Source organism: Thiomicrospira microaerophila (genome assembly GCF_000934765.1).
GTDB classification, from domain to species: Bacteria; Pseudomonadota; Gammaproteobacteria; order Thiomicrospirales; family Thiomicrospiraceae; genus Thiomicrospira; species Thiomicrospira microaerophila.
On record NZ_JYNN01000005.1, the window covers coordinates 57,672 to 149,647 of the forward strand.

The 91,976-nt window shown below is 45.0% G+C and carries 122 protein-coding genes and 2 pseudogenes (1 of these 124 only partly in view); 10 read left to right on the plus strand and 114 right to left on the minus strand.

The features are described from left to right. The 3 genes in view from yidC to rpmH are tightly spaced (at most 7 nt apart) and all read right to left on the minus strand, a layout consistent with a single transcriptional unit that may run on beyond the window. A protein-coding gene (gene yidC, locus NA59_RS03820; RefSeq protein ID WP_044408246.1) for a membrane protein insertase YidC crosses the window boundary here: on the minus strand, positions 1-549 show its 5' end (the start). The gene continues 1,137 nt to the left of window position 1, outside the view; 549 of the gene's 1,686 nt are visible here — the first part of the coding sequence; the start codon lies at positions 547-549; its stop codon lies beyond the left edge, outside the window. Positions 550-551: 2 nt separating this feature from the next. Then, positions 552-983: a ribonuclease P protein component gene (gene rnpA, locus NA59_RS03825; protein ID WP_083944920.1), complete on the minus strand. Its 432-nt coding sequence runs from the start codon at positions 981-983 to the stop codon at positions 552-554. A gap of 7 nt (positions 984-990) precedes the next feature. Next, positions 991-1,125 (minus strand): 50S ribosomal protein L34, encoded by a 135-nt coding sequence (gene rpmH / locus NA59_RS03830; RefSeq protein WP_029933481.1) that lies wholly within the window; start codon positions 1,123-1,125, stop codon positions 991-993. A gap of 394 nt (positions 1,126-1,519) precedes the next feature. Between rpmH and cmoA the strand changes: the two genes are divergently transcribed. Beyond that, a complete protein-coding gene (gene cmoA, locus NA59_RS03835) occupies positions 1,520-2,278 on the plus strand; it encodes a carboxy-S-adenosyl-L-methionine synthase CmoA (RefSeq protein WP_044408252.1) in 759 nt (252 codons plus the stop codon). After that, on the plus strand, positions 2,262-3,248 hold the full coding sequence (gene cmoB / locus NA59_RS03840; protein ID WP_232504026.1) for a tRNA 5-methoxyuridine(34)/uridine 5-oxyacetic acid(34) synthase CmoB: 987 nt from the start codon (positions 2,262-2,264) through the stop codon (positions 3,246-3,248). Before cmoA ends, cmoB begins: the two co-directional genes overlap by 17 nt. Before the next feature lie 487 nt (positions 3,249-3,735). Here cmoB and NA59_RS03845 read toward each other — a convergent pair whose 3' ends face one another. Together NA59_RS03845 and NA59_RS03850 are read right to left on the minus strand one after the other, a co-directional pair. Continuing rightward, entirely contained in the window at positions 3,736-4,269 is a 534-nt protein-coding gene (locus NA59_RS03845; protein ID WP_044408258.1) for an NADPH-dependent FMN reductase, read from the minus strand. A 58-nt stretch (positions 4,270-4,327) separates the two neighbouring features. After that, the gene (locus NA59_RS03850) at positions 4,328-5,023 is read right to left on the minus strand and encodes a pirin family protein (RefSeq protein WP_044408260.1); all 696 of its coding nucleotides are present in this window, start codon (positions 5,021-5,023) and stop codon (positions 4,328-4,330) included. Between the two features lie 144 nt (positions 5,024-5,167). On the opposite strand from NA59_RS03850, the gene NA59_RS03855 reads away from it, so the two are divergent. From NA59_RS03855 to recF, 3 genes are all read left to right on the plus strand, one after another. Continuing rightward, positions 5,168-6,091: a LysR family transcriptional regulator gene (locus NA59_RS03855; protein ID WP_044408263.1), complete on the plus strand. Its 924-nt coding sequence runs from the start codon at positions 5,168-5,170 to the stop codon at positions 6,089-6,091. Positions 6,092-6,206: 115 nt separating this feature from the next. After that, positions 6,207-6,638: a thioredoxin TrxC gene (gene trxC, locus NA59_RS03860; protein ID WP_044408266.1), complete on the plus strand. Its 432-nt coding sequence runs from the start codon at positions 6,207-6,209 to the stop codon at positions 6,636-6,638. A 96-nt stretch (positions 6,639-6,734) separates the two neighbouring features. After that, entirely contained in the window at positions 6,735-7,847 is a 1,113-nt protein-coding gene (gene recF / locus NA59_RS03865) for a DNA replication/repair protein RecF (RefSeq protein ID WP_044408269.1), read from the plus strand. Here the strand turns inward: recF and NA59_RS03870 are convergent. The 5 genes from NA59_RS03870 to NA59_RS03890 are packed head-to-tail and all read right to left on the minus strand — an operon-like array spanning position 7,787 to position 13,838. Beyond that, complete coding sequence (locus NA59_RS03870) at positions 7,787-8,572, minus strand: heme ABC transporter ATP-binding protein (RefSeq protein ID WP_044408272.1); 786 nt, start codon at positions 8,570-8,572, stop codon at positions 7,787-7,789. The two genes, recF and NA59_RS03870, sit on opposite strands and share 61 nt — an antisense overlap. Positions 8,573-8,593: 21 nt before the next feature. Then, the gene (locus tag NA59_RS03875) at positions 8,594-9,625 is read right to left on the minus strand and encodes a FecCD family ABC transporter permease (RefSeq protein WP_044408275.1); all 1,032 of its coding nucleotides are present in this window, start codon (positions 9,623-9,625) and stop codon (positions 8,594-8,596) included. Beyond that, on the minus strand, positions 9,622-10,584 hold the full coding sequence (locus tag NA59_RS03880) for a heme/hemin ABC transporter substrate-binding protein (RefSeq protein ID WP_052501444.1): 963 nt from the start codon (positions 10,582-10,584) through the stop codon (positions 9,622-9,624). The genes NA59_RS03875 and NA59_RS03880 overlap by 4 nt, the downstream gene beginning before the upstream one ends. A gap of 12 nt (positions 10,585-10,596) precedes the next feature. Then, entirely contained in the window at positions 10,597-11,784 is a 1,188-nt protein-coding gene (locus NA59_RS03885) for a hypothetical protein (protein ID WP_044408278.1), read from the minus strand. 35 nt (positions 11,785-11,819) lie between these two features. Further along, positions 11,820-13,838, minus strand: coding sequence for a TonB-dependent receptor plug domain-containing protein (locus NA59_RS03890; protein WP_052501445.1), 2,019 nt, complete (start codon positions 13,836-13,838; stop codon positions 11,820-11,822). Between the two features lie 177 nt (positions 13,839-14,015). Between NA59_RS03890 and NA59_RS03895 the strand changes: the two genes are divergently transcribed. Together NA59_RS03895 and NA59_RS03900 are read left to right on the plus strand one after the other, a co-directional pair. After that, positions 14,016-14,561: a HugZ family pyridoxamine 5'-phosphate oxidase gene (locus tag NA59_RS03895; RefSeq protein WP_044408281.1), complete on the plus strand. Its 546-nt coding sequence runs from the start codon at positions 14,016-14,018 to the stop codon at positions 14,559-14,561. Continuing rightward, a complete protein-coding gene (locus NA59_RS03900) occupies positions 14,562-15,617 on the plus strand; it encodes a hemin-degrading factor (RefSeq protein ID WP_052501446.1) in 1,056 nt (351 codons plus the stop codon). It begins immediately after the preceding gene. A 41-nt stretch (positions 15,618-15,658) separates the two neighbouring features. On the opposite strand, the gene NA59_RS03905 is transcribed toward NA59_RS03900, so the two are convergent. From NA59_RS03905 to NA59_RS15670, 25 genes are all read right to left on the minus strand, one after another. Further along, positions 15,659-16,054, minus strand: coding sequence for a hypothetical protein (locus NA59_RS03905; RefSeq protein WP_157792535.1), 396 nt, complete (start codon positions 16,052-16,054; stop codon positions 15,659-15,661). Between the two features lie 229 nt (positions 16,055-16,283). Continuing rightward, positions 16,284-17,714: a hypothetical protein gene (locus NA59_RS03910; RefSeq protein ID WP_044408287.1), complete on the minus strand. Its 1,431-nt coding sequence runs from the start codon at positions 17,712-17,714 to the stop codon at positions 16,284-16,286. After that, positions 17,708-19,666 carry a vWA domain-containing protein gene (locus tag NA59_RS03915; RefSeq protein ID WP_044408290.1) on the minus strand — a complete coding sequence of 653 codons (1,959 nt, stop codon included), beginning with the start codon at positions 19,664-19,666 and terminating at the stop codon, positions 17,708-17,710. Before NA59_RS03915 ends, NA59_RS03910 begins: the two co-directional genes overlap by 7 nt. Then, a complete protein-coding gene (locus NA59_RS03920; protein ID WP_044408293.1) occupies positions 19,657-20,718 on the minus strand; it encodes a vWA domain-containing protein in 1,062 nt (353 codons plus the stop codon). The genes NA59_RS03915 and NA59_RS03920 overlap by 10 nt, the downstream gene beginning before the upstream one ends. Beyond that, positions 20,715-21,080 carry a hypothetical protein gene (locus NA59_RS03925; RefSeq protein ID WP_044408296.1) on the minus strand — a complete coding sequence of 122 codons (366 nt, stop codon included), beginning with the start codon at positions 21,078-21,080 and terminating at the stop codon, positions 20,715-20,717. The genes NA59_RS03920 and NA59_RS03925 overlap by 4 nt, the downstream gene beginning before the upstream one ends. A 22-nt stretch (positions 21,081-21,102) precedes the next feature. After that, positions 21,103-22,014, minus strand: a complete 912-nt coding sequence (locus tag NA59_RS03930) for a DUF58 domain-containing protein (RefSeq protein WP_052501447.1) — start codon at positions 22,012-22,014, stop codon at positions 21,103-21,105. Continuing rightward, entirely contained in the window at positions 22,011-22,412 is a 402-nt protein-coding gene (locus tag NA59_RS03935; RefSeq protein WP_198401042.1) for an endonuclease domain-containing protein, read from the minus strand. Before NA59_RS03935 ends, NA59_RS03930 begins: the two co-directional genes overlap by 4 nt. A gap of 108 nt (positions 22,413-22,520) precedes the next feature. Beyond that, the gene (locus NA59_RS03940) at positions 22,521-23,486 is read right to left on the minus strand and encodes an AAA family ATPase (RefSeq protein ID WP_044408300.1); all 966 of its coding nucleotides are present in this window, start codon (positions 23,484-23,486) and stop codon (positions 22,521-22,523) included. Positions 23,487-24,084: 598 nt separating this feature from the next. Further along, positions 24,085-24,465, minus strand: a complete 381-nt coding sequence (locus NA59_RS03945; RefSeq protein WP_052501448.1) for a type II toxin-antitoxin system VapC family toxin — start codon at positions 24,463-24,465, stop codon at positions 24,085-24,087. After that, positions 24,452-24,679 carry a hypothetical protein gene (locus NA59_RS03950; protein ID WP_044408303.1) on the minus strand — a complete coding sequence of 76 codons (228 nt, stop codon included), beginning with the start codon at positions 24,677-24,679 and terminating at the stop codon, positions 24,452-24,454. The genes NA59_RS03945 and NA59_RS03950 overlap by 14 nt, the downstream gene beginning before the upstream one ends. Positions 24,680-24,722: 43 nt before the next feature. Beyond that, positions 24,723-25,097: a PIN domain-containing protein gene (locus NA59_RS14725; protein ID WP_044408306.1), complete on the minus strand. Its 375-nt coding sequence runs from the start codon at positions 25,095-25,097 to the stop codon at positions 24,723-24,725. Then, on the minus strand, positions 25,084-25,323 hold the full coding sequence (locus NA59_RS03960; RefSeq protein WP_044408309.1) for a hypothetical protein: 240 nt from the start codon (positions 25,321-25,323) through the stop codon (positions 25,084-25,086). Before NA59_RS03960 ends, NA59_RS14725 begins: the two co-directional genes overlap by 14 nt. Positions 25,324-25,496: 173 nt before the next feature. Continuing rightward, positions 25,497-25,805 carry a nucleotidyltransferase domain-containing protein gene (locus NA59_RS03965; protein WP_044408311.1) on the minus strand — a complete coding sequence of 103 codons (309 nt, stop codon included), beginning with the start codon at positions 25,803-25,805 and terminating at the stop codon, positions 25,497-25,499. After that, complete coding sequence (locus NA59_RS03970) at positions 25,805-26,212, minus strand: nucleotidyltransferase substrate binding protein (protein WP_044408314.1); 408 nt, start codon at positions 26,210-26,212, stop codon at positions 25,805-25,807. The genes NA59_RS03965 and NA59_RS03970 overlap by 1 nt, the downstream gene beginning before the upstream one ends. Positions 26,213-26,427: 215 nt before the next feature. Continuing rightward, positions 26,428-27,528 carry a PDDEXK nuclease domain-containing protein gene (locus NA59_RS03975; RefSeq protein ID WP_198401043.1) on the minus strand — a complete coding sequence of 367 codons (1,101 nt, stop codon included), beginning with the start codon at positions 27,526-27,528 and terminating at the stop codon, positions 26,428-26,430. 501 nt (positions 27,529-28,029) lie between these two features. Then, positions 28,030-28,431 carry a type II toxin-antitoxin system VapC family toxin gene (locus tag NA59_RS14220; RefSeq protein WP_052501449.1) on the minus strand — a complete coding sequence of 134 codons (402 nt, stop codon included), beginning with the start codon at positions 28,429-28,431 and terminating at the stop codon, positions 28,030-28,032. Further along, on the minus strand, positions 28,432-28,683 hold the full coding sequence (locus NA59_RS03985; protein ID WP_044408318.1) for a hypothetical protein: 252 nt from the start codon (positions 28,681-28,683) through the stop codon (positions 28,432-28,434). 533 nt (positions 28,684-29,216) lie between these two features. Then, on the minus strand, positions 29,217-29,528 hold the full coding sequence (locus NA59_RS03990; RefSeq protein ID WP_052501450.1) for a type II toxin-antitoxin system RelE/ParE family toxin: 312 nt from the start codon (positions 29,526-29,528) through the stop codon (positions 29,217-29,219). After that, positions 29,525-29,791 carry a type II toxin-antitoxin system ParD family antitoxin gene (locus tag NA59_RS03995; protein WP_044408321.1) on the minus strand — a complete coding sequence of 89 codons (267 nt, stop codon included), beginning with the start codon at positions 29,789-29,791 and terminating at the stop codon, positions 29,525-29,527. Before NA59_RS03995 ends, NA59_RS03990 begins: the two co-directional genes overlap by 4 nt. A gap of 217 nt (positions 29,792-30,008) precedes the next feature. After that, positions 30,009-30,269, minus strand: coding sequence for a Txe/YoeB family addiction module toxin (locus NA59_RS04000; RefSeq protein WP_044408324.1), 261 nt, complete (start codon positions 30,267-30,269; stop codon positions 30,009-30,011). After that, positions 30,269-30,487 (minus strand): hypothetical protein, encoded by a 219-nt coding sequence (locus NA59_RS04005; RefSeq protein ID WP_044408552.1) that lies wholly within the window; start codon positions 30,485-30,487, stop codon positions 30,269-30,271. Before NA59_RS04005 ends, NA59_RS04000 begins: the two co-directional genes overlap by 1 nt. 116 nt (positions 30,488-30,603) lie before the next feature. Continuing rightward, positions 30,604-30,732, minus strand: a complete 129-nt coding sequence (locus NA59_RS14730) for a sugar transferase (protein ID WP_157792536.1) — start codon at positions 30,730-30,732, stop codon at positions 30,604-30,606. Between the two features lie 24 nt (positions 30,733-30,756). After that, positions 30,757-30,972: a hypothetical protein gene (locus NA59_RS04010; protein WP_044408326.1), complete on the minus strand. Its 216-nt coding sequence runs from the start codon at positions 30,970-30,972 to the stop codon at positions 30,757-30,759. Positions 30,973-30,982: 10 nt separating this feature from the next. Then, positions 30,983-31,225 carry a hypothetical protein gene (locus tag NA59_RS04015; protein ID WP_044408328.1) on the minus strand — a complete coding sequence of 81 codons (243 nt, stop codon included), beginning with the start codon at positions 31,223-31,225 and terminating at the stop codon, positions 30,983-30,985. A 220-nt stretch (positions 31,226-31,445) separates the two neighbouring features. Continuing rightward, positions 31,446-31,574: a hypothetical protein gene (locus NA59_RS15670; RefSeq protein ID WP_269763825.1), complete on the minus strand. Its 129-nt coding sequence runs from the start codon at positions 31,572-31,574 to the stop codon at positions 31,446-31,448. Positions 31,575-31,682: 108 nt separating this feature from the next. Between NA59_RS15670 and NA59_RS15480 the strand changes: the two genes are divergently transcribed. Beyond that, complete coding sequence (locus tag NA59_RS15480) at positions 31,683-31,901, plus strand: hypothetical protein (protein WP_044408329.1); 219 nt, start codon at positions 31,683-31,685, stop codon at positions 31,899-31,901. A 222-nt stretch (positions 31,902-32,123) separates the two neighbouring features. After that, on the plus strand, positions 32,124-32,486 hold the full coding sequence (locus tag NA59_RS15795) for a Fic family protein (RefSeq protein ID WP_044408331.1): 363 nt from the start codon (positions 32,124-32,126) through the stop codon (positions 32,484-32,486). Between the two features lie 141 nt (positions 32,487-32,627). Here the strand turns inward: NA59_RS15795 and NA59_RS04030 are convergent, their stop codons facing one another. The 22 genes from NA59_RS04030 to NA59_RS04135 all read right to left on the minus strand — a co-directional run bounded on the left by NA59_RS04030 (position 32,628) and on the right by NA59_RS04135 (position 43,282). Next, a complete protein-coding gene (locus NA59_RS04030; protein ID WP_044408333.1) occupies positions 32,628-33,050 on the minus strand; it encodes a helix-turn-helix domain-containing protein in 423 nt (140 codons plus the stop codon). Next, on the minus strand, positions 33,047-33,361 hold the full coding sequence (locus tag NA59_RS04035) for a type II toxin-antitoxin system HigB family toxin (RefSeq protein WP_044408336.1): 315 nt from the start codon (positions 33,359-33,361) through the stop codon (positions 33,047-33,049). The genes NA59_RS04030 and NA59_RS04035 overlap by 4 nt, the downstream gene beginning before the upstream one ends. Positions 33,362-33,490: 129 nt before the next feature. After that, entirely contained in the window at positions 33,491-33,649 is a 159-nt protein-coding gene (locus NA59_RS14740) for a sugar transferase (RefSeq protein WP_083944926.1), read from the minus strand. Between the two features lie 6 nt (positions 33,650-33,655). Continuing rightward, positions 33,656-33,907, minus strand: a complete 252-nt coding sequence (locus NA59_RS04040) for a hypothetical protein (RefSeq protein WP_044408339.1) — start codon at positions 33,905-33,907, stop codon at positions 33,656-33,658. Positions 33,908-33,909: 2 nt separating this feature from the next. After that, positions 33,910-34,080 carry a hypothetical protein gene (locus NA59_RS04045; RefSeq protein ID WP_157792538.1) on the minus strand — a complete coding sequence of 57 codons (171 nt, stop codon included), beginning with the start codon at positions 34,078-34,080 and terminating at the stop codon, positions 33,910-33,912. Next, a complete protein-coding gene (locus NA59_RS04050) occupies positions 34,077-34,361 on the minus strand; it encodes a hypothetical protein (protein WP_044408345.1) in 285 nt (94 codons plus the stop codon). Before NA59_RS04050 ends, NA59_RS04045 begins: the two co-directional genes overlap by 4 nt. A gap of 38 nt (positions 34,362-34,399) precedes the next feature. After that, the gene (locus NA59_RS04055; protein ID WP_198401044.1) at positions 34,400-34,660 is read right to left on the minus strand and encodes a sugar transferase; all 261 of its coding nucleotides are present in this window, start codon (positions 34,658-34,660) and stop codon (positions 34,400-34,402) included. A gap of 45 nt (positions 34,661-34,705) precedes the next feature. Beyond that, the gene (locus tag NA59_RS04060; protein ID WP_044408348.1) at positions 34,706-35,449 is read right to left on the minus strand and encodes a nucleotidyl transferase AbiEii/AbiGii toxin family protein; all 744 of its coding nucleotides are present in this window, start codon (positions 35,447-35,449) and stop codon (positions 34,706-34,708) included. 236 nt (positions 35,450-35,685) lie between these two features. Further along, a complete protein-coding gene (locus tag NA59_RS15485; protein ID WP_232504027.1) occupies positions 35,686-36,219 on the minus strand; it encodes a sugar transferase in 534 nt (177 codons plus the stop codon). Positions 36,220-36,273: 54 nt separating this feature from the next. Further along, positions 36,274-36,486 carry an addiction module protein gene (locus tag NA59_RS15325; RefSeq protein WP_044408352.1) on the minus strand — a complete coding sequence of 71 codons (213 nt, stop codon included), beginning with the start codon at positions 36,484-36,486 and terminating at the stop codon, positions 36,274-36,276. Positions 36,487-36,696: 210 nt separating this feature from the next. Next, positions 36,697-37,089, minus strand: a complete 393-nt coding sequence (locus tag NA59_RS04075) for a type II toxin-antitoxin system VapC family toxin (protein WP_044408356.1) — start codon at positions 37,087-37,089, stop codon at positions 36,697-36,699. Next, on the minus strand, positions 37,089-37,319 hold the full coding sequence (locus tag NA59_RS04080; protein WP_044408359.1) for a hypothetical protein: 231 nt from the start codon (positions 37,317-37,319) through the stop codon (positions 37,089-37,091). The genes NA59_RS04075 and NA59_RS04080 overlap by 1 nt, the downstream gene beginning before the upstream one ends. Positions 37,320-37,550: 231 nt before the next feature. Beyond that, positions 37,551-37,931: a clan AA aspartic protease gene (locus tag NA59_RS04085; protein WP_044408362.1), complete on the minus strand. Its 381-nt coding sequence runs from the start codon at positions 37,929-37,931 to the stop codon at positions 37,551-37,553. Between the two features lie 281 nt (positions 37,932-38,212). Next, a complete protein-coding gene (locus NA59_RS04090) occupies positions 38,213-38,596 on the minus strand; it encodes a type II toxin-antitoxin system VapC family toxin (protein WP_044408365.1) in 384 nt (127 codons plus the stop codon). A gap of 3 nt (positions 38,597-38,599) precedes the next feature. Continuing rightward, positions 38,600-38,830 carry a hypothetical protein gene (locus NA59_RS04095; protein ID WP_044408368.1) on the minus strand — a complete coding sequence of 77 codons (231 nt, stop codon included), beginning with the start codon at positions 38,828-38,830 and terminating at the stop codon, positions 38,600-38,602. Positions 38,831-39,135: 305 nt separating this feature from the next. Beyond that, on the minus strand, positions 39,136-39,510 hold the full coding sequence (locus NA59_RS04100; RefSeq protein ID WP_044408371.1) for a PIN domain-containing protein: 375 nt from the start codon (positions 39,508-39,510) through the stop codon (positions 39,136-39,138). Continuing rightward, positions 39,507-39,737: a hypothetical protein gene (locus NA59_RS04105; protein ID WP_044408373.1), complete on the minus strand. Its 231-nt coding sequence runs from the start codon at positions 39,735-39,737 to the stop codon at positions 39,507-39,509. Before NA59_RS04105 ends, NA59_RS04100 begins: the two co-directional genes overlap by 4 nt. Positions 39,738-40,299: 562 nt before the next feature. Further along, positions 40,300-40,794 carry a GNAT family N-acetyltransferase gene (locus tag NA59_RS04110; RefSeq protein ID WP_456154831.1) on the minus strand — a complete coding sequence of 165 codons (495 nt, stop codon included), beginning with the start codon at positions 40,792-40,794 and terminating at the stop codon, positions 40,300-40,302. Positions 40,795-40,802: 8 nt separating this feature from the next. After that, positions 40,803-41,075 carry a type II toxin-antitoxin system TacA family antitoxin gene (locus NA59_RS04115; RefSeq protein ID WP_044408375.1) on the minus strand — a complete coding sequence of 91 codons (273 nt, stop codon included), beginning with the start codon at positions 41,073-41,075 and terminating at the stop codon, positions 40,803-40,805. Positions 41,076-41,430: 355 nt separating this feature from the next. Beyond that, positions 41,431-42,306: an SDH family Clp fold serine proteinase gene (locus NA59_RS04120; RefSeq protein WP_044408379.1), complete on the minus strand. Its 876-nt coding sequence runs from the start codon at positions 42,304-42,306 to the stop codon at positions 41,431-41,433. Positions 42,307-42,309: 3 nt separating this feature from the next. After that, positions 42,310-42,516, minus strand: coding sequence for a hypothetical protein (locus tag NA59_RS04125; protein WP_044408382.1), 207 nt, complete (start codon positions 42,514-42,516; stop codon positions 42,310-42,312). Between the two features lie 385 nt (positions 42,517-42,901). After that, positions 42,902-43,282 carry a clan AA aspartic protease gene (locus tag NA59_RS04135; protein WP_044408388.1) on the minus strand — a complete coding sequence of 127 codons (381 nt, stop codon included), beginning with the start codon at positions 43,280-43,282 and terminating at the stop codon, positions 42,902-42,904. Positions 43,283-43,580: 298 nt separating this feature from the next. Between NA59_RS04135 and NA59_RS04140 the strand changes: the two genes are divergently transcribed. Further along, positions 43,581-43,979: a hypothetical protein gene (locus NA59_RS04140; protein WP_157792540.1), complete on the plus strand. Its 399-nt coding sequence runs from the start codon at positions 43,581-43,583 to the stop codon at positions 43,977-43,979. 60 nt (positions 43,980-44,039) lie between these two features. Here NA59_RS04140 and NA59_RS04145 read toward each other — a convergent pair whose 3' ends face one another. The 57 genes and pseudogenes from NA59_RS04145 to NA59_RS04395 all read right to left on the minus strand — a co-directional run. Then, positions 44,040-45,926, minus strand: coding sequence for a polysaccharide biosynthesis protein (locus tag NA59_RS04145; RefSeq protein WP_044408394.1), 1,887 nt, complete (start codon positions 45,924-45,926; stop codon positions 44,040-44,042). A 181-nt stretch (positions 45,927-46,107) separates the two neighbouring features. Further along, positions 46,108-46,413 (minus strand): aspartate aminotransferase family protein, encoded by a 306-nt coding sequence (locus NA59_RS04150; RefSeq protein WP_232504028.1) that lies wholly within the window; start codon positions 46,411-46,413, stop codon positions 46,108-46,110. A gap of 154 nt (positions 46,414-46,567) precedes the next feature. Beyond that, the gene (locus NA59_RS15675) at positions 46,568-46,690 is read right to left on the minus strand and encodes a hypothetical protein (RefSeq protein ID WP_269763827.1); all 123 of its coding nucleotides are present in this window, start codon (positions 46,688-46,690) and stop codon (positions 46,568-46,570) included. Between the two features lie 9 nt (positions 46,691-46,699). Next, entirely contained in the window at positions 46,700-47,140 is a 441-nt protein-coding gene (locus NA59_RS14225) for a PIN domain-containing protein (protein ID WP_083944940.1), read from the minus strand. Continuing rightward, on the minus strand, positions 47,130-47,348 hold the full coding sequence (locus tag NA59_RS04160; RefSeq protein WP_044408400.1) for a hypothetical protein: 219 nt from the start codon (positions 47,346-47,348) through the stop codon (positions 47,130-47,132). Before NA59_RS04160 ends, NA59_RS14225 begins: the two co-directional genes overlap by 11 nt. A 222-nt stretch (positions 47,349-47,570) precedes the next feature. After that, positions 47,571-47,807: a DUF2442 domain-containing protein gene (locus tag NA59_RS04165; RefSeq protein ID WP_044408402.1), complete on the minus strand. Its 237-nt coding sequence runs from the start codon at positions 47,805-47,807 to the stop codon at positions 47,571-47,573. A 17-nt stretch (positions 47,808-47,824) separates the two neighbouring features. Next, positions 47,825-48,094 carry a DUF4160 domain-containing protein gene (locus tag NA59_RS04170; RefSeq protein WP_044408405.1) on the minus strand — a complete coding sequence of 90 codons (270 nt, stop codon included), beginning with the start codon at positions 48,092-48,094 and terminating at the stop codon, positions 47,825-47,827. Positions 48,095-48,232: 138 nt separating this feature from the next. Next, positions 48,233-48,967 (minus strand): phosphoribosyltransferase, encoded by a 735-nt coding sequence (locus NA59_RS04175; protein ID WP_052501452.1) that lies wholly within the window; start codon positions 48,965-48,967, stop codon positions 48,233-48,235. A gap of 77 nt (positions 48,968-49,044) precedes the next feature. Then, complete coding sequence (locus NA59_RS04180) at positions 49,045-49,596, minus strand: sugar transferase (RefSeq protein WP_044408411.1); 552 nt, start codon at positions 49,594-49,596, stop codon at positions 49,045-49,047. Between the two features lie 191 nt (positions 49,597-49,787). Further along, positions 49,788-50,825 carry an NAD-dependent epimerase/dehydratase family protein gene (locus NA59_RS04185; protein WP_044408414.1) on the minus strand — a complete coding sequence of 346 codons (1,038 nt, stop codon included), beginning with the start codon at positions 50,823-50,825 and terminating at the stop codon, positions 49,788-49,790. Continuing rightward, positions 50,825-51,583, minus strand: coding sequence for a glycosyltransferase family 2 protein (locus tag NA59_RS04190; RefSeq protein WP_044408417.1), 759 nt, complete (start codon positions 51,581-51,583; stop codon positions 50,825-50,827). The genes NA59_RS04185 and NA59_RS04190 overlap by 1 nt, the downstream gene beginning before the upstream one ends. Continuing rightward, on the minus strand, positions 51,580-52,839 hold the full coding sequence (locus tag NA59_RS04195; RefSeq protein ID WP_044408420.1) for a glycosyltransferase: 1,260 nt from the start codon (positions 52,837-52,839) through the stop codon (positions 51,580-51,582). Before NA59_RS04195 ends, NA59_RS04190 begins: the two co-directional genes overlap by 4 nt. Continuing rightward, positions 52,832-54,037 (minus strand): hypothetical protein, encoded by a 1,206-nt coding sequence (locus NA59_RS04200; protein WP_044408423.1) that lies wholly within the window; start codon positions 54,035-54,037, stop codon positions 52,832-52,834. Before NA59_RS04200 ends, NA59_RS04195 begins: the two co-directional genes overlap by 8 nt. After that, positions 54,030-55,214 (minus strand): glycosyltransferase family 2 protein, encoded by a 1,185-nt coding sequence (locus NA59_RS14750; protein WP_083944928.1) that lies wholly within the window; start codon positions 55,212-55,214, stop codon positions 54,030-54,032. Before NA59_RS14750 ends, NA59_RS04200 begins: the two co-directional genes overlap by 8 nt. Positions 55,215-55,245: 31 nt before the next feature. Further along, positions 55,246-55,419, minus strand: a complete 174-nt coding sequence (locus tag NA59_RS15020) for a hypothetical protein (RefSeq protein WP_157792541.1) — start codon at positions 55,417-55,419, stop codon at positions 55,246-55,248. Then, positions 55,419-55,889 carry an ATP-binding protein gene (locus NA59_RS04210; protein WP_044408426.1) on the minus strand — a complete coding sequence of 157 codons (471 nt, stop codon included), beginning with the start codon at positions 55,887-55,889 and terminating at the stop codon, positions 55,419-55,421. Before NA59_RS04210 ends, NA59_RS15020 begins: the two co-directional genes overlap by 1 nt. Before the next feature lie 266 nt (positions 55,890-56,155). Further along, complete coding sequence (locus NA59_RS15330) at positions 56,156-56,551, minus strand: hypothetical protein (RefSeq protein WP_044408429.1); 396 nt, start codon at positions 56,549-56,551, stop codon at positions 56,156-56,158. An 89-nt stretch (positions 56,552-56,640) separates the two neighbouring features. Beyond that, a complete protein-coding gene (locus tag NA59_RS04220; RefSeq protein ID WP_044408568.1) occupies positions 56,641-57,807 on the minus strand; it encodes an AAA family ATPase in 1,167 nt (388 codons plus the stop codon). A gap of 260 nt (positions 57,808-58,067) precedes the next feature. After that, complete coding sequence (locus NA59_RS04225; protein ID WP_044408433.1) at positions 58,068-58,685, minus strand: hypothetical protein; 618 nt, start codon at positions 58,683-58,685, stop codon at positions 58,068-58,070. Positions 58,686-58,688: 3 nt separating this feature from the next. Beyond that, entirely contained in the window at positions 58,689-58,895 is a 207-nt protein-coding gene (locus tag NA59_RS04230; RefSeq protein WP_044408435.1) for a hypothetical protein, read from the minus strand. 278 nt (positions 58,896-59,173) lie between these two features. Beyond that, positions 59,174-60,250, minus strand: coding sequence for an AAA family ATPase (locus tag NA59_RS04235; protein ID WP_044408437.1), 1,077 nt, complete (start codon positions 60,248-60,250; stop codon positions 59,174-59,176). A gap of 236 nt (positions 60,251-60,486) precedes the next feature. Beyond that, on the minus strand, positions 60,487-60,783 hold the full coding sequence (locus NA59_RS04240) for a DUF2335 domain-containing protein (protein ID WP_052501454.1): 297 nt from the start codon (positions 60,781-60,783) through the stop codon (positions 60,487-60,489). After that, positions 60,780-60,968: a hypothetical protein gene (locus NA59_RS04245; RefSeq protein ID WP_044408441.1), complete on the minus strand. Its 189-nt coding sequence runs from the start codon at positions 60,966-60,968 to the stop codon at positions 60,780-60,782. Before NA59_RS04245 ends, NA59_RS04240 begins: the two co-directional genes overlap by 4 nt. Before the next feature lie 103 nt (positions 60,969-61,071). Then, the gene (locus NA59_RS04250; RefSeq protein ID WP_044408444.1) at positions 61,072-61,509 is read right to left on the minus strand and encodes a hypothetical protein; all 438 of its coding nucleotides are present in this window, start codon (positions 61,507-61,509) and stop codon (positions 61,072-61,074) included. Beyond that, positions 61,502-62,035: a type II toxin-antitoxin system MqsA family antitoxin gene (locus NA59_RS04255; RefSeq protein ID WP_052501455.1), complete on the minus strand. Its 534-nt coding sequence runs from the start codon at positions 62,033-62,035 to the stop codon at positions 61,502-61,504. Before NA59_RS04255 ends, NA59_RS04250 begins: the two co-directional genes overlap by 8 nt. A gap of 76 nt (positions 62,036-62,111) precedes the next feature. After that, positions 62,112-63,125, minus strand: a complete 1,014-nt coding sequence (gene galE / locus NA59_RS04260) for a UDP-glucose 4-epimerase GalE (RefSeq protein WP_044408447.1) — start codon at positions 63,123-63,125, stop codon at positions 62,112-62,114. A gap of 107 nt (positions 63,126-63,232) precedes the next feature. Then, on the minus strand, positions 63,233-64,126 hold the full coding sequence (locus NA59_RS04265; RefSeq protein ID WP_157792542.1) for a hypothetical protein: 894 nt from the start codon (positions 64,124-64,126) through the stop codon (positions 63,233-63,235). A 45-nt stretch (positions 64,127-64,171) separates the two neighbouring features. Next, positions 64,172-64,600 (minus strand): hypothetical protein, encoded by a 429-nt coding sequence (locus NA59_RS04270; protein ID WP_044408453.1) that lies wholly within the window; start codon positions 64,598-64,600, stop codon positions 64,172-64,174. Positions 64,601-64,636: 36 nt separating this feature from the next. Then, complete coding sequence (locus tag NA59_RS04275) at positions 64,637-65,296, minus strand: HAD family hydrolase (protein ID WP_044408459.1); 660 nt, start codon at positions 65,294-65,296, stop codon at positions 64,637-64,639. Beyond that, positions 65,289-66,029, minus strand: coding sequence for a 3-deoxy-manno-octulosonate cytidylyltransferase (locus tag NA59_RS04280; protein WP_044408460.1), 741 nt, complete (start codon positions 66,027-66,029; stop codon positions 65,289-65,291). Before NA59_RS04280 ends, NA59_RS04275 begins: the two co-directional genes overlap by 8 nt. Beyond that, positions 66,026-67,645 carry an aldolase catalytic domain-containing protein gene (locus NA59_RS04285; protein WP_044408462.1) on the minus strand — a complete coding sequence of 540 codons (1,620 nt, stop codon included), beginning with the start codon at positions 67,643-67,645 and terminating at the stop codon, positions 66,026-66,028. The genes NA59_RS04280 and NA59_RS04285 overlap by 4 nt, the downstream gene beginning before the upstream one ends. Before the next feature lie 39 nt (positions 67,646-67,684). Beyond that, a complete protein-coding gene (locus tag NA59_RS14230; protein WP_052501456.1) occupies positions 67,685-68,650 on the minus strand; it encodes a glycosyltransferase family 2 protein in 966 nt (321 codons plus the stop codon). A 54-nt stretch (positions 68,651-68,704) separates the two neighbouring features. Then, positions 68,705-69,553 carry a glycosyltransferase family 25 protein gene (locus NA59_RS04295; RefSeq protein ID WP_044408463.1) on the minus strand — a complete coding sequence of 283 codons (849 nt, stop codon included), beginning with the start codon at positions 69,551-69,553 and terminating at the stop codon, positions 68,705-68,707. Between the two features lie 75 nt (positions 69,554-69,628). Continuing rightward, complete coding sequence (locus tag NA59_RS04300) at positions 69,629-70,450, minus strand: hypothetical protein (RefSeq protein ID WP_157792543.1); 822 nt, start codon at positions 70,448-70,450, stop codon at positions 69,629-69,631. A gap of 101 nt (positions 70,451-70,551) precedes the next feature. Then, positions 70,552-72,096 (minus strand): hypothetical protein, encoded by a 1,545-nt coding sequence (locus NA59_RS04305; RefSeq protein ID WP_044408467.1) that lies wholly within the window; start codon positions 72,094-72,096, stop codon positions 70,552-70,554. A gap of 24 nt (positions 72,097-72,120) precedes the next feature. Continuing rightward, positions 72,121-73,926 (minus strand): ABC transporter ATP-binding protein, encoded by a 1,806-nt coding sequence (locus tag NA59_RS04310; RefSeq protein WP_044408469.1) that lies wholly within the window; start codon positions 73,924-73,926, stop codon positions 72,121-72,123. A 237-nt stretch (positions 73,927-74,163) separates the two neighbouring features. After that, the gene (locus NA59_RS15490; RefSeq protein WP_044408471.1) at positions 74,164-75,057 is read right to left on the minus strand and encodes an ORF6N domain-containing protein; all 894 of its coding nucleotides are present in this window, start codon (positions 75,055-75,057) and stop codon (positions 74,164-74,166) included. A 14-nt stretch (positions 75,058-75,071) separates the two neighbouring features. After that, entirely contained in the window at positions 75,072-75,224 is a 153-nt protein-coding gene (locus NA59_RS15025) for a hypothetical protein (RefSeq protein WP_157792544.1), read from the minus strand. Between the two features lie 111 nt (positions 75,225-75,335). After that, positions 75,336-75,866 carry a hypothetical protein gene (locus tag NA59_RS04320; protein WP_044408473.1) on the minus strand — a complete coding sequence of 177 codons (531 nt, stop codon included), beginning with the start codon at positions 75,864-75,866 and terminating at the stop codon, positions 75,336-75,338. Beyond that, positions 75,859-77,148, minus strand: a complete 1,290-nt coding sequence (locus NA59_RS04325; protein WP_044408476.1) for an AAA family ATPase — start codon at positions 77,146-77,148, stop codon at positions 75,859-75,861. The genes NA59_RS04320 and NA59_RS04325 overlap by 8 nt, the downstream gene beginning before the upstream one ends. Positions 77,149-77,532: 384 nt before the next feature. Next, positions 77,533-78,441 (minus strand): ORF6N domain-containing protein, encoded by a 909-nt coding sequence (locus NA59_RS15495; RefSeq protein WP_044408478.1) that lies wholly within the window; start codon positions 78,439-78,441, stop codon positions 77,533-77,535. Positions 78,442-78,455: 14 nt separating this feature from the next. After that, entirely contained in the window at positions 78,456-78,608 is a 153-nt protein-coding gene (locus tag NA59_RS15040; protein WP_157792544.1) for a hypothetical protein, read from the minus strand. Between the two features lie 268 nt (positions 78,609-78,876). Then, positions 78,877-80,205: an AAA family ATPase gene (locus tag NA59_RS04335; RefSeq protein WP_083944932.1), complete on the minus strand. Its 1,329-nt coding sequence runs from the start codon at positions 80,203-80,205 to the stop codon at positions 78,877-78,879. 137 nt (positions 80,206-80,342) lie between these two features. Then, positions 80,343-81,809, minus strand: a complete 1,467-nt coding sequence (locus NA59_RS04340) for a mannose-1-phosphate guanylyltransferase/mannose-6-phosphate isomerase (protein ID WP_044408480.1) — start codon at positions 81,807-81,809, stop codon at positions 80,343-80,345. Between the two features lie 105 nt (positions 81,810-81,914). Beyond that, positions 81,915-82,877 (minus strand): GDP-mannose mannosyl hydrolase, encoded by a 963-nt coding sequence (locus NA59_RS15345; protein ID WP_198401046.1) that lies wholly within the window; start codon positions 82,875-82,877, stop codon positions 81,915-81,917. Between the two features lie 101 nt (positions 82,878-82,978). Beyond that, the gene (fcl, locus tag NA59_RS04350; RefSeq protein ID WP_044408483.1) at positions 82,979-83,938 is read right to left on the minus strand and encodes a GDP-L-fucose synthase; all 960 of its coding nucleotides are present in this window, start codon (positions 83,936-83,938) and stop codon (positions 82,979-82,981) included. Between the two features lie 121 nt (positions 83,939-84,059). Continuing rightward, positions 84,060-85,178: a GDP-mannose 4,6-dehydratase gene (gene gmd, locus NA59_RS04355; protein ID WP_044408485.1), complete on the minus strand. Its 1,119-nt coding sequence runs from the start codon at positions 85,176-85,178 to the stop codon at positions 84,060-84,062. Between the two features lie 39 nt (positions 85,179-85,217). Further along, positions 85,218-86,651 carry a phosphomannomutase gene (locus NA59_RS04360; protein WP_044408488.1) on the minus strand — a complete coding sequence of 478 codons (1,434 nt, stop codon included), beginning with the start codon at positions 86,649-86,651 and terminating at the stop codon, positions 85,218-85,220. 403 nt (positions 86,652-87,054) lie between these two features. Continuing rightward, positions 87,055-87,297: a PDDEXK nuclease domain-containing protein gene (locus NA59_RS15800; RefSeq protein ID WP_407701048.1), complete on the minus strand. Its 243-nt coding sequence runs from the start codon at positions 87,295-87,297 to the stop codon at positions 87,055-87,057. Further along, positions 87,275-88,111: pseudogene (locus tag NA59_RS04365) on the minus strand (PDDEXK nuclease domain-containing protein); the annotation flags it as partial. The pseudogene NA59_RS04365 and the gene NA59_RS15800, both read right to left, overlap by 23 nt. 284 nt (positions 88,112-88,395) lie before the next feature. After that, positions 88,396-89,232 carry an FAD-dependent oxidoreductase gene (locus tag NA59_RS04370; protein WP_198401048.1) on the minus strand — a complete coding sequence of 279 codons (837 nt, stop codon included), beginning with the start codon at positions 89,230-89,232 and terminating at the stop codon, positions 88,396-88,398. After that, a complete protein-coding gene (locus NA59_RS04375; RefSeq protein ID WP_052501457.1) occupies positions 89,233-90,018 on the minus strand; it encodes an Abi family protein in 786 nt (261 codons plus the stop codon). 115 nt (positions 90,019-90,133) lie between these two features. Continuing rightward, on the minus strand, positions 90,134-90,337 hold the full coding sequence (locus tag NA59_RS04380; RefSeq protein WP_044408490.1) for a hypothetical protein: 204 nt from the start codon (positions 90,335-90,337) through the stop codon (positions 90,134-90,136). After that, a complete protein-coding gene (locus NA59_RS04385; protein WP_083944934.1) occupies positions 90,325-90,714 on the minus strand; it encodes an ORF6N domain-containing protein in 390 nt (129 codons plus the stop codon). Before NA59_RS04385 ends, NA59_RS04380 begins: the two co-directional genes overlap by 13 nt. A gap of 5 nt (positions 90,715-90,719) precedes the next feature. Next, complete coding sequence (locus NA59_RS14760) at positions 90,720-91,358, minus strand: DegT/DnrJ/EryC1/StrS family aminotransferase (RefSeq protein ID WP_322785777.1); 639 nt, start codon at positions 91,356-91,358, stop codon at positions 90,720-90,722. Then, the gene (locus tag NA59_RS15680) at positions 91,250-91,492 is read right to left on the minus strand and encodes a DegT/DnrJ/EryC1/StrS family aminotransferase (protein WP_269763828.1); all 243 of its coding nucleotides are present in this window, start codon (positions 91,490-91,492) and stop codon (positions 91,250-91,252) included. Before NA59_RS15680 ends, NA59_RS14760 begins: the two co-directional genes overlap by 109 nt. A gap of 78 nt (positions 91,493-91,570) precedes the next feature. Further along, positions 91,571-91,976: pseudogene (locus NA59_RS04395) on the minus strand (hypothetical protein); the annotation flags it as partial.

Genomic DNA, 91,976 nt, shown 5'->3' on the forward strand with positions numbered 1-91,976 from the left:
GGTAAACACATAGGTTTTAGTGACCTCAACGCCGCCCTCACGCCAAACCATCGGCACACGCAATGTATCACCTTCCATACGGAACTCCGTTTGCTCAACATGGAAAACCGAACGGTGTGTTGGCGCAGGTAAGGCGGCACTCGGCGGGGTGGCAATACCGTTTTGGTGGAAATAAATCAACGGCCCTTGATCACCCATTAAATGAAACGGTGTATCACGATCACGCGGCATGCCATGCAGCGGTGTACGCGCATCACGGATATCACCGCCCAGGGTATCAATTTCAAGATGAAGTGTGTCCGTAATAACACGAATTCGCTGTTGCTGCTCCATTCGCGTGACGGCCTGTGGGACATCCGCGCCCTGTTCCGTTAGGCTCATCGCACCGTCTATCGGCATATTCGCCATCGGCACATCGGCAGGGCGATCAGCATGAATAGCGGCTTGATTCGGATCTATTGGCGGTGAAGCGCTAAACTTCATCCATTGAAACCACAACCACATGGCGGTAAAGGCCAGGGCAATCCACCAAAACGCTCTCATATTCATGCTTATTCCTTAACGCTTGTCTGTTTTAAATCGCTATTTGCAATTTTATTAATCAAATGAAAAAAACTATTTGCTAGAGTCTGGTTGTCAATGTCTTGCATTCCTCTACGCCCTAACACGACAATATCATAACCGCATAAATGATTTTTATGTTGACGAAATCCCTCACGCGCGATTCTTTTTACCCGATTACGCCAGACAGCCCGCGATAATTGCTTTTTAGACACCGCCAAACCCAAACGCGGCAACGGCAAATGGTTTGCACGAACAATTAAAGTCCAATGACGATTAGCAAATTTTTGAGCATCCGTAAATGCGAGAGTGAAATCAGCGGGGGTAAGTAAACGAAGGGATTTAGGAAAATCGTGTTGAAGCAGCCCGTGAGGTGGCTGCTTCAAGGCTAACGCGTGGGAGGCGACAGAATCAAAACTCATCTCACTGCTATACAGTTAAGCGAGCACGACCCTTTGCACGACGCGCCGCAAGTATCTTGCGACCATTTTTAGTTGCCATGCGAGCACGGAAACCGTGGTTGCGTTTGCGTTTAATAACGCTTGGTTGAAATGTACGTTTCATGTTTAAATACCTATTTCATTTCGATCGAAAAAAGAGAACAGCAAATACTAATCACTTTTTCAAAAAAAAGCAAGCAAATTCTTTAACAAAAGCCGATAAAGCCGCTGACTCTTCAAATCAAACAAGGCCATTAAGTTAATAAGAAAACCGGTCATTGCGAGGCTGAAGGCCGTGGCAATCTCTAACAAACTGAGCACGCCCTTGAGAGATTCAGGCTTCGCGCTGACTTCGTTGGCCGCGTCGCTGCGCGCCTCGAAACAGGTTTATTCAAAACTTAATGGCAGTGAGGCACAGCGTGGGATCGAGTTATAAACGTTAGCCCATTCAGGTTAAGTGCTTTGGCTTCTTGGGTAGGTTGCATTTATAATGCATCTTTTATTCTTGAGAACTGGCTATGAGTCTTAAAGACACGTTGTTTTCCAATCCCTATGAGGCGGTCGGCGCCTTTCAGTTTGACGAATCAGTGGTGGCGGTGTTCCCCGACATGATTTCGCGCTCAGTGCCGGGTTATCAAACTATTTTAACCGGCATCGGTGAGCTGACACCCCTGTTTGCACAACCCAATAGCCAGATTTATGATCTGGGTTGCTCGCTCGGTGCGGTCACCTTGACTATTCGCCGCAAACTCAATAACCTGCCCTGCCAGATCATTGCGGTCGATAATTCGCCCTCGATGATTCAACGCGCGCAAGATTACTGCGCCGCCTTTCACTCCGAAACCCCCGTGCAGTTTGTGCTGGATGATATTGCCAATATCAAGATTGAGAACGCCTCTATCGTGGTGCTCAACTTCACCTTGCAATTTATCGAGCCTGAAAAACGCCAAGCTTTATTAAAAGCAATTTATGCGGGTTTAAACCCCGGTGGGGTCTTAATTCTATCGGAAAAAATACACTTCCCTGACCCACCCATTCAGCAAGCCATCGAGCATTTACACCTCCAATTTAAGCGGGCGAATGGCTATTCTGAACTCGAAATCAGTCAAAAACGTGCTTCGCTCGACAATGTACTCATCAGCGACAGCCGCGAACAGCATCTTGATCGCTTAGAAAAAGCCGGTTTTGGTCATGCAGAAGTTTGGTTGCAGGCGTATAATTTTGTCTCTTTTTTAGCGATCAAAAACGAGAGTGTTCCACGTGAAACAACACCTTGATAGCCTTTGGCCTCAACTTAATGACACCCCCCTTTCTCAATGGGAAAATGCGCTTGCCCCATTAATTGAGGCGGCGCTGCACCCAGAAAACAATGGTAATTTGCCCCGCTGGTCGGCGGCACTTGACCAAATACAAGCACTACCTAAGGCTGAACAAATCGCACTGAATCAGTCGGCTGTCACGGCGATTACGCCGGAGCTGACGAGCAAGCAAACCGAACAACTGGAAACCGCACTGCGTGCCTTGATGCCTTGGCGCAAAGGCCCTTATCAAATCAATGCGCTGCATCTTGATACCGAGTGGCGCTCCGATTGGAAATGGGACCGCGTTCTGCCTCACCTCGCGCCGCTCAAAGGTCGCAAAATACTCGATGTCGGTTGCGGCAGTGGTTATCACCTTTGGCGCATGCGTGCAGAACAGGCCAAGCTGGTGATTGGCATCGACCCCAGTTTACTGTTTATGGCACAATTTTTGACCCTGCATCACTTTATTGGCGATGCCGCGACCTATTTTATCCCCCTCCCGCTTGAAGCCTTACCTGAATCCAAGCTAGGCGGCGGATTTGATACGGTGTTTTCAATGGGTGTTCTCTATCATCGACGCTCGCCGCTTGACCATTTAGACGAACTGAAACGTCAACTCAAAAAAGGCGGTGAACTGGTATTAGAAACGCTGGTGATTCCAAAAGAATACGGTCAGATACTCGTGCCAGAAGATCGTTATGCACAGATGCGCAATGTGTGGTTTTTGCCCTCGGTGGAGGAGTTAGCACACTGGATGCGTCGCTTAGGATTTGAAAATGTGCGTTGTGTTGATCTAGACCAAACCTCAACCGACGAACAACGCGCCACCGATTGGATGCAATGGAACTCACTCAAGGACTTTTTAGACCCGAATGACCCAAGCAAAACCTGCGAAGGCTATCCCGCGCCTTTGCGCGCAGTAATGCTAGCCAACAAACCGGGTTAATTATTCAACCCGAAAAACAACAGGATTTACAACCCAGAGCAAACGCATCTAAATAATAAAAAAATCATAACAATAGTCATGATTAACCTCGTTAACCTCGTTCCCACGCTGTGCGTGGGAATGCAGACCGATTTAACCTATGAAACAACGCTCAAACCCAAGTCCAAGGCGCTCCCACGTTCAACGTCACTGCCATTAAGTTAAGAAAAAAACGGTCATTGCGAGGAGCGCAGCGACGCGGCAATCTCTCAAGGGCGTGCTCAGTCTGCCAGAGATTGCCACGGCCTTCGGCCTCGCAATGACGCAAGTTGGTTCACTCCGTGTTGTCACTCATTCCTTAACTTAATGGCAGTGACGTTCAACGTGGGAGCGAGACCTGATTGTAAGCTGTTGATTTATTATTTACTTTAGATGCGTTTGCCCTGATTTATAACCAGGCCTGGTTATAAATCCTGAGCAAAACGATTGCTTAACCACCACTTAACGATCACTTAATCATCGCTTTCAACGCCTGCATTTGCTGTGTCATTAAGTCCTTGGTTGTTTGGTTGCTCAAGACCCCTTGCTCATTAAACGCGTCATGGGCGCTCGCCACCATAATCTCTGGCACACCCAACACCCTCGCGCCTGGGTAAATCAAAATCTCACGCAAATGATACTGCGCGCGACCGCCGCCAAACGCACTCGGGCTCGCGCTCATTAGCGCCACAGGCTTGTCGCGTAAAGGCGCTTGCGGATGAATCGATAACCAATCCATCGCATTTTTCATCACCGCCGTAACTGAATAGTTAAACTCGGGCGAGGCCAACACCAGCGCATCCGCTTGGCCAATTGCCTCCGCTAACTGATCCACCGCCGCCGGAAAACCTGTAGCTAAATCATCAGGATTTAGCAACGGTAAGTCTTCAAGCGTGCGCACCGTCATGGTCACGCCCTCCGGCACAAGCTGACAGGCTTCTTTTAATAAAGCGGTATTCAAAGACGCTTTTCGCAAACTGCCACTGATTCCTAAAAACTTCATTTTCTCTCTCCTCAAACAATCCTAAACAACCCAAAAAATCAAACCCAATCAAGCTCAATCAAACCAAGTCAAATAACAAAAATTCCGCTTGCGAATCGGTTGTGATCACCAGGCCTGGTTCATCCTCAATGGCAAGTGCATCGCCCGTTTGCATCAGCTCACCATTCACATCCAGCTCGCCTTTCACCAGTTGCAACCAAATTCCACGCCCAGCACGCAAATCAAATTTTAGTTCTTGCCCTTGGGTCAATTCGGCGCGATATAAATCAACATCTTGGTTAATAAACACCGCACCATCGCGTGGGGTTTGACTGGCTAATAACACCAGCTGACCCGGCGCGGCTTGATCATAACGAATCTGCTGATAACCCGGTTTAATGTTTTTTTCAGCCGGCATCAACCAAATTTGGTACAGGTGCGTTAATTCGGTGTCCGATGGATTAAATTCGCTATGGGTAATCCCCGTACCCGCGCTCATGCATTGAATTTCACCCGGCAGAATTTCCTCCAGATTCCCCATACTATCTTTATGCGCCAGACGACCTTCAATCAGATACGTAATGATTTCCATATTGTCGTGTGGATGGGTGGGAAAGCCACTATTCGGCTGAATCCAATCTTCGTTAATCACCCGTAAACTACGAAAGTTCATATGATGACGATCAAAATAACCCCCAAACGAAAAGCTATGATAGGACTCCAACCAATCAATTTTATTGTACCCACGCTCTTTAGACGGTCTTAAACGCAACATCGCTCTACTCCTTGTTTTAATCTTGTTAATCTTGGTGAATTTACCTTGTGCCCATCTTAACTTTTTCCTATTAAATTGATAAGATGCAATTTATAAAAGCTCTTTTTCTCAATAGAAAATATTCAACACATGACGAGATAGCCAATGATCAACCGTAAAGACAGCCTTGAGGGCTTGAGTATTTTTGTGCAGGTGATTGAATCGGGCAGCTTTAGCGCGGCGGCGACAGAACTCGGGCACGCGGTGTCGCATATCAGTAAATCGATTACCAAACTCGAACAACGCTTGAGTGCGCGGTTGATTAATCGAACGACACGCAGCCTTAGCTTAACCGATGTCGGCCAGGTCTATTATGAAAAAGCCAAGCAAATTGTCGGCGATGCGCGTGAAGCCGAACAAAGCATTCATCAACTGCAAGACACCCCAAGTGGACGTTTAAAAATCAGCGTGCCCAATAGCTTTGGTCAATCGCATATGCAACCGGTGATTCGTCAATATATGCAGCGCTACCCGCAAGTCAAACTGCAAATTGACTTTAGCAGCCGCTTAGTTGATTTAATTGGCGAAGGCTTTGATTTATCGGTTCGCATGGGCCAGTTGAAATCATCCAACTTAATCAGCCGAAAACTGCTAGATTTTGATTTTTACACTGTTGCCAGCCCCAATTATCTTGCGCGCCATTCGACTCCCTTACATCCGCAAGATTTAAAACAACATCAAGCCATCAAATACATGTACAACCAAGTACCGATTACCTGGGATTTTTGCACCGCTGAGGGTGATCCGCTGCATGTGGAGGTTGAAAACAAGGTGGAATGCAATAATTTACCAATGCTCAAAACCCTCGTACTGGCGGGTGTCGGCATCACCCGCATACCCAGCTACGATTGTGAACAGGAAATCAAAACCGGTCAGCTAATCCGATTACTGAGCGAGTATGATATGCCAAGCCTGTGTGCGTATATGGTCTACCCGCACCGCTTACACCTTTCAGCTAAGGTGCGCGCGTTTGTTGATATGGCATTGGCGCATTTTAAAACGAATGAAAAGAGCCCGGATATTTCATAAACTTCACGCGAATTTATGAATCGAAGAAAGCGAAGCTAAACATCCGGGCTAGGAGCCTTGAAAACCAAACACCCAACCCTATAAACGGTGTTTGAATTCTTAATTGGAGAACAAAATGATTACACTCTGCCCGCATTGCGGTGGCTTAAACCGCGTGGCTGTCGAAAAATTTAAATCTAACCCAAAATGCGGGCATTGCAAACAAGCCCTACTGACGGGTAAACCGATAGAAATGAGCAGCGCCCAATTTCAACGTGCGCTGGATAAATCTGAACAACTGCTGGTAGTGGACTTCTGGGCCCCTTGGTGTGGACCCTGCCAAATGTTCGCACCCACTTTTTCTAACGCCGCGCAACAAATCGAAGCACAATACCCGCAGGTTCGATTTATTAAAATCAACACCGAACAGGAGCAAGCCATCGCCGCGCAATGCCATATTCGCTCCATCCCTACCCTAGCCGTATTTAAAAACGGTCAAGAAATAGACCGCATCTCCGGCGCGATGGACTTAACCCAATTTAAACAATGGGTCTTAACGCATGTTTAGGCTGTTTATAACCAGGCCTGGTTGAGTTAGAGTAAGATTTGCGCCTTTGACGATTTCCTTACATGATAAAATGCCTTTTTAACTTTTTGGCTGGTTATGGCGCGTCTTCAATCGCTTTCTTTGCATCATTTTCGTAATATTGAACAGGCTGAGCTGGCGTTTGCGCCGGGGCTAAATGTGTTAATTGGCGATAATGCAGCGGGTAAAACGTCCGTGATTGAGGCGTTGTGGTTGTTGGCGTCTGGGCGTTCGTTTCGTAGTCATAAACCGCAACAGCTGATTGCTTTCGAACAACCGCAGTTGGTGTTGTTTTGTGAAGTGGCGCAACATAACCAAACTTTTAAGCTTGGGCTGGCTCGCGATGCACAGGGGGTTAGTCTAAAGCTGAATGGCGAAAAACAACCTAGCCAAGCCGAGTTTGCCCGCCATTTGCCTATTCAACTCCTCACCCCCGAGAGCCATCGGTTGCTAGAGGAAGGACCGAAGGCACGCCGCCAGTTTTTAGATTGGGGTTGCTTTTATCACCACCCCAATTTTATGCCCGCTTGGCGATATTATCAACGTGCGCTCAAACAGCGAAATCAGGCGTTAAAAAGCCAGTTAAGCACGGATCAGGTGAATTTATGGAACGCGCCTTTGGTTGAAGCGGGCGAGCGCATTAGCCAATTGCGTGCGGATTATTTAACCGCGCTGACACCTTATTTAGTCGATTTTTGCCAGCAATTGATGCCCGAACTTCAGCGCGAACCCGAGCTGAAGTTTTACACGGGCTGGCCGGCGAATGCGCCCAATTATGCCAGCGTACTTGAAGACCATCTCGCCCGCGACCGTCAACTGGGGCATACCCAATATGGCGCGCATCGTGCGGATATTAAAATCAAGGTGAATCATCAAGAACCCCTGATTGGTTTATCGCGCGGGCAGCAAAAGTTGTTTGTTTGTGCCTTGTTATTAGCCCAAGCGCACTATTTACAAGCGCAAACCGACGATTCGGTGATTATGTTAATTGATGATTTGCCTGCTGAATTAGACTTGGTTCATCGCACCAGCTTATTGCAGTTGTTGCAAAATCTTGGGATTCAACACCTGATCACCAGCACCGCCCGCGAGCTGATTCCTGGGCATGAGAACGCACAGGTGTTTGAAATTCACAAGGGCACAATCACCGGCCAACGCCCTTCGCGTTCAATCACTTCAACCGGCGTTTGATAGACGGTTTCAATCGTCTGCTGGGTCAGCACTTGATGCACCGCCCCTTGCTGATAAGCCTGACCGTTAGACAGTAACAGCGCACGATCCGCATACTGCGAGGCGAGATTTAAATCATGCAACACCGCGACCACCGCCATGTCATAGTCTTTCGCTAGGCGACGCAATACCTGAAAAACCTGTTGTTGGTGAGCCAAATCCAAACTGGAGGTGCATTCGTCTAACAATAGCAGCGGCGGCAATCCGCCAGACTGCTTGGCCTGTTGCGCCGCGTGCAAAATTTGCACCACCACCCTTGCCAATTGCACCCGCTGTTGCTCACCGCCGGATAGGGTTAAATAATTACGTTCGCTCAAATGCGCCACATCAAATAGGTTTAAGGCCTGGTGGACCCGTTGCTGGCTTTCGGCTTTACTGGCATGCAAAACCGCCATGCTGACCACCTCCTCAGCCAGAAACGGAAAGTCCAAATGCACTGCTTGGGGCATCACCGCACGCAATTGCGCTAACTCTCTGGGTGAATAACTAGACAGCGACCGACCCTGAAATTCAACCGCCGATTTATAGGCCTCCATTTCGCCGGCCAAGACTTTTAGCAAACTCGATTTACCCGCCCCATTCGGTCCAAGAATGACAAACAACTCACCGGCTTTTACCTCAACCGAGATAGCGCGTAGTATGGCTTTGCCACTTAGGGTAAGGTTAAAATTTTCTACTGAAATCATCGCTTCCCACCAAAGATTAACTTAAAAACCAACACGATTACGGCGTTGCAATAACAAGGCCAAGAAGAATGGCCCGCCAATCGCCGCCATCACCAGCCCGATGGGCAGCTCAGCAGGGGCGACAATAATTCGCGCAATCGAATCCGATAAAATCACTAAAATCGCTCCCATTAACGCGCTGCCAGGCAAGACCCAGCGATGATCCGGCCCGAGAAGTAAACGCACCAAATGCGGCGCCACCAGCCCAACAAAGCCGATCACGCCACTAACGGCCACCGCCGCGCCCACACTGAGTGCAGTCAGTACAATAATGGCACGTTTAGCGAGCTTGACATTAAACCCTATATGCTCACTCACCCGCTCACCCATTAAAAATGCGTTCAGAGTTAAGGCAAAAAAGGGTAGCAAGACTAGGGCTAATAAAATCGGCATCCCCGACACCAACACATCTGTCCAGGTTGCACTCGCCAACGAACCCATCGTCCAAAAAGTCAGGCTGCGCAAGGCTTCATCGGTTGAATAATAGGTCAACACCCCCGTCGCCGCGCCAGCAATCGCGTTAATCGCTATCCCCGCTAATAACATCAGCGCGACATCGGTACGACCGTCCTTGGTGGCAATTTGGTAAATCAACCAGGTCACCGCTAAGCCACCTAAAAACGCTGCAATCGGCACCGCATAATAACCGGTCATCGCTGTCCAGCCCGCGAGATAGGTGGAACCCAACACAATCACCGATACCGCTGCTAAGGCCGCACCGGTTGAAACCCCCACCAGGCCTGGGTCAGCCAGGGGATTGCGAAACAAACCCTGCATCGCCGCCCCAGCCACCGCCAGGCCTGCGCCGACCAGCACACCTAAAATCACACGAGGCAAGCGTATCTCTTGCACCACCCAAACCCACTGCGGGTTCTCTGACCACCCAAATAACGACAGCACCACATCCAACCAGCCAATTTGTATCGCGCCAATCGTCATCGACAACACTGCCATCAACAGCATCACCACCAACAAAACCGACAAGCCACAAGGCGCACACTTAATCAATCTCACGGTTTAGCCTGCTGGTTGGTGGTTGACGCTTTTGCTGTTGATGCCATCATCGACTCCTGTTGCCACTGTTGATAAATCTGGGTCACCATTTGACCCAATCTTGGACCAAAACTCAAGGCATCATTGGGCATAATAATCAAACGCTGCTGATCAAATGCCCGCGTGTGCTTTAACACAGGGTTATTGAGCACAGCCTGTTGCCCACCCGACATACTCACGCCCTGTTCTAACATAAAGATAAAATCCGGGTTAATATTAATGGCCGCTTCCGCTGACAGCAGTTGGTAATTATTAATCTGCTGCTCAACCGGATTATGGACGCCAATCATTTTTAAAAGTTCATTCGCACGACTGCCTTGGCCCGCCACCGATAAATTGCCATTACGCACTGACAATACAAAGATGCCTTGCGGCTTTACAACTAGGCCTGCTTGTTGTAGCTGAATCTGTGCCAACGCCTGCTCAAAGTCGCGTTTAATCGTCAGGTTTAATTGCGCCCCTTTTTTAGGCACACCTAACACCGCCGCAATCCGTTCTACTTTATACAAAATGCCTTCAAGCGTCGGCGTATTTTCAATAATTTCAACCCGCACCCCCGATGCCTGTAAACGATCTAGCATTTTGCTGGGCTTGGCATCGCTCGTCGCGATAATCAAGGTCGGTGCCAGGGACAATACGCCCTCCACCGTTAATTGGCGCATATAACCGACATCCGGCAAATCATTCACGGCTTGCGGATAACGGCTGGTAATATCACGCCCGACGACCTGATCCCCCAAACCCAGAGCAAACACAATTTCTGTCACTGAGCCATCAATCGTCACAATACGTTCAGCGGCTTGGGCTTTATGCCCAAACCCCATCAGCAAAACCAAACCCAAAAACCCCGCTAAAACCAACCAGGCCTTTATGCCCATTGGGGTATGGTTGTGAACACGCCGTTTTTTAATACGCAACATAGTCAGTGCTCCCTAATGTAATTCAGCATAACGCACAACGAGGTTACCGCTTGGGTCTGTACCATTTGGGCCGGTATTGCTGATGACTTGCGCTTTAAAGAAGCGGCCTTGGTCTTCAAATAAATAGGTGCTGAAGGTTGGCCACATCGCACGATTACCACCCCCTACCGCATAATGAAACGCCCCATAACTTCCAGGCTCAGACAGGGTGCTCACCACGGTATCTGCGGCAAAAACGGGGACTTGATTAATATCGGTGGGATTCGTCACATTACGCGCATCAGGGGTATCGCCGACCAGCTCACCTATGCCTGCTCCGCCAGAACCAGACACCCCGCCATTGAGCTGGATCAGCGTACTTCTACCCGCCATTTCAAAACGAATTTCCCAGTCAGCGCTTTGATCCACCAAACTGTTGGTTTCTAAATCCCAATAAACGGGCGCAGCCGAAAAATTAATCGGCGTACTGTCGATCGGTGCATCCCAATCGCTACCATTCCATTTCTCGATGGTTAAGGTGATGTCCGAAGTCCGAGTTTTGAATTCTTTAAACCCAATCCGTGCATACTGATAGGCCTCACCCGTTTTTGAAGCCGAACGTAAAATCCAACGGTTTTTTGCCTCATTCGGACCCGTTATGGTACCTGTTGTCGAGTTATAGTCAGGGTTTTGTGACCACCAACCTGCACTCGATAGTTGAGTCTTGAGCGTATCGACCTGCTCAGGTGTGCAACTTGTTTTAGTTACAGCTTCAAACCCAGCCAAGGTATTTTCCAGTGTTTTTGATTCAAAAGCCGCTTTAATCGGTTGCCCTTCTGCGTTGTATAAGTCTTCAAACTGATGCGCAATACACGACTTGACATTGCCCGTCCCGGAAAACCCACTATTGGTTTTAAACCCCACAAACCGTTGATAGGCAAAATGCCAATCACCATCTGCCGAAACGGTTGAACCATTCGCCAAGTTAAGATGTGCAGGGGCTGAACCTGAACCACTCGAGGAGGCATTGAGGATCGCTGTGTTAGGTTTGTTGGTGTTAACTTGAGACGTGGGTTCTTGTTGTGCTGTGTTAGGTTTGTTGGTGTTAACTTGAAACGCGGGTTCTTTTTGCTCTGAGTTACTCGAACTATTCAAACAGCCCTGCATACCCAACATCGTGGCTGTTAATAGCACCGCACTTGACTTCTTTAACTGAATCATTATTATTTACTCCTTCATTACATTTTATAAAAAAATTAATACTGCCAACGCGCACCGAGATACACATACCTGGCTTGTTCAGGACGGCTATCTGCAACGCTAAAGTCTTTTTGTACGCTAGTCAGGTTATCTACCCCAGCAAACACCAACCATTGGCGATTGAGCTCATAATTCGCCTTGAGATCCCAAACGCTAAACGCCGGGGTTTCACTGGTGTTGTCGCTGTTTTCATATTGACGCGATTGATAATTCGACTTAACGGTTACCACCAGCCCTGGTTGAGGCGTAGTCCAATCCAACCCCAATTTCAGCTCATGGTTTGGACGACGTGGCAAATCCTTACCCGTCAATCGATCTTGTGCTTGCATAAAGCTATAGCCTGCATCCAGCCTAATAGTTGGATTTAATTGAACAAAGCCGTTGAGCTCGATGCCCTGCGTACGTGCCTCAGAAAAATTTCGGTAACGATAAATCAACAAGTTTTGTGCGGCCGACTCAGCCATATCTTCATCGGTTTCTATCAGGTTCTTAATGTCATTTCGAAACAGGCTGAGTTCAATGCGGTAGTCTTGGGTTAACCACTCCAAACCTGCCTGAAAACTCGTTGAGCTTTCAGGTTCTAAATCGGCATTGCCCATGACCTTATAGCCGATATGGCTATGATCAAATAGGTAATAGCGCTCTTTTAAATCCGGCACGCGATAACCGTTACCCAGCCCTAAACGCCAATTCAGCTGTCCGTTTGCCCTTTTTTGGCGATAAATTGAATTGAGCATCGGCGCAAGATGCTGGCCAAAATCACGATCTCGGTGTAATCGTGCACCCGGCATCAGCTCAAACTGGTCTGTCACAAACCAACTGTCTTGGGCAAACACCTCTTGCGCGGCAGACGTTTGGTTATCCACCTCAACAATCCTTTGGACAGGCGCATTCGCGCTGCGTTTGGTCTGTACCACATTCATCGATTGCTCAGACACTTGAGCGCCTAAGGTAACCAAGTGGTTTATCAAAGGCAGATTGAATTGCACTGAACCCAGTTTTTGGGTAATGTCGGTATTGCGTTGTTGATCAACCCATGAGGTCAGAATAGTGTTCTGCTGGGTTTCGCCCTCAAATTGTTCATGCATTAAGCTGACTTGCCAATCGGCCCCTGAGGTGAGTTCATGGCTTAGATTCAAACCTAGATAATCGGTAGTGGTTAAATCCAGCTTTTCAATTTGATTAACAAACGGTGGATTACGCTGCGTGGTTTTAGTCAGCAAATCCTCTTGATAGCGGCGTGGCATCAACACAATTTTTGTTTGTTCAGAAGGTCGGTACTCAAGTTGTGCGCCAAGGTTTGATTTATAGCCCGCCCAACCTTGGGTGCTATAGCTATTCGGGTCTTGACTAAACCCATCTGAGTGACGCACATCCCCCATTAAACCGAAACTAAAACGCTCGCGATTAATTTTGAATTGCCCCTTCAGGTGGCGCATCGCAATGGGATTAGATTCACTATTTTGCGCACCAAAACTACCGCCGCTCAGGGTCAGCGATCCACTCAAGGGTTCCTCGGGCTTGCGGGTAATAATATTGACCACTCCGCCCATCGCTGAGGTGCCATAAAGTGCTGACATCGCCCCCTTTATAATTTCAACCCGTTCAATGTCCGTCACCGCGACCTGCGTGGTATCGACAGCTGAACCGGTACTGGCCGACACAGGATGACCGTCTACCAATACCAACACACGATTGGCATCCAAACCTTGTAACCAAATACCATAACCTGATTTGCCATGAATCGGGCGAAGCTGTAAACCCGGCACATATTTCAACGCCTCATTTAAATCTTTTGCATGAGTACGCTCAACTTGTGTTGCCGAGACAACTTCTGTTCTCACCGGTACATCCGCCAGACTTCTCTCGGTTTTGGTTGTGCTCACCACCTGTATCGCAGACAAGCAGGACGACTGGATACACGCATCCTGTGCCAAACCAGAAGCAGACCATGCCGTCATAGCCGCTGTTAGCACAAGCGGTGACCAGAAGGAACCAGGGGTATGTTGTTGCATTATTCAATAAACCCTAAATAATTTTTAACTAAAAGATGTTGCTAATCATTATCATTACATATATGATTCAAGTCAAGAGGTTAATGCAAATAATTTTTATTTATAGTTATCGCTTTAATTGCCTCCTGTTAATCGTTAAAATGAAATCCAAGCAATGCACCCATCAAGGAGATAAAGATGGATACTTTACCGTTACAATCTGTATTTAAAGATTTTGAAAAGTTTATCAATCAAAGCAAAACCGTGATTCTTGGCACACTCAACGCCGCTGTCGAAGCCGAGGCCAGTTATGCGCCCGTACTGAGAAAGGACGGCAAGTTTTATATTTATGTATCTGAACTGGCTAAACACACCCACAACCTGCTTGAAAACAAAAACCTAACGCTCTTGTTCATCGAAGATGAATCTGAAGCAGAAAATATATTTGCCCGCAAACGCGCGACACTTAAAGCGCAAGCGAGACATATTGCACGCGATTCTGAGGGTTGGGATAACATTATGGACGCCTATGGTGAGCATTTAGGAGAAACGGCTAAAATGCTGCGTAATCTGCAAGATTTTCATCTGTTTGAGCTGACTACAATAAAAGGGAATTTTGTTCGCGGCTTCGCTCAGGCCTATGCGTTAAGCGGCGACCTATTAAACGAAGTACGCCCTATGAATGATCGCGGTCATGGTCAATCTCAACTAAAAGATGAAGACAAGCCCGCAAGGAGCGCATAAATGCAACTTGATGAGCTGATACTAGAAAAACACGCCTTACTACAAAGTAAACAGCCGGTTCGTGCACGCAATGCCGCTGATAAAATGGGCATTAGCGAAGCGCAATATGTTGCGCTTTCGCTGGGTGATTCGGTCAAAATGCTGGATATGAGCCGCCTTGAAGACCTCTTTAATCAACTCGAAAACCTTGGCGAGTTGATGGCGCTAACACGTAATAACGAGGTTGTAATAGAACGCAAAGGCATTTATCAAAAACCTCAATTCCACGAAGGTGCGATTCTTCTGGTCAACAAAGACATTAACCTGCGGTTAAAGGTCAGTGAATGGGCTTTTGGTTTTGCGGTCGAAGAAAACGGTCGGCACAGCCTGCAGTTTTTTGATAAACAAGGTATAGCTGCGCATAAGATCTATGCTACCGAGCTGACGCGCCTTGGTCTATTTGGTGAACTGGTCGCACAATTTTGTTTAACGGATGCCATGCCAAAGTGGCTTGAACTTGCTACCCCCGAAACACCCAACCTTGCCGATTCAATCCAAGTCGATAGCCAAACTTTTCAGCAAGCATGGCGCAACCTCCATGATGCGCACCGTGTGAACGCCTTGTTAAATGAGTTTGGGCTGACTCGCTTACAAGCTTATTCGATACTCTCAAAGGAGGATGCACAAAAACTAGGAGAAAATGCGCTCAAATCCTTATTTACCCAAGCGGCTGAAGGCGCCATTCCGCTGATGATTTTTGTATCCAATGGCTGTGCTACCCAAATTTTCACAGGGCATGTGCATAAACTATTGGAAACCGGCCCTTGGTTTAATGTGCTTGATCCAGGCTTTGATTTACACATGAGTCTTGCAGGCATTAACCAGGCCTGGTTGGTTAAAAAATACCTTAAACCCACTGATAGCGACCAAGCTGCACAAGCCACCTATTCGGTTGAATTCTTTAATCAACAGGGAGAGGTCGTGATGTTTATCTATCTGAAACCCGAAGCAAAAAAGGATGTGATTTTGAGCCAAAAATGGCAGCAATTAACCCTATCTTTAACTGAACCCAGCTAACAACCCATCGCTTAAAGGGTGGAAAGCGCAACGAATCCACCCTAAAAGTTAACCTTATCGATAAGTTTTGACGCGACCAGGAATAGTCCCATTACGGTTATCAACAATAACATATTTCGATTCAATGCTTTTTGAATCGTGTGTTCGATTTTTTCATTAAGCAACTCAAACTTGCCTTCAAGCGCTGTAAACTTGCCTTCAAGCGCTGTGAACTTACCCTCAAGCCCTAGAAACTTGCCTTCCAATGCAACCACACTCGCCACTACTTCTTCAAGCTTATCATCCAAATACTTGATATGGTTATACTGTGATTTCAATAACAACGTATTAATCTCATCCTGCCTCAAGCCTTCACCGCGACTAAACTTCTCTTCAATCTCTTTGATTTTAGGGCTGATCATCTCAATTAAGATATCGTCAACACGCGTCCTATTCATGTTTTTCAATTCCAATTTATATTTATACTGCTCAAACATATCAACATGCCAAACATAAAATAATTTCTAAGCCGAGTTTATCACAGCACTCCGTGTTTAAGCACCAAGAATTCAACCAAGGGTGCAAACCACCTTGCATCGCGAGGCGAAAAAAAATCTCGCGTCATTGCGAGGCCGAAGGCCGTGACGCACTGCGTGGGAACGCGAAAAGAAGTGTGCATATGCTGGCCTACCTCTGATAAATCGCTTGGTTGATTTGGTTAAGCTTGTTGATGAGTTTCGGGTTATCACCAAATTTAGCTTGGTAGGCGTTTAACCAGGCCTGGTGGGTTTGACAGACGCCAAGCCCACGTTGTTGCGCCCAGTTTTGATAGGCTTGCCATTGTTGTTGTGGGGTTTGGGCACGGTGGAGCTGCCAGTGTAACCTTAACCACAATCCCGCCACACGCCCTAGTTTGAATAAACCCCAGAGCATCAAAGCGCTCAACAGAATCAGTAACCCCCACCCTATCTGATAAACCCAGGCTGGCAATAACCAATAGGTTTGCGCCGGGATAACCAGCGTGTTGAGTTTACCGGTTTCGGGTTCAAACACATTCAAACGGATTTCGGCAAACTGCCCCAAGCAGAACCCACAGCAACCTGGTTGGTTGATTTGTTTGATTTTATTAAGCCGATAAGGCTGAGTGAGGGTTTGTTGCAGAACCAGGCCTGCTTCTGTTAGCGCGGTCTCGGTTTGACGTTGCACTTGAAGACGCTCAAGTGATGGATTAGACGTGTCCAGCCAATCGACGATCAAGGGCAACCGATTAGCTTGATGCCCTGTTATCCTTAAGGTTTGATAATGCAACTCACCAAGTCGATGCCAAAAAGGCCGCTCGATAGTCAGCTCAAACTGCCCTACCGCTAAATCTGCTGGCAAATAATGTGGCAAAGGTTGGAGCTCAACCTGACGAGGAGGCGCATAAAACAACCAGCGTCCACCCTGTTGGTTTTGCACCTGCACCCAAGGCTGTGGCAAGCTAACGCGCTGAATTGTTTGCGCTGTGTGAGCTGTGTGAGTTGCACTTAAGTTTTCATCGAGCGGTAACTGAGTGACATGCACAAATGCCATCGACTTGGTTTCAGCCAAGGTTTGGCTTATCGGCTGGGCTGAATAATGTTGATGGGGTGCATTGTTGGTATCGCTAATTTCCCTTGCCCCCATTGAAGCGGGTAAATCGGGATTGCTCAGAACTAGCTTCACGCGCTGGGTGATCGTTTGACCTTGCCACATAGACGCGGGCACCGCATCCCACTCAATACGCACCTGTGGGTTATCACGCACCTCATAGCTTTGCGCTGGAATGACTAAATTCCCTGCTTGAATGCGAGGAATGTCAACGCGACCCGCTTGTAGCGGGGTTAACCTTAACCGAATACGCTGGCTGGTTTGCGCGGTGTCATCGATATGAAAATGGCGTTGAATCGGCGATAAATCCAGCTGGGCGTAATCGCTAAATAGCTCCGCACCGCTTAGACTAATAGAAACGGACTCGCCCAACATGATTTGGCGCACCTCGGCCTGTGTAGCCAAGACCGGTAAGCTAGTCAAACCAACCAACATCATCAAACCAGCACGCATCACCCCCTGAGCGAAGCGTTTGAACGACCTTACCATGGTTTGACTCCTTCCACTTCGAGCGGTTTTTCTTGACGTGCTTGAAAGCCAGACTCACGCTCAAACAGATGGCTTAACAAGCCTTTTTGGTCGTCCGCCAACTCGTTCAGTTGCAACCCTAAGCGTTCTAAACGTCGTTGGCGTCGCTGTTGTTGGAGGCTAGCTTGGGCGTCAGACTGAGCGTCAACTTGCGCGTTTAACTGCCATTGTTGACCCACCTGCCCCGCCGCGAATAACGCCTCAGGACGCTCGGTAGAATCGCCTTCGCCTTGATGCTGCCCTTCGCGGTCGGCTTGCGACTCACCCCAATCATTCGGGTCACCATCGCCAGAACTGCCTGTCGATTGACTGCCACGAAACGCACTTTCTAAATCCTGCCGTGGGCGAACTGGACCTTGATCGACCTGCTCTAAGGGTTGCGCTAACAAGACCGCCAGCTCGGCCTTCGCCAACATTAAATTATGTTGCGCATTAAGATGGTCTGGTTGATAACGCAGTACATCGGCAAAAGCCTCAACTGCTAATCCCCAAAGACCTAATTGCGCATTCGCATTCGCTAGGTTATACAGAGCTTGGGCGCGTTGCACATCCGAGTCGGCTTGCAACAAGGCTTGGCGATACCAAAACGCCGCCTGTGAAAAGGCCATCAACCGATAAGCGACATTGCCCGACCCTAATAGGGCACGATAACGCTGATCAGGGGTTTGGGCTTGAGCAAGGAGCTGCTGATAATGCAGTTGCGCCGTGTCATAGTCCTGGTTCAAAAAAGCCTCGTAAGCTTGTTGTTCAAGAGGATTGGCCGCTGCTGCCTGCAAGCCACTTGGCTGAGCGATAAAACCTAGCACCAGCACAAGCCCTAGCAACACCCCTAACAGATGAAGATGAATAAACCCCGCTTGCTGACTCGGCGGCTTGGCTTGCTGTAGAGTTTGTAATGGAGTCAGACGGCCTGGCCAACGGACACTCAGCGCGAACATCGTCGCGAACATCAACAGCAAAACCGCCAGCAACACAAACACCCATGCCAAATCCAGGTATGTGATATCGGATTGTGTTTGCGTGTCGCTGGCTTCGCGCGCAAGCGCATGTTGACTCAGCGTTTGGCTTAATTGTGCTAACAAACTCGCTTGTGCGCTCGCGTCAAAATAAACCCCGCCCAACTCCGCGGCTAAATCCCGCAATGCCTGACGTTCGATGGGAACGGATATCGGTTGGTTATCATAATGATACCAACCGCTCGCATGGCTTAAATCCGGCATATAGACCGACTGACTTTGACCGACACCCAGCACGATCAAGCTATGTCCGCTTGCCTTAAATGCGCCCACTAATTCTGCCCAATCGGCCTCATTGCGCCCTGCGCTATCGCTCACCAACACCAGCTGTGTCGGGTGACTTAATTGCGCTATCGCAAACTGCAGCGCGGCATCGACTTGCGCACCCGCCAGCGGTAATTGGTTGGCCTCAAGCAAATAAAGTGCGCGTGTAAACAGGGTTTTATCCCAACTCAAGGGTGAGGTCCAATGGGCTTGCACCCCATAACCCACCAGCCCGATGCGGTCTGCAGGCTCTAAACGTCGGCTGAAAGATTCAAGCAGGTTTTGCGCAAAAACCAAACGATTCGGCGTTTGATCCTGTGCGGACATAGAGCGCGATAAATCTAATAAAACCAAGGTATCCACCCCTTCTCGTGGCGCGTCCCGCTGCACGCTGATCGCCCAACGCGGCCCGGCCAAAGCAATCATCAGCAACAGCCAAGCGATACTGATTAACCAAGCGGGTCGCGCTGAATGGGCGCCGCCTAGCTTTACCCAAGGCCAAAATTGGCGTTCGGCATAGTCTGTTTGCTGTTTTCGTGCCCACAAAACCTCAATAGCAAACCAAATAAAGGGCAGCCCCATCCCCACTAACCATAGCGGCGCACGCCAATCGAATCCATTGACTAATTCCATCGACGACCTCCCAGCGTAATCAGCCACCAAACTAAAAACAAGCCCACCGCCAACATCAAAGGATAAGGATAAAGCGCAAGGGTTTGCCAGCGTGCTTGGCGCGTATCTTGACGCACGACTCCCTCATGGCGCTCAATATCCGCCAACACCTGCGCCAAGTCGTCACCGCCGCCGACCTGGTAAAAACGTCCAGCAGTATGCTGTGCTAGAAACTGCAAACTCGCGGTTTCAATCGGTTGATAAATTAAGCCAGAGAACACTCGTTGATCCGCTTCAATCGAACCTGCACCTATCCCTATGGTATAAATAGGCACGTTTAAGGATTGGGCTAAATCCACTATCGCGTCTAATTCAATCCGACTTTGGCTTTGCAAGCCATCACTCACCAACACTAAAATCCGCTTTTCAATCCCGGCTTGCGGTTCGGCCAGCTCGCGCAACGCTAAACCCAAGGCTTCACCCATCGCCGGATCGGTGCGCCCGGCTAGATAGGGTTGCAAACGCTGAAGGTTTTGCCGAACCGCTTGACTATCTGCGGTCATCGGCACGAGGGTATAAGCCTGTTCGGCATAGAGTGCAATACTAAAACGGTTCGCTTGCAATCCGGCAATAAACTGATCCAACACCGATTTCACCACCTCCATTCGGCTGGCAGGCTGACCGTCGAGTTGATAATCTTGCAACACAAACGACACAGAGCTTTCAATCACCAGTGCAATATCTCGCACCGGCTGGCTATCCATCTGGGGGGGCTGTTCAATCAACCGCTGGGGTTGCGCTAGGGTTGCCAACAAACTGAGCAGTATCGCCAGCTTTAACATAAAGCTCAATCCATAGCCCAGTCGGCTTATTGATGGCATATCCGCTTGGGATGCGGCTTGTTTTTGCCCGTTAAAGAAGCGCGCAATCTGCGGATGAATAAACACCGCACCCTGCGAAGACGGTGAACCTTTTTTGAACCAACGCGCTACTAGCAACTGCAACACAGGCCAGATTAAGAGCAACCAAAACCAAGCGGGTTGCGCAAACTGCCAATCTTGCCAAGCGATCATGAGCCTTGTTCCTTGAGCCGACGAATTAAATGGTTCAGTGTTTCACGTGAAACACCTTGTTTTGAAAAGCAGGCCTGGTGGAGTTGTTGTTGAGTATCCGTATCTATTTCTGTTTCTATCTCTGTTTTTGTCAGTCGAAGATAATGATAAAGCTGTTGTGCAACCTGCTGCGTGTCAGCGCCCTGATTCAGCTGGCGTGTTAGGCGCCAAAAAAACCAAGCTGGGCTACGCGTCAAACGCCACAGCACCCAGACTAAAACCAGCACAGCCACAAACGACAGCGCTAAACCCAGCCAAAAAAAACTGGCTTGCGGCGCTAAAGGCGCAGATAAGAGTTCAATATCCATCAAATGGCTATTCATAATTACAGCTCATCATTACAGCTCACAACGACCGCCCGCTCGCGGATAAAAACGGATGCTGATTTAACGGGTCTGTGGTGCTAAATTGATAACAATCTAATCCTGCCGCCTTGAGCCAAGGAATCGGACTCATGGCTTGTGCCCACGCATTGTAAGCCTGCTGTTGCTCAGGATTTAAGCGATAAACTTCACCGTTCGCCGCCAAACGTAAATCCCGCTGCGCAGGCAACTGACGCTCGGCGGGATCAACCACCTGTAGCGCACTTAATTGCCATCGCGCATGCATCTGCGCCAACCAGGTCTGGTTGCTGGGCTGCCATTCAGCAAAATCAGAAATCAACCATATACGACAACCCGCTGGCCAGTGAAGACTGAGTTTTTGCATCACATCGATCAGCTTCGGCTCTATCTGACCCTCTATCGGACGCTCTAACGGCGGACAAGGCTGATTCATCTGCGCCATCGCCGCTAAATAGGTGTGCGCACCTTCAAGCTGTGGGCTGATCTGAACCTGTTGATTAATCACCACCGTCTGCAACCGAATCGCTTGACGTTGCGCGATCCAAGCCAACCAGCCCGCGAGTCGCAAGCCCTGCTCCGCCTTTAAACGCCCACGTGTCGCAAAGCGCATCGCTTGACGTTGATCCAGCAAAATAACCCACTGCGCCTGACGTTCTTCTTGAAACAATTTCGTGGCCGCCTTACCGGTACGCGCCATCAAGCGCGAATTTAAATGACGCAATTCATCACCCGGCTGATAAGCACGACTTTCTTCATACTCCATACCCTGACCACGAAAACGACTCACTTGATCGCCAAACAAACTCAGCTCACTTAAACGCTGCGAAGGCGGTAACGCCGCAAAATACCCCGCTATCGTCTGCCCCAAATCCAAAACAGCCGCCTCCGCCATCAAAGGCTGCAAGGGGCTCATAGGTCCCCACTCCCTTGATGGGAGGGGGCTAGGGGGAGGGTGAATTCAGAATGACACGTCAAATAAATAGCTTGCAATACACCCTCATGATTTTTAAGCACATCATGATTCCAAAACCTCAACACCTTATACCCTTCCTGCTCAAGTAGAATTGTTCGCTGTCGATCATAATCTGCTCCATCCAATTCATTATGCTGACCACCATCCAACTCAATAATTAACTTACAGTCATGACAAATAAAATCAACAATATAATGCTTAAAAGGCTGTTGTCGCCGAAACTTCAAGCCGTTAAAACGCTTTGCTCGTAGGAAGTGCCAAAGCTTATTCTCAGCATCAGTCGGTTCTTTTCGCATTGACCTTGCATAAGCGGTTAGTTTTGGATTTTGCTTAATCATTAACAGCTCACCCTCCCCCCTGCCCCCTCCCATCAAGGAGGGGTGTAATTAATACTGAAAATATTACACGTAAATTATAACTCCCCTGATCGGGAGTTAAGGGACGGATTAAACCGGAACAGCGACGGTTTCTACTAGCCGTTCAACGAGTTTTTGGCTATCCCAGCCTTGGGCGCGGCCGGCGAAACTGACCGCTAAGCGGTGGCGCATAACATCGGGCGCCAAGCGTACCACATCATCTGGGGTCACATAATCGCGCCCCTGCAACCAAGCATAGGCACTCGCGGCGTGCAATAAAGCCAAAGACGCGCGTGGCGATGCGCCGACATCCAACACACCGGTTAATGCTTTATCTAAGGTTTCGAGTTTTCGTGTCGCCGCGACCAACGCCACCAAATACTTTTCAACCGGCTCAGCGACATGCATTTCGGCCACTTCACGGCGCGCATCCAACACATTTTGCGGCGTCAGGCTGGAGGTATCCGCCTCTTGATCTATGCCGTAATGTTTAGCGCGATCACGCCGCAGAATTTCCAACTCCTCGTCTTCGGTTGGATAATCTAACACCACGTGCAACATAAACCGATCCATTTGCGCCTCAGGTAACGGATAAGTGCCGCTCTGCTCTAAGGGGTTTTGGGTCGCCATCACAATAAACAAATCCGGCAAGGCACGGGTTTGACCACCGGCCGTAACCTGCTTTTCCGCCATCGCCTCCAATAGCGCGGACTGCACTTTTGGCGGCGCACGGTTGATTTCATCAGCCAATACAATTTCGTTAAAAATAGGCCCTTTAACAAAGCTCAATACCCCGGTATTCGGATCTAAAATATCCGATCCCATCACATCACCCGGCATTAAATCCGGCGTAAACTGAATCCGCTGAAAACTCGCATGCACCCCTTTCGACAAGGTTTTAACCGCCGTGGTTTTCGCCAGACCGGGTGGCCCTTCCAACAACACATGCCCGCCCGTCAGCATCGCAATCATCATCCGTTCTAACAAAGCTTCTTGCCCGACAATCGTTTTTTGCAAATGGGTTTTGAGCGCCATAAAGGCTTTTTGACTCGACATGATCTGTCCTTAAGTTAGTATTCAACTATTTGGTTGAATACTCTACTGGATTTAAAAAAACAATGCAATCCAACCCGACCTGGTTGCGCCCTAAATGTTTTTGGGCAAGCAAAAAATCGCTTAATCAATACCCCCACTTAGCCTAACGTATGCATACCCGCGACGTGGATCAACCCATTTGATCAAAAAGTGGCTAAGGGTTAGCAAGCATGGTGTGTTATTTCCGTGTTTTAAAAAGAATAACTCATGCAGCGCGATTGCCTTGCTGCTGACTGAGAAAAAGGTGCGGGGGGGATCAATAGACAAGCGAGGGCGCGTGAACTTTATGAGTCGAAGAAAGCGAAGCCAAATACCTGGGAATAATCTTTGAAACGCAATAGATGCGCTGCAAATTCGCGATCCATACATGCTCCGCATATTACGCAATAATCACCCAGTCATTCCGGCGAAGCGGGAATCTCAAGCCGACTGTGCATATCCTCAAAAGATCCCGGCCTGCGCAGGGATGACGGGGTTTTAAATCGGCCTACGCCGGGATGACACCGATTCCGTCATTCCGGCGAAGGCCGGAATCTCCAGCCGACTGCGCACCCCCCCGTCATTCCGGCGAAGGCCGGAATCTCCACAAAAACAAAAAAGGCAGCCGCATCAACAATGTCGCCGCTACAATCACATCCGGCAATTTCAAAGACATCACCTTTCTCAACCTAATCGTTTCTTGCTCAGCCCGCTCATCAATCAACAAAACATTACAAGCCTGAAAAAACTGCTTAATACGCGACTCCTCAGCCTCTGTCATACCGCTAAAACCACACAACTCCATCCGAGTAATTTGGCTTACCGCGCTAACAGACAAATCAAGCGCAACCGCTTCAGCCAAGTCAATCGCAACCGCTTCAGCCAAGTCAATCGCCTTTACATTCCCCTTCAATAACCCTATTACGATATTGGTATCGAGCAGAAATTTAAGCCCATTCATCACGCAATGCTCGCTGAATATCTACCGGATCACCCTCAAACAGCTTCGAGTCCTTCAAAACCCCGACAAATTGATGCCAATCTGATTTATTTTTCGTGGTATCCGAATCAGCCAAAATCGTGACATAAGCCATCACCTTACGGTCTAAAGAAAAATCCTCCAAAAAGTGAATATGACCATTGGGAAAAATTTCCGCCTCTAGTGTCTGTAACATACGACCTCCTTAATGAAACACCAAACGCCACCCATGGAAAATATTACTTACAAATACCCATAAACATATCAATGGAAATTACATTTTTATGCGCTTGTAACTTTTTATCATCGCTCACCAACAAACACCTTTCACACAGCGCAGAAGCCAAAATCAAACTGTCTGGCAACTTCAACGAACCCGCCTTGCGAATATGAATCGTTTGCTCAACAACATCATCGCTTAGCCTTATCTCTTGCATCAAAGCAAGAACCGAACGAATATGACTTTCATCAGCCTTATCCAAGTTTGGATATGCTAACAGCTCAATTTTCGTAATACTCGAATAAAAAAGTATTGATTTTGGTAAAACAGGCCCATGCTCAAGTAAATAAATTAACGCATTGGTGTCGAGCAAATAACGATCATTCCCACTCATCACGCATCGCCCGTTGATAAGCCACCGCATCACAGTTTTTAAAAGCCTTCACCTTAAAAGCTGAAAAATCAAGCACATCTGCCCCTTCTACTCCAGCTACACTTTGGGACACATTAGCCTGCTCACTCAACACAATCACCTTCACATGCTGGTTTTTAAACTGCTCAAAATTCGGAATACGCACATACTCAGACACCACATCGGTTTCAAACTCAACGGCATACATACTCAAACCCTCTCAACTAACAAACTAAACCCTATATTACCCAAAACGCACACTTAACGTCAATCCTTGGGAGATCCCGGCCTGCGCCGGTATGACGTAAATGAAAGGCCGGGATGACATAAAAAAAACCCGTCATTCCGGCGAAGGCCGGAATCTCAAACACACCCGATTTTTCAATCGTCAGTTCTTTGATAAAAAACCTTACCTACTCGCTGGATATGATCTAACAAATTATCCGAGCTAATTTGAGAAAACAAGGATACATCCAGCAGGTACGGCATATTTAAATCATCCAAATCCACTAAAATCCGACTCAATACAGCGCCGTCTAATGATTCGCCCAACAAAGTCAAATCAATATCTGAACCGGGCCGAAAGGTGCCTTTTGCACGTGAGCCATAAATAACCACTTTCTCAACGTGCGGATAACCTGCAAAAACCCCTTGCATCAAAGCCACCGTAGCTTGCGGCAAGCCAAACATTATTTAAAACCCTGCATGGTTTTCGCAAACTGCGAAAATGCGCTGGCATAATGGTTTTGAACCTTAGCAAACTCCTGTTCCAAAACACGCGCATCATAGGTGTGCACCGTTCGGTTTCGGCTTTCAACCATATCCATCCAAACCTGCCCATCGGATACCAAACCAATATTAAATGCCAAGCGACTGGCAGAACGCGAACCGGTAATACCCTGATGGCCTTCATACTCTAAATAATCTTTCATGACCTTCCATGCAAGCTCGTGGGTAAATTCAAAGCGCTGCAAAATACCCTCTTTAATCAACGCCTCAGCCGTTTCATCGTACACAGAGAGCGCAGACTGCAACTGACCCAAGGCTTTCAAATAATTCTCAAAACGCTGAACCCAACGAATATCTTGACCTGCCATAAAGTGATAACTCCCTCGCTGCAAAGCTTTAACTAAACCTCAAAAGATCCCGGCCTGCGCCGGTATGACATAAAAACAACCATCATTCCGGCACCACCCGCGTCATTCCGGCGAAGGCCGGAATCTCAAACCGAATCACCTCGCCAACACCTTAGCCGGCAACAGCAACGGCAAGCTTAATAAAATCAAACACACATCAAATACACGCTTCATACTCATTTATCCAAGCTCGCATCCAACTGAAGTAAATCCAATTCAATCTCCTCAACGGTCGGCATTGAACCTTTAAGGTTATCTGGCAGCGTCTCCAGCAAACTATACTCACTTACACCCATAGGCTTATTCAAGTCCCGCAAAGCAAACTCCACCTCAATATTATTCTTATCTCGACACAACAACAAACCAATCGTCGGATGATCATCTTCTCGCCTGATAAGACTATCCACCGCAGACAAATAAAAATTTAGCTTCCCGGCATACTCCGGAATAAAGGGGCGATTCTTTAACTCTACCACCACATAACATTTCAACCTAACATGGTAAAACAAAAGATCAATGTAATAATCATTCCCTGCAACGTCTAAATGATATTGTCGTCCAATAAACGCAAAGCCCTTACCCAATTCCAATAAAAATTGCGTTATATGCTCCGTAAGCTTGCGTTCAATATCACGCTCATTAAAAGGCGCTGTCATCGACATAAAATCGAACGTATAAGGATCTTTCAACGTTTGTTGTGCCAAATCAGACTGCGGCGTGGGCAAGCTCGTTTTAAAATTAGTAATCGCACCACCCTGACGCAAATGCAATTTTGACTTAATCTGCATGGCCAAAACATCGCGGCTCCAGCCTTGTTCAAGGGTTTGTTGAATGTAAAACCTAGCTTCCTCCAAATCCTTACACTTAGTGAAAATCAGAATATTATGACCCCAAGGAATAAGCCCAATACAAGGCCTTAATTCATCATTAACACCTGCCCAAGGGGTTTCAGCTAATTTGGCAACAGCCTGTTGCCAAATTGAAGAATCACAATAAAAACGAAAGAAAGCCCGACAATATCGCAGATTTTTAGCCGAGAAACCGCCCACATCAGGGAAGGCTAATTTTAAATCTTTACTAAACGTATCGATAAAACCAGAACCCCAACTTGCTACCGCTTCACGCTCAACAATTTGAGCGCCAAGCTCATAATAAAGCGCAATCAACTCACTATTGGCGGCTAACGCCACTTTCATCCGCGCAGAATGAATACGCTGTTTAACGGTCTTTAACCAAACCAAATAATCCGCCTGTTGACTCGTATCCAGTAAACTCAATTTTCATCCTTCTTAACAAATAAAATGCCTGTTTTGCGCGTCATTCCAAACCTTAACCGTCATTCCGGCAAAGTCCGGAATCTCCAGCCGACTATGCAAACCCTCAAAAGTTCCCGGCCTGCGCCGGGATGACGTAAATGAAATGCAGTGATAACAACCCCACCTCCAGCAAAACCGGCATGCTCAATAAAATTTAATCTCGTTCCCACGCTGCTAACGTATGCACACTTCTTTTCTTGTTCCCAGGCTGTGCGTGGGAACGAGGTTAATCATTCCTATCGCTATGATTTTTTATTATTTAGATGCGTTTGCCCTGGGTCTGGTGGTTACGAAAGCCAATCTTAATACCGGCGCTATATTTTAGGTCATCCCAGCTCTTTCTTCGTCATCCCGGCGCAGGCCGGGAATCTCTTAGAATATGCGCAGTCGGCTTGAGATTCCGGCCTTCGCCGGAATGATGGGGTGTATGCCGGAATGACACAGATTTCTAAACACTAGCCTTCAATCCTTGGATTCACAGACATTGACTGCCCAGCCAGGTATTAAATTCACTAGTCGATTATCGTTTGTCCAAAACTGATCACATTTAATGTGCTGTGCGCATGCAACATGAATCGCATCCGGGGTTTTTAAACCCTGCACTCGATAATCTATTGCTTTTAGTAGCACTTGATCATCAATGCCATTAACCTGAAATTGCTCAAGAAACAGCTGATAGCGTGCGAATAAATCATCATTTTGCTCTTTGCGTGGTTTAGCCAAAACCTCTAGTGCTGTCAAAGAAGACACCACAAAACGTGAATGAGCATTAAGCTTAATTTTATTAACCAGCGCAGCAAAATACTGCTGATGCTTTTCCACTAAATAAATCACAATACAACTATCAAGATAAATAGTCTGCATTTAGTCGTTCCAAGCGTTACGATTGGCTTGAATTTGCTTTTCCATGCTATCGCTTTCTCCAAAAGGCGATTGACTAAAAGCTGCTGAATCTAATACTTGCAACAAACTCTGGCCCGATGACGACTCAGGTAACTCATCGGTCGTATTTGGTAGAATCGTGACATAAGCCTTAACCGAATGTTCAAGTGTAAAGGGTTCATTAAACTTCACCCACCCGCTTTGCGTAATAACCGCTTCTAAAGTTTGTAACATGGCATTCCCCTCTATTCCCATTCAACAAGACGTTGAGGCTATTATTTCATAAAAAGCTAGGAGCCTGTCGGACTAAAGCCAATCGGCTGCAAAAAAGCTGGATTTGGCCATTTTTTGCCCACTTCCTTGTCAAATAGCTCGCTATTCTCCTCGGAATTGAACAAAAACTGTCTCAAACCAGTCTTTTTTTCGCTTCGACCGGTTTAGTCCGACAGGCTCCTAGGTTTTTCTTTTAAACCAGGCCTGGTGGCAGGGCAAACGCATCTAAAGTAAATAATAAATCAACAACTTACAACTAGGTCTCGCTCCCACGTTGAACGTGGGAGCGCCTTGGACTTGGGTTTAAGCGCTGTTTCATAGGTTAAATCGGTCTGCATTCCCACGCACAGCGTGGGAACGAGGTTAAATCAAACAAACACGACATTCCGCACCCACCCCATCATTCCGGCGAAGGCCGGAATCTCAAACCGACAAACCAACCCCCGCTACCCGATATACCTTGCTCCGCTTGTTACTATAACTTGACTCATCATCTACCCAAATAAAACGTGTCTTGCCGGATCTTGCCGACCGTGCAAAACCCGAATGATCTGTAGCTCTGTTTCTAAATAACGATAGAAGATAATGTGTTTTTGGCAATTTATTGCACGTACGTTTTGCCCTAGTTCACTCCGTTCGCGCCCTAGATTGGGATTTTCGAGCAGTGTTTTAAACGATTGCTTTATGTGGTCAAGGTAATTTTGTGCTTGCTGCATACCCCAGTTTTCAACCGTGTAGCGGTAAATCTCTTTTAAATCAGATTGGGCGACGGGCGCAAGCACCAGGCCTGGTTTAGTACTACTCAAGAACGCATACCTTGCACATCATTAAATAATGCATCTAGGGCGTCACTCGAATCTAAACGGATACCCTCTCCTGCATCAAGTTGCTGGATACCTAACTGAATGTCTTTTTTTAACTGTGCAAGTTTTAAAGCATCTACCCAATCCTGGTGCAACTCAACAAAGCGTAGCGCCTCACGAACGACTTCGCTGGCATTGTTGTAGAGCCCGGTTTCTACTTTAGCCTTGATTCGACTTTCGAGTTCGGGCGTCAATGAGATGTTCATAATTTTTACCTCTTTCGGTTTACACCAAGCATAAAACAAAGATTGCTAATGTTTGCTTCTATAAACTTATTTTACCGTTTCAAGGACGCCGGGTAAACATGGACTGGCAAAGGCCGGCATCTCAAACCGACTATGCAAACACAACATCAAACAACCGACTCATCATCAACCCAAATAAAAAAACGCCTGGACAGGCGTTCTTGTGTTTAAGAAAAAATTATTCATAATGCGTCCACATACGATAAACCCGAATCAACTTTTCATCCTCAAAGACCTCATAAACCAATCTATGCTGCTTATTAATTCTTCGACTTATTAAACCTTTCATATCGCCTTTAAGAAATTCAAAAGCAGGCGGGTATACATAAGGATCTTGTTCAATCAATTCTAAAAGCTTTAACGCTTTAGTTTTCAAACCAGAGGATGCTAATTTTTTAGCATCTTTCTGCGCCTGTGACATAATCACAATCTGAAACATTACCAATCCAATTTATTAAGCGTAACGCCTTTAGAGGTAGGCTCAGTCATTGCACTTTTAATGCTCTCAACCATACCTTCAACAGATCGCAAATACGCATCATCAGAAAGAAAGTCCCCAGCATCCACAATACTCACCTCGTTTTGAGAAAAGTGCTGTAACAACCAAAGAAAATTATCACTCACGCTGTCATCGATTTTTAAAGTTAACGTTTTCATCCAAACACCCCTCAAAAAATGTCCATTGATTATAGCACCAAACAAACCCGCCACCACCCGCGTCATTCCGGACTTTATTCCAATCACGATGCCAATTCTTCAACGCCTTTTCACGCTTAATCGCTTCCGGGTCGCACCTGCCTAAACAGCACCGGCGCACCCAACTTAACCCGCACCAACAACGCCACCACCACCAAAACCGGCAGGCTTAATACAATCATACACACATCAAATAATCGCTTCATAAAAATCTTCCAAAGGCATACTCTTTATTGGTATAGACTGGATTGTGACGGTAGTAGAAAGGGTAACTTATCTCGATAGGTTTCAGAAAGGTGGTAAACATATAAGTCAATCGCATCATAATAAGCCCTTATGCAGTGCTTATAAGCTTCAACCAGATTGGCCTGCTTGCAGTCGTCATCCGTTTGTACCTTAAGAATATGATGCCCTACAACCTCACCATCCGTTTTAAGCGCATTCATAAGCCCTGCCTCAGCGTTGGGCTAAATCGTTCAGCCCTTTAAAAGCCGCTTGTGCCTTTTCATGCAGTTCCGCGCTTGAGCAATAATCGATCTGAGAAACACGACTAGCTGCAACCGCAACCTGCCCCTTGTTTCGGTGATCCGTAGGATGCAAACGATAAAGGTTATCCGCTTTATCTGACGACATTAACGCCACAGAATCAATGCGATCCAGGCCGGACATACTACTAATCATGCTTTTAAAAAATGACATCTTACTCTCCAAAAATGGCTGGCAAGTTTACCAACTTACAAGCGAAAATACAATTTCCAAACCCAAACAAAATACATAACAAATCCAAGTCGTCATTCCGGCGAAGGCCAGGAATCTCCAACCGACTGTGCAAACCCTCAAAAGATCCCGGCCTGCGCCGGGATGACACCCTTCCCGTCATCCTGACGAAGGTCAGGATCTCAAACCGACGGCGCAAACCTCACTTATACCCCTTCGGATTCATCGACTGCCAGCGCCAAGCGTCTTCGCACATCCGCTCAATGCCCAATTTCGCTTTCCAGCCCAGCACTTCAAACGCATACCCAGGGTCGGCATAGCATTGCGCCACATCACCAGGCCTTTATGCCCTTTCGCCAAATCCACCGCATGAATATAATGGATTATTTTTCTGCAACAATATGTTAAAAATATTTTCTAAAATTTTAAAAGGTGCCACATGATTTTTCATAAAGATGAACTAACATTACTGGATCAAAAGCGCAGCTTTGCTTTTGTAGGCGCAAATGCCGCACTTGAAGGTCATCGCCTAAGCTTCTCGGACAAAAGAGGCGCTTGGAAAGTCATTTTGGGCAAACAAAAAGCGGACGACCTAATTGAAAGCATCATGTTACAAAACGGTCTCAGAAGAAGATCTTCATCCTTATCCACACGCTAAATCGATATACGCCAACCACTTTGACATTATCGATAAAGCACAGCTTGATGAAATAGAGCGCACCTTTAGCGCTATACGTCAAGCAGAACTGATTGCAAGTATCCCCAACCTGAACCAAGCCACACTTACCGCAGAGCTATACTCACTTAACACCTACACCTTAATACATAAAATGTTATTTAGTGATCTCTACCCCTGGGCAGGATGTTACGTTCCTTCAACATGAAATACGATTCTCATATCTTTACGCCCGCTAGTCAGCTCGTATTTTACGGTGAGCAAGTATTTAACAACTTTAAGTCTAAGGTAAAAATCGGCTTTCAAGACCGAAAAGAATTCATAAAAGAAAGCGTAAAGTTTTTAAATCTAATCAACACACTACATCCATTTCCAGACAGAAATGGACGCACCCAAAGAAATATCATAAGCATGCACTTAAATTACCATGGTTTCTACCTAAACTGGGATCGTATCCATCAATGGGAGATATATGAAACATTGAAGCAGTCGTTTGAAGGCAACCATGAACCACTGGAATATTTATTTGATAGAAATCTAGTAGAAATAGATCCATCCCACACATAGCACGTCTTCCTCCCCGACAAGCCAAACACGAAAACGTCATTCCCGCGAAGGCCGGAATCTCAAACCGACCGCGCAAAACCCCCGTCATCCTGACGAAGTTCAGGATGACGAGTCTAGCTTTAGGCCGTTCTTAGCTTCACGTCACCCAAAAAACGCAGCCGGACTCAAATGAAACCTCTGTGCCAAACGCACAATATGTTGCTTAGTCAACGAACGCTTACCATGTAGAATTTGAGAAATAAGACTTTTACTGCCAATCTCATCCTTCAAATCATCCATCTTCAACTGATACTGCTCCATCAGCGTCTTTAACAAAGGCACGCCCTGCTCAAGTTTCGTCAAATCTTCATTGAATGCTCTAAAGGCGTCCGCCTTACTTTCCCATTCAGCAATCCGCAAACTCAACACATCCACCAAAAACCGATTAGACTCATACTCATCAAACAAACGCTCAACCAACGCCAACGCTTGGTCATATTCAGTCTCACAACGAATTTCATTAATAAAAGGCAAGTGTGAAATCAAAGCCTCAACAGACTCTTTTGGAATTTCAACCTTAATCATGACTTACACTCCTTTGCATAACGGCGACATAATTTGTCATATTCAGCATGCGTAACAATATGCTTCACAAACAGCTTTTGATATTTAAATTCAATCGCCGCAATCATGCGCAAATGATTACCCGCAATATCTAAAACCCACCACTTATCACGATACTTAAAGTTATCCAAACTCGGAAAGACATTTCTCATTACGTCCGGTGAAATGAAATACCCCTTCTCTAACGTGCTATAAGTATTCAACAATGCATTACGCGCGTTAGGGAACAAATTAACAGCATCAACAAACGGTTTCTTAGAAATTACATGCATAAACCAACCTTGAAATATAATAACACAGGTTTACATAATGTAAACAACAGCATGAATTAAGACACCACCTTGTTAAACCACTCGTCATTCCGGCGAAGGCCGGAATCTCCAACCGAACCTAAAGCCGAATCACCGCACCAACGGTTTACCCGCCAGGCCTGGTCGAACCTGCCTAAACAACACCGGCGCACCCAACTGAACCCGCACCAACAACGCCACCACAAGCAAAACCGGCAACAACAACGGCAGGCTCAATAAAATCAAACACACATCAAATAATCGTTTCATAAATATTTACACCACCGACCAAGGCATCGTTGCTTTTAAACTGGTTTTATCAACCACTGTTGGATGCGCATCCAAAGCTTTTAACCATTGCTTTAACTTTAGCTGTACCTTCGATACATCAACCGCTTTGGTGCCACCAAAGGCCGAATTAAATTGGTTGCGATAAAATATCCAATCATCGTACTTTGTCGCGCTATCGGCATCACCACTAAATTGAAAAGTTAAGCGCCCCTCAGTCAGCCTAGTCGCAATCGCCATGCTCAAGCCTCCAAATCCATAAAACGATCCGATTGCGCCAGCTCCTCATCCAACATCACCAAGGTCTGCAAATCTTCGACCGAATCACCCTGCTCAACCACAACACCATCGTCACTGACCGTCAAAGCGAAGTAGCGTTGAGGAATTTTTTTAAACGCTTTCTGCTGTGTCAAAATTTCCAGCTCACGCAACAAAAATAATGAGTGCGTGGCAATAAAAACCTGTATTCCAACTCAACCATTTTCGTGACGCCACGAAAATGGTCAGAAGCCCCCTGGCCAGACGATTCGCAAGACTCCATCGCACGATGAATCGCGGTCTGAAAATTTTCCCAACGCGCATACCCCAACAAAGGCTGTAAATCACGCGCAAACCAAAACTCAATTCCCTCTGAATCCGTGCGCTGAACCGCTAACTCCAAATTCTGCTGTAAGGTTAAAAGCTGAACATCCATCTCCACCCCCTAAAATTACCCCTGATCAAACCTAATGCTCAACCCGAACAACCAGGTCTGGGGCCAACCAAACTCATCTCGCCTTTTAACACATTCCACAACTGCGGCAACTCATCCAACTTGGTGCGACGCAAAAACGCGCCAAACTTAATAATCGAACTCGAACTCGCCAAATGCGACGCCACTGATGCCGTATCCACCTTCATCGTCCGAAACTTCACCAAAGTAAACGGCTTTTTATGACGCCCCACCCGCTCCTGAAAAAACAGCAGCGACCCGGTATCAAAAAACCGAATCAACGTTCATCCTCAAAGACCTCATAAACCAATCTGAAACATTATTGCTTAGTCATTCAGAAAGGATTCTTCAGATTTAACCTGCTGATACTTAGAAATAGCCTCTTCGAAAAAACCATACAAGGCTTCTAAACGCATCTCAACCTCTACAGCCTCCAAACCTTCATCCGTTTCTTCATCGATAGGCGCTTCACCCGTCAAAACATAAATACTCTGGTCAATGAGCCCTGAATCACCATAACATTCGATAATTTCAAACATCTCATCAATCGAAAACCCAACCTTATCGATCAAATACCACAAATCAAATAAATCTCTCGACTTGCTCCTTTTTTCAAGCACGAGTGATTTAGTGGCAAACAATCCCTTGAGAGACATAACTTTAAATGAAGCCAGATCAGTATAAGCATCCTGCGACGCCAGAAATGCTCTGGTTTTGTTGGGCGCCTCATAAGCAAAAAAGGTTACTTTTACCCCATCAATAACATAATCCCTAGCATAGTCATCTAAATTTTTGCCCGAATTAATTTTAAACTGTGCTTTTTTGTTGGGTTCGGTAGCATCAAAGACTTGATGCCCCGCATTCTTAAGAGACTGGATGAAATGATTAATTTTATAGGAAGGAAGCCGCGCCTCAAACGTGCACAAATCTAAATCCATGCTAGAACGATGGCCGACTAGAAGACTCATGGCAGTACCGCCAATCAACGTAAAATCGGTCAACGCCGGATCAAATCGAATCGTCTCAAAGAGATGTCGTGTGTTGTCTGGAAGCGCGGTGGTTTTGAGCATTCTGGTACCCTATTTTAATATTTAAATAGGCGCGTCTAGTCGCATTTGGAAGCGTCGGCTCCATTTCATTAAAAATACAATCTACCCGTTCAAATCCCATATAACGAACCGTCTTTAAAAGATCCTTAAACAGGCCTCTACTAATCACATGGCGAACAAAAACCTCCTCCTTCATTCCAGAAGGGTTCGCCCAATCATAAGGGAAAAGGGTACCTATTTTTTGCGATAAACTAGGCTTACGCATCATCGGAAAAAAACTCCCCAGCACCCACAATACTCACCTCTTTTTGAGAAAAGTGCTGTAACAACCAAAGAAACTTATCACTCACGCTGTCATCGATTTTTAAAGTTAACGTTTTCATCCGAACACCCCTCAAAAAATGTCCATTGATTATAACACCAAACAAACCCGCCACCGCCACACCCGTCATTCCGGCGTAGGCCGGAATCTCCAACCGACAGCGCAAACCCTCAAGAGATCCCGGCCTGCGCCGGGATGACGAAACTCGAAGGCCGGAATCTCCAACCGACCACGCAAGGCTTTCACCCTTAACCCGATCCCCAGACCCCTTGCCCAATACCGTCATAAAAATATACTTAAAATAATCCTTCACACACAACGACGCGATCATCTTCGCATCCGTTTCAGCCAACAATACCGGCGTGGACATATCAATTTCGCTCACCTGCGCCAAACCCGTAATCCCCGGACGAACCGCAAAAACGCCCTGCTTTTCACGCGCCGCGCTCAACTCTTCTTGATTAAACAAACCAGGCCTGGGCACTCAGTAATACAGCACGAGCTTGCTCTGTAACAACCACCTTCACTGATTAAGCTCACGCATGACAGTCTCTAAGCTATAAAGCATAGCGCCCGCATCAACCTCATCGCATACACGCTCAGCATGGTTTGCCCAAGCCTGCTCATGTTCACCCGCTTGCTCACTATTAAAACTACCCAACAACAAATCCATAAGTTTAACCTTATCGACTGGCGAAAGATGTAAAGCCTCTTTAAAAACGGTATTCGCTTGCATAATAGCTCACTCCAATACAACGTAAAACTCTATTCTAGACCGAATAATACAAAACTCAAAATTAAAAACTCAACATTCAAAACTACCAATGCCCACCCCGTCATTCCAGCAAAGGCCGGAATCTCCAGCCGACGACTCATCATCCACCCACATTATCCAAAAACAAAAACGCCGGACTCAAACCGGCGCCAATACCTATACCATTTAAATTCATGCCTGTATCAACAAACCATCCAACTCACGATACAACTTGAACTTTTGATCAACCGACATCAAATTCGCTTGATGTTGAATAGCCGTGGCGATAATCAAACGATCTTGCGGGTCACTGTGATGTGACTCAAGGGAAACAGCACGCATGGCGATTTCGGGTATAACATCCAACAACTCAACTTCAGATAATGTCAACGCTTGCTCAAACCACCATGCCAAATCACAGCCAAGTTCAATACGCCCATTATGAACAAGCCAAGCCACTTCAAACAAACTAATCGCACTCACGCCCACTCTGTCTGCTTGAGCAATCGACTCTTGCCAACCAGGTTTCAGCTTTTTATCCCCGGCCATCCACCAAAGCCAAATATGCGTATCAAGCACCAACATCAATATAAATCCCAATCGCTTGCAGGCACACTTGAAATCACATCACCTTTAAAGCTGATCGGAGGCACACTCGCAGGCTGACGCAATGATTTCGCCAAAGGCTTGACGCTGGCCGCTTGAAAAGACTCACTCAACACAATCACCTTCACATGCTGATTTTTAAACTGCTCAAAATTCGGAATACGCACATACTCAGACACAACATCGGTTTCAAACTCAACGGCATACATACTCAAACCCTCTCAACTAACAAACCAAACCCTATATTACCGAAAACAAGCACTTAACGCCAATCCCCAGCACCGTCATCCCGGCCTTTTATATCGTCATCCTGACGAAGGTCAGGATCCCCAACCGACTGCGCAAAAACCCCGTCATTCCGTGCGAAGATACGGAATCTCCAACCAGCTTTTGCAACGACTGCCCTAACTGCCCGTTTTTACCCGTAACCAATATTTTCATTATTTCGCCTTTGACATGGCAATATTTGGGCTTTCCGGATTAACACGCAACGTGCGCGTCGCAGGGTGAATCACCACATCCAAATCCTCCATTGGAATCGCACCCAAAAGAACCTCATCCCCCATAATCATCGCGCCAACAAACGCCGTGCGATTACTAAAATTCACCTTAATAGGCCCTGCATAAGGAATCAAACGTTTGCTACCATCCGCGAGCGTGACCTCACGCTTCTCCAACTCATTCAGCTTCAGTTGAAACGCAATATGCTGCGGAATACACAAATGCAAAGCGCCGGAATCAACCAGAGAATGCACCTCCACAGGAGCAAGATTTGAATCCACTGGATTAGAAAGGGTTATATCTGCATAAACGAGCCCCATACAGCCTCCTAGACCGAATCATTCAAAATTAAACACTCAACATTCAAAACTACCAATACCCACCCAGTCATTCCGGCGCAGGCCGGAATCTCCAAACAAAAACGCCGGAATCCATCCGGCGCAAAACGCTATCCAACTTTTTAAAATCAAGCGTGGTTTGGAACATTAACCTGCTTTGCAAGTTTCAACAGCTCTCGCAATGCGTTATTAACCGCCGCATTATTGGGAAATGCGGCAGCCACATCGTCCAAAAACAAAAACGCCGGACTTAAATCAGCGTATTACTTAAGTTCAACAGTTGTTACCTTTAAATCCAGCATCCTGAAATCATCAACATTATTGGTCACTATTTCAAAGCCATGAACTTGTGCCGTTGCGGCAATAATCGCATCGGGTGTTTTAACTTTAAATCGCTGCCTGTTTTTAATTGTTCGATTTGCCACCACTTCATCAAGCTCATAAACTCTAGCATTTGCAATAAACTCAATCGCTTTGTCATTTAAAGCAGGGTCGTTCAAGAGTTTCTGCCAACTCAAAAACTCAATTTTTGTGATGATCGAAATATTAAAACTTGACCGAAGAATCTCAACCAATGCCCCGTCATCCGTAAGGCCGTTAAAAAAATAGATGACAACATTGGTATCAAGCAAATATTTGTTTTTCACGGTTTAATCCCATTCGCTTCTAGTCTGAGACAAATACGAATCTACACTCATCTTGCTCTCGGAAGCCGCACCGAAAAACGCCATAGGGTCAAAGGTCTTCTGCTCCTCTACTTGCGTTGTTTTAACCAAATCAAAAAGCGGCAATACAATGACCTCTACATCTTTACCCACGTATTCTGCAGGAATATGCAAATTGTAATAATCATTTTCGGGTCTAATAATTTCTCTCAGCATGACTTTTCACCTTTAAAATCCACAAAGTACAAAATTGTATTTTACTTTAAAAAACAGTCATACCGCCGTCATAACGTATTTTCATTGTCATTTAATCTCATTCCCACGCTGTGCGTGGGAATGCAGACCGATTTAACCTACGAAACAGTGCTCGAATCCAAGTCCAAGGCGCTCCACCTGGCCTTTATGCCCTAGGGGTATGCCAACGCAAACACAACATCAAACAGCCGACTCATCATCCACCTAAATAAAAAAACGCCTAAACAGGCGTTATTATGCTGAATAATTCTTCGACTGATTAAACCTTACCAGTCCTGCGTCACGCATTTATTCAGTTTTTTATCAAAAGAAAAAACCTGAACGCCGATTGATTTACTGGCCGCACAAAGCAACGCATCAACAAAATCAATATTTTTCTCAGCAAAGAAATTCAGTGCTAAAGAAACAACTTTCTCATCTTGCAAAAGCACATTCGCTTTCTGGCAAAAAAGATCAAGTGTTTTACAAGCATCAACCTTTGGAACCTGGTAAGTTTTTGTCAAAACATAAACAACTTCAGCCAAAACCTCATTCGACACATAAACCGTTTTCTCTTCTAAAATGGCAAGCGCCCGTGCAAATAGCTCATCATTATCTGCCAACAAATAACGCAATATAATGTTTGTATCGCAATAATTCATGCCTTTTCATCCGCAACGGCCTGCCAAGCAATCTGCTTTTCTGTATTCATAAGCTCAGGTCTGGCATATTTTGAAAGCGAACCCGCAATACTTGCTGACTCATTATTTAGTCCAACACCCTCTTCTGTAACAATAAAAACTTTCACATGCTTATTCAATACACGGCCATAATCTTTAAACTCAATAAAAGGGCTGGTAATATCCGTTTCAAAGGCTTCTACATGCATTTAACCCCCCCATAAAAACAAAGTTATGCGTTTATTTTACCCGAAAATAAACGTGTCATGTCCACCATCATTCCAAACCCACGTCATTCCGGCGAAGGCCGGAATCTCCAGCCGACTGTGCAAAACCTCAAGAGATCCTGAAACAAGTTCAGGATGACGAGTCTGGGTTAATCTCGTTCCCACGCTGTGCGTGGGAATGCAGACCGATTTAACCTATGAAACATCGCTCAGCCTAAGTCCAAGGCGCTCCCACGTTCAACGCTAACGTATGCACACTTCCTTTCTCGTTCCCACGCTTTGCGTCACGGCCATTAAGTTAAGAAAAAAAAAGTCATTGCGAGGAGCCCAGCGACGCGGCAATCTCAAAAGTGTGTGCGCAGTCTGCTGGAGATTGCCACGGCCTTCGGCCTCGCAATGACGAGTGATTTTTTTGGTTTCGCAATGCGTGATTTTTTGGCCTTGCTATGACGCACAGTGTGCGAATTGTGGGTGTTTTAGTGTTAGGTTATCATCCAACGCTAGCGGCAATAGACCCTGCGACTTCGCGCAGGGAGATAGGATCCTAGGCTAAGCTTGCCCTAATATCTGAAATGGTTATAAATAACTTATTTTCTGCGTCTTGAAACGCTTTAAATCCATAGCGCTCGTAAAAATGCTTTGCACCCTCTTTGGCATCAACGATAACAACTGGAAATGCCACACTATCACTAGCCTTTAGTAATTTGCGTAGTGCATCAATAAGTAACCATTCACCAAAGCCTTTCCCTTTGTAGCGTGCATCGATGGCTAAGCGCGCAATGAGCCCGCCAGATGTTGATGACTGATGCTTTTTCTGTAACGTGCCCGGTAAGGCTTTCAAGTCAATCGGTGTCATGGTCAATGTGTAAAATCCGATGATATGTGAGGTGTTGCTTGCATCTTCTAGCACAAATGTTCGGGTGTTATCTTTTTTGGCTTGCTGACTTGCCATCACTTTCAAATAGTGATTAAGCGCGTCAATACCGCAGTTGAATCGGTTTCTGTCGTGTTTGTTTTTATCGAGCAATACTGTATTCATCATTGACATCATTGAGTTTTGCGCTCATAACGTTCTGAGGCCATTTTAAGTTTTGCATTGAGGGTTGCGGGTTTATCCAGCGCATCCATAAGCAATACGGCGTCAGCTTGGCTTAATTTGAGAGTTTGTTCACGCTCAATAACCTGTTTTGCTTTTTCGATTGCAGCATTCAACACAAATGAGTTAATACTAGACATACCCGCGAGAGCGGCCGCTTTCGTTAATAAGTTTTGTGTGTCGATATCTACTCTAGCGGTGATGCGAGGTAAAGTGGTGGCCATAATCTATTTTCCCTTGTGTCAGACTGTCACGTTTTATTATGATGGGTAAGGAGTCAAAAAGCAATTGATGTGTCATTTTGGCACTCAATCCAGATGTATCCGGGTTAAAGTTACGAAAAAAAAACGGTCATTGCGAGGAGCGCAGCGACGCGGCAATCGCTCAAGGGCGTGCGCAGTCTGCTGGAGATTGCCACGGCCTTCGGCCTCGCAACGCAAGTTGGTTAGCTCCGTGTTGTCACTTATTCCTTAAGTTAATGGCCGTGACGCACGACGTGGGAACGAGAAAAGAAGTGTGCATACGTTAGGTATGTCAACAATGCCGCCGCCGTGACTTTGAGTAGATCGTACATAAAAACTATGAATAAGGAATATTTTCGACTAATGCTTGGCCTGAATGGTTTTCAATAATCTTAATCGCAGGCGAGTTTGACAGAGTATGCATATAAGCATGATGAACCGTAAGTACCAAATCTTGAAGATCTTGAGATTCTTCGAGTTCTTCAATGATCAATCCTATTTCCTTAGCCTCATCCATATGGATATGCCTAGCATGAGATTTAGTATCATCATGATTGTTTAAAGCCTTAACCACTCTTTCCGCCATTTCATGTGCATCTGGATTATGTGCGAACATCCCGGTCTGTAACCAATCCGTCACCATTTGAGTCGATAAATCAATCGCATTTTGACAAGCGCCTAAAAAAGTTGGGTGGTATTTACCAACAATCAACTGCCAAATTTGCAACTTATCTGGATCCTCTTTCACTTCCCTAATAGCACGTTCAAACTCATTAATCACGCCAAACGTTGGCAAGCCGCCAATATGTGGATCAATAGGACCAAGATTAGAATGTTTACCCAATAAAACAGATTTTGCCGAACACGCTATCATCGTACCCGCTGACATCGCAATTTGCGGCACAATTACGCGAACATCTTCACCAAACATTTCACGAAGATAATGCACAATAGATTCGGTCGCCGCCACATCACCACCCGGCGTATGAAGAATTAAATCGAGTCCAATAGTGCGATCCAAACCATAAACCGCATTCATAAAACCATTTTTATCACCATCATAAATAGACGCTTTATCGGAATTTGGCTTCTGCAACCAACCTGAATAATAAGCAATCACATTTCGCCCTGTATGCTCATGCAACTTTCGCAAATATTTACGTCGAACACCATCAAAGCTCAACTCATCCAGAACATCATTCCAACTTGGCATTGCTTAACGCTTCTTATCACGAGAAAAAAAACTGGGCTCAGAAACACCCGCCGCATGATCCGTGTAATACACTGGATCAGAACGTAACACCGTTACCTGACGAAATTGCCCCGCAAACATTTCAGCATCTTTAGCGGGGTTACCCGTACTTGGATAAGCAGGAAAATCGGCAATTTTAAACACATTTTTCATTTGCTCAGCATAATTCATCTCTATTCTCCAAACCGATTATGTTGAAACAATTAATCCCAACAAAAAAAGTGTTAGCAAAACCCATACCGACACTCAAAAATAAACAAAAACGCAACGTGCCGCCCTATTCTTACCGTGAGTAGGACAAAGCCTTAAAACTTATCTTACCGAAAACATGACTTAAAACCAATCGGCAACGTCATTCCGGCCCTATCTCCCGTCATTCCGGCGAAGGCCGGAATCTCAAACCGACTGCGCAAAAAACCTGTCATCCTGACGAAGGTCAGGAACTCCAACCGACTGCGCAAAAACCCCGTCATTCCGTGCGAAGACACGGAATCTCTTACCAACTTTTGCAACGACTGCCCTAACTGCCCGTTTTTACCCGTAACCAATATTTTCATTATTTCGCCTTTGACATGGCAATATTTGGGCTTTCAGGATTAACACGCAACGTGCGCGTCGCAGGGTGAATCACCACATCCAAATCCTCCATTGGAATCGCACCTAAAAGAACCTCATCCCCCATAATCATCGCGCCAACAAATGCCGTTCGGTTAGCAAAGTTAACCTTGATTGGCCCTGCATAAGGAATCAATCGTTTGCTACCATCCGCGAGCGTGACCTCACGCTTCTCCAACTCATTCAGCTTCAGTTGAAACGCAATATGCTGCGGAATACACAAATGCAAAGCGGCGGAATCAACCAGAGAATGCACCTCCACAGGAGCAAGATTTGAATCCACTGGATTAGAAAGGGTTATATCTGCATAAACGAGCCCCATACTGCCTCCTAGACCGAATCATTCAAAATTAAAAACTCAACATTCAAAACTACCAATACCCACCCCGTCATTCCGGCGAAGGCCGGAATCTCCAACCGACCGCGCAAAACCCTCAAGAGATCCCGGCCTGCGCCGGGATGACGTAAATGAGATGCTGGGATGACGTAGGTTTAAATCTGCCTTCTCCTGAATAACGAAATTATAAATACAGCGGTCTCGTTTTGACTAATTTATCTGACAACACTACACTCACAAGCTATAATACAGCGAAAAACAACACTTAACACTTTGGAGAAACATGATGCTAAAACGCGACAATATCGTGATAGCCAGTCTAATCAGCATAACACCTGCACTATTGGCTTTTTGGTTGATTAGTCAAACAGCGGCCCTTGTCGCTTTCGTGCTTGTTTTCATTGCCGCACTGGTATATTTACAATACCAAACCCAACGCCAGCCAAACGAAGTGCTCGAAATTTTCCATCACGCGGAGACAAACCAGCTTCAAATACTTGCCAACAATGATCTTATTCGCACCATCGACCTAAGCCAATACCCCAGCATTCAAGAAGCCATCAAACAAGAAATCAGTCAAAACACAGCTAGTCTAAAAAATCTAATCAGCCAAGTTCAGTTTATCAACATTAATGATCGTGAATTGGAACAACAACTGAATCAACAATTCGCCAGCCGATAAACACCATCCGACTGTGAAACCACCTTCGTCATTCCGGCGAAGGCCGGAATCTCAAACCGACTATCCCACCTCATCGCGCAGGTAATCGACCACACCGGACGTATGATTAAAACCATGCACTAACGCTTTCAACTGGACCAACACCGCTTCATACTCAAAATGTTCCAGCTTATCCTCCAACTCAATCAACGCCGAGGTATACGCCTCATAACCAATAAAATCCTCATGCGCCTTCATAATACGCGGGTGATCCGTGCCATCGACGTTATCGCCAATTAACAACTCCTCATACAACTTCTCACCCGGGCGCAACCCCGTGTACTGTATCTCGATATCGCCCTGCCCCGACTCATCCATCACCTCCAAGCCCGACAGCTTAATCACGCGCCGTGCTAACGCATCAATCTTCACCGGTTCGCCCATGTCCAATACAAACACATCGCCGCCAACGCCCATCGACCCCGCCTGAATCACCAAAGAAGCCGCCTCTGGAATCGTCATAAAATAACGCGTGATCTCCTTATGCGTCACCGTAATCGGCCCGCCGGCGGCAATCTGCTTGCGGAACAACGGAATCACCGACCCCGACGACCCCAACACATTCCCAAACCGCACCATCACAAACCGTGTCTGCTTAAATTCCACCTGCAACGCCTGCAACGCCATCTCCGCCAAACGCTTGCTCGCGCCCATCACATTCGTCGGGCGCACCGCCTTATCGGTAGACACCAACACAAAATTCTTCACCCCACATTCCGCCGCCACCTTCGCGGTCAAATGCGTACCGAACGCATTGTTATAAATCCCTTCACGAATATTATGCTCAACAATCGGCACATGCTTATAAGCCGCCGCGTGATACACCGTTTCCACGCCATACAGCCCATAAACCCGCCGTAGCTTCAATTCATCCTGCACACTGCCCAAAATCGCAATCAACTGCGTATCCTGCAAAGCCGCCGAACCGCGTAACTCCTGCTCAATGCTATACAAGGCAAACTCGCTCAACTCAAACAGCACCAAGATCATCGGCTTATGCTTCAACACCTGCCGACACAACTCCGAACCAATCGAACCGCCCGCCCCGGTAATCATCACCGACTTACCCGCAATACACCGCGTCAACAAACTTTCCACTGGCGCGACGCTATCGCGCCCCAGCAAATCCTCAATCTCCACCTCGCGCACATCGGCAAACGACACCTTACCCGACACAATTTCATCCAGGCCGGGTAGCGTTGATACCTTAATCGGCAACGGCTCCAACCACTCCAAAATCGCCTTACGGCGCGAACCCGACAGCGACGGAATCGCCAAAAACACATCCGATACGCCGTATTCCTCAACCAAGCTAGCCAAATCCTCACGACCATACACCCGCACCGAATTCAAGTCATGATTTTTCAACGTCGGATTATCATCCACAAACCCCATCACCTTATAACCCGGAATCCGCACCATAGCGCTCAACAACTGCTGACCCGACGACCCCGCGCCATAAATCACCACCCGCTTACGCGACACATCACCCTTCAACCCTTCCGACAACAACCAACGCATCGAAATCCGCGACACCGCGATCAACAACAACATCAACAACCACGTAATCACAATCGCCGATTTAGGGAACTTCAAACCCAACATAAAAATAACCGTCGCCCACAGCAACGCCACCAGCGTCACCGAGCTAAACACCGTCAGCGCAAACCGAAACCCGATATACCGAATCACCGCCCGATACATCCCGCGCATAATAAACACCGGCACCGCCAACAACGGCAAAAGCAAAATCGCAATCGCATAATCCGTCACCGGAAACACCGTATCGCCAAACCGCAACCAAATCGCCAACACCGCCACCAGCATCAAGCCGACCGTATCAATCGCCACCGACACCGCCCGCTTCGACCAACGAGGCAAATCAATCAATTCTCGAATAAATCGCATAAAATTCTTCTTCTGTTAAATCAAATAAACCCGTCATTCCGCACCCACCCCGTCATTCCGCAGCCACCCCGTCATTCCGGCGAAGGCCGGAATCTCAAACCAACCATGCAAACCCTCAACAGATCCCGGCCTGCGCCGGGATGACGTAAATGAAAGGCCGGGATGACGTGGGTAAAAAAACCTAACAAGCCCTAGCCATCACCTGCTTAATCGCCTCACAAGTCAAATCCATTTCCGCATCCGTCAAAGTGGGATGCACCAAAAACATTAACGAGGTTTCACCCAACTCCTTTGCCACCGGCAAACGCTCAACCGGCCTATAGCCCGTATCATCAAACGCCTTTTCCAAATACACCTCAGAACACGACCCCGAAAAACACGGCACGCCCAGCGCATTAATCTCCGCCATAATCCGATCACGATCCCAGCCTTCCGCTAAACGATCCCAGCCATCGGCCAAACGATCGGCTCCACAAACACATAACACTTATACGCCGCATGCACACAAGCCGAATCCCCCGCACACGAACCATCACAACCCGCGCACCGCATCCGCTTCCTCAACCGTAAACGACGACCACGGCGAAAATTTCGTATTCAACATCTAAAAACCCCAAGTTCATTATTCAAAATCATCAAACCTAATGATCAACCCGCACAACCAGACCTGCCGCAGAAACACCCAAGCCCAACCCGACCAACAAAAACAAAAAAGGCAACGGCATCAACAATGCCGCCGCCATCACTTTGATTAAGTCATACATAAAAATGGGTTACGTTGTTATAAACGGATTTACAATCGTCATTTGGTTACTTAAAACCAACCCATGTTGCATATCCTCAGAATAAAATCGAGTACAACCCATACTCAAAGCACTTGCCAAGGCTAGCGAATCCCAAAAAGAAACCTTAACGACTTTGCGCAATTCAAAAGCCTGATGATAAACAGCCGGTGTCACAGCCTCGACGGAAGCAACGCTAAGTATGCCATCATTAATCAAACGATAGGCCACAGCATCATCAATCTTAAACTTTCGAACCATAACAAAATGGCACTCGTTAACTATTTGTGATGAAACAACCAACTCAGCGCTAGACAAAACATCCGTTAAACAATTTCTAAAGGAATCCGTCTTCCAATGCTCATGTTCCTGTGACGATTGAACAAGGCCATAAATAAACAAGTTGGTATCAACAAAATATTTATCGCGCATGCCAGTCATCACGGCTACCTAAAGCATCATAACTATCAACAACAATCGGATTTAAATAAACGTTTGGTAAGCTCGTTTTACTCAACAAAGGCAAACTTTCATCCTCTGCGATAAACAAAACACGTACATGCTTATTTTTCAAACGCTCATAATTTGGAATTTTAAGATAAGGCTCTTGAACATCCAATTCAACTTCAACGGCATACATACTCAAATCCTCTCAACTAACAAACCAAACCCTATATTACCGAAAACAAGCACTTAACGCCAATCCCCAGCACCGTCATTCCAGCCTTCATCAACGTCATTCCCGCGAAGGCGGGAATCTCCATTCAACATTCACAATTCAAAATTCAACTAACCCGGCCACCAACAACTCCACACACGCACGCCAGGCCTGGTGCTTTGCTGCGCAACAAATTAAACAACACTAAGCCGCGACACTGTCCAAATAAAGTGTTTCCGGCGCAATATCAATATCATTCGGCCAACTCAGCGTGCCATATTCAATGCGAGCCTGCTTGAAATAATGACAATCTTGCAAAACCTCAAACGGCTTTTGATGGAAGATTTTCGACACATCAAAAATCTTCTGCTCATTATTCTCAAAAACTAACCTAACTTTATAATCCGATAAGATTTCGAAATCGACGACATCCAACAACATAAAACCTCCCATCTAATTTACTTCAAAGGGTCAATTTTATAAATCGCTTCACCTTCAATCACCAAAACCCAATCCGCCATTAACTCATCTGCATGAATCTCGACCCAAGCTTGCACAAGTCGCAACTGTTTCCTCGGAAAGTCACCTTCTAATAACTCGCCATCGGGTATTGAAATAACCGCTTTCGTATCTTGATAACGAACATGAATATGTGGTGAACTATTTTGTTTATTATCCCGAAAACACATCATCACCACAATGCCATAAAACATACTAATCGTAGGCATTTTAAACTTGACAACCTACCCTGCCCAGCCTGTTACTAAAACTCGACTCATCATCAATCCACATTACCCAAAAACAAAAACGCCGGGCTCAAACCGGCATTTTAAAAAACATAACTAAAAACTTATAAATTAATCGGCTCAAGGTACTTTAACAATCCCTTTTGAGCGTAAGCGGAGATCAATTTCTTTTCTTGCCTTAAAGCATCGATTTCTAATTTCGTCAATTGAACGGAAACCAACAAGGTAGTTGGCTTCATTGACGGTGAGCGCTGGGAGCGCGATTCCAAAGATTCTTTTGATTTCATCACCAAACCTCTCATTTAACAGACCAATTATACGTTTGCTAGGAGAAAACTTTTTATCTCGACCCGCATTCACAATCACAACAATACCTAATATCTTACCACCATTGGCTTGAATATAATTGGACAACTCGGCAAGCGTGCCGCCCATCGTTGTAACATCATCCACCAAAACATAAGACTGATCACGCACAACCTCACCCTCAAACATAGGACGAGTCATCAATCGCTCCATTGGGTCTGCACCGGTATGAAACACACGGGTTGTCTGCACAATCCCCATATCAACCTCACCACCAGAAACAATCGCACATGCATCTGCCAAAATTTGCGGAATAGCATTATCCCCAGTTGCCTCTTTAGCAAAAGGCGCAACATAAACCGCATCACAAGGAAGCCGGTGTTTAATTGAAACAAGCCAAGGCAAAACATTTCTGCCAATTAAACTAAGCGCCGCCTCTTTATCGCCAGCTTTCGCCAAAACATAACCATCAAAAGATTTGAGTACTGAATCATCATCAAACAAATGCAATATAAAAGCATCAACTGGGACTGCAAATTCGCGATCCATACATACTCCGCACATTACACAACAATCATCACGTCATTCCGGCGAAGGCCTGAATCTCCAGCCGACCTCGCAAACCATCACCCCTTAACCCGATCCCCAGACCCCTTGCCCAATACCGTCATAAAAATATACTTAAAATAATCCTTCACACACAACGAAGCAATCATCTTCGCATCCGTTTCAGCCAACAATACCGGCGTGGACATATCAATTTCGTTCACCTGCGCCAACCCGGTAATCCCCGGGCGAACCAAAAACACCCCGTGTTTTTCACGCGCCGCGCTCAACTCTTCTTGATTAAACAGGCCTGGTCGTGGCCCCACCAAACTCATCTCGCCTTTTAGCACATTCCACAACTGCGGCAACTCATCCAACTTCGTGCGCCGCAAAAACGCCCCAAACTTGGTAATCGAACTCGCGCTCGCCAAATGCGACGCCACTGATGCCGTATCGACCTTCATCGTCCGAAACTTCACCAAAGTAAACGGCTTCTTATTACGCCCCACCCGCTCCTGAAAAAACAGCGGCGACCCGGTATCAAACAACCCAATCACATACAAAATCACCAAAACCGGCAACCCCACCACCAGGCCTGCCAACGAAAACACAAAATCAAAAAACCGAATCATAAACCAATACCCTTAAACAAAAAAAGCTGGAACCCCAGCACAAACAAAAAAACTATAGTCACCCTTCACCCTTCACCCTTCACCCTTCACCCTTCACCCTTCACCCTTCACCCTTCACCCTTCACCCTTCACCCTTCACCCTTCACCCTTCACCCTTCACCCTTCACCCTTCACCCTTCACCCTTCACCCTTCACCCTTCACCACTAAACATTCTCTCAAGCGCCTCATCCATCGTCACCACCGGCTGCCAGCCCAACAAATCTTGCGCCTTCGAACTATCCACCTGCAAATTGCCAAACAACCGATCCGCTACCGCGCCCTTGCTCAACGCCTTCGCCGCAAAACGCATCAAACCCACCGGCACTGGCAACAAACGCGACTTAACCCCACAAGCTTTCGCCACCTTTCGCAACAAATCAGACGTAGATACATCCACCCCATCCGAAATCAAAAACACCTCATTCGCGGCTTTAGGCGAGCGCTCACGATCCGCACACAGCGCAATAAAATCCACCAAATTATCCAACGCCACCAACGAGCGTAAATTACACACCGCGCCCAACGGCAAAGGCACACCTTTTTTAACCCAATTCACCATCGACGCAAAGTTACCCTTCACATTCGGCCCATAAACCAAAGGCGGACGAATAATCACCACCTCCACACCCGTTTCACGCGCAATCGCCAACAACCCCTGCTCCGCCTCATACTTAGACAAACCATAAGGATCAGTCGGCACAAACTTATCATCCGGCCTAAACTTTGTTACCCCCTCTCCCTCGATGGGAGAGGGCTGGGGTGAGGGTGAAAGTGAGTGTGAAAAAGTCATCTCACCATTCACCTTAACCGAACTCACAAAAACAAACCGCCCAACCCCAGCCTGCGCCGCCAACCGCGCCAAAGCCAAAGTCGCACCCCGATTCACCTTACGATACTCCGCCAAAGGATCGGCCACCTCATCGCGCATAATATGCGCCCGAGCCGCCACATGCACTACTACATCTACACCTTTAAATGCCCCCTCTCCCTCGATGGGAGAGGGCTGGGGTGAGGGTGAACTTTCAACATCAACAAACCCCAACAAATCCCCAACAACCTGTTCAACCGCATCAGGCAACCCATCCAAACGCCGGCGCACCAAAGCCCGAACCGAAACGCCATCCGCCACAAAACGCGACAACAAAGCCGACCCAACAAAACCCGTTGCACCGGTTAAAAATACTTTCATTAACCCTTCCTAAAAACCTTATGCAGTAACTTAATCGGCAGGCGAATCATAACAAACGCTAGATTGGAATAAACGCCATTCTCCTGAAGCGCACGCCTCACCTCTTTAGAAATAATCCAATAGCTTTTAAAGCCCGACGTACTCACCCCACCTTCGCGCATTCGCACCAGCGTTTTATTCAACTTAACGTAAGACAGTTTATGCACCAAAAACGCACGCACAAACCATTCAAAGTCCGCGCCGATTTTATAACCTAACGTGTAAGGCCCAACCCTTTCATAAGCCGAGCGCTTAATAAACGCCGCTGGATGCGCAGGCATAAAACCAAACCGCATTTTCCAAGGTTTAAAGTTAAACGAAGAATAAAACCGAACAGGCCTGGTTAAATCATCCGGATGAACAAAATCGACATTCCCTAGCACCATATCCAAATCAGGGTTATCCGCAAACGCTTGAACCACATCCGCAATCACCGAAGGATTCGGATAAAAGTCATCCGAATTTAAAATCCCAATCACATCACCCGTCGCCAACGCCAAGCCTTTGTTCATCGCATCATAAATACCCTTATCCGGCTCAGAAACAAAATGCGTAACACGACCACCAAACGACTCAACAATCGAAACCGTACCGTCCTTTGAAGCACCGTCGATAATGATGTATTCAATATCACCTACATCTTGTGAAAGAACCGAATTGATCGCTGAAGCGATAAAGGCTTTAGAGTTATAACAGACTGTAATAATAGAAATTTTCATACGTGACTACTTTTCTTTAATTCAACCGCATCTTTAATAATCTCGAGATACTGTTGGCTTACAACAGGAAAAGAGAACGTTGATTCAACATGAGCACGCCCGTTTAAACCTAATGCTTTTCTCTTTTCAGGTGCCATTTCAATTATTTTCAACATATTCTGTGCAAAAGACTCAGGCGAAAACGCCTCAGCAACCAGGCCTGTTTGTTCATGCAAAACAATATCTTTAAGCCCTGAAGTATCAAAACTAACGACTGGCGTACCACAAGCTAAAGCCTCCGCCGCCACCTGACCAAATGACTCCACCATTGAAGGCACAACAACACAATCGACAGATGCATACAACAAACTCAATTCAACAGGATCTTTTATATGACCAACAGAAACGCAATCAAAACCATGAACAGTCGTTTTTGACGGCTCACCACCAAACTCAACAAACTTAACCTTTCCAGCCAAGCTTGGTGAAATATAACGGCGCAAAATGCCTAACGCCTCATCTAAGTGGTGATGACCTTTAAGGAAATTCTTTCGCCCACCAACTGCACCATAAGCAAAAACAATATCGGCACCTTCAAAAGAGTAGCGATTACGAAACTCGGTTATTTTATCAACGGAAGCTAAATTAAATAAGCCAGTATCAATAGGATTAGGCAAGTAGCGAACATCGGCATTCTTAAGAATCAAGCTCGCTTGCGCACGCGCTAACATCCAACGAGACGGCACCGTATAAATCAAATCCGATCGGTGAGAAAGCTTAAGCTGTTTAATCCGCCAAATAATATAATTCCAATGAAGCCCATAAACGCCTTTTTTAAAAAAAGAATACCCGTGCTGAAAACAATCCGTATCGTCTAAGACTTTATAGCAATGCTCTGCGCCACAATATATCCACTCATCATGCAAAGTAATCATTGAGCCAGCTGGGATTTTATCCAAATCAAAAACACTTAACGTATCATTATTAAACCAATGTAAATGATAAAGCGACTCGGGTTCAGCTTTAAATTTTTTTATAACAGGAGGATAAGAAAATAAGTTGAGTGAATGTTTTATCGGGTTACCGTCAAATTGTAATTTAGATAACGCAAAAGAAACGATACGTTTAGAAAACTGAAACCGTCCCGCCTCATCTTGCGAAAGAACCGAAGGAGAAAAACTAGATGGATTGCCGGTTAAAAGATTTTTAAACTTACTAGCCGCAATACCTGCACCGCCACGTTTAAAGGAAAAAGAAATAAATATCAGTTTAAACATAACCAGACCTATTTTTTTTCCAACCCAAGTAACCTAAGTAACCAATAAAAAATGCAAAAAAGCTAAAGCCTATCGGAATAGCCGAAAACATAATTGTATTGATAAAAAGAAAATACAAAAAAAACTTTTTCAGGTCATCGTAAAAAAGATTATAAGTTAGCTTGAGTATCACTAAGGGTATTAACAAACTAAATAGGCCTAGCTCATAAAATGCCGCACCATAACCCGACATGATACGACCACCAACTGAAAACCATTCAATTATTACATAATCAAGATATTGAGGTAATTGAGAAGAAACATAACCATTCCAGCTAGAATATCCATTAGGAATCATAAAGTTCGTAAAAAATCCTTTCATAGAAAAATAAACATGAAAAAATCTATCATTTAAGCTTGCATCAAAAAGCACTAGCTTTGTAGGGTCATCGATCAATCTATTTAATAAAAATGCCAGTCTTGAACCTTCAAGTAAATTAGAAACAGCTATTGGAGTTAAAAACAATGCAACAGTTGAAATCAAAATATACTTAAAATTGGCATGGGTCAGCAAATAATAAAAAAGAAAGATAAATAAAAACAAAAATGCCATGGACGATTTAGCTAAAAAAACGATACCTACAACACAGAGAGAAATATAAAAAACCTTATTTTTAACATTTGAGAGCAAAACAAACATGATAAGAAATATAAAAACAATCCCATAAAACGTTGGCTCTGGTGCTAAGCCTACAACACCACGATTGTCTGTTGTCCTGCTTCCTGAAATTAAAAAATTTAAAAGCGTTTTATCAAAAATTGTTTGCAACAAACCAACAGCAAACCAAACAAGTATTGCGATTTTAAGAAAAGATTCAAAGTTTATTCGCTCAGTCTTAAGCACCTTAAAAACAATATAACTAACAAAGAACAATGATGCATAATTGAAAAATGAACGCATCGATATAAAACTTAACCCACTAATAAATAATATAAAAACTGAAGATAAAAAAAACAGGCCTATTAATACCTGTTCATGAGTAAAGCTTTTCCTAAACAAAAAAAATAAAAGCAGTGATAACAATAAGGCATAGGGCTGCATATCCGTGCCCAGATTAACAAAAGATATATAAGGAAAGAAAATAAAAATAAAGTATAAATAATAAATTGGTTTTTTTACGGCCAAGTTAACTTTATTATTTAATAAAATACTAGACAATGCGCTTCACCTGAGACTTTAATAACTCTTTACAAACTGTATAAATATAAAATATATTACTGATTAAACTCTTATCAACAACAACCCACCACCCCAAAATAGAATCCATGCGCTGTACATCAGAGACACCACCCGCTTCAAATCTTGCCACGATTAAATCAACACCTTTAAACTTTGCATTATGCTTCCAAGCATTATAAAAAAACTCAAAATCAGCCACGATTTTTGTACACAAATTAAATTTATTAATTTTATGGTAGCGACTGTTGATAAATGTTGCTTGATGGCAAAATTGCGAACCTTTCCAAAGGTTTTTAACCAGGCCTGCTTTCGCCATTCTAGTTCTACCAGATGGATAAATGACCTGATGGTTTCCATACACTATGTCGTATTGCGATAAATCACTCTCAAAAAAAACGCTTTTTAGAACCTTATCCGAATAAAACCCATCCCCCGCATTCATAAAGTTAACCCACTCACCTGTCGCGAGGTCGATGCCTTTATTCATCGCATCATAGATGCCTTTGTCTTTTTCGGACACCCAGTAGTCGATGGCGTGTTCGTATTTTTTGATGATGTCGAGGGTGCCGTCGGTGGAACCGCCGTCGATAATGATGTATTCGACGTTGTCGTAGGTTTGGTTGATGACGCTGAGGATGGTTTCTTCGAGGTATTTTTCGCCGTTGTAGACGACGGTGACGATGGTTATTAGTGGTGAGGGATTAGGGGTGAGGGGTGAGGGGTTCTCTCCCTGTGAGGAGTTAAGGGTGAGGGGTGAGGTGGTTTCTCGCTGTGAGGCGTGAGGGGTTGAGGGTGAAGGGATAATACCACCGGCTTTGAAGTAGCCTTTGGTGCGGAGGCCGCCTTCGCCTTGTCTGCTCTCGCCTTCGGGTAGGTATAGTACCGTTTCGAATTTGTCTTCGGGTTTGTTGGATTGTTTTATGGCTTGCTCTATTGCCGGGTATGACGGTTTGAGATTCCCGTTTTCGCTGGTTTGAGATCCTGAATCAAGTTCAGGATGACGCTGGGCGTTGGTTTGATATTCCGGATCAAGTCCGGAATGACAGGGGGGGCTGGTTTGAGATCCTGAATCAAGTTCAGGATGACACGGGGCGTCGGCTTTAATCACGCGGCGCGTGGTGCTGTAGTTTGGGTCGAGTTCGATGGTATCGTACATAGTGTTGTATTCGCGTTATCTTTATTTAAGTTTATATATAGCTTCGTATATCTGGCACAGGCGTTGTCGCCGTCACTTTTTCACCAGGCCTGGTGGTATGGCGAACCTTGACGCCATTTTCGGAAAATTGATGTTCACCATCACACAAGCTCAACCTATTGCCCATTCGCAGACAAACGCAGTGTTGAAATGCTTCTAAATTCATCACTTCGCGTTCCATTCTATATCACGCATTTGCTCATAGACCGCATTGTTCTCGTTCCAACTGGCCGTTTGCAGTTCTGGTAAAACGCGCTCTAAAGAGGAGTGTTCTTTTGGAAGACGGAGTTCTTCGTTCTCTTTGTTATAAAACCAAATAAAGGCCGATTTAAACCGACTGTCAGATTGGAACGCGCCGGCCAACGCATCAAATCGGGTATGCGTTTTTGGAAAGCCTTTTCGCGTGTAGGGCGCGGTGCGGTTTTCAAAAATACGGGGATCATTTTTTTTAAAAGAAATACCCGATACATTTGGCAAAAAGGTGACCGCCGCCCCCAATCCGACGGATATGGCATCGATAACACTGGTTTTACCCGTACCATTTTCACCCAGCAACAACGTCAAACGCTGACCTAATTCAAGGCTTAACTGTTCGATTGCACGAAAATTTTCAAGGGTTACATGGCTAAGTTTCATTGCTCTGATTTCATCTTAAATGTATTCACCAAACATGCTCCGGTTTGAGATCCTGAAACAAGTTCAGGATGACGGAGTGGGTCACCAGGATGACGCGGGGCGTTGGCTTTTATCACGTTGTGCGTATTCTAACTCAGTTTCATGCACCAAGCTACAAAATTACGACTCGCTGACACGCAAATTGAGTTACATTACGTGGTAATCAATCAGGGCTTATTCCTCTTCACAACCCAAGTCTGACCGCATAAAGCGCCTTGGGGATTGGTTTACTTTTTCTCAACCTTATAAAACTTATGATCTTTATCCAAAAACACAACATAAAACGTGTTCGAACAAAAATTCAAACCCTTACTGCTCTGAGTGTTTTTTACATTATCCGGTAAAACAAAACCCACAAAACGCACCTTTGCACTGAGTCGGAATCTACCCCACTCAGCCTCTATGGGGATATACACAGGCAACTGAAAATCCGTTTTGTTTGTGTTTGGAAACCGACCATAAATTACCAGCCTTTTTTGAGATTTCCAGTAAGCTATTGACTCCTTCGAGTAATCAATCAACTGTTGATACAAATTAGCTTGCTGAGCTGGGCTCCATTGAGTCAGCATTTGTCCCGGACCGCTGGCCTGACTAACATCAAAATAAGAAAAATTAAACTTCATACGCGCGGCAAGCGTATCTTACTCATCATAAATCGAGCACTGTGAAATATCTAATGCAATACGTTTTGATTTTCGACTGTTATTAAAACTCATAACAAAGGAACACCACCCAATTTCCCCGACCTATATAAAGGTGCTAGAGGCCGGTCATTACGAATCGCACTACCCTGGATTTCATCTAGGCGATAGCAAAAACTCTCATTATTTTCCTTGTCCACGATATAGGTGCGATACTTCCCCATAACATCTAAAATATCAGTATCATGTGTAGAAAAAATCAATTGGGCGTTATGTGGATTAAACGCTGGCTCCGTAAAGAGCTGCAATAGTTCGGGTAAAATATCAGGATGAAGATGTTTATCAAACTCATCCATGCAAAGTACGCCACCAGCATCCAACGCCATGCTATACAACACGATTTGAGAAAAAAGCGAACGTGTTCCATGCGACTGATCAAAAATCAAAAGTGATTCAAGCTCACCGGTCGCGGTCTCATGATAAAAAACCGGAATGTACCGTTTTTGATCCGTTTCAGGATCTTTCTTCTCGACAATTTGAATGTCCTTCACGCCGGTATCAAATCGCCGAATAAGCGATTTCGCCAATTCAAAAGCCTTAGAGTCCTCAAAATAAATTTTTGAAACCCAGTAATGCTCTTTAATAAAATTGCCATCTCGTAAACCAAACGGAAACACATTAGAGTGAATCGATAAAAAGAAATTATAGACTTCCAGCAAAACACCCGTTTTGTCCAATGCATACTGGTGCTGAGTACTAATAAATGAAGCATTTTTTCTCATATTAATTGGCCGTATTGAATCCAGCGATTTAACCACTACTGTCAGGACTTCCTCCTGTCTTTCGATCAGCTTCGTTAAACGAGCTTCCTTACGGTACAAAACCTCACTTAAAACTTGATTATTTTGCAACACCAACTCATAACGAAAAAATGTACGTGTACTCAAAGATTCAAACTCAATATAAAATTCAGTGGGCTCAGGATTCGAAAAATAATTAGAAAACCAAAGGCGGCTGTCCGGTTTCGTTATAAATGAATGGCAGCAAAAATCATGCAGAAAATTTAGCGCCTTAAGTAAATTGGTTTTACCAGACGCATTTTTTCCTTTTACACAAAGTATGGTGCCCACGGAGGGAGAACTTTTCGATGCTTCAAGCCCAACACTAGGAAGCTCAAATGACACCTCTGCACCCTCTTTAAAAGAATAAAAATTTTTAAAACCAAAACGACGAATCATCTTAAGTGCCCAGTAAATTAAAAATAAAATATTAACATAAAAATTAGACAAATTTGACAAAATTTAGCTACAAGAACCTTAACTAACACCGGTCTACCTAGCCTTATATTTTACATCATCCCGGGCCATGTTCACGTCATCCCGACGCAGGCCGGGATCTTTTGAGGTTTTGCGCAGCCGGTTGGAGATGCCGGATCAAGTCCGGCATGACGCGGTATTGTGCACAGCCAGCCAATCGAATCAACTTAACCGTGCCCTCATTATTTCGGCGGTGCGTAGGTAGGTTTTTGGCCCGCCTCCCTAGGTAGGAATATACCCTTGATGCAATCCGGGTTAATAACGGCTATTTGAATATGGTTTCCGGTAAAAAACTTGGCGCCTTCGTAAACTGGATCGCCTTCGATAAAAGCGGCACGAACAGAATCGAAAGGTTCACCCTCATTTTCCGCCAGTGCGCAAGCATAGCGTACCACGGCGTAATCGAGCTTTCTTTTCTTAAAATCTAAATCGCCCGTTGAAAACGATTCATTTTTTGGTAACGGCTTGCCTTCTTCTTCCAAGTCTTTTTTAAGCTGCTCAAACGCGACGGTAAGAAGATCTATGTATTTTTGATCCAAAAGATCTAAACAATTCCCTAACTCTAGTACGGCTCCAAGAACAAAGGGGTTTTGAATTTTTGTTTTTTCACGCTGGCTGTCCTCTCGTGCATATTGCCATGCACGTTCCAAGTTGTTTTCCCAAAAATAAACCCCCTCTCCAAGCCAATCGTAACCGTTGTTGCTATGGTAAAATTCTGCTTTCTGATTCAGGATTTCTAAGCCTGCCGCTTCATCAATGCCGTGAAAACCGTAAACAACAGAAGGTTTTGCGTTGTACATAATTCAAACTTTAATATCTAACGTTTTTATACTAAAGACAATTTTTTTGTCTGACGATGGGTTTTCATCCGGCGCACTACAAAAAAAGCTTACCAGTTTACCGTCAGCATCCAAAATATGCGCTTTTTGTAATAGCGCTAAACGCTCTTCATGTGAACGGTGACGCCCACTTTTTCTGATTCGTTTAGTAAGCTCTGCAACCATTAACATTTAAACCTCCGTTCTAAATCCTTATGAACCTAAAAGATTATAACAACAAAACACATAGCTAACGAACCCTAAAAAACATAAACCCTTTCGAGTAACCGTTTACAAAACCCAACAGACCTGATGGGTTATTCACATTTATCCAATTTTTCACTTACCTCACCCAGGTTTTTTTCCTCGTCATCCGGTCCATCTTCACGTCATCACGGCGTAGGCCGGGATCTCCTACCAACATCCACCAGGCCTGGTGCTTCACCCTCACGCTTCACCATTTCTTGTGACTAAATTGCAATATTTCGAATTAGCCACGCTTTAAACAAGGGGTCGGTCATTTGTTTTTCATTGTTTAAGACCGCTTCGTTTTTCAGTTCTTTAATCATCTGGCTTTTATAGGACAGACTCACCTGCTCGCTCACTGTATCTAACCCAATCAGACTTTTTAACACATGGCCTTTATGCTTTTTAACATTAATTCGATCCCACTCGACTTCAAAAAAAGCATGATTGTCTCGCAGTATTTTTTGAATAGCTTTATCAACCAAATCAGGCGTAACAAGGCTGCTATCATCCAAATACGCCAGTACATAGGCTTCTTGAATAAGCTTGATAAAATAATAAGGATGCCCTTGAGTGGTTTCTAGGATCTTTTCAACAGCTTGTTCATTGAATTGGATGTGATCAATGCGCAACCCCTTTGCAAATGTCCTGCATTGGTCGATATCCAAAAGCGGCAGATTCATAATCGATGCAAAATTAAAAAAGGCGTTAGCCTTATCCAAAAACACCTTATTCATCACACTGGTTTGCGAGCCGGCGAAAATATAACTCACATGCTGATGGGTTTGAAAATAAGCACGCAGTTTTTTAACCACATCTTCGCCAAAACGCTCAATATCACCAAACTCGTCCATAAAAACAATGGCACGTTTGTTTTGCTTTTCGGCAAATAAATCCGGCAGTTGAAAGGCTTTTTTAATCAACTCCGCTTCTGAAGGCTCGCGCAATAAGTCATAGCCAATTTTTACAAAATCGGTATCGAGTTTAAAACGTGACACGATATCCAAAATATTGTCTTTGGCCGATTTAACAAAGTTTGATACCCCGTGGCTTTGATAGACCGCATCAATCAGCAAATGACACAACTCACGAACATTGGATGCGGCGAAAATATCCAGCTTGATAATGAGATAGTCATTCTTTAGATCCTCTAGCACCGCATTGACGAGGGTCGTCTTGCCATAGCGCCTGGGTGCAACAATTGCGCAATGTTGCCCCATTTTGATATAGGATTTGATGGTTTTTATTTCTCGCTCTCGCCCAACGACAATCGTTGATAAGCCACCTGCATTGATTCGCATAACGCACCTATGTTTAGCTATTTACATAAACACTATATCACATAAATTAATTATTTATGTAAAAAGATAAATCTTGCTGTAAATTTTGTCATCCCGCTTTTTTCGTCATCCCGGCGTAGGCCGGGATCTCCAACCGACATCCACCAGGCCTGGTGATGCTTCACCCGATACCCTTAGCGAGGTCTTCGGTGTCGAAATAAAAAAAAGGGGGGGGAACCTGAAGATAGCTGAAAGGTTTAAACTTCATCCGGGTTTTTACGATTTTCTAGCAATCTTGGGGCAACAAATAACGCCACCATGCCAAACAAGTCGAGTGTGGCAATAATTCCCGCAGCCACCGCGCTGTACTGCGCGATCCATGCCGCCGCAACTAAACCAACTATTGCAATCATTCCGCCAATATATTGCCCCAACCGGTCCTTTTGAATGGCTCCGCTAAGAGCCTTTTCGTTCATGTCATGGGTGTAAACCTGCTCTCTATGAGCCATATCCAATATGAGTTTACGAGCATCATCAGGATATTTAGCCTTCATTTTTGATTGGCCTTTTGACACTCGTATTGCGTTATCGAGGCACTTACGTACTTGCCGACTTGTAACCAATGACTGTTTAACCGCGCTGTGACACTGCCTTTTGGTAAGTATTGTTGATAGGTTCCCGTTGGCCAAACCTCAATGTGGGCGAACCCTTTTATAAAGCTGAATTTTGTTTTTTCCATGGATAAATCCTTGCGGTTTTTCGCTTTTAAATTGTTAAGGTATTATGCCACAAAATATTTATTACTTTGCAAGCACCAGGCCTGGTGCTTCACCCCTCACCCTTCACTTTCTAAAAAAAGGAATAATAGGTTTAGGTAAATTGGCTTCGGCAGACATCCTAAAGGCGTGTTCGCGCCAAAACGACCAAATATTATGAATGGCGTTAAACTTAATAAACTCTTCAAGCGCCAGTTCGGCTAACTCGCCTTTTTGACGATACTTGGCGACAAAGCTCGACTCTATCTCAGAAAGCACCAGCTCTTCTTTATCATCAGCAATCAAAACAAACCGTAATCCAAAATTCGCTTTAACGACAATCAGTTTTTCACCCTCTTCCGACTCCAAAACTTCCGCGCTAACGGATAACTTATTTTGCTGACTCATATCAGCCGGATAATTATCCGCTGAAATATCTTGAAACCTCGCAACCGAAGTCGAATGAAGATGAATATCTAACAACTCCAGTGCAACAACAGCTTCTGAAATAAGCGCCTTATCCATAATTTTCTTCTAGCATTGTTTGGTTTTTTACAGAGGTATATTTGTGGTCATTTGCCGCTTTAAACACCGAATAAGCCACCACATTATCGTCTGTGTAAACGAGATGATTTTTATCGACCGCAATACCCGCTTCGACCAGCAGATCATGCAAAACCATAGGATGCTTTAAAGCCTGCTTAATCAACTTATCCATCGCCGCACTTTGCGAAACCTCACCGCGCTCATACTTTGAAAAAGCGTTCCTACCGCCGCCAAACACCAAAGAAGCTTGCTCTTGTGTTAAGCCTAGTTTTTTTCTAGCGGCGGCGATTTCAGCCGCAATAAACAAGCCATCATGCGCCTTCTTCGCATCCCGAATGGCTTTGTCATTTTCAATAATTTGTTCGGTTGCAATAAACTCTCTATGGCAATTTTGGCAAGTTGAATAAGTCATCGGTACGCTTAGAGTTGCACCTTTATAGCTGATTTCTTCATTCGCCTGCTCCACCAAAACGTCTTCACTTTTACAAACTTTGCATTGCGCCATTTTTATCATCCTCCAGACTGTACTCAACCACAACGCCCCCTGTAACCATAGTGGTTAGTTTACTATAAATATTATTTCAATATACAAAATTTCTACCCACCAGGCCTGGTTGTTTCTTTTCCCATTCCCAAGCGTGGCGGAGGATGGTTGTTAAATCTGTGTATTGCGGTTGCCAGTTTAGGGTTTGTTTGGCTTTATCGGCGTTGGCGACTAGCACGGCGGGGTCGCCTTCTCTACGCTCGGCTTGTTGAACTTTAATGTTAAAACCCTCCTGTGCAACCATTGCTTGCGCGGCGTCGATCACTTGTTTAACGCTGAACCCTTCGCCATTGCCAAGGTTGAAACAATGCGCGCCGCTTAATTGCCCGGATAACATCGCCTGCATCGCTAATTGGTGTGCGAAACACAAGTCTAGCACATGAATATAATCACGCACACAAGTCCCATCTTCGGTGGGATAGTCCTCGCCGAAAATACAAATCGAATCGCGTCGCCCGGAGGCGGCTTGTAACACCAAAGGTATCAAATGCGTTTCGGGGTCGTGCAATTCGCCTAATTCAAGTTCGGGGTCTGCGCCGCAGGCATTAAAATAGCGCAACGCCACCGAGTTTAAACCGTAAGCTTTTGCATAGACTTGTAACAGCGTTTCTACCATTAACTTACTTGCGCCGTAAGGATTGATTGGGCTTTGTGGGTGCTGCTCATCCATCGGGGTATACACGGGGTTGCCATAGGTCGCGGCGGTTGATGAAAACACGATATTCAAGACATCGTGCTTAACCATCGCATCCAATAAATTAAGCGTATTACACACATTGTTGCGGTAATATTTAGCAGGATTCGTCACCGATTCGCCGACAAGACTAAAGGCGGCAAAATGAACCACGCATTTAAAGTCATGCTGAGCAAACAAGTTATCCAACAAGGCCGTATCCGCCAAATCCCCCTCCACCAGCTCGCCATACTTCGCCAAACTACGATGCCCGGTCGATAAGTTATCCAACACCGTCACCACATGCCCCGCTTTCACCAGCATTTTGACCATGTGCGAACCAATGTACCCCGCACCGCCTGCGACTAAAATTTCCACTGCATTAACCTTTTATTACCTTGTCATACAACTCAATATATTTTCCCGCGACTATTTGAGTCTCGCACTCAACTAGGGCGAAAAATAAGTCCACCATTAATTAATTTTCACGCCACTGGTAAAAAATTAGAAGAAGGTGATGATTTTGTGGCACAGCATAATTCAACCCCCTTCGGCGCCAAAAGCTTTCGCAACAAGGGCACTATATCTTTCATACCAACCTGACCTGATGAGGTTGGGTGAACTGATTTTTTAGTTGTCTTGCCATAAAACCCGGACTCGGACTCAGATGATGGAATGTATTTTTTCTCAACTTCAAAACCATCCACCTCGTAAAAATATTGACCACCAAAGTCTAGTCCATGCACCACAATTTTTTTAAAACCCGCCTTATAGGCTAATATTATGGCGGTAACAACACTCGATGCTGATTGCGGTAAGAACTCAGATTGATCACTCAGCATTTTCTCAATAACAGAATCCAGGTATTTTTTATCAAATACAGGGTAGATTCTATCTTTAATGGGCATCGCCAAATTGAGCCAATGCGCATTAATAAAAGAAATATCGTTTTTGTCTTCCCAAAGATTTTTAAAGAAAATTAGATCTGTGTGCTTGCTTACAAAATCTTCTGTTATTCTAACGTGCTGATGCGAAGTGTTCTTAACAGAAAACCCACCAAACTCAACAAAATAAACATCAAATGGTATACTTATCAAACCAGCGTAATTAAACCCAATCACAAAATCATCTTTACCAATAATCGAAACAGACTCATTCAACGACCATCCTGAACCGATAACGTGGCAAACATCGGATTTCTTCGACTCCTTCCTTCTATGCACAAGAGAAACAACCGCCTGTTGATTTTTTACTTCCTCAGTTTTTAATGATTTGGTTTTTTTATAGAATTTAAAATTACTTACAACTAATTTCAAGTTGATATATGACAGATACAGCAATTTACTTGATACCAAAACTCTCTTAATTATTTCTTTCATAACTTCCAATCATTCTTTAACATAAGTTAAGATGGTTTATACCTATTAGTGATAAATAGATTTTAGTGCAGCAATAATCTCAGCACCTTTATCAGTTGGTTTATACTCACCATTATCTATTATAAAATACCCACTGTTTACCAATGAGTTGTATCTAAATTTGTCTGGTTTTTCAACTGGCATGAATTTAGAATTTTCTGATATTTTTATCATAAACTCATAATCTTTATCGGGAATGTTAAAAATATCCTCACTGGTCAAACTGGGAGTGGATTCTGTAGCCTGACGGCGTTCTGAAACTTCTTTAGCTAATATTTTCTTCCCAAATTCAACACTTGTATTTCCCACTTGTAATTTTGATATTTTTTCTAAAAGTTCACGTAATTGTTTTTTAAAAAGCAAAAGCAAAGTTAATAAAAAAGCAGGCCATATCGAAGCTTTTACCATTTCTAGAAAAAATATTTTCCACTCCATAATCATTCCTTTAGTGCAATCTCACTGCCTGCCACACTAATCTTGTTGCAAGGTTGCTAAATTGCTGGTGGCTTTTAAACCTAACTCTAAACACCAGGCCTGGTGGTTTTTTACTTCGGTCCACTGGGTTAGGAAGATGAAGTCTAGGTCAGCGGTTTGGGCGGCTTGGTAGTCGTATTTGCTGTCGCCGAGGAATAAAGCAGGTCGGGTGATGTTGCCCTTTTCAATTTCTCTGGCGAGGATGGTGTCTTTGGTGTCCGGGCTGCCGAAGATGCCGCCGTTAAAGTAGTGGTCTAGGCCACGGGCTTTAAACACTTCTCGCAATTCTTCTTGATCGCCGCCGGAAACAATCAGCCAGTTGGCGTGTTTTGTTTGTTCGCGCAGTTCGGCTAGACCTTCCGCCACTTCACAAGTCATCAGTGCTTTTTTGACCTCATGCGCAAAGTTGTACAGCAGTTGCTTTAACTCGGTTTGATCTAGCTGTTTTTTTAGAATTTCGGTCAGCAGATATTCAAACTTAACAAAACGTGAAATCCCGCCATTTTGTACATGGTAGTCTTTTAAGGCTTGTGCGGGTTCATGCCCATAGACCTTGGCCACATCATAAAACGCTTGGGTTTTAATTTTATTGGAGTTGAGGACTACACCATCGCAATCAAAAACGAGGGTTTGGTATTCGGTTATTGGTTTATTCATGCCCTACCACCTTTAATGCTTTTTCTACTTTAGCGACATCCTCGGGTACATCGACCGCTAAACTACCAGGTCTGGTTGGTATCATTCTGATCGGTTGATTCCATTCTAGGAAACGGATGATTTCGATATCCTCGGACTGTTCTAGTGTGCTTTTTTTGCCGTATGCGCCAAAATCCAGCAGTTCTTTTTGGTTAAAGGCGTAAATGCACACTTGTTTGTAATGGTGTTGGGGTGCATTTTTTTGATCTTTAAAACCGGGCAAGGCTTGGCGTGACATATACACGAGTCGTTGATCTTCGGTGAAAATGACTTTGGGGATATTGACGCTATTTGGGTCTTCGTCTTCGCCAATAATCGCATAGCCATTGATGACTTCATTGGGGTAGGCTTTTTTGGCTTCGATGACTTTGTGAATATCTTCGGGATTCACTAAAGGCTCATCGCCTTGGACATTGATATAAATATCCGCTTCAACTTGTTGCGCCACTTCGGCGAGGCGGTCGGTGCCGGTTAAACAGTGCTCTGAGGTCATGACGACTTGATAACCCATGCCCAATACAGCCGTTTGGATTTTTGTGTCATCGGTGGCGATATAGACATTTTCTTGCCCTACAGCACGCGCGCTAAGTTCGGCGACCCATTGAATCATGGGTTTGCCGAGTAAGTTGACCAGCGGTTTACCAGGAAAGCGGCTGGATTTGTAGCGTGCTGGGATAACTATAATGGTTTTCATGTTAATAGTCCGTAAATCGATTGGGTTTTGAGTTCATAGCGTGTTGGTGTAATGGAGACGATCTCAATCGCTTTGGTTTGCGTTTGATAGGATTTGATTAAGGTTTCCATTTCTTTATAACGTGGGTCATCTGCCCCGTAACCATCAAAACCGGCAAAGTAAATTTTATTGGCTTGTCCTGCGGTGGCAATGGCTAAGGCATAGGCAATAACCAAGGATGAAGGCAGTTGCGCATAGTGTTCATGGAACTCAAATCCTGCACGGCTCACTGAAATACCAAAATCCAACAGGGTTTTGATTTTGAGTTCTTGTTGTACGTCTTCAGGTAACATACTCGCTGGCGTAATCAGCGGTTGCGGCAGGTTAAGGTGTTCGTGGCAATCCGCAAGCAAGCGCACCGGATGGCAGGCGGCACGGGCATGAATGATATCTTCACGCAGGTTTTTCTGGGTATTCAGCGCGATCACATAGGGCTGATGCTGTTCAATAAAGGCTTCGATGGCCGAGCGGTATTTAGCCACACCCGGGCCGGTGCCGATAATCAAGACATCCCGCCCTTGCATCGTGCTTTTGGGCGACCAGGTGCCGCGCGGTTCGCCAGAATAAAAATGGCGTGCGGCTTCTAGGGTGTCAAGACTAAACTTTTTACCGCCTTCGATTTTTAAATGATCAATCACGGCGAGAATGTCTTCATCGCTGTAGCGTGAGTCTTGCAGCATTTCTTGGATATAGGTCGGGTGGATGCCGTATTGCCCCGCCATGTAGTAATAGGGGTTGGTTCCCCAGCCGTATTGAGCTTGTAGGGGTTTAAAGTGTTTGCGAATCAGTTCAAACAGCTTGGTGGGATTGCCTTTGTTTTTTCGATAGGGTTCGAGTGCCATCGCGAGGTATTCGGTTTGGGCATTACCCGGGCCACGCCCCATGCCGGTGACGGTCGAATCCACCCAGGTTACGCCATCTTGAATGGCTTGCAGTGTATTGGCAATCGCTTGCCCCATATTGTCGTGGGTGTGAATGCCGAGTGCGCCTTGCCAGCCTGCTCGAAAGGCTTGGATAATTTGCGTGACCTCTTTTGGCGAAAGGCTTCCCATCGAATCAGCGAAGTACAAGGCATCAATCGTATAGTCGCTGGCTTTTTTGGCCAGTTGGGTGATTTCTTCTGGTGAACGATCCGCGACTTGCATCAGGTTAAAGCCGACTAAATAGCCCTGCGCCTTTAACCAGCTGGCGGCGGGTAAACAGGTTTCAAACTCATGTACATGACAGGCAATGCGGACTAGGGTGACAGCCGATTGTGTTTGAGGGGCAAAAAGTTTTTCTAGCGTGGCCACCAGGCCTGGTTGTTTTGCAGACAATTCCGAACCATTAATCATGACACCGATTTTGTCAGTTAATTCTACTGGAATCGGCAAGCTGTTTAAAAACGAATCCGTGCTAAACGCACAGCCGCCTTTAAAACCGTCATTTTTAAGGCTACGAAAACCGATTTCAACATAGTCTACCTGCAAAGCGGCCATGGCTTGTAAATAGTCCGCAACCAGGCCTGGTGAAAAATCCCAGTCGTTGTAATAACCGCCATCGCGGAGGGTGCAGTCGAGGTGTATTGTTGGTAACATAAAAGCAACTTTTTAGTGAGCGTAACTGTTTATCAAAAACTATTTTGAAACAAAAAGATAGCGCAATGTTCGTTTACCCCATCTTAGGCCATTAAATAAAAACATAGGCATGAAGGCTATAACCGCGGCGGGTATAAAAAACTGGGGAGACATTTTGTGGTTAAACAAAATATCAATGGCATTTTTTGTACCACCAACCATTTTGCTACGTATAACAGAGCCATATACATCCCTGTCCACATACTTGTGTAACCATTTTTTTATTTCGTCATTACGTGCAAGACAAGCGTCTTTTTTTAATTCCTGCAAAATTTTTCTTGGAGTATAAACCTTACTAGAAGCGTCTCTTGTATTATTTTCAGCACACAAAACATAAACCGCACAAGCATTTGTGTTGTACGCCATATCCTTTATCAAAGCAACTTTACCCCAAACATAAACATCTTCATAATATTTAACCCCCGCAGGAAACCAAATATTTTCATTTAAAAAAATTGATCTTGGTATACAAGTGGCAGAAGACCAGACTAAATGTGAATATGTCGCGGACTTAAAATAGTTTGGTATAAGCCCCTTAAATTTCTTTTCTGGTAAAAACTTAATTTCTTTTTCAACTAACATACCATCTAAATTTTTTAGGAAATAAGAAGTCGCATACAACCCCGCATCCGGGTAACTTTGAATTAAATCATAAATGGTTTGTAAGAACTCCGGCAGCCAAATATCGTCTGCATCCAAAAATGCAATATAATCTGCATTCGCTTGTTTTATCCCGTTATTACGGGCAACGGAAACCCCCGCGTTTTGTTGATGAATCAGCCGAATACGCGGATCGTCAATAGACGCCACCACCTCTGCGCTATCATCGGTTGAGCCATCATTAACCACAACAATCTCAAAATCTTGAAAGGTTTGGGCAAACACCGATTCGATTGTTTCCTTTACATGATTGCGCTTATTATAAAGCGGCATCACGACACTAAAAAATGGCTTATTTTGTTCCATAACGTTATTCCAGATCAATTGAAGCAAAAATAATACAACTCTACCTAAAAATAATTAATAATAGCGCCTGATTTTTTTTAACACCCTTAGCGAATTTTTTAGTTTTCTTAAATAAATTAATAAATTACGGGCGGGCTGATATAAATGTAAAGCCTTTAAGTATGAACGAAACGAAGCGTTTCTCAGGTTAATAGGAGTATTTTCCTTATTTTTCGCTAGGACTTCTTCTCGCTGCTCTTCAAGTGTACCCAATGCACCCAGTTCATCGGAAACCAATACTAAAGGCGGTTGAACCGCATAAACATTTAATGACTTGGTTATGCCAGTATAGTGATCAATTGGCGCATCAATTCTTTTCAACTGTGCTATGAGACGTTGTGCCCCTTTATAGTTGATAAGATACCCATGTGTACCCCATGCGATATCAACAGGTTTACCAAGCATGCTGTCACCTAACTTTTTTCGCTCCCATAAGCTAATGCGTGCGCCCTTTATCCAACTTAACCCACCCTCGACTCTATGACCCAATAACACAAGCTCCCAAGCAGGTGGCAACTCATCTAACTTTTGAATAAAATCGACTAAATCCTTGCTTAAAGTGACATCATCTTCCAGAACAAGACAAACTTGCCCTTCTTCTATGGCGTTAAATATTTCAAGATGGCTCTTTAAGCAACCGAGCTCACCGGCTGATAGATCCCTGTCAAAATGTGTATAAGGATAGGCTCGACGGTATCTATTTACATCTTCAAGGATGTTTTTTGGTAGAAGCCGACCATCAACAGCATCAAAAACCTCAGCATAACGAAGCAAATCTATTTCTCTAAGCTCAGAAAGAACCATCGACCTTTTATATTCATCTTTTTTTAAACTTATAATTTTGATCTTAATATTTTTTAACATAGTTTGTCTCTATATAACTTGTGTTTTCAATCAGTTTTGGCAAAGTAAGGCTTGTGGAAAACCAAATCATCTATATTAATTTCGAATATATCTAATCAAGGATTGCAGATCCGGTTTTTGTTTTATAAGAGGGTACGCGTTAATCTTTTCAATGTCAATTTTTGACTCCGTGAAAACTTCATCTGAAAATTGACTTAAAGGATTCTGAATATACCCCAGCGGAATGCACCCTGCATCCCATGCTTCAGGCAATTTTTCAGTTTCGTAACCGTAGCCGCAAGAGTTTTCTGCGCAGAAAATATATTTATAATCAGTTAATAGCGCGTGTTTTGTTCCATTCCAGGGCGTTTTTGGTGCCATAAAAATATCAACAGGCTTAAAGGTTTCTAATATTTTAACTTGATTGTTTCTTGGATAGCGCAAATGTCTATTCAAAAAGGCAATCCTATCTAACGTAGCACGGTTAGGCTGAAAAGGAGACATTAATTTCTGTAAACAAAGCGGTTTACCATATCGGCTGTAAAACTCAGGTTCTAGTTCAAAATCTTCATGCTGTACATAGTTCCACCAATACGGAAATCGACAGCCATCTGGATCGATTTCTTCTGGCCAAAATGTGAGTCTTTTAATGTTGTGTGTTAACAACAAGTTTTTAAACCATGACCAATCCGGACTATCTAAATTTTCATGCGAAACTGCTATGATTCTTTCATGTGGATAACCCATTAAGGATGAAAAACTAGGCTTTTTTTTGGCTAATCTATATAGATTACCAATAACCTTTAACCTATTTTTCTGTTTTTTTGTAAAAAAGGGATATAACAAAATCAATTCACTTTTATTTACATCATCTACAATCTTAACATTTGTTTTGTAGGCCTTTTCAATTAAAGCCAAGATTAAGTTTTGTCTCGAATTTTTTGGTTTTACGGTTGACCAATACCCATCGATAAAGACATTTATCATATTAAATTAAACTTCTCTTTTTTTATTAATCTTTACCATTTAGGTAGTTTATTTACTGCACTAGATAATTTTCTATTAACAAAGCCAACAAACCGACTTTTTCTTAAACGATTGTATAATGGAGAAAAATAAGTTGAGTTTTTCATAAAACGAAGTAGATTATTAATCCCGAAGCGGGATAGCTTAAATTTTCTTAGTGCCTGATACCATTTTAATTTTAATCTGTAAAATATTAGTGTATTTTCTTCATTATTCAGTAGCATCTGAACCTGTGCAATATCATTTATTTTAGTTTGTTCTTGCCTATGCTTATTCATCAAAATAAATGCTTGGATTGAAATTACTTTTATATCGAAAAATACTATAAAGTTAACAGGATGCTTTATTAACTCAAATACTTGAAGATCATGCTGAAGAACGTGATGGTGTGATTCAGTATTTTCATTTACAACCAAATTGTAACCATCAGACAAAGATACAAAATCGATATCATTTGGAAGTCTCAACCCATATAGGCCCAATACTCCGCTTGAAACAATAGAAAAGTCATCAATAGATAGCTGATTATTAATAATGTTTTGCCTGTACTGCATAACTGACTCAATATACTTCTTAAAGTAGAATGGGTTTCCATGAATTAATAGATGGCGTGTATTTCTATTCAGCAAAATATTAAGAAGGTAAAGGGTTTCTTCACTGTTATCGGTACAATGTACGCCATTATTACCACAGCTTAAAATGTCTCTAATCTTTATTTTTAAATCAATCGCCTCATCGCTATCCATTTCTATAAACAAGGTGGTTGTAAGGGTGCTTGGTTTACCATACACCTCCTTGGTTTTATTGACCGCTCCCGCATACCTATCCTGTGGGCTTCCTATCCAAGGATGTCCAATATAGGTCATCGTAACAAGAGCATGTAGGCCCTGAAAATTAAAGTCATCTTCTCGCTGGTATATGACATGACCTTTTTCTTGTATCAACTCTAAGGCTATTTTTTTTTGCTTGCTCGTCATACTTGGCCAAAGTATGAATACTGATGCGTTTATATAGTTTGCCAAGCGGGTAAGCGATGTCTCAATCACTTCTTCGGCAACATCGCGTTGCTTGAAATAGTCAGCATCATAATTTGCAACCAAACCTTGTAATCTGACTATAGGGATTTGCTGTCTAAGCGCCACCATAATCGCCGTACGATGTGCGCCTCCAATGATAGTATTATCTTCTCCTACTGGAACCGCATGTATAGGATCAAATCCATTGTTTTTGATCGAACATATTAAGCTATCGAAACTTTCTCTAAAGTCATTAAAGTTGGATTTAGAACCATCACCTTCGGTAAATTTATTTAAACTAAATCCTTTAATAAATTCCTTGTAGTCAAATATCGCTTGCTCCGTCAATGTACCCTTAATGTACTCTTGGGCATAAGTTATTTTTGACAGTAAATCCAGCCTTGCTGGCCTGACAAGCGATGATGGAGCAATATATTCAACGGGCAAGTCTTTATTCGGATCTAGTTGATGAACATTGCAAAAATGCTCACCTAACTCTTTTGCTTTTATAAATAAACTCATTGTAATTATCCCCACAAGCGCTTTTTAAGCATGATTTGTAATTTCTTTAAATGCATTGTTATTTTTTATCAAATAATCATATGTCCCAACGGCTATAACCTCGCCTTTCGAAATCATAAATAATTGATCACATTTCTCCACAGTTTTTAATCGGTGGGCGATCATGATGATGGTTTTTTGTCCGCTGAAATCATGAATGGCTTCCATGATGAGTTTTTCGGTGATACCGTCGAGCGCGCTAGTGGCTTCGTCGAATACCAGTACGTCCGCTTCGTGGTAGAGGGCCCGAGCGATGCCGATTCGTTGGCGTTGGCCGCCGGAGAGTTGAACACCGCGTTCGCCTACTTTGGTGTGGATGCCTTGGTCGAGTGATTGCACGAGTTCGTCTAGGTGCGCAAGGCTTAGGGCTTTGTTGACTTGGTCTAGGTTGATGTCCTTTTCGGGGATGCCAAACGCGACGTTTTCGGCAATACTTCCTTCGGATAGGAAAATACTTTGTGGCACAAAGCCAATGGTGTTTTGCCAAGCACGGCGATTTTGGTCTGTGATGGGCTGTCCGTCGATACTGAGTGTGCCTTGCTGTGGCTCTATTAACCCTAAAAGGATATCTATGACGGTTGATTTACCCGACCCAGACGGACCGACAATGCCGATGACGCTGTTGGCTTTGATTTGCATGTTGAGTTTGTTCAGCGCTGGTTCTGTTTTACCTGGGTAGGTGAAGGTGATGTTTTCTAGGCTGATACTGTTTTTTGGGTGTAGGTTTGCTTGTGCGTTTTGGTTTGATTCTGCATTGCATTTGTTTTGGTTTTTTGAATCTGTGAGGTCTTGTTGAATGGATTCAAATGCGGCGATATTGCCTTTGACAGCTGCTATGCTAGTATAAATTTGTTGAAAAGCAGGAAGTAGTTTGAAGCCCGCCAGTGCGTAAACTGAAAGGATAGGCAGCACCATACCAAGGTTGCCCTCATGGGATGCGATAAGGTAGAGCACGAGGGCGATCATAGAACCGAAGGCAATTAGCTCCATAAAGTAGCGAGGTACCTGCGCGAGCACGACATTATTACCTTGACTGTAAGCGAACAGATGTCCGGTTTTGTTGAACCGCTGTATAAAGTCGTCATCACGGCCAAGTAATAAAACATCTTTAATGCCACCAAATCCTTCGTTCATGAGTCTATATCGTTGTTCGAGTATGGTGGATATGGTCTGTCCGTTTTTTCTGAGCCGTGTTCTGACGAGTTTGTAGAGTATAAAATAGGCTATGGCGAACATCACTAGACCTATTATTGCGACTTTTGGGTCATAGGCAAATATGGCGATACTCATAAATAATGCCAGCGCAATTCTGGCATTCATTTGCATAAGGGGCATGATGATACTAAAGGTAACTCTGGCTGATTCATTGGCAATTTTTTTGGTGAGCTGTGCGCTGCTGCCCGAGGCGTGGAATAGCCATCCTTGTTTTAGGTAGTGGCTGTAAAGTCTGTCGGCGATTTCAGTACCGGTTTTGCTGGCGAACATGGATAGCCGCCAGGTGGTGAACATGGAGATCATGGCGGAAATAAAGAGCATGACTAATACAGCGACACCGAGTAGGAAAACAAATTGCGTTTCTGATGCAATGCCACTGGTTTGATAGACTTGGGCGATGAGGGTGTCTTGCTGTAGTAGGCTCATGTCACCTACTAGCGCCATAAAGGGAATAATTGAAGCGACACCGACAATTTCGGCAAACGCCATAATCACCACGAGCACTTGCAGGCCATAAAAACGCTTGCGTTGGTCGGGGGTTAGGAGTGTGAAGAGTTGTTTGATTAGTTTTAGCATGTTTTTTTGTAAGGGTCTTTTGTTTTTTTACTTGGGTTAAATGAGTATTATAGCAATCTGGGCTGGTTGGGTTTTGTCTTTATTTTTGGTTTTTTGCTTTTGTTGGCTTGAGATTCCGGCCTTCGCCGGAATGACGGTTGTTTTTTCCGTTGTTGGTTTGAGATTCCGGCCTTCGCCGGAATGACGGAGTTGGGGCCGGAATGACCGTTGTATTTTTATGGGAGGTGCGTTTGGAAATCATGATTTTTGTGCTCTCGCTTCCTCTAGCTTTTCAATGATGCGCAGAGTTTCTTTTTGCATTTTAGAAAAGGCGAACCATTTTTTGCCTAGGTCTTTTAAGCTTGCGCCGAGATGGTAGATGTCTTGGTTGTCGATAATGATAAAGCGGTCATGGGCATCGGCAAATGGGTAATATGCAATGCTTGGGTATTGCTGGTTGTGTTTTTGCAGATCGAGCGCTAATTGTTGGTTGGTGTTTTTGCCATAGAGTTCGACTTTTACATTCGGTTGCCGTTTGGTGAGCATCAGCAATACGCTTTCATCTAGGTAGTTGTCTATCACAATAATGTTTTGCTTTGCTGACTTGATTAGGTCGGTTATAAATACATAGGCATCGAAAATTTGGCCGTTGAAGAAGATGCCTTGTTCAGGCTTTTCTGTCTTAGCTTCAAGCGCATCTAGAATTTGATCAATTTTGGTGTCGGTATGTAATTGCTTGCGTTCTATCGCATCCATTCGCTCAAAAACCAGTGCGTGTTGACTTATAAACTGGCGCATCGCAACGAAGGCATCCATAATACGTATGCTTGTGTTTATGGCGGTTTCGCTTTTAAGCACAGTAGAAAGCATCGAAACACCTTGCTCTGTAAACGCGTATGGAAGAGTTCTTCTGCCGCCGTGTCCACTTGAGGTCACAATTTGTGACTTCAAGTTTTCAAACTCTTGTTGAGTTAACTGAAAGCAGTAACGCTCTGGAAACCGCAAGCTGTTTCGTTTTACGGCTTGATTTAGTGCCTTGGTTTGTACGCCATACAATTGCGCTAAGTCGCGATCCAGCATGACTTGCGTATTGCGAATCGTGTAGATTTTAGACTGAACAAGCTGATTGTCGATTGGCGTTAAGTTTTCCATGGGGTTTACTTTTTTTAGTTTCTGCTGTAGATGTCTTCGATGTAATAAATGCCGACAAACAGGCCTGCGATAATGCGCAGGAATTGTTCGGCCATCATCCAGCTGGTGTTTTTGAAGTAGCGGATTAAGCCGGCGTGGTTTTGTAATGTTTTTAGTTTAGTTAGCATTTGGTTTTTTATTTGTTTTGTTTGAGATTCCGGCCTTCTCAGGAATGGCGCGTGTGAGCGCGGGAATGCCGGTTGTATTTTTGTGGGCGATGCGTTTGGCGATCATATACTTTAGGTGCAACTTAGAGCGCTTGAATAAGCTTTTTTATAAAAATCTACGTCTTCCGTGATAATTTCATCATAGAAATTACCTAGTTCTCGATTGATCTCGGCAAGACCAAACTTGACTGTTTGAGATTCAATATGCGCAGGGTTGAAGTATTGTGCTTTTTGTTGCTTGTACACAACACAAAAAACGTAACGTACATCCTTTGGTGCAAAGGTTTTGAGTAAGTCGGTCAGTATATTCGTTCCGTCTTTAAACTTTTTTTGCATTTGAGGATTATTAATGGTCGATGGGGATGAGTTTTTAAATTCAACAAAGTAAAGTGTTTTTTTCCCCAAGTAAATTGCATCCGGTGAGGCGGGATGCTTATCTGCAGGTAAAGTTTTTGCATACTGGTCAAAATCATAAACCGGGTTGGTTTGCGCATCTGAACATAGGTGTTCTTTGTTTTCTTTATCGTAACTTGTGTCTTTAAAGCTTGATTGATAGGGCTCAAGAACGCTTGCCAGGTGCGTTTGAATAGCGTATTTATTCATCTCTTAATGTCTCGTCATCCATGTTTCTGAATACTTCAAATGGTTCGGACAATGCGGTAAAAATATCCGATAGGCGGTCTTTATTTTCAATCATTCTGTTTTCTGCAAATAGAAACTTGGTTCCATTTAATAAGGCCTTATCAGAATAACGCTTTAATGCTTCTACCATGTATGGACTGTGTGTGGATACAATCAAACAAACGCCATTTTGTGCCATTTCTACTAGTAGTTCTGCAAGCGCGAGTTGCCATTTAGGATGTAGGTGGTTTTCTGGTTCGTCAAATACGAGAAAGGTATTCTTTTTTAAAAATGAATTGACAGAGAGTAGTCGCAGTAGCCCGAATACTTTGACGCCACTTGCTGTGTTTTTTATGGATACAGGCGTTCCATTCTTTTTATACACAAAGTCTTTTTCTTTATTGTCGTAGACGACTGTGCCGTTAATGATACGTTCGATTTTCTGGTCAAATCCTGCGAAAACTTCTTCATCGAAGAGTGTTCCAAATGGCGGCTCTCTTAATTTATCGAACAGGTCTTTTAGGTGCAGTGTGGTGTATGGTATTCCCAGACGACTGGTATTTCGTTTATTTAAATCTAGGCCAGACTTGCTTCTAATTAATAAATCGTGTTGATTTAAAATTAATGGGGATTCTATGAAGGTGACGTCTTCTTGTTGAATGGGTTGTACATCGCCTAAGAGGTGAATTTTGTTTCCTTTTGAGATTGTTATTTGTATCAAAGGAAGTTCGCCTTCAAGAAGTTTTATTTCTCCAGTTTCGGTTTGGTTTAAGAGTATGTTTGAATCAAACTCTGAGGCAAAGACTTTGTTGAGTGCGCGTTCAATCGATTTCTTTTCATCTTCTTGCTCGTATTCAATATTTTTGATTTCTTGAATGAGATTGCCTAAAAAAACGATGGATTCTTCATTGAGTATTTTTTCTGAATAGGCTTGTTCTAAAATTTTTTGCAAAAAAGTGATTTTTGAGTCTGATTGAAGGGTGGCGACTTCTCTCAACTGTTCTAGTAAACGCATTGAATCTTGGTTTAAATCTTGAGACAAGCGACGAAAGTTAAAAAATGTCTCACGGAGTTTTTCATCAATACGGTATTCTTTTGATTCTTCTAGATCTTCACGATAGCGATTAATTGCTTTGATTAAGCAGAACACCACCTTACCAATCGTGCTTTTACCATTATCGTTTTCGCCAGCGATGACCGTTAGGCTATTGAGCTGTACCTCTGCGCTTTCAAGTAAGCCTATATTTTTTAGAATGAGTTTCATTTTTTAAGCCTATCTATGGTGTCATGTAATCGCATTTTAACCCATTTAGGAGTATATTGTTGACTTGGCTAAGCTGTTTGGATTTTCCGCCGCAAGTAGCTTTAAACAAGCGTGCGATGATGCGCAGGAATTGTTCGGCCATCATCCAGCTGGTGTTTTTGAAATAGCGGATGAAGCCTGCGTGGTTTTGTAGTGTTTTTAGTTTAGTTAGCATTTGGTTTTTTTACTTGGGTCATTTTTGTATTATAGCAATCTGGGCTGGTTGGGTTTTGTCTTTATTTTTGGTTTTTTTCTTTTGTTGGCTTGAGATTCCGGCCTTCGCCGGAATGACGTAACTGTAAGGAGGAATGACGGTTTTATTTTTATGGGCGGTGAGTTTGGAAATCATGATTTTTGTGCTCTCACTTCTTCTAGCTTCTCAATGATGCGCAGAGTTTCTTTTTGCATTTTAGAAAAGGCGAACCATTTTTTGCCTAGGTCTTTTAAGCTTGCGCCGAGATGGTAGATGTCTTGGTTGTCGATAATGATAAAGCGGTCATGGGCATCGGCAAATGGGTAATATGCAATGCTTGGGTATTGCTGGTTGTGTTTTTGCAGATCGAGCGCTAATTGTTGGTTGGTGTTTTTGCCATAGAGTTCGACTTTTACATTTGATTGCCGTTTGGTGAGCATCAGCAATACGCTTTCATCTAGGTAGTTGTCTATCACGATAATGCTTTGTTTGGCCGATTTGATTAGGTCGGCTATAAATACATAGGCATCGAAAATTTGACCGTTGAAGAAGATGCCTTGCTCTTTTGTAATGGTTTTTGATTCTAAGGCGGCAAATACTTGCTCAAAATTTTGTGCGGTGGTGTTGGCGAGTTGTTGCTGTGCGAACTCTAAGTGCTGTATTCGTTCTAGCAAGTATGCGTTGGCATTTACAAATCGCTTCATTTGTACAAAAGCTTCGATAATTTGAATGCTGACTTGTACTGCCGTTTCGCTTTTAAGCACAGCACTGAGCATGGCGACACCCTGCTCGGTGAATACCAGTGGTTGTTTTCGTAACCCCATGACTTCTCGATTGGATGTCGCATTTTGCGATATCCAATTTTGGAGTTCTTGTTTCGTCATCTGGAACATAAAGCTTTCGGGGAAGCGTGTAATATTGCGTTTAACCTGTTCATTCAAACGTCGTGTTTCAACACCATACAACCCTGCTAAGTCGCGATCTAACATGACTTGCGTATTGCGAATCGTGTAGATTTTTGACTGTACAAGCTGATTGTCGATTGGCGTTAAGTTTTCCATGGAGTTTACTTTTTTTAGTTTCTGCTGTAGATGTCTTCGATGTAATAAATGCCGACAAACAGGCCTGCGATAATGCGCAGGAATTGTTCGGCCATCATCCAGCTGGTGTTTTTGAAGTAGCGGATTAAGCCGGCGTGGTTTTGTAATGTTTTTAGTTTAGTTAGCATTTGGTTTTTTATTTGTTTTGTTTGAGATTCCCGCCTTCGCGGGAATGACGAGGTTGTGTGCGGGAATGATCTTGTTCATCTAAAACCTAACCTAGCTAATAAGGTTGTGCAGTCTTGTTTAAATTGGTTGACCATGGGCATATCAATTTGGTTTAAATCTATTGGCGCTTGTTCAACAAGCTGATTCAGTAGTTCTCGGTTGACTGGCTGTTGCAGCTTTTGCTCTAATTGGGTTTTAAGACTATTGGGTGAATTATCGTTGCCACTTTCATTTTCTAATGCATTGCAATGCTGGTAGCCTTGAAGCGCGCAAAGTATCCAAGCTTCGGATTTTGGCTTGGCAAGTAAGGTTAGCGGGCCTGGTTGGTAGTGCTCTTGGTTTAGTTGACCAAAATCGGTTGCGCCTTCGCCACTTAGGTACAGCTTCATTGAGTTGTTTCCTGCTGGTTTTGGATAGCTTGTATTCCTGGTAAAGCTCTCTTAGATGCGTATCTTGGTAGACTTCGCCTGGTGCCATAACCGTCAGTTTTTCGGCCATTGAGGGTATATCAAATAAACGGATGGCTTGGGTCGCGCCCATTTCGTTTTTGTAGAGATAGATAAGCCCTAGTTTGGCAACTTCGTCTTCTAGGTAGTTTAGGATGACCGGACTGTGAGTGGTAACCAATGTTTGGGCTTGGGTTTGCACAAGTTGATCGACTAGAAATTCTATCAATTCTGGGTTGATGCCGTTTTCAATTTCATCGAGTAATAAAAAGCTTTGTTTGGTCGTAAGTTGGGCGAATATCGCCAGCATACGCAACAGACCGTCATTGACGTGACGCGCTTCGGTAGCAATCGCTTTATTTTGGAATTGTTCGGTTATTGATAGCCTTTTCCAACCTGGTTTTTTATTACTCACTTCATAGGCTTGGAGTTGTGGGTAGTTGGCTTTTAATTCGGCAATAATCGCTTGTGTTTGCGTGGGCGGCAGTTCGTAGAGGAATGCGGCGAGTTTTTCGCCACCTAAACCCAGCATGCCTTGGGCGTCACGAGCTGATTGTCTGAGTAGTGTTGGCGACAGCAAATCTAATGCGTGAAGGTTTTGCCAAAAACTTTTGAATTGTTTTAGTTTGTCCGTTAGTTGTTCTTCTTTTATTTGCGAGAGGATAGAGCCTTGATACTCAAAGGCTATGGTGCCTTGTAGATGGGCTTGCGTGTGTGTGTGTTCTTCTTTATATAGCTGATATTGGCCGTCTTCGACTTTTAGTAGCGTTTTGTCTTGAAGCGTCAGTTTTTCTTTTGTACAACGAAGTTCTCGGCGATTGAAGCTTGCCGTCCATTGTAGTTTCTGATTAGATTCAGTTTCAAAATCGATAGTAAACTCTATATTTAACCTGTTCGTCAATTTTGAGTTGAGCTCAGTCGCTTTCCATTGTCTTTTTGTGAGCCAATTATCCATTTGACCTTTAACTTGCTGGGATAGGAAGTCAAAAAACTGTAGTAGTGTCGATTTGCCTGCACCGTTTAATCCAATCAAGCAATTGAAGTGCCCTAGGGGCATTTCAAAGCCTACGAGTGACTTGAAGTTGTCTACACTAATGTGTTGGATTTTCATAGTGTTTGGGCCTGTTTTGATAATTTAGGTGTCAATAAGCAACAAAAAAGCCCCCGATGCCGGAGGACATGGAGAGCGTTGGTTTGTTAATATTAACAGAACCTCCGCAGTTTACAAAATTTAATGTTTTGGTGAGCTTAATTTCTAGCATAGATATCTTCGATTCTTACGATGTCGTCTTCGCCGGTGTATTCGCCTACTTGGACTTCGATCATGACGAGGTCGATTTTGCCGTCGTTTTCTAGTCGGTGGACTTGGCCCATTTTGATGTAGGTGGATTCGTTGGGGCGCACGAGTTTGGTTTCTTGATCTACCGTGACGGTGGCTGTGCCGGATACGACGATCCAGTGTTCGTTGCGGTGGTAGTGTTTTTGAAGGCTTAGGCGGCCGTTGGGTTTGACGACGATGCGTTTGACTTTATAGCCTTCGGTATCGACGAGGACTTCGTAGGTTCCCCAGGGTCTGTGCGCGACGCGGTGAATCTCGGCGAGTTCGGGTTTGTGTTTTTTTATTTCTGAGACGACTTGTTTTACTTTTTGTGAGCTGTCTTTTTTGCTGATGAGGATGGCGTCGCTGGTATCGATAACGAGTAAGTCTTCAACATCAATCAGGGCGATTTGGCGGTCGCGGGCGACGATGAGGTTGTTTTGACTGTCGATGCTAATCGGTTGCTGGGCGTTTTGGCCTCTTAGTAGGACGGCGTTGGGTTGTTCGTTGGTTTTGGTTTCGTCGTATAGGGCATCGAAACTGCCTAGGTCTGACCAGCCCATATCGCATGGGATGACTTTTACTTTGTCGGATTTTTCCATGACGGCGTAGTCGATGGAGTCTTCGGGGATTTTTTGCATTAGGTCGTGGGGGATGCGGATTGCTTCGCGCTGAGTGAGGTGTGAGGCGTGAGGTGTGAAGCTTAGTGCCTGTTCGCAGGCCTGGTGGATTTCTGGGCTGTGTTTTTTTAGCTCGGTTAGGAAGGTTCCGGCTTTGAAACAGAACATGCCGGAGTTCCATAGGTAGATTGGTGAGGTGCCGTTGGTGAGGGGTGAGGTGTTTGCAGTGAGGTAGCTTTGTGCGGTCGCTAGGTTTGGTTTTTCTTTGAATGATTTTACGTTGTTGCCGTTGGCTTCTATGTAGCCGAAGCCGGTTTCTGGGTAGGTGGGTTGGATGCCGAAGGTGACTAGGTAGCCCTGCTCTGCAAGCGTTTTGGCTTGGTTGACGGCGTTTTCGTAGGCGGCTTGGTCTTTTACTAGGTGGTCGGAGGTGGTGACGAATACGATGTCGTCTGGGTCTAGGGTTAGGCAGGCTAAGGCGATGGCTGGGGCTGTGTTGCGGCCGATGGGCTCTAGTAAAAACCGTGAGGTGTGAGGGGTTAGGTGTGAGGGGGTGTTGAGTGAGGCGTAGGTTTCTTGTAAATGATCCAATGCTAGGAAGTATTGTTCGGTGTTGGTGACGACTAGCGTGCTGTGGCACAGGGGTGCGTTGCGCTCTAGGGTTTTTTGGTACAGCGATTGGTTGTCGAACAGGCGGACAAATTGTTTTGGTAGTTTGGTGCGGCTTAATGGCCATAGGCGTGTGCCGGATCCGCCGGAGAGTAGTATGTTAATCATGCTGTTTTGTCCTTTTTAAAGATGCCGGTTCAAGTCCGGCATGACGCTTTTTTGTTTTATTCGTTTTTTTGTTTACAGGTTAAATACTTGACCGGTCCTTACTCGTCATTCCGACGAAGGCTGGATTCTTTTAAGCGCGGGTAAAAACACTTTACTGTATTTGTGTACCGTTTTATCTTGTTCGATTTCGTTTAGGTTTTGCCAGCTGTAGCTTTGGTGCTGTTCGGTTGGCAGGTTTTGTATTTGCGTAGCATTAAGCTTAACCCAATGCGTGGCGTTTATGTAGTGGGTGTCGATGTCTTCGCCAAACACACTGTCTTGATAAAAATGGTCATAAAGTCCTAGTAACCAGGCCTGGTGACGCTCGATTTCTACATTTAGTTCCGTTTTGCTGATGCGTTTGAAGGCTTGTTCTAGGCTTTCGTTTTTAAACACCCGCCCACCTGGCACAAACCAATAGCCCTTCGCCGGCGCGTTTTTACGCTGGCCGAGTAGGATTTGGTTGTGGTCATTCAGCACCACCAAGTCTATTGCAAATAATGGTGCGTTCTTGACGAGGTGTTGGAAGTCCTTCTCGGTGAGGGGTGAGGGGGTACCGGTGAGGGGTGAGGCGTCGTCCATCAAAGGTGAAGAGGCTTCTGTAAAAAGAGAGGCGTCCTCAGTAAAGCGTGAGGTGTTCTCGTTGTAAGTTGGCGCATTTTCCTTTACATAGGTCATCTTTTTATTCTGTAAGTGTTTTATCAAACCACCAAGTTGAGCGAATGTTTGTTCAATTAAGTTTTGTATTTCCTGAATCTCAATAACAAAATTTAAATTTTTGGAAATAAGCAATTGCGTTTCAACTTCACTCAATGAGCCTCTAGCAATGTACAAAAACCTTAAGAAGTCTGCGTCACTTCCTCTTGCCGCGCCTTCAGCGATATTACTTGGAATGGATACCGCTGCACGCCTAAGTTGATTCGTTAAACCAAACTTTTCTTCAGAGGGAAAAATTTTAGTTACTAAATATACCTGCTCGACAAGCAGCATTGCATTTTGCCAAGCACGCAATTCATAGTGTTTTCTCACACCTCCCCCTTCACTCTTCACTCTTCACTCCTCACCCTTCACTCTTCACTCCTCACCCTTCACTCTTCACTCCTCACCCTTCACTCTTCACTCTTCACTCTTCACCCTCTAAACGAATCCTGATTCTCCAAAAACCAAGCGTAAGTTGTGGTTAAGCCCTCTTCCAAGCTGATTTTGGCTTTCCAGCCGAGGCGTTCTAGGCGCGAGACGTCCATGAGTTTGCGCGGGGTGCCGTCGGGTTTGGTGGTGTCCCATTCGATTGTGCCTTGATAGCCGATTACCTTGGCGACGGTTTCGGTGAGTTCTTTTATGGTGCAGTCGATGCCTGTGCCTACGTTGATATGCGATAGCATGGGTTGGGTTTCGCGTTGGTAGGTTTCGTTGTCTAGGTTCATCACGAAGATGGAGGCTTCGGCCATTTCATCGACGTATAAAAATTCGCGCATGGGTTTGCCGGTTCCCCAGGCTTTTACGACTGGGGCGTTGGCTTGTTTGGCTTCGTGGAAACGACGGATAAGCGCCGGGATAACGTGTGAGTTTTCTGGGTGAAAGTTGTCGTTGATGCCATATAGGTTGGTGGGCATGGCGGAACGGTAATCTCGACCGTATTGACGGTTGTAGCTTTCACAGAGCTTGATGCCCGCGATTTTGGCAATCGCGTAGGGTTCGTTGGTGCATTCTAGTGTGCCAGTGAGCAGTGCATCTTCGCGCATGGGCTGTTCGGCGAGTTTGGGGTAAATACAGGATGAACCTAAAAACAATAACTGCTGGACATCATTTTGATGCGCAGCGTGGATGATATTGGCTTGTATCATTAGGTTTTGGTAGATAAATTCCGCCGGGTATTCGTTGTTTGCGTGAATGCCCCCTACTTTGGCCGCGGCAAGATAGACTTGATCGATTTTATTTTGCGCAAAAAAATCGTTTACCGCTTGCTGATTGGTTAGGTCTAGCTCGGTTTTGTCGGCGGTTATCAAGTTGTTATTTGGGTCTTGGTTGAGTTGGCGCACTATCGCGCTGCCTACCATGCCTTTGTGCCCGGCGATGAAAATGTTGTTCATATTATTCCTTTTTGTTGGTGAGGGGTGAGGTGTATCAAGTGAGGGGTGAGGTGTATCAAGTGAGGGGTGAGCACTCTTCACTCTTCACTCTTCACTCTTCACTCTTCACTCTTCACCAAAATCACTCTACCGACACATGAATATCGTGGCCGTTCGCTTTTAGGAAGGCATGGCGCTGGGCTACTTTTAGGTCTTCGGCGACCATTTCGGCGCACATTTCTTGGACGGTGATTTCGGGTGTCCAGCCGAGTTTTTGTTTGGCTTTGGTTGGGTCGCCCAGTAGGGTTTCTACTTCGGCTGGGCGGAAGTAGCGCGGGTCGATTTGTACAATGACATCGCCTACTTTTAGCGCTGGGGCTTTGTCGCCTTCGATGGCCGCGATAATGCCTTTTTCGTCTACGCCCTGCCCTTCAAATTTGATGGTGATGCCGAGTTCTTGGGCTGACCATTCGATAAATTGGCGCACGGAGTATTGCACGCCAGTGGCAATGACGAAGTCTTCGGCTTGGTCTTGTTGGAGCATCATCCATTGCATGCGCACATAGTCTTTGGCGTGTCCCCAGTCGCGTAGCGCGTCCATATTGCCCATGTAAAGGCATTTTTCGAGGCCTTGGGCGATGTTAGCGAGGCCGCGTGTGATTTTGCGGGTTACGAAGGTTTCGCCGCGACGTGGCGATTCGTGGTTAAACAGGATGCCGTTACAGGCGTACATGCCATAGGCTTCACGGTAGTTGACCACGATCCAATAGGCATACATTTTGGCGACGGCATAGGGTGAACGCGGGTAAAACGGTGTGGTTTCTTTTTGTGGGGTTTCTTGTACTAGGCCGTAAAGCTCTGAAGTGGAGGCTTGGTAGAATTTGGTTTTCTTTTCTAGGCCGAGCAAGCGGATGGCTTCGAGCAGGCGCAATGTGCCCATTGCATCAACATCAGCGGTGTATTCTGGGGATTCAAAGGATACGGCAACATGGGATTGTGCGCCTAGGTTGTAGACTTCGTCAGGTTTCACTTCTTGTAGAATACGCGTGAGATTGGATGAGTCGGTTAGGTCGCCGTAATGAAGAATAAAGTTGGCATTATCGACGTGCGGGTCTTGGTAGATATGGTCTACGCGCTGGGTATTGAAAGACGAGGCGCGGCGTTTGATGCCGTGGACTTCGTAGCCTTTTTCTAGTAAAAACTCGGCTAGGTAGGAGCCGTCTTGTCCTGTTACGCCGGTGATAAGTGCTTTTTTCTTCATTTCTTTTCTCTCTGTTTCTAAATTTTTACGAATTTTAGTCTAGTTAGCTAGCTTTTCCAATAGTGCTAGAGTTTGTTTTAGTAGTGTTTCTGCTTGTTGTTGTGTGCCGGCTTCGGTGTAGCAGCGTAATTCCGGTGCATTGCCCGAGGGTCTTAGATGCACGATGGTTTGATCGTCGAAGGTCCAACGCAGGCCGTCGATTTGGTTTTGCTGGATGATGGTTTTGTTTTGTAGGCCGAGTTGTTCGCTTGCTTCTTTTGGGTTTTGTGACCAGGCCTGGATAAGTTGTTGTGACTTTTCCGTGGCGAAGTTTTGGATGCGGTTGCTGGCGGTATAGCGTTGTGGCAGGTCTGCGAGCAGGTGTGAAAGCGGGTGCTGGGGTTCTATGCTGGCGGCCATCAGGGCGATAATGGGCAATAAGGCATCACGCGTGGGTAAGGCGGTTAGGGTTTGGCCGTCTAGTTCAATATCGCTGCCGAGTAGGAAGCCACCATTGGCTTCAAATCCAGCGATGCGTTGGTAGGTTGGCGTGAGTTGTTGCATGCCTTCAATGACGTATGGTGAGCCGATTTGGGTGCGAGTGGTTTTTTGGAATGCGCCGCTGGCTTCGATAGCGGTGTTGCAGCTAATGGGTATGGCGAGTGCGTCAATTTTTAGGTAACGCGCGGTTAGTAGGCCGACTAGGTCGCCTCTTAGCCATTGCCCGGTTTCATCGGCAATTAAGGGGCGGTCGCCGTCGCCGTCGGTGGAGAATAGGAAGTCGAGTTTGTGTTGTTTCGCCCAGATTTTGCCTTGTTCGATATCTTCTTGACGAACGGCTTCTGTATCTATCGGCACAAATTCTTCTGATCGGCCTAGGGGGATGACGTCAGCACCGAGCTGGGTAAACAATTTGGTATAGAGGTCGCGCCCGGCTGAGGAATGTTGGTATATGCCGACGCGTTTGCCTTGGAGTAGGTTCGGGGCTACTAGGTTTTGATAACGTGCGATGTATTGGTTTTCAGCTTGTTGGCTTGCGGCTGGCAAGGTGAGGTCTAGCTGTTCTGGCACTTCGGCTTGGGTCGTGATGATGAGGGTTTCGTCGGCCTTGGTGATTTCTCCGTCTGGGCGATAGAATTTGATGCCGTTACGGTCGAAGGGTATGTGACTGCCGGTAATCATAATGGCGGGTTGTTTGGCTTGCATGGATTGATAGGCGAGCGCGGGTGTCGGTATGACGCCGAAGTAGTCGATTTCTAGACCTAGGTGTTTTGCAGCGGCTATACAGGCGGCAGCCATGTTCGGGCTGCTGGGCCGACGGTCAATCGCTATAGAAATGCGATTAAATGCAAATGTATGCTGCATCGCGGTGATAAAGGCGAGCGTGAACGCGGCACAAACGTTTGGCGTAAATTGTTCAACAAGGCCGCGCGCGCCGCTGGTACCGAATTTTACGCCTGAGTTGGCGATGATGGTGTTTGATTTTGTTTGCATTTTTATTCTACTGTTACCGACTTAGCGAGATTACGTGGTCTATCCACATCTGTGCCTTTTATGAGGGCGACGTGATAAGCGAGTAATTGTAACGCAATATTGAACGTAATGGGAGCGGTTATTCGCCCAATATTGCGCGTTGTTTTGATTATGACCAGACCTAGTTGGTTTTTTGTCTTTTCTTTTTTTTACGTCATCCCGGCGTAGGCCGGGTTCTGTTGCGAGTTTGCGTTGTTGGTTGGAGATTCCGGCCTTCGCCGGAATGACACCGAGGCCGTCATCCTGAACTTGTTTCAGGATCTTTTGAGGTTGTGCACTGTCGGCTGGAGATTCCGGCCTTCGCCGGAATGACGGGGTTGGAGGCCGGAATGACATTTTATTTTTGGGGCGGTAAGTTTTTTGTTCATGGTTCAGTTGGCTTTGTTGTTTCTTTGGCAAACAGTGCGCTGAGTTTTTGTTCTATTTCGTGTGCGGGCGGTAGTGCGTGCTGGTATTCTTTGGGTAATTGGTGTGCGAGTGTGTAGGTTGCAACGCCAATAGGTTGATTGCTTTCTTTTGGGGCAAATTCGACTGTGGTTCTTTTCTTGTCTTTGCAAATAATGATGCCTATTGGATGGATTTTCATCAGGCAACTTGACGGTTTCATTGAGTGCCGTAAGGTAAAAGCCCATTTTGCCCGCGTATTCGGGTTTGAATTTGCCGATTTTTAGTTCGACTGCGATAAGCGATTTTAGGCGTCTGTGGTAGAGCAGTAAATCAATAAAGTAGTCTTCGTCGTCCACGGTGAGTTTGTATTGGTTGCCGATAAAGGCAAAATCTGTGCCCATTTGAATGAGAAAATCGCGGATTTTTTGGATGAGCGCGTTTTCGAGTTCTTTTTCGGAATGTTCTTCAGCCAGCTCTAGAAAATCAAAGGTGTATTCGTCTTTGATGGTTAAGCCGGCTTGCTGACATTCTGCCGGGAGTGTATTGGCGAAGTTGGTTTGACCGAGCAGGGTTTTTTCATAGGTTTGGTTGTCGATTTGGTGGTCAAGTACACGCACGCTCCAGGCGTTTTTAATGCTTGCTTGGATGTAAAATTGTTGCGCAAGCGGGTCTTTGAGCTTTTGCAGGATTTTGACATTGTGCGACCAGCTAATTTCTGCAGACAGTGTCTGCAGTTTTGGATGGGCTTGATAAGCTAAATAATAATTGCGCATATTCCAAAGGTTGCGCTCGCTAAAACCAGCATTGCCTACAAACTCTTTTTGTAGTTCTTCGGCCAGTTGCGTAACGATGGATTTTCCCCAGCCATGTGCTTCTTGGTTTTCGACAATTCGCTGCCCTATCGCCCAATAAAGCGCGGTTAATTCTTTGTTAACGCTTTGCAGTGCACGATGCTGGGCTTCGCGGATGCGTAGTTTGAGCTCTGCGACTAGGTGATTAAAGCTTTCTGTTATGATTGCGGTGTTTTTAGTCATGGTTTCACCAGGGCTGGTTGTTTGCTGTCGTCATCCCGGCGAAGGCCGGGTGGTGCTTTTTCACCCTCACCCCAACCCTCTCCCATTAAGCTAACGTATGCACATATCTTTATAACGCGCTCCCACGTTGTGCGTGGGAGCGCTGTTGCTAGTGTATACAATAGAATTTCTGGTATTTTACAGTGATAAAAAATTACACAATAAGTTTAATTTACTCATTACTGTCTCGAATGGGCTAGCATTCCCACGCACAGCGTGGGAACGAGAAAAGAAGTGTGCATACGTTAGCCCATTAAGGGAGAGGGAGCGTTTGCGAGGATGTGGCTGCCGCGAACTAGGTCTAGGGTGTAGTTGGGTTTTATGTTGCTTTGTTTTAGGCGCTGTTCTGCCCAGGGGCCGGCAATGTTGATTATTTTGTCGTAGGTTTGGGTGGTGCCGTCGGCTAGGGTTAGTGTGCCTTGTGGGTCGACTTTGGTTACTTGGGTGTGTTCTTGGATAACCAGTCCGGGTTGTGTTTTGTTCGAGCGTTCACCCTCACCCCTGCCCTCTCCCATCAAGGGAGAGGGGGTAGATATTTGTTTAGCTTGTTCGAGTACCCAGAGGCCTAGTTGCTGGTCGTTCATTTGGCCATCAAAGAAGCTGAAGCCTTTTTTTAGGCCTTCTGTTTTTAGTTGTGGGCAGGCCTGGTGCATTTGTTGTGCGGTTAGGCTTTGGTGTTGTCCGATGTTTTGTTTGCCGGCTAGTAAGTCGTAGAGCCACAGGCCGATTTTGTAGAGCCAGGCTGGGCGACGACTGGTTTTGTAGATTGGGATGTAGAGTTTTAGCGGTTGCGCAAGATGTGGCGCTTGGCTAGTCCACCATTGGCGTTCCTTTAGGGCTTCTTTGACTAGGCGGAATTCGAAGTTTTCTAAATAGCGGAGTCCGCCGTGCAGTAGTTTGGAGGAGGCGGACGAGGTTTGTTTCATCACTTCGCCTTTTTCAAATAGCGTGACGTTGTGACCTTGTTTGAGTAATTCCCAAGCTGTCATAATGCCGTTAATGCCGCCGCCAATGATGGCGATGTTTTTTGCCACAGATGAACACGGATTTTCATGGATATTGCTTGTTAATGTGTTATGCATTTATATCCACTCTTTGCCTTGTGTCCAGTTGTGTGGAAAACCGGCTGCTTTTAGATGATTCTGGACTACCGGATACTGTGCAATGAGTTGCCGTATATTCGCTTTAACTTGTGCGTTAAGGTTGAGTGTTTGATCCATTAGCTTAAACATAACAAGCGCTAAATAAATTCGATTATTATGCGTTATCGGTTGCGTGAGTTTGGGTTTTATCCCTCTTGGTTCACGTAGATTGACATTCCAAAGCCGACTGTGGTGGGCGCAGTGGTTGCGAATATCGCGAATGAGCATTAACCAGCTGTTTAATTCTGCTAGATTTTGCGCACCAAACTGGTTCGCTAGTTCGTCTAACTTATTTTCAGCGTTGCTTTCGCCCGTAAATAGTTTTTTATCAATGGATGAATAAAGCGTCATCACATTACCTAAGGTGCTTAACTCGGCTAGCATCCAAAAAGGTGGTAACTCTTTGTATTGGGCACTGAACTGGTTAAAGTATTTGCTTTTGTAGTGGTCAGCGAAAGCGAGTTTTGAGCGTTTAAACTCTTGCGCTAGCTTGTCACGCGTTGCGTTTATCTTTTTGGTAAACAAACCGTCATCCAAATACCAAAATGGATTTTGAGTGTATTGCGAAACGGTTTGATCGAGTTTTGTTCGCAGCTTAATTTCAATCCGCCCTATCAATTGAAACAGCCAAATCCTAAGTGCTTCATCAAAACGATAGAGTTGTAAGGCATGATCAAATTGGCTACTCGGTTGATAGCAGTTACTTGCATCATCCCAGAACGGCACTAGGAGCCTGTCGGACTAAAGCCAATCGGCTGCAAAAAAGCTGGATTTGGCCATTTTTTGCCCACTTTCTCGTCAAATAGCTAGCTATTCTCCTCGAAATTGAACAAAAACTGTCTCAAACCAGACTTTTTTTCGCTTCGACCGGTTTAGTCCGACAGGCTCCTAGATAGATCTTAAATCGGTAGTAGTTAATTTGTGCCAACAACGCTTCAGCTTGAGCCGGGTCTTGTATTTGCAGACCTTTGTTTTGCATGTGCACAACAAGCTGGTACGGCGAATTAAATGGCTTAGTGTAGGGCGAGAAGTTCATATTAGACATAAAAAAAGCCCCCCGATGTCCGAGGACATGGAGAGCGTTGGTTTGTTTATGATAGCAAAACCAGCGCAGATTGCAAGTTGTTGTTGTGACAATATAGCGCCCTGCTCTGTAAATGCATAAGGTGCACGCCTTAACCCCATTTTTTCATTATTGGAGGTCGCAATTTGCGACTTCCAATTTTCGAACTCCTGTTTGGAGAGTTGAAACCTAAATGTTTCAGGAAACCGTGCAATATTTCTTTTCACCTGTTCATTTAACCGCTTCGTTTCTACACCGTACAAGTCTGCTAAATCACGGTCGAGCATAACCTGCACATTCCTTAATGTGTAAATTTTGCTTTTGTTGGTGTTTTCGTCTAGCAGTTCAAGTGAGTTCATGCGGTTTAGATGCTTTTCTTCAGTGCATTAACAATGTATGCGATTTCTTCTTCGGTTAGGAATGGGTTCATGGGTAGGCTCATGACTTGTTGGGCGGCTTGTTCGGAAATGGGGAAGTCGCCTTGTTTTAGGCCTAGGTATTGAAAGCATTCTTGCATATGCAATGGCATAGGGTAATGCACGGCGGTTGGTATGCCCTGCTCTTTTAGTTTTTCTTGCACTTGTTCGCGGTTTTGTAGGCGCACGGTGTATTGCGCCCAGACGCTGGTTCGGTCGGTTTTGACGTTTGGGGTTTGAACAGTGCTATTCAGTTGTTCAGTGTAGGCTTGGGCGACACGGTTTCGACCTTCGATTTCTTTGGCGTAATGTGGCAGTTTGGCGAGCAGTATCGCGGCTTGGATGGTGTCTAAGCGTCCGCCCATTCCGATGTATTTGTGGTGATAGCGTTTGTTTTGCCCGTGGACACGCATCATTTTCATTTTTTCGGCGTAGTCGTCGTTGTTAGTGAAGACTGCGCCACCGTCGCCGTAGCAGCCTAGTGGTTTAGCGGGGAAGAAGCTGGTGGTGTAGATGTCGCAGCTTTGTGCAGCGCACCGGTACCGTTTGAGCAGGTAATGGCGTGTTTTACGCCAGTGAATTCGGATAGTTGCTGTTCAAGCTCGGTGATTTCTTCGCCCATGATGTAATTGGATTTATCCAATACGGCTTGGATTTTGGCATCAATGTCGTTTTTATACAGTTGGTACTGGTGTTGTAAATTTGCAAAATCAATTTTCATATTTATTGGCCGGAGTTTGCCGCGTCGCTGCGCGCCTCGCAATGACGAGGGTTGCATGCGTGGTTGGCTATTGGTTTGTCACTCTTTTTTGTCGAGTGTGCTGAACATTTGTTTTAGGCTGGTTGATTCTAAAAAACACTCAACCAGTTGGTCGATTTGCGCTTCGCTCAGTTGACTGATTCGCGCTTCGTAGATTGAATGGTCTTCGTGAGGGTATTTAAGGCGTATCATTTTAGATAGAATTCTGGCTTGACCTTTAAGCATTCCTTCAAGCTTACCCCTCTGCTCACCCCTAAGCTCACCCCTAAGCTCACCTCTAAGCTCGCCCCTAAGCTCGCCCTCTTCCCGCGCTATGCGCTCAAATGATGTTACGTATGCCATGTGCTTTTCCTCTTCAATTTGGTCTACTAGGTTTTTTACTTCGATGTCTAGATTATGCGGTAATCGTATCATCCAGTCAACTAGCCGCAAGAGCTCTATAATT

Bases quoted from the DNA above. Each gene is read 5' to 3' on its own strand.
- rnpA (WP_083944920.1), bottom strand. From the start codon at position 983: ATGAGTTTTGATTCTGTCGCCTCCCACGCGTTAGCCTTGAAGCAGCCA.
- rpmH (WP_029933481.1), bottom strand. From the start codon at position 1,125: ATGAAACGTACATTTCAACCAAGCGTTATTAAACGCAAACGCAACCAC.
- cmoA (WP_044408252.1), top strand. From the start codon at position 1,520: ATGAGTCTTAAAGACACGTTGTTTTCCAATCCCTATGAGGCGGTCGGC.
- NA59_RS03845 (WP_044408258.1), bottom strand. From the start codon at position 4,269: ATGAAGTTTTTAGGAATCAGTGGCAGTTTGCGAAAAGCGTCTTTGAAT.
- NA59_RS03850 (WP_044408260.1), bottom strand. From the start codon at position 5,023: ATGTTGCGTTTAAGACCGTCTAAAGAGCGTGGGTACAATAAAATTGAT.
- NA59_RS03855 (WP_044408263.1), top strand. From the start codon at position 5,168: ATGATCAACCGTAAAGACAGCCTTGAGGGCTTGAGTATTTTTGTGCAG.
- trxC (WP_044408266.1), top strand. From the start codon at position 6,207: ATGATTACACTCTGCCCGCATTGCGGTGGCTTAAACCGCGTGGCTGTC.
- recF (WP_044408269.1), top strand. From the start codon at position 6,735: ATGGCGCGTCTTCAATCGCTTTCTTTGCATCATTTTCGTAATATTGAA.
- NA59_RS03870 (WP_044408272.1), bottom strand. From the start codon at position 8,572: ATGATTTCAGTAGAAAATTTTAACCTTACCCTAAGTGGCAAAGCCATA.
- NA59_RS03880 (WP_052501444.1), bottom strand. From the start codon at position 10,584: ATGTTGCGTATTAAAAAACGGCGTGTTCACAACCATACCCCAATGGGC.
- NA59_RS03885 (WP_044408278.1), bottom strand. From the start codon at position 11,784: ATGATTCAGTTAAAGAAGTCAAGTGCGGTGCTATTAACAGCCACGATG.
- NA59_RS03890 (WP_052501445.1), bottom strand. From the start codon at position 13,838: ATGCAACAACATACCCCTGGTTCCTTCTGGTCACCGCTTGTGCTAACA.
- NA59_RS03895 (WP_044408281.1), top strand. From the start codon at position 14,016: ATGGATACTTTACCGTTACAATCTGTATTTAAAGATTTTGAAAAGTTT.
- NA59_RS03900 (WP_052501446.1), top strand. From the start codon at position 14,562: ATGCAACTTGATGAGCTGATACTAGAAAAACACGCCTTACTACAAAGT.
- NA59_RS03905 (WP_157792535.1), bottom strand. From the start codon at position 16,054: ATGAATAGGACGCGTGTTGACGATATCTTAATTGAGATGATCAGCCCT.
- NA59_RS03910 (WP_044408287.1), bottom strand. From the start codon at position 17,714: ATGGTAAGGTCGTTCAAACGCTTCGCTCAGGGGGTGATGCGTGCTGGT.
- NA59_RS03915 (WP_044408290.1), bottom strand. From the start codon at position 19,666: ATGGAATTAGTCAATGGATTCGATTGGCGTGCGCCGCTATGGTTAGTG.
- NA59_RS03920 (WP_044408293.1), bottom strand. From the start codon at position 20,718: ATGATCGCTTGGCAAGATTGGCAGTTTGCGCAACCCGCTTGGTTTTGG.
- NA59_RS03925 (WP_044408296.1), bottom strand. From the start codon at position 21,080: ATGAATAGCCATTTGATGGATATTGAACTCTTATCTGCGCCTTTAGCG.
- NA59_RS03930 (WP_052501447.1), bottom strand. From the start codon at position 22,014: ATGAGCCCCTTGCAGCCTTTGATGGCGGAGGCGGCTGTTTTGGATTTG.
- NA59_RS03935 (WP_198401042.1), bottom strand. From the start codon at position 22,412: ATGATTAAGCAAAATCCAAAACTAACCGCTTATGCAAGGTCAATGCGA.
- NA59_RS03940 (WP_044408300.1), bottom strand. From the start codon at position 23,486: ATGTCGAGTCAAAAAGCCTTTATGGCGCTCAAAACCCATTTGCAAAAA.
- NA59_RS03945 (WP_052501448.1), bottom strand. From the start codon at position 24,465: ATGAATGGGCTTAAATTTCTGCTCGATACCAATATCGTAATAGGGTTA.
- NA59_RS03950 (WP_044408303.1), bottom strand. From the start codon at position 24,679: ATGTTACAGACACTAGAGGCGGAAATTTTTCCCAATGGTCATATTCAC.
- NA59_RS14725 (WP_044408306.1), bottom strand. From the start codon at position 25,097: ATGAGTGGGAATGATCGTTATTTGCTCGACACCAATGCGTTAATTTAT.
- NA59_RS03960 (WP_044408309.1), bottom strand. From the start codon at position 25,323: ATGTATGCCGTTGAGTTTGAAACCGATGTGGTGTCTGAGTATGTGCGT.
- NA59_RS03965 (WP_044408311.1), bottom strand. From the start codon at position 25,805: ATGTTTGGCTTGCCGCAAGCTACGGTGGCTTTGATGCAAGGGGTTTTT.
- NA59_RS03970 (WP_044408314.1), bottom strand. From the start codon at position 26,212: ATGGCAGGTCAAGATATTCGTTGGGTTCAGCGTTTTGAGAATTATTTG.
- NA59_RS14220 (WP_052501449.1), bottom strand. From the start codon at position 28,431: ATGCAGACTATTTATCTTGATAGTTGTATTGTGATTTATTTAGTGGAA.
- NA59_RS03985 (WP_044408318.1), bottom strand. From the start codon at position 28,683: ATGTTACAAACTTTAGAAGCGGTTATTACGCAAAGCGGGTGGGTGAAG.
- NA59_RS03995 (WP_044408321.1), bottom strand. From the start codon at position 29,791: ATGAACATCTCATTGACGCCCGAACTCGAAAGTCGAATCAAGGCTAAA.
- NA59_RS04000 (WP_044408324.1), bottom strand. From the start codon at position 30,269: ATGTTTCAGATTGTGATTATGTCACAGGCGCAGAAAGATGCTAAAAAA.
- NA59_RS04005 (WP_044408552.1), bottom strand. From the start codon at position 30,487: ATGAAAACGTTAACTTTAAAAATCGATGACAGCGTGAGTGATAATTTT.
- NA59_RS14730 (WP_157792536.1), bottom strand. From the start codon at position 30,732: ATGAAGCGATTATTTGATGTGTGTATGATTGTATTAAGCCTGCCGGTT.
- NA59_RS04010 (WP_044408326.1), bottom strand. From the start codon at position 30,972: ATGAATGCGCTTAAAACGGATGGTGAGGTTGTAGGGCATCATATTCTT.
- NA59_RS04015 (WP_044408328.1), bottom strand. From the start codon at position 31,225: ATGTCATTTTTTAAAAGCATGATTAGTAGTATGTCCGGCCTGGATCGC.
- NA59_RS15480 (WP_044408329.1), top strand. From the start codon at position 31,683: ATGATTTTTCATAAAGATGAACTAACATTACTGGATCAAAAGCGCAGC.
- NA59_RS15795 (WP_044408331.1), top strand. From the start codon at position 32,124: ATGAAATACGATTCTCATATCTTTACGCCCGCTAGTCAGCTCGTATTT.
- NA59_RS04030 (WP_044408333.1), bottom strand. From the start codon at position 33,050: ATGATTAAGGTTGAAATTCCAAAAGAGTCTGTTGAGGCTTTGATTTCA.
- NA59_RS04035 (WP_044408336.1), bottom strand. From the start codon at position 33,361: ATGCATGTAATTTCTAAGAAACCGTTTGTTGATGCTGTTAATTTGTTC.
- NA59_RS14740 (WP_083944926.1), bottom strand. From the start codon at position 33,649: ATGAAACGATTATTTGATGTGTGTTTGATTTTATTGAGCCTGCCGTTG.
- NA59_RS04040 (WP_044408339.1), bottom strand. From the start codon at position 33,907: ATGGCGATTGCGACTAGGCTGACTGAGGGGCGCTTAACTTTTCAATTT.
- NA59_RS04050 (WP_044408345.1), bottom strand. From the start codon at position 34,361: ATGGATGTTCAGCTTTTAACCTTACAGCAGAATTTGGAGTTAGCGGTT.
- NA59_RS04060 (WP_044408348.1), bottom strand. From the start codon at position 35,449: ATGCTCAAAACCACCGCGCTTCCAGACAACACACGACATCTCTTTGAG.
- NA59_RS15325 (WP_044408352.1), bottom strand. From the start codon at position 36,486: ATGCAAGCGAATACCGTTTTTAAAGAGGCTTTACATCTTTCGCCAGTC.
- NA59_RS04075 (WP_044408356.1), bottom strand. From the start codon at position 37,089: ATGTTGGTGCTTGATACGCATATTTGGCTTTGGTGGATGGCCGGGGAT.
- NA59_RS04080 (WP_044408359.1), bottom strand. From the start codon at position 37,319: ATGTATGCCGTTGAGTTTGAAACCGATGTTGTGTCTGAGTATGTGCGT.
- NA59_RS04085 (WP_044408362.1), bottom strand. From the start codon at position 37,931: ATGGGGCTCGTTTATGCAGATATAACCCTTTCTAATCCAGTGGATTCA.
- NA59_RS04095 (WP_044408368.1), bottom strand. From the start codon at position 38,830: ATGCTGAGAGAAATTATTAGACCCGAAAATGATTATTACAATTTGCAT.
- NA59_RS04100 (WP_044408371.1), bottom strand. From the start codon at position 39,510: ATGAATTATTGCGATACAAACATTATATTGCGTTATTTGTTGGCAGAT.
- NA59_RS04105 (WP_044408373.1), bottom strand. From the start codon at position 39,737: ATGCATGTAGAAGCCTTTGAAACGGATATTACCAGCCCTTTTATTGAG.
- NA59_RS04110 (WP_456154831.1), bottom strand. From the start codon at position 40,794: ATGAATACAGTATTGCTCGATAAAAACAAACACGACAGAAACCGATTC.
- NA59_RS04115 (WP_044408375.1), bottom strand. From the start codon at position 41,075: ATGGCCACCACTTTACCTCGCATCACCGCTAGAGTAGATATCGACACA.
- NA59_RS04120 (WP_044408379.1), bottom strand. From the start codon at position 42,306: ATGCCAAGTTGGAATGATGTTCTGGATGAGTTGAGCTTTGATGGTGTT.
- NA59_RS04125 (WP_044408382.1), bottom strand. From the start codon at position 42,516: ATGAATTATGCTGAGCAAATGAAAAATGTGTTTAAAATTGCCGATTTT.
- NA59_RS04135 (WP_044408388.1), bottom strand. From the start codon at position 43,282: ATGGGGCTCGTTTATGCAGATATAACCCTTTCTAATCCAGTGGATTCA.
- NA59_RS04140 (WP_157792540.1), top strand. From the start codon at position 43,581: ATGATGCTAAAACGCGACAATATCGTGATAGCCAGTCTAATCAGCATA.
- NA59_RS04145 (WP_044408394.1), bottom strand. From the start codon at position 45,926: ATGCGATTTATTCGAGAATTGATTGATTTGCCTCGTTGGTCGAAGCGG.
- NA59_RS15675 (WP_269763827.1), bottom strand. From the start codon at position 46,690: ATGTATGACTTAATCAAAGTGATGGCGGCGGCATTGTTGATGCCGTTG.
- NA59_RS14225 (WP_083944940.1), bottom strand. From the start codon at position 47,140: ATGCGCGATAAATATTTTGTTGATACCAACTTGTTTATTTATGGCCTT.
- NA59_RS04160 (WP_044408400.1), bottom strand. From the start codon at position 47,348: ATGTATGCCGTTGAAGTTGAATTGGATGTTCAAGAGCCTTATCTTAAA.
- NA59_RS04165 (WP_044408402.1), bottom strand. From the start codon at position 47,807: ATGTTGTTGGATGTCGTCGATTTCGAAATCTTATCGGATTATAAAGTT.
- NA59_RS04170 (WP_044408405.1), bottom strand. From the start codon at position 48,094: ATGCCTACGATTAGTATGTTTTATGGCATTGTGGTGATGATGTGTTTT.
- NA59_RS04175 (WP_052501452.1), bottom strand. From the start codon at position 48,967: ATGGATCGCGAATTTGCAGTCCCAGTTGATGCTTTTATATTGCATTTG.
- NA59_RS04180 (WP_044408411.1), bottom strand. From the start codon at position 49,596: ATGATTCGGTTTTTTGATTTTGTGTTTTCGTTGGCAGGCCTGGTGGTG.
- NA59_RS04185 (WP_044408414.1), bottom strand. From the start codon at position 50,825: ATGAAAGTATTTTTAACCGGTGCAACGGGTTTTGTTGGGTCGGCTTTG.
- NA59_RS04190 (WP_044408417.1), bottom strand. From the start codon at position 51,583: ATGAAAATTTCTATTATTACAGTCTGTTATAACTCTAAAGCCTTTATC.
- NA59_RS04195 (WP_044408420.1), bottom strand. From the start codon at position 52,839: ATGTTTAAACTGATATTTATTTCTTTTTCCTTTAAACGTGGCGGTGCA.
- NA59_RS14750 (WP_083944928.1), bottom strand. From the start codon at position 55,214: ATGTACGATACCATCGAACTCGACCCAAACTACAGCACCACGCGCCGC.
- NA59_RS15020 (WP_157792541.1), bottom strand. From the start codon at position 55,419: ATGAATTTAGAAGCATTTCAACACTGCGTTTGTCTGCGAATGGGCAAT.
- NA59_RS04210 (WP_044408426.1), bottom strand. From the start codon at position 55,889: ATGAAACTTAGCCATGTAACCCTTGAAAATTTTCGTGCAATCGAACAG.
- NA59_RS15330 (WP_044408429.1), bottom strand. From the start codon at position 56,551: ATGAAGTTTAATTTTTCTTATTTTGATGTTAGTCAGGCCAGCGGTCCG.
- NA59_RS04220 (WP_044408568.1), bottom strand. From the start codon at position 57,807: ATGATTCGTCGTTTTGGTTTTAAAAATTTTTATTCTTTTAAAGAGGGT.
- NA59_RS04225 (WP_044408433.1), bottom strand. From the start codon at position 58,685: ATGTACAACGCAAAACCTTCTGTTGTTTACGGTTTTCACGGCATTGAT.
- NA59_RS04230 (WP_044408435.1), bottom strand. From the start codon at position 58,895: ATGTTAATGGTTGCAGAGCTTACTAAACGAATCAGAAAAAGTGGGCGT.
- NA59_RS04235 (WP_044408437.1), bottom strand. From the start codon at position 60,250: ATGCGAATCAATGCAGGTGGCTTATCAACGATTGTCGTTGGGCGAGAG.
- NA59_RS04240 (WP_052501454.1), bottom strand. From the start codon at position 60,783: ATGAAGGCTAAATATCCTGATGATGCTCGTAAACTCATATTGGATATG.
- NA59_RS04245 (WP_044408441.1), bottom strand. From the start codon at position 60,968: ATGGAAAAAACAAAATTCAGCTTTATAAAAGGGTTCGCCCACATTGAG.
- NA59_RS04250 (WP_044408444.1), bottom strand. From the start codon at position 61,509: ATGGATAAGGCGCTTATTTCAGAAGCTGTTGTTGCACTGGAGTTGTTA.
- NA59_RS04255 (WP_052501455.1), bottom strand. From the start codon at position 62,035: ATGGCGCAATGCAAAGTTTGTAAAAGTGAAGACGTTTTGGTGGAGCAG.
- NA59_RS04265 (WP_157792542.1), bottom strand. From the start codon at position 64,126: ATGAAAGAAATAATTAAGAGAGTTTTGGTATCAAGTAAATTGCTGTAT.
- NA59_RS04270 (WP_044408453.1), bottom strand. From the start codon at position 64,600: ATGGAGTGGAAAATATTTTTTCTAGAAATGGTAAAAGCTTCGATATGG.
- NA59_RS04275 (WP_044408459.1), bottom strand. From the start codon at position 65,296: ATGAATAAACCAATAACCGAATACCAAACCCTCGTTTTTGATTGCGAT.
- NA59_RS04280 (WP_044408460.1), bottom strand. From the start codon at position 66,029: ATGAAAACCATTATAGTTATCCCAGCACGCTACAAATCCAGCCGCTTT.
- NA59_RS04285 (WP_044408462.1), bottom strand. From the start codon at position 67,645: ATGTTACCAACAATACACCTCGACTGCACCCTCCGCGATGGCGGTTAT.
- NA59_RS14230 (WP_052501456.1), bottom strand. From the start codon at position 68,650: ATGGAACAAAATAAGCCATTTTTTAGTGTCGTGATGCCGCTTTATAAT.
- NA59_RS04295 (WP_044408463.1), bottom strand. From the start codon at position 69,553: ATGTTAAAAAATATTAAGATCAAAATTATAAGTTTAAAAAAAGATGAA.
- NA59_RS04305 (WP_044408467.1), bottom strand. From the start codon at position 72,096: ATGAGTTTATTTATAAAAGCAAAAGAGTTAGGTGAGCATTTTTGCAAT.
- NA59_RS04310 (WP_044408469.1), bottom strand. From the start codon at position 73,926: ATGCTAAAACTAATCAAACAACTCTTCACACTCCTAACCCCCGACCAA.
- NA59_RS15490 (WP_044408471.1), bottom strand. From the start codon at position 75,057: ATGGAAAACTTAACGCCAATCGACAATCAGCTTGTTCAGTCTAAAATC.
- NA59_RS15025 (WP_157792544.1), bottom strand. From the start codon at position 75,224: ATGCTAACTAAACTAAAAACATTACAAAACCACGCCGGCTTAATCCGC.
- NA59_RS04320 (WP_044408473.1), bottom strand. From the start codon at position 75,866: ATGAATAAATACGCTATTCAAACGCACCTGGCAAGCGTTCTTGAGCCC.
- NA59_RS04325 (WP_044408476.1), bottom strand. From the start codon at position 77,148: ATGAAACTCATTCTAAAAAATATAGGCTTACTTGAAAGCGCAGAGGTA.
- NA59_RS15495 (WP_044408478.1), bottom strand. From the start codon at position 78,441: ATGGAAAACTTAACGCCAATCGACAATCAGCTTGTACAGTCAAAAATC.
- NA59_RS15040 (WP_157792544.1), bottom strand. From the start codon at position 78,608: ATGCTAACTAAACTAAAAACATTACAAAACCACGCCGGCTTAATCCGC.
- NA59_RS04335 (WP_083944932.1), bottom strand. From the start codon at position 80,205: ATGAAAATCCAACACATTAGTGTAGACAACTTCAAGTCACTCGTAGGC.
- NA59_RS04340 (WP_044408480.1), bottom strand. From the start codon at position 81,809: ATGATTAACATACTACTCTCCGGCGGATCCGGCACACGCCTATGGCCA.
- fcl (WP_044408483.1), bottom strand. From the start codon at position 83,938: ATGAACAACATTTTCATCGCCGGGCACAAAGGCATGGTAGGCAGCGCG.
- gmd (WP_044408485.1), bottom strand. From the start codon at position 85,178: ATGAAGAAAAAAGCACTTATCACCGGCGTAACAGGACAAGACGGCTCC.
- NA59_RS04360 (WP_044408488.1), bottom strand. From the start codon at position 86,651: ATGCAAACAAAATCAAACACCATCATCGCCAACTCAGGCGTAAAATTC.
- NA59_RS15800 (WP_407701048.1), bottom strand. From the start codon at position 87,297: ATGAAACCGTCAAGTTGCCTGATGAAAATCCATCCAATAGGCATCATT.
- NA59_RS04370 (WP_198401048.1), bottom strand. From the start codon at position 89,232: ATGCATAACACATTAACAAGCAATATCCATGAAAATCCGTGTTCATCT.
- NA59_RS04380 (WP_044408490.1), bottom strand. From the start codon at position 90,337: ATGTCTAATATGAACTTCTCGCCCTACACTAAGCCATTTAATTCGCCG.
- NA59_RS04385 (WP_083944934.1), bottom strand. From the start codon at position 90,714: ATGAACTCACTTGAACTGCTAGACGAAAACACCAACAAAAGCAAAATT.
- NA59_RS15680 (WP_269763828.1), bottom strand. From the start codon at position 91,492: ATGAAAATTGATTTTGCAAATTTACAACACCAGTACCAACTGTATAAA.